At 69.0% G+C, this 115,343-nt stretch carries 58 protein-coding genes (2 of these 58 only partly in view); 41 read left to right on the top strand and 17 right to left on the bottom strand.

Annotated features, from left to right (window positions below):
- The 3 genes from MYK68_RS17135 to MYK68_RS17125 form a co-directional block, all read left to right on the top strand.
- On the top strand, positions 1-16,797 hold the 3' portion of the coding sequence (locus MYK68_RS17135) for a non-ribosomal peptide synthase/polyketide synthase (protein WP_247864955.1). 4,095 nt of this gene lie to the left of the window's left edge; only the last 16,797 of its 20,892 coding nucleotides appear in the window; the start codon falls outside the window, past its left edge; its stop codon occupies positions 16,795-16,797.
- Positions 16,798-16,828: 31 nt separating this feature from the next.
- The gene (locus MYK68_RS17130; RefSeq protein ID WP_247864954.1) at positions 16,829-38,575 is read left to right on the top strand and encodes a non-ribosomal peptide synthase/polyketide synthase; all 21,747 of its coding nucleotides are present in this window, start codon (positions 16,829-16,831) and stop codon (positions 38,573-38,575) included.
- Positions 38,576-38,731: 156 nt separating this feature from the next.
- The gene (locus MYK68_RS17125; RefSeq protein WP_247864953.1) at positions 38,732-62,557 is read left to right on the top strand and encodes a non-ribosomal peptide synthase/polyketide synthase; all 23,826 of its coding nucleotides are present in this window, start codon (positions 38,732-38,734) and stop codon (positions 62,555-62,557) included.
- Positions 62,558-62,587: 30 nt separating this feature from the next.
- Here the strand turns inward: MYK68_RS17125 and MYK68_RS17120 are convergent, their stop codons facing one another.
- Positions 62,588-63,841, bottom strand: a complete 1,254-nt coding sequence (locus MYK68_RS17120; protein WP_247864952.1) for an IS256 family transposase — start codon at positions 63,839-63,841, stop codon at positions 62,588-62,590.
- A gap of 202 nt (positions 63,842-64,043) precedes the next feature.
- Between MYK68_RS17120 and MYK68_RS17115 the strand changes: the two genes are divergently transcribed.
- From MYK68_RS17115 to MYK68_RS17090, 6 genes are all read left to right on the top strand, one after another.
- Positions 64,044-66,707 (top strand): amino acid adenylation domain-containing protein, encoded by a 2,664-nt coding sequence (locus MYK68_RS17115; RefSeq protein ID WP_247864951.1) that lies wholly within the window; start codon positions 64,044-64,046, stop codon positions 66,705-66,707.
- A gap of 125 nt (positions 66,708-66,832) precedes the next feature.
- A complete protein-coding gene (locus MYK68_RS17110; protein WP_247864950.1) occupies positions 66,833-67,858 on the top strand; it encodes an alpha/beta hydrolase in 1,026 nt (341 codons plus the stop codon).
- 100 nt (positions 67,859-67,958) lie between these two features.
- Positions 67,959-68,195 (top strand): MbtH family protein, encoded by a 237-nt coding sequence (locus MYK68_RS17105; RefSeq protein ID WP_283255242.1) that lies wholly within the window; start codon positions 67,959-67,961, stop codon positions 68,193-68,195.
- A gap of 278 nt (positions 68,196-68,473) precedes the next feature.
- The gene (locus MYK68_RS17100) at positions 68,474-68,776 is read left to right on the top strand and encodes a hypothetical protein (RefSeq protein WP_247864949.1); all 303 of its coding nucleotides are present in this window, start codon (positions 68,474-68,476) and stop codon (positions 68,774-68,776) included.
- Between the two features lie 208 nt (positions 68,777-68,984).
- Positions 68,985-70,136, top strand: coding sequence for a sensor histidine kinase (locus MYK68_RS17095; RefSeq protein WP_247864948.1), 1,152 nt, complete (start codon positions 68,985-68,987; stop codon positions 70,134-70,136).
- Positions 70,133-71,194, top strand: coding sequence for a DUF8320 family protein (locus MYK68_RS17090; RefSeq protein WP_247864947.1), 1,062 nt, complete (start codon positions 70,133-70,135; stop codon positions 71,192-71,194). The genes MYK68_RS17095 and MYK68_RS17090 overlap by 4 nt, the downstream gene beginning before the upstream one ends.
- A gap of 172 nt (positions 71,195-71,366) precedes the next feature.
- Here the strand turns inward: MYK68_RS17090 and MYK68_RS17085 are convergent, their stop codons facing one another.
- Positions 71,367-71,900, bottom strand: coding sequence for an MTB12 C-terminal domain-containing protein (locus MYK68_RS17085; RefSeq protein WP_247864946.1), 534 nt, complete (start codon positions 71,898-71,900; stop codon positions 71,367-71,369).
- Between the two features lie 235 nt (positions 71,901-72,135).
- Between MYK68_RS17085 and MYK68_RS17080 the strand changes: the two genes are divergently transcribed.
- The 8 genes from MYK68_RS17080 to MYK68_RS17045 all read left to right on the top strand — a co-directional run bounded on the left by MYK68_RS17080 (position 72,136) and on the right by MYK68_RS17045 (position 77,507).
- Complete coding sequence (locus tag MYK68_RS17080) at positions 72,136-72,831, top strand: response regulator transcription factor (protein ID WP_502798258.1); 696 nt, start codon at positions 72,136-72,138, stop codon at positions 72,829-72,831.
- A gap of 2 nt (positions 72,832-72,833) precedes the next feature.
- Positions 72,834-74,027 carry a sensor histidine kinase gene (locus MYK68_RS17075; RefSeq protein ID WP_247864945.1) on the top strand — a complete coding sequence of 398 codons (1,194 nt, stop codon included), beginning with the start codon at positions 72,834-72,836 and terminating at the stop codon, positions 74,025-74,027.
- Entirely contained in the window at positions 74,024-75,097 is a 1,074-nt protein-coding gene (locus tag MYK68_RS17070; RefSeq protein WP_247864944.1) for a DUF8320 family protein, read from the top strand. The genes MYK68_RS17075 and MYK68_RS17070 overlap by 4 nt, the downstream gene beginning before the upstream one ends.
- A 383-nt stretch (positions 75,098-75,480) precedes the next feature.
- Positions 75,481-75,762 (top strand): response regulator transcription factor, encoded by a 282-nt coding sequence (locus MYK68_RS17065; RefSeq protein ID WP_247868090.1) that lies wholly within the window; start codon positions 75,481-75,483, stop codon positions 75,760-75,762.
- Between the two features lie 288 nt (positions 75,763-76,050).
- Positions 76,051-76,419 carry a 50S ribosomal protein L14 gene (gene rplN / locus MYK68_RS17060; protein ID WP_247864943.1) on the top strand — a complete coding sequence of 123 codons (369 nt, stop codon included), beginning with the start codon at positions 76,051-76,053 and terminating at the stop codon, positions 76,417-76,419.
- A gap of 2 nt (positions 76,420-76,421) precedes the next feature.
- On the top strand, positions 76,422-76,739 hold the full coding sequence (gene rplX, locus MYK68_RS17055) for a 50S ribosomal protein L24 (RefSeq protein ID WP_247864942.1): 318 nt from the start codon (positions 76,422-76,424) through the stop codon (positions 76,737-76,739).
- 2 nt (positions 76,740-76,741) lie between these two features.
- The gene (rplE, locus tag MYK68_RS17050; protein WP_247864941.1) at positions 76,742-77,320 is read left to right on the top strand and encodes a 50S ribosomal protein L5; all 579 of its coding nucleotides are present in this window, start codon (positions 76,742-76,744) and stop codon (positions 77,318-77,320) included.
- Between the two features lies 1 nt (position 77,321).
- The gene (locus MYK68_RS17045) at positions 77,322-77,507 is read left to right on the top strand and encodes a type Z 30S ribosomal protein S14 (protein WP_247864940.1); all 186 of its coding nucleotides are present in this window, start codon (positions 77,322-77,324) and stop codon (positions 77,505-77,507) included.
- Positions 77,508-77,651: 144 nt separating this feature from the next.
- On the opposite strand, the gene MYK68_RS17040 is transcribed toward MYK68_RS17045, so the two are convergent.
- Positions 77,652-78,173, bottom strand: a complete 522-nt coding sequence (locus MYK68_RS17040) for a DUF4334 domain-containing protein (protein WP_247864939.1) — start codon at positions 78,171-78,173, stop codon at positions 77,652-77,654.
- A 386-nt stretch (positions 78,174-78,559) separates the two neighbouring features.
- On the opposite strand from MYK68_RS17040, the gene MYK68_RS17035 reads away from it, so the two are divergent.
- Complete coding sequence (locus MYK68_RS17035) at positions 78,560-78,784, top strand: type IV toxin-antitoxin system AbiEi family antitoxin domain-containing protein (RefSeq protein ID WP_247864938.1); 225 nt, start codon at positions 78,560-78,562, stop codon at positions 78,782-78,784.
- Positions 78,785-78,811: 27 nt separating this feature from the next.
- Here the strand turns inward: MYK68_RS17035 and MYK68_RS17030 are convergent, their stop codons facing one another.
- Positions 78,812-79,432 carry a hypothetical protein gene (locus MYK68_RS17030; RefSeq protein WP_247864937.1) on the bottom strand — a complete coding sequence of 207 codons (621 nt, stop codon included), beginning with the start codon at positions 79,430-79,432 and terminating at the stop codon, positions 78,812-78,814.
- Positions 79,433-79,443: 11 nt separating this feature from the next.
- On the bottom strand, positions 79,444-79,680 hold the full coding sequence (locus MYK68_RS17025; RefSeq protein WP_247864936.1) for a hypothetical protein: 237 nt from the start codon (positions 79,678-79,680) through the stop codon (positions 79,444-79,446).
- A 266-nt stretch (positions 79,681-79,946) separates the two neighbouring features.
- On the opposite strand from MYK68_RS17025, the gene ppsA reads away from it, so the two are divergent.
- The gene (gene ppsA, locus MYK68_RS17020; RefSeq protein ID WP_247864935.1) at positions 79,947-82,244 is read left to right on the top strand and encodes a phosphoenolpyruvate synthase; all 2,298 of its coding nucleotides are present in this window, start codon (positions 79,947-79,949) and stop codon (positions 82,242-82,244) included.
- A 170-nt stretch (positions 82,245-82,414) separates the two neighbouring features.
- On the opposite strand, the gene MYK68_RS17015 is transcribed toward ppsA, so the two are convergent.
- The 6 genes from MYK68_RS17015 to MYK68_RS16990 form a co-directional block, all read right to left on the bottom strand.
- Entirely contained in the window at positions 82,415-82,741 is a 327-nt protein-coding gene (locus MYK68_RS17015; protein WP_247868089.1) for a cupin domain-containing protein, read from the bottom strand.
- Positions 82,742-83,094: 353 nt separating this feature from the next.
- Positions 83,095-84,333, bottom strand: coding sequence for an MFS transporter (locus tag MYK68_RS17010; protein WP_247864934.1), 1,239 nt, complete (start codon positions 84,331-84,333; stop codon positions 83,095-83,097).
- Positions 84,330-85,091: a respiratory nitrate reductase subunit gamma gene (narI, locus tag MYK68_RS17005; protein ID WP_247864933.1), complete on the bottom strand. Its 762-nt coding sequence runs from the start codon at positions 85,089-85,091 to the stop codon at positions 84,330-84,332. The genes MYK68_RS17010 and narI overlap by 4 nt, the downstream gene beginning before the upstream one ends.
- Positions 85,088-85,822: a nitrate reductase molybdenum cofactor assembly chaperone gene (gene narJ / locus MYK68_RS17000; protein ID WP_247864932.1), complete on the bottom strand. Its 735-nt coding sequence runs from the start codon at positions 85,820-85,822 to the stop codon at positions 85,088-85,090. Before narJ ends, narI begins: the two co-directional genes overlap by 4 nt.
- A gap of 332 nt (positions 85,823-86,154) precedes the next feature.
- Positions 86,155-87,798 carry a nitrate reductase subunit beta gene (narH, locus tag MYK68_RS16995; RefSeq protein ID WP_247864931.1) on the bottom strand — a complete coding sequence of 548 codons (1,644 nt, stop codon included), beginning with the start codon at positions 87,796-87,798 and terminating at the stop codon, positions 86,155-86,157.
- Positions 87,798-91,550 (bottom strand): nitrate reductase subunit alpha, encoded by a 3,753-nt coding sequence (locus MYK68_RS16990; protein ID WP_247864930.1) that lies wholly within the window; start codon positions 91,548-91,550, stop codon positions 87,798-87,800. The genes narH and MYK68_RS16990 overlap by 1 nt, the downstream gene beginning before the upstream one ends.
- 75 nt (positions 91,551-91,625) lie before the next feature.
- Between MYK68_RS16990 and MYK68_RS16985 the strand changes: the two genes are divergently transcribed.
- The gene (locus MYK68_RS16985) at positions 91,626-92,711 is read left to right on the top strand and encodes a tellurite resistance/C4-dicarboxylate transporter family protein (RefSeq protein ID WP_247864929.1); all 1,086 of its coding nucleotides are present in this window, start codon (positions 91,626-91,628) and stop codon (positions 92,709-92,711) included.
- 305 nt (positions 92,712-93,016) lie between these two features.
- Here MYK68_RS16985 and MYK68_RS16980 read toward each other — a convergent pair whose 3' ends face one another.
- Positions 93,017-95,389, bottom strand: coding sequence for a serine/threonine-protein kinase (locus MYK68_RS16980; RefSeq protein ID WP_247864928.1), 2,373 nt, complete (start codon positions 95,387-95,389; stop codon positions 93,017-93,019).
- A 186-nt stretch (positions 95,390-95,575) separates the two neighbouring features.
- On the opposite strand from MYK68_RS16980, the gene MYK68_RS16975 reads away from it, so the two are divergent.
- The 8 genes from MYK68_RS16975 to MYK68_RS16940 all read left to right on the top strand — a co-directional run bounded on the left by MYK68_RS16975 (position 95,576) and on the right by MYK68_RS16940 (position 103,003).
- Positions 95,576-95,881 carry an urease subunit gamma gene (locus tag MYK68_RS16975; protein ID WP_247864927.1) on the top strand — a complete coding sequence of 102 codons (306 nt, stop codon included), beginning with the start codon at positions 95,576-95,578 and terminating at the stop codon, positions 95,879-95,881.
- Positions 95,882-95,889: 8 nt separating this feature from the next.
- Positions 95,890-96,216 carry an urease subunit beta gene (gene ureB, locus MYK68_RS16970; protein ID WP_247864926.1) on the top strand — a complete coding sequence of 109 codons (327 nt, stop codon included), beginning with the start codon at positions 95,890-95,892 and terminating at the stop codon, positions 96,214-96,216.
- Between the two features lie 3 nt (positions 96,217-96,219).
- Positions 96,220-97,956 (top strand): urease subunit alpha, encoded by a 1,737-nt coding sequence (locus MYK68_RS16965; RefSeq protein ID WP_247864925.1) that lies wholly within the window; start codon positions 96,220-96,222, stop codon positions 97,954-97,956.
- Complete coding sequence (locus MYK68_RS16960; RefSeq protein ID WP_247864924.1) at positions 97,956-98,681, top strand: urease accessory protein UreF; 726 nt, start codon at positions 97,956-97,958, stop codon at positions 98,679-98,681. The genes MYK68_RS16965 and MYK68_RS16960 overlap by 1 nt, the downstream gene beginning before the upstream one ends.
- Positions 98,674-99,402, top strand: coding sequence for an urease accessory protein UreG (gene ureG, locus MYK68_RS16955; RefSeq protein WP_247864923.1), 729 nt, complete (start codon positions 98,674-98,676; stop codon positions 99,400-99,402). The genes MYK68_RS16960 and ureG overlap by 8 nt, the downstream gene beginning before the upstream one ends.
- Complete coding sequence (locus tag MYK68_RS16950; protein WP_247864922.1) at positions 99,395-100,144, top strand: urease accessory protein UreD; 750 nt, start codon at positions 99,395-99,397, stop codon at positions 100,142-100,144. Before ureG ends, MYK68_RS16950 begins: the two co-directional genes overlap by 8 nt.
- A complete protein-coding gene (locus MYK68_RS16945) occupies positions 100,141-101,178 on the top strand; it encodes a HoxN/HupN/NixA family nickel/cobalt transporter (protein WP_247864921.1) in 1,038 nt (345 codons plus the stop codon). Before MYK68_RS16950 ends, MYK68_RS16945 begins: the two co-directional genes overlap by 4 nt.
- 127 nt (positions 101,179-101,305) lie before the next feature.
- The gene (locus tag MYK68_RS16940) at positions 101,306-103,003 is read left to right on the top strand and encodes a purine-cytosine permease family protein (RefSeq protein WP_247864920.1); all 1,698 of its coding nucleotides are present in this window, start codon (positions 101,306-101,308) and stop codon (positions 103,001-103,003) included.
- Positions 103,004-103,134: 131 nt separating this feature from the next.
- On the opposite strand, the gene MYK68_RS16935 is transcribed toward MYK68_RS16940, so the two are convergent.
- A complete protein-coding gene (locus tag MYK68_RS16935) occupies positions 103,135-104,145 on the bottom strand; it encodes a type IV toxin-antitoxin system AbiEi family antitoxin domain-containing protein (RefSeq protein ID WP_247864919.1) in 1,011 nt (336 codons plus the stop codon).
- A gap of 604 nt (positions 104,146-104,749) precedes the next feature.
- On the opposite strand from MYK68_RS16935, the gene rpsH reads away from it, so the two are divergent.
- The 9 genes from rpsH to map all read left to right on the top strand — a co-directional run bounded on the left by rpsH (position 104,750) and on the right by map (position 110,368).
- A complete protein-coding gene (rpsH, locus tag MYK68_RS16930) occupies positions 104,750-105,148 on the top strand; it encodes a 30S ribosomal protein S8 (protein WP_247864918.1) in 399 nt (132 codons plus the stop codon).
- A gap of 11 nt (positions 105,149-105,159) precedes the next feature.
- Positions 105,160-105,696, top strand: coding sequence for a 50S ribosomal protein L6 (rplF, locus tag MYK68_RS16925; RefSeq protein WP_247864917.1), 537 nt, complete (start codon positions 105,160-105,162; stop codon positions 105,694-105,696).
- 3 nt (positions 105,697-105,699) lie between these two features.
- On the top strand, positions 105,700-106,095 hold the full coding sequence (gene rplR, locus MYK68_RS16920; protein ID WP_247864916.1) for a 50S ribosomal protein L18: 396 nt from the start codon (positions 105,700-105,702) through the stop codon (positions 106,093-106,095).
- 43 nt (positions 106,096-106,138) lie between these two features.
- Positions 106,139-106,804: a 30S ribosomal protein S5 gene (gene rpsE / locus MYK68_RS16915; protein WP_247864915.1), complete on the top strand. Its 666-nt coding sequence runs from the start codon at positions 106,139-106,141 to the stop codon at positions 106,802-106,804.
- 4 nt (positions 106,805-106,808) lie between these two features.
- A complete protein-coding gene (gene rpmD / locus MYK68_RS16910; RefSeq protein ID WP_247864914.1) occupies positions 106,809-106,994 on the top strand; it encodes a 50S ribosomal protein L30 in 186 nt (61 codons plus the stop codon).
- Positions 106,991-107,434, top strand: coding sequence for a 50S ribosomal protein L15 (gene rplO / locus MYK68_RS16905; protein ID WP_247864913.1), 444 nt, complete (start codon positions 106,991-106,993; stop codon positions 107,432-107,434). Before rpmD ends, rplO begins: the two co-directional genes overlap by 4 nt.
- A 245-nt stretch (positions 107,435-107,679) precedes the next feature.
- Positions 107,680-109,017, top strand: a complete 1,338-nt coding sequence (gene secY, locus MYK68_RS16900) for a preprotein translocase subunit SecY (protein ID WP_247864912.1) — start codon at positions 107,680-107,682, stop codon at positions 109,015-109,017.
- Positions 109,014-109,562: an adenylate kinase gene (locus MYK68_RS16895; protein WP_247864911.1), complete on the top strand. Its 549-nt coding sequence runs from the start codon at positions 109,014-109,016 to the stop codon at positions 109,560-109,562. The genes secY and MYK68_RS16895 overlap by 4 nt, the downstream gene beginning before the upstream one ends.
- Before the next feature lie 11 nt (positions 109,563-109,573).
- Entirely contained in the window at positions 109,574-110,368 is a 795-nt protein-coding gene (gene map, locus MYK68_RS16890) for a type I methionyl aminopeptidase (protein ID WP_247868088.1), read from the top strand.
- Here the strand turns inward: map and MYK68_RS16885 are convergent.
- Positions 110,352-111,572, bottom strand: coding sequence for a glycosyltransferase 87 family protein (locus MYK68_RS16885; protein ID WP_247864910.1), 1,221 nt, complete (start codon positions 111,570-111,572; stop codon positions 110,352-110,354). The genes map and MYK68_RS16885 overlap by 17 nt on opposite strands.
- On the bottom strand, positions 111,569-112,462 hold the full coding sequence (gene fdhD, locus MYK68_RS16880) for a formate dehydrogenase accessory sulfurtransferase FdhD (protein ID WP_247864909.1): 894 nt from the start codon (positions 112,460-112,462) through the stop codon (positions 111,569-111,571). Before fdhD ends, MYK68_RS16885 begins: the two co-directional genes overlap by 4 nt.
- 154 nt (positions 112,463-112,616) lie before the next feature.
- On the opposite strand from fdhD, the gene MYK68_RS16875 reads away from it, so the two are divergent.
- A complete protein-coding gene (locus tag MYK68_RS16875; protein ID WP_247868148.1) occupies positions 112,617-113,477 on the top strand; it encodes a hypothetical protein in 861 nt (286 codons plus the stop codon).
- Between the two features lie 9 nt (positions 113,478-113,486).
- Here MYK68_RS16875 and dtd read toward each other — a convergent pair whose 3' ends face one another.
- Complete coding sequence (gene dtd / locus MYK68_RS16870; RefSeq protein ID WP_247864908.1) at positions 113,487-113,930, bottom strand: D-aminoacyl-tRNA deacylase; 444 nt, start codon at positions 113,928-113,930, stop codon at positions 113,487-113,489.
- On the bottom strand, positions 113,930-114,337 hold the full coding sequence (locus MYK68_RS16865; protein WP_247864907.1) for a phage holin family protein: 408 nt from the start codon (positions 114,335-114,337) through the stop codon (positions 113,930-113,932). Before MYK68_RS16865 ends, dtd begins: the two co-directional genes overlap by 1 nt.
- Before the next feature lie 237 nt (positions 114,338-114,574).
- On the opposite strand from MYK68_RS16865, the gene infA reads away from it, so the two are divergent.
- The 3 genes from infA to rpsM form a co-directional block, all read left to right on the top strand.
- Positions 114,575-114,796, top strand: coding sequence for a translation initiation factor IF-1 (gene infA / locus MYK68_RS16860; protein ID WP_003418601.1), 222 nt, complete (start codon positions 114,575-114,577; stop codon positions 114,794-114,796).
- A gap of 47 nt (positions 114,797-114,843) precedes the next feature.
- A complete protein-coding gene (rpmJ, locus tag MYK68_RS16855) occupies positions 114,844-114,957 on the top strand; it encodes a 50S ribosomal protein L36 (RefSeq protein WP_026917227.1) in 114 nt (37 codons plus the stop codon).
- A gap of 171 nt (positions 114,958-115,128) precedes the next feature.
- Positions 115,129-115,343, top strand: partial view of a 30S ribosomal protein S13 gene (gene rpsM / locus MYK68_RS16850; protein ID WP_247864906.1) — the 5' portion only. The gene runs 154 nt beyond the window's last position; the window shows 215 of its 369 coding nt (coding positions 1-215); the start codon lies at positions 115,129-115,131; the stop codon falls past the right edge of the window.

Genomic DNA, 115,343 nt, shown 5'->3' with positions numbered 1-115,343 from the left:
ATGCGGCGTGACTACGGCATCGATGCGGGGGACCGTTTCCTGCTGAAGACGCCGTATACGTTCGACGTGTCCGTGTGGGAGTTGTATCTGCCGTTCACGGTCGGCGCGCGGCTGGTCGTCGCCCGGCCGGGCGGACACCGCGATCCCGAGTATCTGGCGGCGACTCTCACGCGCGAGAGTGTGTCGCTGGTGCACTTCGTGCCGTCGATGCTGTCGGTGTTCGTGGACGTCCTCGGCGGGCGACTGGGGGAGCTGACCTCGTTGCGTGCGGTGTTCACCTCGGGTGAGGCACTGACTCCGACGGTTGCGCAGGCACTGCTCTCGGCGCTGCCCGGCGTGGAACTGCACAATCTGTACGGTCCGACCGAGGCCGCGGTGGACGTCACCGCCGCCCGCGTCCTGCCGGGCGAGGTGGAGGTGCCAATCGGCCGTCCGGTGGCGAACACGCTCGCCCTGGTCCTCGATCCGCGACTGTGTCTGGTGCCGGACGGGGTGCCGGGCGAGCTGTATCTGGGCGGTGTGCAGTTGGCGCGCGGATACGCGGGGCGTCCGGATCTGAGCGCCGAGCGGTTCGTGGCCGATCCGTTCGGAGGGTCCGGTGCGCGGCTCTACCGCACCGGCGACCTGGTGCGCAGGCGGGCCGACGGATCGCTCCTCTACCTCGGGCGCACCGATTTCCAGGTGAAGCTGCGCGGCCAGCGCATCGAACTGGGCGAGATCGAGGCGGTGATCGCCGCGACGCCCGGCGTCGTCCATGCCGCGGCCGTCGTCGCGGAGGCCCCAGCCGGCGGCCAGGTGCTGGTCGGCTACGTGGCACCGGCCTCGGCGGATCTCGACGCGGTCAAGGCCTCGGTGTCGGCGGCGCTGCCCGAGTACATGGTGCCCACGATCTGGATGCGGCTCGACGAGGTGGTCCTCAGCAGTGCGGGAAAGCTGGACCGTCGCGCGCTGCCCGAGCCGGATTTCGAGATCGTGGCGGCGGACTACGTGCCACCGGTCGGTCCGATCGAGGAACAACTGGCCGCGATCGTCGCCGGACTGCTCGACATCGACCGGGTGTCGGTCACCGAGTCGTTCTTCGCGTTGGGCGGAGACTCCATCCTCTCGATCCGGCTGGCATCGGCGGCGCGTGCGGCCGGGTGGGAGCTGTCTCCGAAGGACATCTTCGAGAGCCGCTCGGTCCGGAGAATGGCGGCCCTGGCGGCAGACCTGAACCGCGGTGTGCCGCTGCTCGAGGAACTGCCCGGCGGCGGTGCCGGGGCCTCGGTCATCCGGCCCGCGGTCTCCTGGATGCTCGAGTCGTCCGACGGTCCGCGGGACTTCGCCGACTTCTCGCAGTCCGCGATCCTCGTCGCCCCCGAAGGGCTCACCGAGTCTGTCCTGGGTGAGCTCTTGGCCGCGGTCGTCGCGGTGCACCCGATGCTCTCGGCGCGCCTTCGCGACCGGGACGGCGACTGGTCGCTCGACGCGGGTACCGGCTTCGACCCCGCCGACTCGGTGGCCGCGGTGACCTCGCCGCATCCGGTCGATTCGAACGGCTACGCGGCCGATCTGCGCGCCGCGTTCCATGCGGCATCGCGGCGGCTCGATCCCGCCGCGGGACGTCTCGTTCAGGCCGTGCTGGTGTCCGCCGATGGTGAGGGAGCGCGGATCGTCCTGGTGATCCATCACCTGGGGGTGGACACGGTCTCCTGGCCGGTGATCGTGGAGGACCTGATCACGGCCTGGAGCCAGCGGCAGTCGGGTGCGGAGGTCGCGCTGCGTCCGGAGGTGACCTCGCAGCGGACCTGGGCCGCGGCGATCGCCGAGCATGCGAAGGGCTTCGACGATCAGACCGGCTACTGGCTGGCGCGTCTCCCGGAACGGACTACCAGCCTGGGCGCCGAGTTCGACCGCGCGCGCGACCGCGAGCGGACCGCGACCAGCGTGGTGCATCACCTCACGCCGGAGATCACCGATGCGGTGCTGACGTCGCTCCCGCAGGCGTTCGGCGGGAACATCAATGATGTCCTGCTGGGGACGCTCGCGCGGGCGATCCGCAGTTGGCAGCGGGCCCGCGGGATCGTCGACGACGAGCAGATCGGCGTGCTCGTCGAAGGGCACGGTCGCGACGAGCCGATCCTCGAAACCGGCGCCGAGCCGGTCCGCGCCGATCTTTCGCGCACGGTCGGCTGGTTCACCACGCTCATCCCGATGATGCTCGACCCCGCCGACGATGTGGTGCACGCGATCAAGGCCGCGAAGGAGGAGCGGCTCGGTGTCCCCGACCGAGGAGCGGGATTCGGAGAACTGCGCTACCGCGCCGGCGGTGCGCTGGCCGAACGGCCGATGCCGTCGATCCTCTTCAACTATCTCGGCGCGGTCGGCGATTCTCGCGCCGGCGCGGGCCTGGCCTTCTCCCCGGTGGGGGAGGCGCTGGAGCTCCCGGGCTCGCCGAACGGCGACATGGCCATGCCGGCGGCGCTGGTCGTCGACACGGTCGCGATCACCGAGGGTGACGGCCGCCGGCTGCGTACCCGCTTCCGGTTCCCCGAGGCGTTGCTGACCAGCGCCGACGTCACCGACCTCGGAGAACGCTGGTCCGCCGAACTCGCTGAGGCCGCGGCGGCGACGTCCGGCGAGATCGGGCTCTCCCCGTCGGACGTGCCGGGCTCGGGCGTGACCCAATCCGAACTGGACCGCCTGGCCGGCGAGCTCCCCGGTGCCGACGTGTGGCCGCTCACGCCGTTGCAGCTGGGCCTGTACTTCCAGTCGGTCTTCGCCGGTCCCGACGAGGTCGACGCCTACCACATTCAGGTGCGGATCAGTTTCGCCGGCGAGGTCGACGAGGCGCGGTTGCGCGCCGCGATGACCGCGCTCGTCGGCCACCACCGGGTACTCCGCTCCGGCTTCCGGCAGATCGACGCCGGTGTCGTCGCGGTGGTGCCGCCGGAGGTTCCCGTCGCGCTGCGCGTCGTCGCCCTCGACGGCCTCGACGCCGCCGCGGTCGCCACGCGGGTCGCCGAGATCGCAGATGCCGAACGGCTCGAACGCTTCGACCTGGCGGCCCCGCCGCTGATGCGTGCGGCGCTCGTCACCCACGACGGCGGCGCCGATCTCGTGGTCACCTCGCATCACCTGCTCTTCGACGGCTGGTCGGGCCCGCTCGTCATGGCCGATCTGCTCGCCCTGTACGCCACGGGCTCGCCGTACACGCCGACGCACGAGAAGGGCTTCGCCGATCACGTGCGCGCGGTCGCGGGTTCCGCCGACCCCGTCGGCCTCGACGCGTGGCGGAGTGTGCTGCATGCGGTCGAGGGTCCCACCCGTATCGCGTCCGCCGGCGCGACGACCGTCGATGCGATGCCGGAGGACTTCGCCTTCACGCTCGACCGGGCCGAGGTCTCCGCTATCCACCGCCTGGCGCGGGACACCGGGGTGACACTCGCGACGGTGCTGCAGGCCGCGTGGGCGGTGCTGCTCGCCCGCGTCACCGGCAATCGCGTCGTCAGCTTCGGCGAGACCGTGTCCGGCCGTCCCGCCGATCTCGACGGCGTCGACACCATGGTCGGCCTCTTCATCAACACCCTGCCGGTGGTGGTCGACGCCGACCCCGGCCGGTCGTTCCGGGACCTGCTCGGGGCACTGCAGAGCGACAAGGTCCGGGTGCTCGACCACCAGTCGGTGGGCCTGCCCGCGCTCGCGGCGATCGCACCGGCCGCGCTCGAGTTCGACACGCTCGTGCTTCACGAGTCGTATCCGATCGACGCCGAGTCGATCTCCGCGGCCCGTCCCGGGGGACTGGAGTTGCGCGACATCGAGATGCGTGACGCCACCCACTACCCGGTCACCTTTGTCAGCGCGGAGCGCGACGGGCAGCTGATCGCCAATCTCAAGCACTTCCCGGGTGCCTTCGGCACCGAGCAGATCGAGATCTTCGCCGACGGTCTCCGGGAGGTCCTCCGGGCCGCGGCCCGGGCCCCGGAGACCCTGGTCGGGGACCTGCCGCTGACCGACGACTCCGCCCGGCAGCAGCTGGTCACGGCGTCGACCGGTCGGATCGTCGAGGGCCTCGACGAGTCGCTGTCCGGTGCGGTCGCCGCTCAGGTGGCGCGGACGCCGGAGGCGGTGGCGCTGGTCTTCGGTGAGCGGGAGGTGACCTATCGGGAGTTCGGGCTCCGCGTGGCGGCGCTGGCGCGGCGACTGGCCGCCGCGGGTGTGCGCGCGGAGACCGCGGTGGCGGTCGCGGTGCCGCGGTCGGTCGAGGTGATGGTGGCGGTTCATGCGGTGGTGGCTGCGGGCGGCCAGTATGTGCCGATAGATCTCGATACTCCGGTCGACCGGGTCGAGTACATGCTGCGCACGGCCGGTGTGCGGATTCTGATCGTCTCCGACCGGGCGGCCGCGGGCGCCGCGTGCGCGGCCGCAGACACGGTCGGCATCGCCTTCGTCGACGTCGACGCGTCGATGCCGGTCGATGCTGACGCGGTGTGGCCGACGGCCGGGGGCGCCGGGGAGGTGTCCGTGGCATCCGAAGCGGCGGTGTACACGCTGTTCACGTCGGGGTCGACGGGTATGCCCAAGGGGGTGACGCTGTCTCAGGGCGCGGTGGTGAACCGGCTGCGGTGGGGGCTGGACGAGTTGCCGATCGGGGCGGCGGACGTGGTGGTGCAGAAGACGCCGTACACCTTCGACTGCTCGGTGCCAGAGCTGTTCGCTCCGTTGATGGTCGGTGCCAAGCTCGTGGTGCTCAAGCCCGGCGGGCATTTGGAGCCGGGGTATCTCGCCGCGGAGATCGCCCGGACTTCGGCGACGATGGTGCATTTTGTGCCGTCGATGCTGTCGGTATTCCTCGACGTGGTGCCTGCCGAGACGCTGGAGACTCTCCGTTCGGTGCGGATCGTGTCGACGACCGGTGAAGCCTTGCCTCCGGCGGTGGCCGCTCCGGCCCGCGAGGTTTGGCCCGATGCGTTGTTCTACAACCTGTACGGTCCGACCGAAGCCGCTGTCGAGATCACCTACGAGCGGATCGAGCGGGTGTCCGCCGGTGATTCCACGGTGCCGATCGGCGTTCCGGTGTGGAACTCGACGGCGCTGGTGCTCGATGACCGTTTGCGGCTTGTTCCCGCCGGGATTCCCGGTGAGTTGTATCTGGGTGGTGTGCAACTGGCCCGCGGTTACGCTTCGCGCGCCGATCTGACGGCTGAGCGGTTTGTCGCCGACCCGTTCGGTGGCCCCGGTGCGCGGTTGTACCGGACCGGTGATCTGGTGCGTCGCCGCACCGATGGTTCGTTGGAGTATCTGGGCCGCACCGATTTTCAGGTCAAGTTGCGTGGGCAGCGTATCGAGCTCGGTGAGATCGAGGCGGTGCTGGCGGCCGCGCCGGGTGTGGTGCATGCGGCGGTGACGGTGGCCCAGTCGCCCGATGGCGGCGAGCATCTGGTCGGATATCTGGCGGCCGGGCCGGGGCAGGTGCTCGGGCTGGCGGCGGTGCAGGCGTCGGCGGCGGCCGCGCTACCCGGCTACATGGTGCCCACGGTGTGGATGGTGGTCGAGGACATCACGCTGAACACGGCCGGAAAGCTGGACCGTCGGGCGCTGCCGGCGCCCGAGTTCGGTGCGCCGACCGACGTCTACGAGGCGCCGGAAGGTCCGGTCGAGGAACGGCTGGCAGTGGTTTTCGCCGAGGTACTCGGTGTCGATCGGATGAGTGCCACCGAGTCGTTCTTCGATGCGGGCGGCAACTCGCTGTCCGCGATGCGGCTCGTCGCCCGGGCGGGTGAAGTGCTCGGCACGACGCTGTCGGTGCGCGATCTGTTCGCAGACCCGTCGGTGCGCGCCCTGGCTGCGGCAGCGGCCGGCGCCCACACCGCGCTGGTGCCGCTGATTCCGCCGGCGCCACGGCCGACGGACGTCCCGTTGTCGTTCGCCCAGGAGCGGATGTGGTTCATCAACCGGTTCGAGCCGGAGGCGCCGACGTACAACATCCCGGTGCTGCTGCGCGTCACCGGCGACCTCGATCTCGGTGCGCTGCGCGCGGCGCTCGTGGACACCGTGATCCGCCATGAGATTCTGCGCACGGTGTTCCCGGACGTCGACGGCGCCGCGGTGCAGCGGATCAGTCCGGTCGAGGGTGTTCCCGAACTCCTCGACTGGCGGGTACTCGACACCTACGACGACTTCGCCGCGGCGGTCGGCGCCGGCTTCGACGTCACCCGTGTCTGGCCGATCCGCGGACTGGTGCTTCGGGACGGTCCGGACGAACATCTCCTCGCGCTCGTCGTGCACCACATCGCGGCCGATGGCGAGTCGATGCTGCCACTGGTCGCCGACCTGGTGCGGGCGTACGAGGCGCGCCGTGCCGGCGATGCTCCGGCGTTCGCGCCGCTCGAGGTGCAGTTCGCCGACTTCGCGGTCTGGCAGCGCGCGGCGCTGGGTTCGATCGACGATCCCGACTCGGTGCTGGGCGCGCAGCTCGGCTACTGGCGTGAGCGACTGGCGGAACTGCCCGAGGTGCTGGAACTGCCGGCCGATCACCCGCGTCCCCCAGTGGCGTCGCACCGCGGCGCCCGCGTCGACTTCGAGATCCCCGCGACGGTGGCCGACCGGCTGACCACGCTGGCGCGCGAGTGGGATGCGACCCCGTTCATGGTGGTACATGCCGCGCTGGATGTGCTGCTCGCCCGGCTGTCGGCCACCGACGAAGTGGCGATCGCGACGCCGATCGCGGGTCGCGGGCAGGCGGCCCTCGATCCCCTCGTCGGCATGTTCGTCAATACCCTCGTGTTGCGGACGCGCATCGCGTCGTCGATGAGTTTCGCCGCCCTGGTCGAGCAGGTGCGCGCCGAGGATCTCGACGCCTTTGCCAACGCCGACGTGCCGTTCGAGGCGCTCGTCCAGGCCCTCGATCCGGTGCGGAGTGAGGCCTTCTCGCCGCTGGCCCAGGTGATGCTCTCCTTCGATCCGGCCGCGGCCGCCGCCGCGGCCGGCTTCGAGGTGGCGGGTCTGACGCTCGCACCGGTGCCGTCGCCGGTGGTCCCGGCGCAGGTGGATCTGACCTTCACCCTCGCGAGCGCACCACGGTCGCGACCGTGGTCGGGCAGCCTGACTTACGCGACGGACCTGTTCGAGCCGGCCTCCGCCGAACTGCTCGCCGGACGGTTCGTCCGGTTGCTCGACGAGTTGACCGCCGCACCCGCACTTCCGATCGGCGACGAGCCGCTCCTGCTCGACGGCGAGACTGAGCGGATTCTCGCCGTATCTCACGGCTCCACGGTGGCACTGCCGACGGACACGGTGGCCGATGCGGTCGCCGCCCAGGTGACGCGGACGCCGCGGGCCGAAGCCCTCTGGTTCGAGGGCCGCAGTGTCTCCTACGCCGAGTTCGGCGCTCGGGTGGCCATGCTCGCGCGGCGCCTGATCGCCGCGGGAGTGCGTCCGGACACCCCGGTGGGTGTGTGCCTGGAGCGCGGCGTGGAACTCCTGGTCGCCGTGCACGCGGTGACCGCCGCCGGTGGCCGCTACGTGCCCATCGGCGTGGACACTCCGGCCGACCGGGCGCGGTACATGCTGGACACCGCGGGTGTGCGGCTGGTTCTGGTGGCTGACGGTGAGTCGCCCGAGCCGTTGAACGGAGCGGACGAGGTCGTCCTGCTCGAGGTTGACGCGTCGGAGGCGGTGGACCTGACGGTTCCCCCGGTGACCGATGCCGACCGGCTGGCGCCGTTGCGGCCGGAGAACGCCTTGTACACGCTGTTCACGTCGGGTTCGACGGGCGTCCCCAAGGGCGTCACGGTGACCCATCGATCGGTGCTGAACCGGCTGCGGTGGGGGCTGGACGGGTTCGGGTGGTCCGTCGGTGATCGGGTGGTCCTGAAGACGCCGTACACCTTCGATGTGTCGGTGCCGGAACTGTACGGTCCTCTGATCGGCGGCGCCGCCGTGGTGATCGCCCGGGAGGGCGGGCACCGGGAACCGGACTACCTCGCTGATCTGCTGGCCGAGACCGCCGCGACGAGCGTCCACTTCGTGCCGTCGATGCTGTCGGTGTTCCTCGATGTGGTCGACCGGGACCGGCTGGCCGCGCTCACGTCGCTGCGCTGGTTGTTCGCGTCGGGCGAGGCGCTGGCGCCGTCGGTCGCGGCCGCGGCGCACGCGGTGTGGCCGACCACCGAGATCCACAATCTGTTCGGTCCGACCGAGGCCGCGGTCGAGGTGAGCTGGGCCGACGTGTCCGATGCGCCCGAGGTGGTGACGATCGGCGCGCCGGTCTGGAACACCTCGACGCTGGTGCTCGACGACCGTCTGCATCCGGTGCCCGCCGGGGTACCTGGGGAACTCTATCTCGGTGGAGTCCAAGTGGCGCGCGGGTACGAGGCGCAGGCCGGGTTGACGGCGGAGCGCTTCGTCGCCGATCCCTTCGGGGCGCCGGGAACCCGGCTTTACCGGACCGGCGATCTGGTCCGGTGGACCGTGGATCAGCAGATCGAGTATTTGGGGCGGACCGACTTCCAGGTGAAGCTGCGCGGCCAGCGCGTGGAGCTCGGCGAGATCGAGGCGGCGATCGCCGCGGCCCCCGGTGTGGTGCACACCGCGGCGACGGTCGCCCGGGCCGCTGCCGGCGGGGAGTTCCTCGTCGCCTACGTCGCTCCGTCGTCGGTGGACCTCGACGCGGTCAAGGCGTCGGTGGCCGGCGCGCTGCCCGACTACATGCGCCCCTCGGTGTGGATGCCGCTCGATGCGGTGGTGCTGAACTCGGCGGGAAAACTGGATCGTCGTGCGTTGCCCGCCGCGGATCTCGCGATGCCGCAGGCGGAGTATGTGGCACCGGAGGGAGCGAACGAGGCGGCTGTCGCGGAGGTGTTCGCCGACCTGCTCGGCGTCGCGCGAGTCAGCGTGACCGGGTCGTTCTTCGACCTGGGCGGCAACTCGCTGTCGGCGATGCGAGTGGTGGCGCGCGCCGGTGAGGTGCTGGGTGCGGAGCTGAGTGTGCGCGACCTCTTCGACGCGCCGTCGGTGCGGACGCTGGTTGCGGCGGCGGTGGACCGATCGCCGATGCTGGCGCCGATCGTTCGCGTGGAACCGCGTCCGGATCGGGTGCCGCTGTCGTTCGCGCAACAGCGCATGTGGTTCATCAACCGTCTCGACCCTGCCGAGTCGACCTACAACATCCCGTCGATGTTCCGGCTCACGGGTGAGATCGATGCGGACGCGCTCCGCGCTGCGGCGGCGGACCTGGTCGGACGCCACGAGATCCTGCGGACGACGTTCCCGGCCGCCGACGGGCGCCCTCACCAAGTGGTGTCTCCGGTGGACGAGGTGCGCGACCGGCTCGATTGGCGGGAGTGCTCCGCGGCGGACGATCTCGCCGCCGAACTCCGCCGGGGATTCGACCTGGCCACCGAGTGGCCGATCCGCGTGCGCCTCGCGCGTACGGGGGCGGGGGAGACGTACCTCGGCGTGGTGGTCCACCACATCGCCTTCGACGGGCAGTCGTTCGGTCCGCTCGCGAGCGATCTGCTCGCCTCGTACGCGGCCCGCGTGGGCGGGCGGGCACCCGGTCTGGAACCGTTGCCCGTGCAGTACGCCGACTACGCGATCTGGCAGCGGGCGGTCCTCGGTGAGCCCGGCGACACCGAGTCGGTGGTCGGCCGCGAACTGGCCTTCTGGCGCGACGAATTGGCCGGCGTCCCCGATGTCCTGACCCTGCCGTCGGATCGGCCGCGGCCTCCGGTGGCGAGCCACCGCGGTCGGCAGCACGTCTTCGACATCCCCGCCGAGGTCGCCGCGCTGGTGGATGCGGCCGCTGCGCGGTACGGAGCGACGCGCTTCATCGTCCTGCACGCCGCATTCGCGGTCCTGCTGGCCCGCTTGTCGGGTGCGGGCGACATCGTGATCGGCGCACCGGTCGGTGGGCGCGGGCGCCGTGAACTCGATTCCCTCATCGGCATGTTCGTCAACACCCTCGCGCTGCGTACCCGTGTCGACGCCCGGGTGCCGTTTGAGTCGCTGCTGTCCGACGTCCGCAGGCGCGACATCGAGGCGTTCGATCACGCCCGGGTGCCGTTCGAGTCGGTGGTCGACGCGCTGAATCCGGTGCGGTCGGAGGCATTCTCCCCGATCGTGCAGGTGATTCTGTCGGTGGATCCGGTCGGCGCTCCGACCGAACCGGTCACGGTCGGCGGGCTGCGGGCCGAACCGGTCGAGGTGGCCGACGAGCCGGCCCAGCTCGATCTGAATCTGACCGTCGCCACCGGGGAGGCCGGCGAGGCATGGCGGGCCGTGCTCACCTACGCGACCGATCTCTTCGAGCCGTCCACGATCGAGGCGCTGGGCGCGCGGTTCGTCCGCGTGCTCGCGGGGGCGCTCACCGCGCCGGAGACACCGGTCGGCGATGTCCCCCTGGTGCTCGCCGACGAACTGCCGGCGGTGCTGGCGGAGTCCGCCGGCTCCCTCGAACCGGTGCTCGACGAGACGATCGCCGAGGCGGTCGCAGCGAGCGTGGCGCGCGTACCCGAGGCGGTGGCGCTGATCGCCGGCGACCGCGAGGTGACCTACCGGGAGTTCGGTGTGCGAGTCGGCGCACTCGGGCACCGCCTCGCCGCGATCGGCGTGGGTCCGGATTCCGCCGTCGGCGTGGTGATGGACCGCAGCGTGGAACTGGTGATCGCCGTGCACGCGATCATGGCCGCGGGCGGGCAGTACGTGCCGATCGCGATCGACGCGCCGCTCGACCGTGCAAGGTACATCGCCCGGACGGCGGGGGTCGGCGCGGTCCTCACGTCCGCGGCCGAGGCCGCGCCGGACTACGTCACGGCGCTCGACGTGCCGGTCATCGAGGTCGACGGCGCTGCCGAGCTGCCGGTGGACGTGCCTTCGCTCACTCCCGGCGCGGGCACCGCGCTCCGATCCGGTCTCGCGGCGTACACGTTGTTCACCTCGGGCTCGACCGGCGTGCCAAAGGGCGTGACCGTCTCGCATCGCGCCGTGCGGAACTTCGTGGCGTGGTTCGACGAGTTGGTGCCGGCGGGCGATCAGCGATTGCTGTTCAAGACCCCGCACACTTTCGACGCGTCGGTCCTCGAACTGTTCTGGCCGCCGGCTACGGGGCGCACCATGGTGATCGCCGATGCGCAGGGACACCGCGATCCACGGTATCTCGCGGACGTGATGAACGAGGCCGGCGTCACCGTGGTGCAGTTTGTTCCCTCGCTGCTGGCCGCGTTCCTGGACGTAGTCGGGGACGGCCCGCTGCTGCCGGGGCTGCGGGTGCTGTTCTCCGGCGGTGAGGCCTTGCCGCCGGCCGTCGCGAGCGATTTCCGCCGGCGGGTGCCACAGGCGACGGTGACGAATCTCTTCGGGCCGACTGAGGCCGCGGTGTACACGATGTCCGCGCATCTCGATCGGGTCGGCGAGGTGGTGCCGATCGGACGCCCGATGCGCAATACGACGGCGCTGGTGCTCGACGATCGCCTGAACCTGGTGCCCGACGGCGTGTCCGGCGAACTGTATCTCGGCGGGATACAGTCCGCGCGCGGCTACGCGTCCCGGGCCGACCTGACCGCGGAGCGCTTCGTCGCCGATCCGTTCGGTGAGCCTTCGGCGCGCATGTACCGCACCGGTGACCTGGTGCGTCGTCGCCCGGACGGAGAGCTCGAGTACTTGGGCCGCACCGATTTCCAAGTGAAGCTGCGTGGTCAGCGGATGGAACTCGGCGAGGTCGAGGCGGCGATCGCCGCCGCTCCGGGCGTGGTCCACGCTGCGGCCCGCGTCGTCGAGGGACCCGCGGGAGATCAACTGGTCGGCTACGTCGCACCCTCGTCGGCCGGCACCGACCGGGTCGCCACGGAGCTGGCCGCCCGGCTGCCCGAGTACATGGTGCCCACGGTGTGGGTGAGCCTCGACGAGATGCCGCTGAACACCGCGGGTAAGGTCGACCGCCGGGCGCTTCCCGAACCGGAGTTCACCGCCGCCGAGTACACGGCGCCGGTGACCGACGCCGAGCAGGCCGTCGCGGCGGTGTATGCCGACCTGCTGGGGGCCGATCGGGTCTCGGTGACCGAATCGTTCTTCGATCTCGGGGGGAACTCGCTGGCGGCGATGCGCCTGGTCGCTCGCACCTCCGAGGTGCTGGGTGTCCAGCTGTCGGTGCGGGACGTGTTCGATGCGCCGAGCGTGCGGGCGCTGGCAGCGGCTGTCGCCGGCCGGGCGCCCGCGCTGCCCCCGATCACCGCGGCGGCCCCGCGGCCGGAGCGGGTGCCGTTGTCGTTCGCGCAGCAGCGGATGTGGTTCCTCAATCAGCTCGACCCGGCACTGCCGACCTACAACATCCCGACCGTGCTGCGCCTCGAGGGCGCGGTCGACCTGGCGGCGCTGCGCGCGGCGGTGATCGACGTCGTGGGTCGCCACGAGGTGCTGCGCACCACGTTCCCGGCTCAGGACGGTGAACCCGCCCAGCACGTGTCCCCGGCCGCGGACGTGGCGCGGCGGATCGACTGGGCGTCGGTGCGGAGCGCCGACGAACTGCGCACCGAATTGATGCGCGGCTTCGACGTGACGGTCGACTGGCCGATCCGTGTGCGGTGGCTGCCCTCCTCGGGCCCGGACGGGATCCTCGGCGTCGTCGTGCACCACATCGCGTTCGACGGCCAGTCGATGGGACCGTTCGCCGCGGACCTGATGGCGAGTTATGCGGCGCGAGCAGCGGGCGATGCGCCGACGATCGGTGCGCTGGACGTCCAGTTCGCGGACTACGCGATCTGGCAGCACGAGGTCCTCGGTGCCCCCGACGACCAGTCGTCGATCATGGGACGGCAACTCGACTTCTGGCGTTCGACGCTGGCCGGGGTGCCCGACGTCCTCGAACTTCCGGCCGATCGGCCGCGGCCGGTCACGGCCACCCACCGCGGTGCGCAACTCCGGCTGACGATTCCCGCACGGGTCGCGCAGCGCGCCGACGCGTTCGCCGCCGCGCACGGTGTCACCCGGTTCATGGTCTTGCACGCCGCGTTCGCGGTGCTGCTCAGCCGCCTGTCCGGGTCCGATGACATCGTGATCGGCACGCCGACGGCCGGCCGCGGCCAGCCCGCGCTGGACGCCATGGTCGGCATGTTCGTCAACACCCTCGTCCTGCGGAGCCGGATCGACACCGCCGACGACTTCACGGCGATCGTGAAGCAGGTGCGCAGCGGTGACCTCGCGGCGTTCGAGAACGCCGAGGTGCCGTTCGAAGCGATCGTCGACGCGCTGAACCCGACCCGATCGGATGCGTTCTCCCCGCTGGTTCAGGTGATCCTGTCGGTCGACCCGACGACGGTCGACCCCGGCGCGGTCGAGGTGGACGGTCTGAGCATCAGTGCGGCGGAGATCGGCGAGCCCCCGGCGCAGATGGATCTCAACGTCACCATCGTCACAGGCGAGGAGGGTGAGGACTGGACTGGCCTGCTGACCTATGCGACCGATCTGTTCGACGAGGCCACCGTGACGTCCTTCGGCGACCGCTTCGTACGGGTGCTGGACGCGATGCTCACGCGACCCGGTACCGCGGTCGGCGACGTCGCGCTGATGGCGGAGAGGGAACGAGGCCGCGTCCTCGAGGCGTCCGACGGTCCGTCGGCGGCGGTCGACGGTGAGACGCTCGCCGGCGCGCTGGAGCGCAGTCTCGCGCGATCGCCCGAGGCGATCGCGCTCGTCGCGGGTGACCGCGAGCTGTCGTACGCGGAGTTCGGCGCACGAGTCGGTGACTTGGCGCGACGCCTGATCGCCGCCGGGGCCGGGCCGGACGTCGCGGTCGGGGTGGTGATGGACCGCAGCGTGGAACTGGTCATCGCTGTTCATGCGATCACGACCGCGGGCGGGCAGTACGTGCCGATCGATCCGTCGACACCCGCAGATCGTGCCGAGTACATGATGCGGACCGCCGGCGTGGGCGTGACCGTCGTCCGTGCAGGAGGTCCGATTCCCGACTTCGTCTCCGCGCTGAGTGGTCACGTCGTCGAGTTCGATGCCGCGGCGCACACGCCGTGGGGCACCGGTCCGTTGCGCGCGGCGCAGCGGCGTGCCCCGCTGCGCCCCGCCGACGCGGCATACACGTTGTTCACCTCCGGGTCGACGGGACGCCCGAAGGGCGTCACTGTCTCTCACCAGGCGGTCTGGAACTTCCTCACCTGGTTCGACGACCATGTTCCGGCGGGCGAACAGCGACTGCTGTTCAAGACACCGCACACCTTCGACGCCTCGGTGCTCGAACTGTTCTGGCCGCTGGTCACCGGGCAGACGATGGTGATCGCCGAGGCGCAAGGGCATCGAGATCTCCGCTATCTGGCGGAGGAGATCGATCGCGCAGGTGTCACGGTGGTGCAGTTCGTGCCGTCCTTGCTGTCGGCCTTCCTGGACGTCGTCGACGACGATCCGCTGCTGCCGGGAGTCCGGGTGCTGTTCTCCGGCGGCGAGGCGTTGCTGCCCGCGGTCGCGAAGCGGGCCGCTCAGCGGATGCCGGCCGCGACGCTGGTGAATCTGTTCGGCCCGACCGAGGCGGCCGTCTACACGATGTCGGCCGAACTGACCGAGGTCGGTGAGCTGGTGCCGATCGGGCGCCCGATGCCCAACACCTCGGCGCTCGTTCTGGATCACCGACTCCATCCGGTCCCCGACGGGGTCGCGGGAGAGCTGTATCTCGGCGGGGTGCAGTCCGCCCGCGGATATGCCGCTCGGCCGGAGCTGACCGCTGAGCGCTTCGTCGCCGACCCCTTCGGCGCCGCCGGAGCGCGGATGTACCGCACCGGAGACCTGGTCCGGCGCACCGCCGACGGCGACCTCGAATACCTCGGCCGCACCGATTTCCAGGTGAAACTCCGTGGTCAACGGCTCGAACTCGGTGAGGTGGAGGCCGCCATCGCAGCGGTGCCGGGCGTGGTCCTCGCCGCCGCACGGGTGGTCGACGGACCGGCGGGTGAGCAACTCGTCGGCTATGTGTCTCCGGCGGCAGCGGATCTCACGACCATTGAGACGGCTCTCGGCTCGGTGCTGACCGAGTACATGCGCCCGACGGCGTGGGTGCTCCTCGACGACCTCCCGCTGAACGCCGCGGGCAAGGTGGATCGTCGCGCACTGCCCGACCCGGAACTCGGCGCCGCCGAGTACGTGCCGCCGGCGAGCGAAGATGAGACCGTCATCGCCCGGGTGTTCGCCGATCTGGTCGGCGTCGACGAGGTCTCGGTCACCGAGTCGTTCTTCGACCTGGGCGGCAATTCACTCGCCGCGATGCGCTTGGCGGCGCGGGTGGCGGGGGCCCTCGGCGTGCAGATATCGGTCCGTGACGTCTTCGACGCGCCGACCGTTCGGGCACTGGCGGCCACCGTCTCGGGCCGGTCGCCGTCGCTGGCGCCCGTCTCGGCCGCCCATCCCCGGCCTGAGCGCATTCCGTTGTCCTTCGCTCAGCAGCGCATGTGGTTCATCAACCGCTTCGATCCGGAAGCGCCCACGTATAACATCCCGGTCGCGGTGCGTCTGCGGGGTCGGCTGGATCTCACGGCGCTCAGGCAGGCGGCCCGCGACGTCGTCGCACGCCATGAGGTCCTGCGGACCACGTTCCCGGCCGTCGACGGTGAGCCCGTCCAGCTCATCCACGCCGCGGGATCGGCGAGCGCCGAGCCCGATCTGGCCGTCGTCGACGACGACGCCGCGCTCGTCGCCGCCGCCGGTGCCGGATTCGACGTCGCCGAGCGTCCCCCCATGCGGATCCGCCTCCTCCAGGACGGGCCGGACGACTGGGTTCTGCTCACCGTGATCCACCACATCGTCGGCGACGGCGAGTCGATGGGGCCGTTGATCTCGGACATGATCCGGGCGTACTCGGCGCGCGCGGCCGGCGCGGACCCGGGATTCGCCGAGCTTCCCGTGCAATTCGCCGACTACGCGCTCTGGCAGCAGTCCGAACTCGGCCGTCCGGAAGACCCGGACTCCGTCGTCGGCCGCCAGCTGGTGCACTGGGAACGCGCCCTCGCCGGACTCCCCGATGTCCTCGAACTCCCCGCGGACCGTCCGAGGCCACCGGTCGCGACGCATGTGGGCGCGCAGGTGCGCGTCGAGCTGCCACGCGAACTCGGCGAGAGAGTCGAGCAGGTGGCGCGGGAGCGCGGGGTCAGTCCGTTCATGGTGGTGCACGCGGGCCTCGCCGTGCTCCTCTCCCGGCTGTCGGCGACCCCGGACATCGCCGTGGCGACTCCCATCGCCGGTCGCGGCCAAGCCGAACTCGACGGGCTGGTGGGCATGTTCGTCAACACCCTGATCCTCCGCACCGACGTCGACATCGCGGCCACCTTCGACGATCTGGTCGAGCAGGTGCGCGGTGTCGATCTCGAAGCGTTCGCGCACGCGGACGTCCCGTTCGAGACAGTGGTCGACCGGCTCAACCCGGTGCGATCGCAGGCGTTCTCACCGCTGGCTCAGGTGCTGCTCTCGGTGATCCACGCGCACCAGCGCACCGGCGACGTGACGGTGCCGGGGCTGCGGGTGACGCCGGTCCCGCCGCCGGTCACCCCAGCTCAGGTGGACCTCGCGTTCCATGTCGAGGCGCACTCCGGGGCGCCCTGGCAGGTGTCCATCGTTTACGCGACAGATCTCTTCGAGGAAGGGACCGTCGCTAGGCTGGGTCAACGGCTGGTCGCCGTCCTGGACGGCGTGACGCGGCATCCCGGCGACCCGGTCGCGCTCGCACCGCTGGTGAGTGACGGTGAGCGGGAGGAGATCGCGGCCTGGTCGCGCGGCTCCGCGAGCGGCGACACCGATCGGACCCTGGCGGGGCTGATCGACTCATGAGTTTCGGTATCCGTAGTGGTGGAGGACGAGAGTGCCCGATCTGATCGATCTCGCGGCGATTGACGATTCGACGGCACTCGTCTTCGGGGAACGGCGCGTACCGCGCCGGGAGTTCGCTGCTCGCGTCGCGGTGCTGGCGCGCGAGCTGATCGATCGGGGCGTCGGCCCGGACGTCCCCGTCGCGGTGGTGATGCCGCGTTCGGTCGAGTTGCTCGTCGCCTTGCACGCGATCATCGCCGCCGGCGGAGCCTACGTCCCGGTGGATCCCGAGGCGCCCGCCGAGCGTGCCGCGTACATGGTGTCGACGGCGGGGGCGACCCTCGTGCTCGTGCGCGCGGGCGAACTGCCGCCGGCGAACCGGGGGCTCGGTGAGGGCGTCCAGTTCGGGGAAGTCGACGCTGACGGCGCGGTGGACCTGGACGTCGCGCTGGTCACCGACGCGGACCGGAACGGTCCCCTGCGGCCCGCGCATGCGGCCTACACGTTGTTCACTTCCGGGTCGACCGGACAGCCCAAAGGTGTCACCGTCTCGCACCGCGCCATTGCGAATCGGCTCGCCTGGATGCGGGACTGGTATGCGATCGGCGCGTCCGACGTCTTCGTGCAGAAGACTCCGGTCACTTTCGACGTGTCGGTGTGGGAGCTGTTCCTCCCAGCCGTCGTCGGGGCGACCCTGGTGATCGCCGAACCCGATCGGCACGGCGAACCGGATTACCTCGCGGACCTGATCCAGCGTGAGCGGGTCACGGTGGTGCACTTCGTGCCCTCGATGCTGGCCGCCTTCACTGATGTCCTCGGCGCTGAGCTGGGCGCGCTGCGGTCGCTGCGGCTCGTGTTCACGTCGGGAGAGGCGCTCACCGCCCCGGTCGCCCGGAGGCTGATCGACATGCTGCCGGGCGCTGCTCTCCACAATCTGTACGGTCCCACCGAGGCCGCGGTCGACGTCACGGCGCACCACGTCGTCGCCTCCGATACCACGATTCCCATCGGTGTTCCGGTCCCGCGAACCAGCGCCTACGTTCTCGACAGCAGGCTGCAATGGGTGCCCGCGGGTGTGCCCGGCGAGCTGTACCTGGGCGGCGTGCAACTCGCCCGGGCCTATGCCGACCGGCCCGATCTCACCGCCGAGCGCTTTGTCGCCGATCCGTTCGCGGCCCCGGGCGATCGCCTCTACCGCACCGGGGATCTCGTTCGGTGGAGCTCGGGCGGTGAACTCGAGTATCTCGGCCGCACGGACTTCCAGGTGAAGCTCCGTGGCCAGCGGATGGAGCTGGGCGAGGTCGAAGCCGTGATCCTTTCGGCGCCCGGAGTGGTGAACGCCGCCGCCGCGGTCGTCGACTTTCCAGCGGGGGCTCAGCTCGTCGGTTACGTCGCCCCGGAGTCCGTCGACCCGGCCGCGCTCGACGCCGCGATGGCGGCCAAGCTGCCCGAGTACATGCGTCCGAGCCGCTGGGTCATGCTGCCCGAGCTGCCGCTGAACGCCGCGGGCAAGGTCGCTCGCCGGCAGCTGCCCCGGCCGGAGGCACCGGCGCTCGAGTATGTGGCACCGGAGTCCGAGGCCGAGCAACTGGTCGCCGACGTGTTCGCGGGGATTCTGGGCGTCGACCGGGTGTCGGTGAGCGACTCGTTCTTCGACCTCGGCGGCAATTCGCTGGCCGCCACGCGGGTGGCGGCCCGGGTGAGCGACGTGCTCGGGGTCGCGGTGTCGGTGCGGGACGTCTTCGACGCCGCCACGGTGCGCGCACTCGTCGTGGCCGTCGCCGGCCGTCGACCGGCACTCGCACCGGTCGCGCCGGTGGTGCCGCGTCCGGAGCGCATACCGCTCTCATTCGCTCAGCATCGCATGTGGTTCATCAATCAGCTCGAGCCGGAACTGCCGACCTACAACATCCCGGCCGTGTTGCGGTTGACCGGCGACCTGGATCTCGGCGCGCTCCGGGCGGCCCTGGCGGACGTCGTCGAGCGTCATGAGGTCCTCCGCACCACGTTCCCCAGCGTGGACGGGGAGCCGTATCAGAGCGTGAGCCCGGCCGCCGAGGTGGCGACCCGGCTGGATTGGGCCGAACTCGACGATCCCACCGAGTTCGAGGCCGCGATGCGCCGCGGCTTCCACGTCGGAGTGCAGTGGCCGGTGCGCGCGCGTGTGCTGCGTGTGAATGACCGCGAGGCGCTGTTCGGGATCGTCGCGCATCACATCGGCTACGACGGACAGTCCTTCGGGCCCTTGGTGGCCGACTTCGTCACCGCGTTCGCCGCACGAGCACGCGGTGAGGTTCCGGTCTTCCTCCCGCTGCCGGTGCAGTTCGCCGACTTCGCCCTGTGGCAGCATCGGGTGCTGGGCGACCCGGCGGACACGGAATCGGTGCTCGGCCGGCAGTTGAACTTCTGGCGGCAGCACCTCGCAGGTGTGCCCGACGTGCTGGAACTGCCGACCGATCATGTCCGGCCGCCGGTGGCCTCTCATGCTGGTGACGTGGTCCGGTTCGCCATTCCCGGCGAGGTGTCACAACGCCTCGACGCCTACGCGGCGGATCACGGCGTCACGCGGTTCATGGTGCTGCATGCGGTGTTCGCCCTCCTGCTCGCCCGGCTTGCGGCCACCGACGACGTCGTGCTCGGCACGCCGATCGCCGGTCGCGGGCAACGCCAACTGGACGGGCTCGTCGGCATGTTCGCCAACACGCTCGTGCTCCGGACCCGCATCGATCCGGCGGCCTCCTTCGAGGCGCTGCTCGCGACGGTGCGCGACACCGACCTCACCGCCTTCGAGCACAGCGACGTGCCTTTCGAGTCGATCGTCGATGCGCTCAATCCGGTCCGGTCCGAGGCGTTCTCACCACTTGTCCAGGTGATTCTGTCGGTGGATCCGTTGTCGGCGAGTGACACCGTGTCGGTCGGGGGTCTCGACGTGTCTCCGGTCGACATCACGGAGATCCCCGCGCAGCTGGACTTGGATCTCACGCTGCTCACCGATGCGGAGGAGTGGATCGGCAAGCTCACCTTCGCCACGGATCTGTTCGAGCGGTCCCGGATCGAGCGGATGGGCGAGCAGTTCGTCCGGGTTCTCGGTGCGGCGCTCGCGGCGCCTGCGACGGCGGTCGGCGACCTGCCGTTGCTGGCGGCCGGCGACCGGGCGGCGCTGGTCCGCGAGTCGGTGGGGCCGGTGCGGCCGTTGCTGGACGAGACGATCGCCGATGCGGTGGCAGCCAGTGCGGCGCTGGTGCCGGACGCGGTGGCGCTGGTGACCGGTGGCCGCGAGATCTCGTACGCGGAGTTCGGCTGTCGGGTCGGTGACCTCGCCCGTCGCCTGATCGCCGCGGGCGTGGCATCCGACGATGCGGTGGGCCTGGTGATGGACCGAAGCGCTGAATTGGTCATCGCGGTACACGCGATCCTCGCGGCGGGTGGGCAGTACGTGCCGATCGCCGTCGACTCGCCGGTCGACCGCGCCACCTATGCGGCCGCGACGGCCGGTGTGCGGCTGGTCCTGGTGCGCGCGGGTGCTGAGCTTCCCGAGTTCGTCTCAGAACTGGCGGTATCGGTGATCGAGGTGGACGCCTCGGGGGACCTGCCCGTCGGGGCGCGGCCCCTGGATCCGGCCGAGCGGCAGCGACCGCTGCGGTCGTCCGATGCCGCGTACACGCTGTTCACCTCGGGATCGACCGGCCTGCCGAAGGGCGTGACGGTCTCGCACCGGGCGGTGCGCAACTTTGTCGGCTGGTTCGGCCGGTTGGTGCCCGAGGGCGACCAGCGCCTGCTCTTCAAGACTCCGCACACCTTCGATGCATCGGTGCTGGAATTGTTCTGGCCGCTGGTGGCGGGACAGACGATGGTGATCGCCGATGCCCAGGGCCATCGCGATCCGCGGTATCTCGCGACGGTCATGAACGACGCCGGAGTGAGCGTGGTGCAGTTCGTGCCGTCGCTGCTCGCCGCGTTCCTCGACGTGGTCGGCGACGAGCCGCTGCTCCCGGGCCTGCGGGTGCTCTTCTCCGGCGGTGAGGCACTGCCCCCGGCGGTGGCCGTGAACTTCCGTGAGCGCGCGCCGCAGGCTCGCCTCGTGAACTTGTTCGGTCCGACGGAGGCGGCCGTCTACACCATGGCGGCGGAATTGGCGACGCCCGGGGACGTCGTGCCGATCGGGGCGCCGATGACCAACACCACCGCATTCGTCCTGGACGACCGCCTGCACCCGGTGCCGGACGGAGTGGTCGGCGAACTCTATCTGGGTGGCGTGCAGTCCGCCCGTGGCTACGCGGCTCGTCCGGATCTGACCGCGGAGCGGTTCGTCGCCGATCCGTTCGGTGCGCCGGGCGACCGGCTGTACCGCACTGGCGACCTGGTGCGCCGCGGCCACTCCGGGGAACTCGAGTACCTGGGCCGCACCGACTTTCAGGTGAAGATCCGCGGGCAGCGACTCGAACTCGGCGAGGTCGAGGCCGCGATCGTCGCCGGTCCCGGCGTCGTGCACGCGGCGGTACGCGTGGTGGCGGGTGCGGTAGGTGACCAGTTGGTCGGCTACGTCGCGCCGGCCTCGGTCGACGTCGACGCCCTCGGTGCGGACCTGGCCCGGCGCCTGCCTGACTACATGGTGCCGACGAGGTGGGTGCCGCTGGCCGAGATGCCGCTCAACTCGGCGGGCAAGGTGGACCGTCGTGCGTTGCCGGACCCGGTGTTCGAGGCTGCGGAGTTCGTTGCTCCCGATACCCCGGATGAGGCTGCGGTGGCGGCGGTGTACGCCGATTTGCTGGGTGTGGAGCGGGTGTCGGTCACCGAGTCGTTCTTCGATTTGGGTGGCAATTCGCTGGGGGCGATGCGGCTGGTGGCCCGGGCGGGCGAGGTACTCGGGGTGGAGGTGTCGGTGCGGGATGTGTTCGATGCGCCGACCGTGCGGGAACTCGTTACCGCGGTGGCCGATCGTGCCGAGGCGTTGCCGCCGGTGGTCAGGGTCGACCCGCGTCCGGAGCGGGTGCCGTTGTCGTTCGCGCAGCAGCGGATGTGGTTTATCAATCGGTTTGATTCGTCGTTGCCGACGTACAACATTCCGGTGGTTCTGCGGATCACGGGTGTTCTTGATGTGGCGGCGTTGCGGGTCGCGGTGGCTGATGTCGTGGAGCGGCATGAGGTGCTGCGTACGACGTTCCCTGAGTTCGAGGGTGAGCCGGTGCAGTTGATCGCGGATCGGGCGATGGTGGGGGTGTCGCTGCCGTGGTGGGAGGTGGATTCGGAGGAACGTCTGGTCGCTGAGGTGACTCGGGGTTTCGATGTGACTGTGGAGTGGCCGATCCGGGCGATTGTGTATCGGGTTGGTGTCGATGAGTGGTTGTTCGGGGTGGTCGCGCACCATATCGCCACTGATGGCGAGTCGATGTTGCCGTTGGTTGCTGATGTGATGGGGGCGTATGCGGCGCGGCGGTCGGGTGCGGTGCCGGGGTTCGAGCCGTTGCCGGTGCAGTTCGCGGACTTCGCGATCTGGCAGCGAGCTGTGCTGGGTTCCCCGGAGGCGCCGGATTCGGTGATCGGTCGGCAGTTGGAGTACTGGCGTGCGTGTCTGGCCGATCTGCCCGATGTTCTGGAACTGCCTGCGGATCGGAAGCGGCCCGCGGTGGCGTCGTATCGGGGTGCTGAGGTGCCTTTCGAGGTGCCCGAGGCTGTGGCGAGGCGGGTCGCGGCGGTGGGTGGTGCGCACGGGGTGACCCCGTTCATGGTGGTGCATGCCGCGCTGGCGGTGCTGCTGGCCCGGCTTTCGGCGACCGACGATATCGCGATCGTGACGCCGGTGGCCGGTCGTGGGCAGGTTGAGCTCGATCGTCTGGTCGGCATGTTCGTGAACACGTTGGTGTTGCGGACGCGGGTGGGTTCGTCGATGTCGTTCACCGATTTGTTGCGGCAGGTCCGGCAGGTGGATCTGGATGCGTTCGCGCATGCTGATGTTCCGTTCGAGGCGGTGGTCGATGCGCTTGATCCGGTGCGTTCGGAGGCGTTCGCTCCGCTCGCGCAGGTGATGTTGTCGTTTGATCCGAGTGCGTCGGCGCGGGGTGTCGATGCTGCGGTCGAGGGGTTGAGGATTGAGGCGTTGCCCGATCCGGTGGTGCCCGCGCAGGTGGACCTGACGTTCCGGGTGATGTCTGATCCGGCGGGGGGATGGTCCGGGACGGTCGTGTTCGCGACGGATCTGTTCGACCCGGCGACGGCGCGGTGGTTCGCGGAACGGTTCGTGGCGGTCTTGGCCGAGCTGACTGCGGATCCCGGCGGCGCGGTCGGTGACGCCGTTGTGCTCGACGCCCGCGATCGTGAGCGTGCGGACGCGGCGGCGGTGGGGCCGGTTGTTCCGGTGCCGGCGATGACGCTCGCGGACGCGGTGGCGGTGGCTGCTGCTCGGACACCGGATGCGGTGGCGGTGGTGTTCGAGGGCCGCAGTGTGTCGTACGCGGAGTTCGGTGCGCGTGTGGCGGTGTTGGCTCGGGAGCTGATCGGCTTTGGGGTGGGTCCCGATGTTGCGGTGGGTGTGTGTGTTGATCGCAGCGTGGAGCTGTTGGTCGCGATCCACGCGGTCGTCGCTGCCGGTGGCCAGTATGTGCCGGTGGATACCGCAGCCCCGGCTGATCGTGCGCGGGTGATGCTGGAGACTGCTGGTGCCCGGTTGGTGCTGGTCGCGGAGGGGGCCTCGCCTGAGTGGGTGCCTGAGGTGCCGGGTGTTCGGGTGGTGGCCGTGGATGCGTCGGGTGAGGTGGATCTGGCTGTTTCTCCGGTGACCGATGCGGATCGGTTGTCTCCGTTGCGTGGTCAGCACGGTTTGTACACGTTGTTCACGTCGGGGTCGACGGGTGTGCCCAAGGGTGTGACGGTGTCGCATGCCGCGGTGATGAATCGTTTGGTGTGGATGCGTGACGATTACTCGATCGATTGCGAGGACCGGTTCGTCCTGAAGACTCCGTACACGTTTGATGTGTCGGTGTGGGAGTTGTTCCTGCCGTTCTTGGTCGGTGCCCGGCTGGTCGTCGCGCGGCCCGATGGTCATCGCGATCCGCAGTATCTCGCTGCGGAGATCGCGCGGGAATCGGTGTCGGTGGTGCATTTTGTTCCGTCGATGCTCGCGGTGTTCCTCGATGTGGTCGGTGAGGGGGTCGGTGATCTTGGTTCGTTGAGTCGGGTGTTCACCTCGGGTGAGGCGCTGCCCGCTGCCCTCGCTCAGGATGTGCTTGCTGCCCTGCCGTTGGCGGAGTTGCACAATTTGTATGGGCCGACGGAGGCGGCGGTGGATGTGACCGCTGAGCGGGTGCTGGCCGGTGCCGGACTGGTGACTATCGGCCGGCCTGTTGCCAACACTCGGGCGGTGGTTCTCGATGCGCGTCTGCACCCGGTGCCCGATGGTGTGCCCGGCGAGTTGTACCTCGGCGGTGTCCAGTTGGCTCGCGGGTATGCGTCGCGGGCGGACCTGACCGCCGAGCGGTTCGTCGCCGATCCGCAGGGTTTGCCGGGGTCGCGGTTGTATCGCACTGGTGACCTCGTTCGGCGGTTGGGTGATGGATCGCTGGATTATCTGGGGCGTACCGACTTCCAGGTGAAGTTGCGTGGGCAGCGGATCGAACTCAGCGAGATCGAGTCGGTGATCGCGAGTGCGCCGGGCGTGGTGCATGTTGCGGCGACCGTCGCGCAGGCGCCGGCCGGTGGCGAGTTCCTCGTCGCCTATGTGTCTCCGTCGTCGGTGGACCTCGCGGCGTTGCGCGACCACGCGGCCACCGCGCTACCGGAATACATGCGGCCGGCGGTGTGGACACTGCTCGATGAGGTCGCCCTGAACAGTGCGGGCAAGCTCGACCGCCGTGCGCTCCCGGCACCTGACTTCGGCACGGCCGACCACGAATACTCCATGCCCGTCGGGCCGGTCGAGGAGCAGTTGGCGGCGATCGTCGCCGGTCTGCTCGGCCTCGACCGAGTGTCGGTGACGGAGTCCTTCTTCGCGCTCGGCGGCGACTCGATCATGTCGATCCGGCTGGCGTCTGCCGCTCGCGCCGCCGGCTGGGAACTGTCCCCGCGAGAGATCTTCGAGAACCGCACGGTGCGGAAGATGGCCGCGCTCGTCACCGGCGCCGGCCGCGGAGTGCCGCCGCTCGCGGAACTGCCGGGCGGGGGCGTCGGTCCGTCGGCGATCCGGCCGATCGTGTCCTGGATGCTGGAACATTCGGACGCGCCGTCGGATTTCGCGGACTTCGCGCAGTCGATGGTGTTGGTGGGTCCGGACGGGATCACCACGGAAGCCCTGGGCGATGTGCTGTCGGCGATGGCCGCGGCGCACCCGATGCTGACCGCACGGCTCGTCTCCGTCGACGGGGAGTGGAGCCTTGTCGCCGGCGGCGATTTCGATGCTGCCGGCGCGGTGATCGAGGTCCGGTCCGCACACGGCGTCGCCACCGCGGAGTTCGGCGCAGTCGTGCGCGCTGCCTACGCCGAAGCCGTGTCCGGGATGAATCCGGCGACCGGTGATCTGCTGCGGGCCGCTCTGGTGATCGCCGGGGACGGCCGGTCGCGGATCGTGCTGGCCGTGCACCATCTCGGCGTCGACGCCGTGTCCTGGCCGATCATGATCGAGGACCTGGTCACCGGGTGGGCGCAGCGCGCGTCCGGTGCGCCGTACTCGTTGCGTCCCGAAGGCACCTCGCAGCGGACCTGGGCCGCCGGCGTCGACGAGTTGCGGGCCGGCTTCGAGACACAGACCGGCTACTGGCTGGACCGCCTTCCCACACGTCCCACGGACCTGGGCGGCGACCTCGATCGCGCGAGAGATCGCGACCGGACGTCGGACGAATACGTCCACTACGTCGCGAACGAGGTGGCTGCCGCCGCGCTGACCCGGGTGCCGGAGGCGTTCGGCGGCAGCGTCGACGACGTCCTCCTGGGCACCTTCGCGCGGGCGGTGCGCGGGTGGCAGCGCTCGCGCGGCAGCGCCGACACTGCGCCTGTCTCGGTGCTCGTCGAGGGGCATGGCCGCGACGAACATCTGCTCGAACGGGGCGCGCACCCGCGGCGCGGCGACCTCTCGCGCACCGTGGGCTGGTTCACGACGATCGCGCCCCTGCGACTGGATCCGGCGTCGGACGTGGTGCACGCGATCAAGGCCGCCAAGGAGGAGCGCCTGGGCATCCCCGACGGGGGAGCCGGGTTCGGTGCGTTGCGCTACCGCGGCGACGGTCAGCGGAGCGCCACGGAACTCGGATCGCGGCCACTGCCGTCGATCCTCTTCAACTACCTCGGATCGGCGGGTGCGGCGCTCACCGACGCCGAGACGCCCTTCGGTCCCGCCGCGCAGGCACCGCCGCTCCCGGGCAGCGTCACCGGTGCGATGGCCATGCCTGCCGGGCTCGTGGTCGATGCGACGGGCATCGTGGACGAGCACGACGGCGGACGGCGACTGCGGATGCGGTTCCGGTTCCCCGCGGCGCTCCTGAACCCGGCCGATGTGGCCGATCTCGCCGACCGCTGGACCGCCGAGCTCGACGCTGCGGTGGCCGAAGCCGCGGGACCGGTCGGGTTCTCGCCGTCGGACGTGCCGGGCTCGGGCATCACGCAGGACGAGTTGGACCGGATCGCGCTCGAGTCGCCGGGAGCTCAGGTGTGGCCGCTCACACCGCTGCAGACCGGGCTGTTCTACCAGTCCGGACTCCTCCGCGGCGGCGAGATAGACGCCTATCACATCCAGGCGTGCGTCCGGTTCGGCGGCGACGTCGACGCCGACCGTCTGCGGACCGCGGTCGACGCGCTGCCGGCCCACCACGAAGTGCTTCGCTCCGGCTTCCGGCAGATCGATGCCGGTGTCGTGGCGGTGGTCCCCGCCGCGGTCTCGGTGCCGCTTCGGGTCGTCGACCTCGGGCACCTCGATGAGGCGGTCGCGGGCGAGCAGATCGCCGAGATCGCCGACGCCGAGCGGGCCGAACGATTCGACCTGGCGTCCCCGCCGCTCATGCGTGCGGTGCTGGTCCGCCACGGCGGTGGCGCGGATCTCGTGGTCACGTCGCATCACATCTTGTTCGACGGCTGGTCCGGACCCCTGGTGCTCGCGGATCTGCTCGCCGTCTACGCGACCGGTACGCCGTACACGCCGATCCACGAGCGGAGCTTCGCCGATCACGTGCGCGCGATCGCACGCACCGATGCTTCCGCGGGAATCGAGGTGTGGCGGGACATTCTGGCACCGGTGGACGGCCCGACACTGGTCGCCCCGGCCGGCGTGACGCACGGTGATTCTCTCCCGGAGGACTTCCGGTTCACCATCGACGCGGACGCCGTGGCAGCGCTGCACGACCTCGCCCGACATGCCGGGGTGACACTCGCGACCGTGCTGCAGGCGCTGTGGGGCGTGATCCTCTCGCGGGTCACCGGAAAGCAGGTGGTCGTGTTCGGCGAGACCGTGTCCGGGCGCCCGGCCGATCTCGACGGCGTCGACACCATGGTGGGCCTGTTCATCAACACGCTGCCGGTGGTGGTCGACGTCGACCCGTCGGTGACTTTCGCCGAGCTTCTCGCCCGTGTGCAGGCCACGAAGGTGCGCCTGCTCGATCAGCAGCACGTCGGTCTGGCGGCGCTCGGTGAGATCGAACCGGCCGCGCTCGCCTTCGACACCCTCGCGGTGCACGAGTCCTACCCGATCGATACCGAATCGATCACGTCGGTGCGAACCGATGGACTGGACCTGCTGGATGTCACCACGCGCGACGCCACGCACTACCCGCTCACCTTCATCACCGAGGAGCACGGCGGCGAGATCGGCGCGAACCTGAAGTACCTGGCCGAGGTCTTCGACCGTTCCCAGATCGCGGTGTTCGCGGAGGCCGTCGACGCACTGATACGCGGTGTCGTCGCCGCTCCCGATTCCGTCGTCGCGGATCTGACGCTACTCGGAAAGTCCGAGCGCGACCGCCTCGCGGCGCTGCCCGCACCGAGTGTTCCGGCATCGGCGGAGCGTTCGCTGGTGGAACTGTTCACGGCGTCGGCCGCCGGCCAGGCGAGTGCGCCCGCGGTCACCGCCGGCGGTCGCACCGCGTCGTACGCCGAGCTCGACGACGCGTCGGATGCGGTGGCTGCCGGGTTGCGGGCCGCCGGCGTCCGGCCGGGAGACCTGGTCGGGGTCGCCACGGCGCGGTCGGTGAATCTGGTGGCGACGATCGTGGGTGTCTTGAAGGCCGGCGCCGCGTATCTGCCGCTGGACACGACCAATCCGGTCGAGCGACTGGCCTACATCGTGGCCGATGCGGGAGCGGCTGTGGTGCTCACCGACGCGTCGACGGCCGGGCACGACTTGTGGTCGCGGGTCGGCGAGGAGGTTCGGGTGCTCGACGTCGACGAGCTGATCGCGCGCGGTGCCGGCGATGGTTTCGTGCCGGTTGCGGTCCCGCCCGCCTCGCGGGCGTACGTGATCTACACCTCGGGGTCGACCGGTCTGCCGAAGGGCGTGGAGGTCACCCATGCTGATGTCGGAGCCCTGATGGGCGCGGCGTCGAACGATTTCGATTTCCGGTCCGGCGATGTGTGGACGATGTTCCACTCGTATGCGTTCGACTTCTCGGTGTGGGAACTGTGGGGTCCGTTGCTGTCCGGGGCGCGGCTGGTGGTGGTGGACCGTGATCTGGCGCGTGACCTGGATGCGTTCGTGCGGTTGCTCGCCGACGAGCGGGTGACCGTTCTGAACTTGACCCCGTCGGCCTTCTACCAGCTCATCGAAGCACGGCGGCGGAACCGCGGGGCGGATCTGGCGTTGCGGTATGTGGTGTTCGGTGGCGAGGAACTCGCCTTTGATCAGGTGCGTCGCTGGTTCGACGAGAATCCCGGCGACGCCGCGCAATTGGTCAACATGTACGGCATCACCGAGACGACGGTGCACGTGAGTTTCCGGCCGATCGAGCGGGCCGAGGTGTCCGCGGCCGATCCGTCGTTCATCGGTCGTCCGTTGTCGTCGTTGGCCATCCACATTCTCGACGACCGGCTGCGTCCGGTGCCGGCGGGGGTGGTCGGTGAGATGTACGTGGCCGGTGCGCAGTTGGCGCAGGGCTACCTGGCTCGCCCGGGGTTGTCGGCCACCCGTTTCGTCGCGAATCCGTTCGGTCTGGGCGGTGCCGGCTCGCGTCTGTACCGGACCGGTGATCGGGCGCGTTGGGTCGGCGCGGACATCGAGTATCTGGGGCGTGCGGACGGCCAGGTGCAGTTGCGTGGTTTCCGGATTGAGTACGGCGAGGTCGAGGCCGCGCTGCTGGCCGCCGATGGCGTCGTGGGTGCCGCCGCCGCTGTGGTGTCCGATTCGGCGCGCGGAGATCTGCTGATCGGTTATGTCGTTGCCGACGACGGAGTGACGGTCGACCCGGCGGCGGTCCGGGAGTGGGCGGGGTCGCGGGTGCCGCGGTACATGGTGCCCGACCTGGTGGTCGTGCTCGGTGCGCTGCCGTTGACCGCGAATGGAAAGCTGGATCGCGGCGCGTTGCCCGCGCCGGTCTTCGACGGCGGCGGTGAGTACGCGGCGCCGGCCTCGGTGGCCGAAGAGGCGGTCGCGGCGGTGTTCGCGAAGGTGCTCGGCGTGGAGCGGGTGTCGGTCACCGAGTCGTTCTTCGACTCAGGCGGGAACTCGCTGTCGGCGATGCGGGTGGTCGCGCGGGCCGGTGAGGCACTCGGAGTGGAATTGTCCATCCGCGACCTGTTCGAGGCGCCGACCGTTCGCGGTCTCGTTGCCGCATCGGCGGACCGGGCGGCGGCGTTGCCGCCGGTCACTGCGGTCGTCCCGCGGCCGAGCGAGATCCCGCTGTCGTTCGCTCAGCAGCGCATGTGGCTGGTCAACCAGGCCGATCCCGCCTCGGGTGCCTACAACATCCCGATGGGGCTGCGCATCGCGGGACCGCTGGACCTCGACGCATTGCACGCGGCGATGGTCGATGTGGTGCTCCGCCACGAAGTGCTGCGCACCACCTTCCCGTCGGTCGAGGGGCACCCTCGGCAGCGCATCGCGCGGGATTCTTCGGTGGCGGCGCGCATGGACTGGGACGTCGTCGAGTCGTTCGAGGAGATTCAGGATGCCCTGACCTCGGGATTCAACCTGACTCGGCAGGCGCCGGTCCGGATCCGGGTGTTCGCGGCCGGCACCGACGAGCACGTCGTCGTCGTGGTGGTGCATCACATCGCCTTCGACGGCGAGTCGATGGCACCGTTCGTCACCGACCTGGTCACCGCCTATCTGGCCGAAGTCGACGATCGTGATCCCGAGTTCGCCGAGCTTCCCTTCGGCTTCGCCGATTACGCGATCTGGCAGCACGAGGTGCTCGGTATGCCGGACGATCCGGCCTCGGTGGTCGGCGTCCAGCTGGAGTACTGGCGATCGCAGCTCGCCGGACTACCCGAACTCGTCGAACTCCCGCTCGACCGGCCGCGTCCGGCGGTCGCCTCCCAGCGCGGTGCCGTCGTCCCGTTCGTCATCGCCGCGGAGACCGCCCGGAAGATCGCGCTGCTCGCCGATCGTTCGGGGTCGACCCCGTTCATGATCGTGCACGCGGCGCTCGCGGCACTCGTCGCCCGGATGACCGGGCAACGTGACATCGCGATCGGCTCGCCCATCGCCGGACGCGGCCAGGCCGGACTCGACGGCCTCGTCGGGATGTTCGTGAACACCCTGGTGCTGCGCACCGAGGTGCGGCGCGGGATGACCTTCGATGAACTGGTCGCCGAAGCCAAGCGGGTCGATCTCGCCGCCTACGACAACGCCGACGTCCCGTTCGACACCGTCGTCGACGCACTCGCCGTCGCGCAGTCGCCGGCCTTCTCTCCGTTCACCCAGGTCTGGCTCACCTTCAATCAGACGGACGTGCCGGAACTGGCCGGGGAGAAGCTGACGGGCACCGAGATCGGTGGTCTCACCATCGAGCCTCTCGCCCAGACGGAACATCCGGCGAAGGTCGATCTACTCGTCGCGGTCGAACAGAGCGACGGCGACTGGTCCGGCGGCCTGGTCTACGCCGCCGACCTCTTCGACGAGCGCAGCATGACCGTCTTCGCCGCGTACCTGGTGGCGGTTGTCGAGCAGGCGGTCGCGGATCCGGCGCTCGCGGTCACGAGCCTCGCGCTGCCTGAGCACGTCGTCGCCGAGGAGAGCGTGCCCGCGACGCCCGCAGCCCCCGGCCCACTGCCGGTCAGGACGGCCCGTCCGATCCCGGCCGGCGGCCCGATCGTGTCCGGCGGCGACGGGACCGACCCGGTGCTGCTGAGCGAGATCTTCGCTCACGCGGCAGACCGGTGGGGGCCGCGACAGGCAGTGGTCGACCCCGACGGGTCCTACCTCACCTACGCCGACCTCGATGCCCGATCCAACCGGCTCGCGCGCTGGCTGATCGGCCACGCTGTGGGCAGCGAGCAATTGGTCGCCCTGGCGATGGAGCGGTCGTCGCAGTTGCTCGTGGCGATCTGGGCGGTCGCCAAGACGGGTGCCGGCTACGTGCCGATCGATCCGACCTACCCGGCTGACCGGGTGATCGCGATGGTCGAGGATTCGGGAGCGATGATCGGCCTGACGGCCGGGGCACCCGGGGAACTGCCGGCGGGCGACTTCAGCTGGTACCGGCTCGACGACCGCGAGCTCAACGCGACGGTGGACGGTCTTGACGCCGCACCCCTGGCCGAGGCCGAGCGGGTGCGGCCGGTATACGTGGACAACACCGCCTACGTGATCTTCACATCGGGATCCACCGGTCGGCCGAAGGGGGTCGCGGTCACTCACTCAGGACTCGCGAACTTCGCGGCGGAGGAAGTGCGCCTCGCTGAAGCGGACGAGAGGGCCCGCGTGCTCGGGTTCGCGTCGCCGAGCTTCGACGCATCGGTGCTGGAGTACCTCCTGGCGGCACGGTCCGGCGGCGTCCTCGTGTACCGGCCGTCCGGGGCGGTCGGTGGACAGGTCCTGCAGGACTTCATCATGCGCCAGGCGGTGACCCACACCTTCCTGACTCCTTCGGTGCTGGCAACGATGGATCCGGCGATGCTCCCGTCGTTGCGGGTGGTCTACGCCGGAGGTGAAGCGGTGCCGCAGGCGCTCAAGGACCGCTGGGCGATGTTCCCGCGGATTCAGAACCTCTACGGTCCCACCGAGACCACGATCGGCGTCGCCATCAGTGCACCGATGCAGATCGGTGCGCCGGTGTACCTCGGCGGCCCGCTCGCCGGGGTCGGCTTCCTGGTGCTCGACGACGAACTGCAGCCGGTTCCCGTCGGCGTGCCCGGTGAGCTGTACGTGTGCGGCGACCAACTCTCCCGCGGTTACCTGGGGGTTCCCGTGCTGACGGCATCGCGGTTCGTCGCGAACCCGTTCGGGATCGCCGGTGACCGCATGTACCGGACCGGCGACGTGGTGCGCTGGCGGCAGTCCGACGACGGTCGCCGGGTGATCGAGTACACCGGCCGCAGTGATGACCAGATCAAGCTGCGCGGCCTGCGGATCGAACTCGGTGAGATCGAGACCGTCCTGGCCGGCCATGCCGATGTGACGACGGCGGTCGTCGTGGGCGTCGGGGGATCGGTGGCCACCGCACTTGCCGCCTACGTCACGCCGCGTACCGGTGCCGTGGTGAACTCCGCACAGTTGCGCGCCTACCTGGCCGACCGTCTGCCCACCCACATGGTTCCGGCAGCGGTCACCGTGCTGGACGAGATGCCGCTCACTCCGGTCGGGAAGCTCGACAAGAACGCGCTGCCCGAACCCGTCATCGACCAAGCCGAGTACGTGTCTCCGGAGGACGGCGCCGAGACCGTGATCGCCGAGGTGTTCGCGGAGATCCTGGGTATGGACCAGGTATCGGCGACCGCATCGTTCTTCGATCTCGGCGGCAACTCACTGTCGGCGATGCGGGTTGTCGGCCGGGTGGGGGAGGCGCTCGACGTGGAGATCTCCATCGCCGACGTCTTCGCCGCCCCGACGGTGCGGCAGCTCGCGCTCGCCCTCGGTGGCCGCGGACACGCCTTGCCTGCGGTCACGATCGTGACGCCGCGCCCGGAGCCCGTGCCGCTGTCGTTCGCTCAGCGGCGGATGTGGTTCATCAACCGGCTCGATCCGTCGGCGCCGACCTACAACATTCCGGGCGCGGTCCGGCTGCGCGGCAGCCTGGACCTAGTCGCCCTGAAACAGGCGATGGCCGACGTCGTCGCCCGCCACGAGGTTCTCCGCACCGTCTTCCCGGACCGCGAGGGTGTCCCCGCGCAAGTGGTGATCGACGCCGACGACGTGGATTCGGCGCTCGATTGGGACGTCGAGGAGTCCGTGGCCGACGTCGCCGACGTACTCGCGCGAGGCTTCGACGTCACCACCGAGCTGCCGTTGCGGGTTCGGCTGCTGAGCGAGAGCGACGACTCCGCGATCTTGGCGTTCGTCTTCCACCACATCGCGTTCGACGGGCAGTCGTTCGGTCCGATGCTCGCGGACTTGCTGACCGCGTATGCCGCGCGCGCGGCCGGCGGTGTCCCGGAGTTCGCCGAGCTACCGGTTCAGTACGCCGACTACGCGCTCTGGCAGCGTGACGTGCTCGGGTCCCCGGATCAGGAGGAGTCGATCCTCGGACAGCAACTCGCGTTCTGGACGGACACGCTCGCCGGTGCCCCCGAGGTGATCGACCTGCCGACCGATCGGCCCCGGCCCCCGGTGTTCTCTCCGGACGGCGGCCAGGTGGGTTTCGCGATCCCCGCGGAACTCGGGGCCCGCGTCGACGAGTTCGCCGCCCGGGCGGGGGCGACGCGATTCATAGTGCTGCACGCGGCGTTCGCTGTACTGCTGTCTCGCCTGTCCGGTTCTGACGACGTCGTGCTGGGCACGCCTTTCGACGGTCGCGGACCGCGCGGCCTGGGGGCTCTGGTCGGCATGTTCGTGAACACGGTGGTGCTGCGGAGCAGGGTCAGGCCGGGCGAGTCGTTCGAGTCGCTGACGGCTGCGACCCGGGACGCTGATCTCGCGGCGTTCGCGCATGCGGACATGCCGTTCGAGTCGGTGGTCGACGCGGTGGACCCGGTCCGCTCGGAGGCGTTCTCTCCGCTGGTGCAAGTGATCCTGTCGGTGGACCCGGTCGCGGAGGTCCCCGATGAGGTGGCCGTCGCCGGTGTCGTGGTCGAGCCCTACGGCGACTATCAGATTCCGGCGCAGATGGATCTGAATCTGACGGTCTCGGCGGGGGAGGAATCCGGCGACTGGTCCGCGGTGCTGACGTATCCGACGGCGCTCTTCGACCGGTCGTCGGTGGTGACCCTCGGGGACCGCCTCGTCGGGGTGCTCGAGGGCCTGCTCACCGACTCGGAGGCCCCGGTCGGCGATCTCGCGCTGCTCGCGGATACCGAGTCGGCGGCGATCCTCGCCGAGTCGACGGGCCCGGAGGTGCCGTGGCTCGAGGAGACGATCGCGGATGCGGTCGCGGCACGGGTGGCCGCAGCACCGTCGGCGATCGCACTGGTCGCGGGCGCTCGCGAGCTGTCGTACGGCGAGTTCGGTGCGCGTGTGGGTGAGTTGGCCCGCCGTCTGATCGCCGCGGGTGTGGGCCCGGAGTCGGCCGTGGGCCTGGTGATGGACCGCAGCGTGGAACTGGTGGTCGCGGTGCACGCGGTCCTTGCCGCCGGTGGTCAGTACGTGCCGATCGCGGTGGACTCACCGGCCGATCGTGCCGTGTTCGTGGCATCGACCGCGGGTGTCGGCACGGTGCTGGTGGCCGCCGGTGCACAGGTGCCCGAGTTCGTGTCCAGCATGGCTGTCCCGGTGCTGGAAGTCGATTGTTCGAACGACCTCGCCGCCGGAACCGAGCCGTTGTCCGCGGCGGAGCGGTCGGGCGTCCTGCGTTCGCCGGATGCGGCGTACACGTTGTTCACGTCCGGGTCGACCGGCCTGCCGAAGGGCGTGACCGTGTCGCACGGCGCGGTGCGCAACTTCGTGGCGTGGTTCGACGAGACGGTGCCCGCGGGCGCGCAGCGTCTGCTGTTCAAGACTCCGCACACCTTCGACGCCTCCGTGCCGGAGCTGTTCTGGCCGCTGGTCGCGGGACAGACGATGGTGATCGCCGACGCCGGCGGTGAGCGTGATCCGCGGTATCTGGCCGAGGTGATCAACGACGCTGAGGTCTCGGTCGCGCAGTTCGTGCCGTCGCTGCTGTCGGCGTTCCTGGACGTCGTCGACGATGCGGAATTGTTGCCGGGCCTGCGGGTGCTCTTCTCCGGCGGCGAGGCGTTGCCGCCGGCCGTGGCGAGGGATTTCCGGCGACGAGTGCCGCACGCGACGCTGGTGAATCTGTTCGGACCGACGGAGGCCGCCGTGTACTCCATGTCGGCGGTACTCGATGTGGTGGGCGAGACGGTGCCGATCGGCGCACCGATGGCGAACACGACGGCGCTGATTCTGGACAACCGTCTGCAGCTGGTGCCCGTTGGGGTGGCGGGCGAACTGTACCTGGGTGGTGTCCAGTCGGCGCGCGGCTACGCCGAGCGGCCGGATCTGACCGCGGAACGATTCGTGGCGGACCCGTTCGGCGCTCCCGGTGCACGCCTCTATCGCACGGGTGACCTGGCGCGCCGCACCAGCTCCGGTGCCCTGGAGTACCTGGGCCGCACGGACTTTCAAGTCAAGCTGCGGGGGCAGCGCCTGGAGCTCGGCGAGGTCGAGTCCGCGATCGCCGCGGCCGAGGGCGTCGTCCACGCGGCCGCACGGGTGGTCGGGGGCCCCGCCGGAGATCAGCTGGTGGGCTACGTCGCACCGGCGTCGGTGGACACCGGCGCCGTGGCCGGTGAACTCGCCCGGCGCCTGCCCGGATACATGGTTCCCACTGTCTGGGTGGCCCTCGACGAGATGCCGCTCAACACCGCGGGCAAGGTGGATCGCCGGGCCCTTCCCGAGCCCGTGTTTGAGGCCGTGGAGTACATGGCCCCGGCCACCGCGGCCGAGGAGTCGGTGGCGGCGGTGTTCGCGGAGCTGCTCGGTGTGAAGCGGGTGTCGGTGACGGCGTCGTTCTTCGACGCGGGCGGCAACTCGCTGGCGGCGATGCGGCTGGTCGCACGGGTGGCTGACGTGTTGGGCGTGCAGGTGTCGGTGCGGGATGTGTTCGACGCGCCGTCGGTGCGGGAACTCGTCGCCGCGGTCGCCGACCGCCCCGCAGCCCTGCCGCCGGTGACCGCGCAAGAGCCGCGTCCCGGCCTCATTCCGCTGACCCGCGCGCAGCTGCGCATGTGGTACCTGAACCAGGTCGATCCGTCCTCGGCGACGTACAACGTCCCGATGGCCGTCCGGCTGAGCGGAGACGTCGACGTCCAGGCGCTGACCGCCGCGATCCGCGACGCGCTCGACCGCCACGAGGTGCTGCGGACGATCTATCCGGCGCAGGGCGCCACTCCCCGCCAGGAGATCCTCGCGGTGGACGCGGCGCTCGAGCGCTTCGACTGGGCCGAGGCCGGTTCGCTCGACGACCTGATCTCCGCGGCGACCACCGGGTTCGACGTCTCGACGGACCTTCCGGTCCGCGGACGGATCCGGCGCGGCGACGACGGCGTCGTCGAACTGGCGATCGTGGCGCACCACATCGCCTTCGACGGAGAGTCCACTCCCGTCCTGCTGCGCGACGTGCTCGCCGCCTACGCCCACCGGGTGGACCCGGCGGCGCCTGCACAGCCGCAGCTCGCCGTGCAGTACGCCGACTTCGCGATCTGGGAGCACGATGTGCTGGGCGACGCGTCGGACCCCGAGACCCCGCTGGGCCGCCAGACGGCGTACTGGCGCGAGAAGCTGCGCGGTCTCCCCGAGGTCACCGACCTGCCGATGGACCGGCCGCGGCCCGACGTCTTCAACAGCCGCGGTGACCTGGTGACTCTGGTCGTCGACGACGAACTCGCTCTCGGGATCGACGAACTGTGCCGGGCGTATCGGGTGACGCCGTTCATGGTCACCTATGCGGCGCTCGTGGTGCTGATCGCCCGACTGGCCGCCACGTCGGACGCCGTGGTCGCGGCACCAACCGCCGGCCGGACCAGCGCCGCCCTCGACGATCTGGTCGGCATGTTCGTCAACACGCTGGTCCTGCGCGCCGACGCCGCACCGGGCCGCTCGGTCGACGATCTGCTCCGGGCGGTGCGCAAGGACGTGCTCGACGCGTTCGCCAACGCCGACGTCCAGTTCGACGAGCTGGTCGAGGTGCTGGCGCCCCGGCGCTCGACCGCCTACTCGCCGCTGGCCCAGATCGCGTTCACCTTCGCCGAGCAGCCCGCGCACGACGACGCGGTGTCGGTGGGCGATATCCAGGCCGAACCGGTCGAGGTGGGCGGCCACGAAGCCAAGTTCGACCTGATGGTGGTCGCGGCGGCCAAGACCGCGGCGACCCCGATGTCAGTCGGATTCCTGTACTCGGCGGCGCTGTACGACAAGCGCACCGTCGAGGGATTCGCCGACGTGTACCAGCGGATTCTCGCGGCGATGGTGGCCGATCAGCGCGTCGCCATCGGCGACATCGACATCCTCGGGCCCCGGGCCCAGGACCGCGCTCCGGAGCCGCGTGTGGCGGCGGGGACGGAGCCGCGTGTGGCGGCGGGGAGCACCGGAGGGCACGTCGAGGAGGGCACGCTGATCGAGCTCCTGTCCCGGCGCGAACTGGACGGATACCACCCGGCCCTGATCTGCGGCGACGAGGAGATCGACTACGACGAGTTCGAGGCCCGCACCGATCGGGTCGCCCGGGCACTGCTCGGGCGGGGCGTGACCCCGGACGACGTGGTCGTTCTGGGCCTGCGACGGTCGATCGACTCGGTGGTCGCGATGTGGGGCGTTGTCAAGGCGGGCGCCGCGTACGCGGCGATCGATCCGGACGGGCCTGCGGGACAGCTCGCGGCCCTGCTCGGCGGCTCGGCGGCGGCTCTCGCGGTGAGCCGTGCCGAGGACGCCGACGCGCCGGGACTCGAGGGCGGGGAGTGGCTCGATCTCGCCGAGTTGGCGGCGGAAGCCGATTCGGCGGCGCCGATCAGCGAGGCGGAACGCCGCTGTCCGGTGCGGCTGGCGAACCTGGCCTACGTCGGGGGGCCGGCGCAGTCCGGCGAGCGCGCCGGTCCGGTGGCCATGCCGCAATCGGGAGCGGCCGGCCTCGTCGCCGCCTTCGGGAAGGTCACCGGGACGCTCGACGACGATCCGGACACGCGCATCCTGCACCTCGCGAAGCCGGGCACCGATCGCGCCTTCGCTGAGACCGCCTGGGCCGTCACGATGGGGCACACCCTGGTGATCGTCCCGCCCGGCAGCGAATCGGGCGACGACCTCGGCGAGATCCTCGATGCCGGTGAGGTGACCGATCTGATGGTCACGCCCGGGGACTTGGACTCCGTCGATCCGGACAGCGCCGAATACGTCCGCAACCTCATCCTGGTCGCGGCGTCGTGTCCGGACGAGGTCGTCGTGCAGTGGCAGGCCCGCGGACGCCGTCTCTTCACCGCGTACGACGACGCGGGGATGATGGGCTCCGTGACCCGGTCCCGGGTGACCGGCCGCGCACCGATCACCCCTGGCCGGCCGGTCGAGGGGGTCGCGGTGCGCGTACTCGGCGAGCACGCGACTGCGGTCCGTGGAGGCGAGACCGGCGCGCTCGCCTTCGCCGGGAGCGGCCTCGCGCGGGGCTACCTCGGTGCAGCCGCAGAGACAGCCGCGCGCTTCGTGGCCGATCCGTGCGGCGAACCGGGCACGAGGATGTATCGCGCGTCGGAGTGCGGGCGGATCGTCGAGGAGCACCTCGAGATCGTCGTGGAGGAATCGGAGTGACTGCTCCGACAGGTGAAGCCTCCGTTCGACTGACTGCCTGTGCCCCGTGCGCCACAGTATCGTTGATGGTTGCGTTGGGAGTCCGTGAGCGCTGCGTGGAGACGCGTTCGGCGAGGTAACACTCGGTGATCGCGCGGCGATTAGGTCAGTGGCGCGGTGCCGCACGAAGGGAAATTAGTGTTTGAAGAAGGTACCTCGCGAGGCCGTACGATCCACGGGAGGAGCGTCGAAGCGGGAACGCTGCTCGACTTCCTCGCCACCCGGGATCTCGACGAGGACCATCCCGCACTGATCTGCGACGGTGTCGAGGTCTCCTACGGCGAGTTCGAGGCCCGCACCAACCGGATCGCGCGGGCATTGCTCGCCCGCGGCGTCCGGCCCGACGACGTCGTCGCGGTGGGTATGGAGCGGTCGATCGACTCGGTGATCGCGGTGTGGGGCGTCGTCAAGTCCGGTGCCGCCTACCTGTCGATCGACCCCGACTATCCGGACGAGCGCATCGCCCACATGCTCGACGACTCGGCGGTCGAGTTCGGGATCACCCTGGCGGATACGCGCGAGCGCCTCGGCGACACCCGCTGCACCTGGATCGAGGCGGCCGCGCTGGAGGCCGAAGCCGACTCCGGTGCGCCGATCGCGGATGTCGAGCGCACTGGTTCGGTGCGGCTGGCGAGCCTGGCCTATCTGATCTACACGTCCGGTTCGACGGGGCGTCCCAAGGGTGTAGGGGTGTCGAACGCAGGGATCGCCGACCTCGTCGCGAACTACCGCAAGGTCACCGGAGCCCGCGAGGACGACCCCGACACCCGGGTGTTGCACGTGGCATCTCCGAGCTTCGATGCGTCGTTCTTCGAGATGGCCTGGGCGATCACGGCCGGGCACACCCTCGTCATCGCACCGCACGCCGACTACGCCGGGCCCGCGCTCGACGCCGTGCTCGAACGCGACGAGGTGACCGACCTCGTGATCACGCCGTCGGTGCTGGCCACACTGGCCCCAGAGCGGGGTGAGTCGGTGCGGAACCTCGCGACCGCCGGTGAGGCGTGCCCACCGGAACTCGTCGAGCGGTGGGCGGCGCGGGGACGCCGTCTCTGGAACTTCTACGGTCCGTCGGAGACGACGGTCTGGGCGACGCGCGCGCGCATGATGCCGCGCAAGCCGATCACCATCGGCCGGGCCGTCATCGGATTCCGCGCATACGTGCTCGATCCGCGTCTGCATGAGGTGCCGACCGGTGTGGTGGGCGAACTCTATCTGTCAGCCGCGGGACTGGCGCGAGGCTACCTCGGCCGCGCGGCACTGACCGCGACCAGCTTCGTCGCGGACCCCTTCGGCGCCCCGGGCGACCGTATGTATGCCACCGGCGACCTGGTTCGTGTGGTCAAGGGCGACCTGGAGTTCGCCGGCCGGGCCGATCATCAGGTCAAGATCAACGGTCAGCGAGTCGAACTCGGTGAGATCGAATCCGTACTCGAGGAACAGTCCGGCGTCGCGCAGGCCGTCGTCGTCGGACATGACGTGGAGCAGGGCGGTCGCAAGCACACCCAGCTGGTCGCGTACCTGGTCGCGAGGCCGGGGGAGTCGGTCGATGTCGACGCGGTCGCCGCAGCGGCCGCAGACCGGCTGGCCGCGCATATGGTCCCGTCGCAACTCTTCGCCATCGATGAGATTCCGCTGACCCCGGCGGGCAAGCTCGACCGGACCGCACTGCCCAACCCCGAGGCGGGGGCCGCGCGGGCGGCCTATGTCGCGCCCGAGACCGACGGCGAACGCACGCTGGCCGCCATCATCGGCGGCCTGCTCGGGGTGGAGCAGCTCGGGGTCACCGAGTCGTTCTTCGCGCTCGGCGGCGATTCGATCATGTCCATTCAGGTGTCGTCCGCGGCCAAGGCGGCCGGGCTCCCGGTGTCGCCCCGAGACATCTTCCAGTACAAGACGGTGCGCGAGATCGTCCGCGCGGTGGATTCGGCAGCCGACGCCGTGCCGACGCTGGAGGAGCCGAGCGGCGGCGGAGTCGGTGAATTGGTACTCCCGCCGATCGTCGAGTGGATGATCGACTCGGCGGCCGAGCCCGCCGGATTCGCTGACTTCAACCAGTCGAGCCTGCTGTCGGTGCCCCCGGGTCTGGACACCGCCCAGCTGCGCGAGGTGCTCGCCGTGGTTGTCGCCGCACACCCGATGCTCGCTGCCCGGCTGAGCCGTACCAACGACCGATGGACGCTGGCAGCGGGCGAATCGTTCGACGCCGGCCGCGCGTTGACCGAGCGCGATGCCGCCGATACGTCCGATTCACCCGCGTACGACGCCGAGATCCTCGACTCGCACGCGCGGGCGAGGGGCCGCCTCGATCCCGCGGCGGCCCGAGTGGTCGAGGCGGAACTGGTGCGCTTTCGCGACGGTGCCCGGCGGCTCGTGCTGGTGGTCCATCACCTGGCAGTCGACGCCGTGTCGTGGCCGATACTCATCGAAGACCTCGCGACGGCCGCCGCCCAGATCGCCGCGGGCGAGCCCGTCGCGCTGCGGGCGGAGGCCACCTCGGAGCGCGCGTGGTTCGCCGCGCTGGCCGCCCGGCGCGAGGACCACGCGGGTGAGCTGGACTACTGGCTGCGGCAGTCCCCGGAGCAGCCGACCCGGTTCAGCGTGGAGCCGGTCCGCAACACTCTGATCGGGGAGTCCACCTCGCTGGCGCATCACATTCCCGCGCGCCTCACCGAACGGCTGCTCACCGATGTGCCGTCGGCTTTCGGCGGCACGCTGACCGACGTGCTGCTCGGCGCGCTGGCCCGGGCGGTCCGGTCCTGGCAGCACGACACCGGGATCGACGATACCGCGCCGATCACGGTGATGAATGAGGGACACGGCCGCTACGAGGACGTGCTCGAAGCCGGTCGGGACCCGCGGCGCAGCGACCTGTCCCGGACTGTCGGCTGGTTCACGACCATCGCGCCGATCCTGATCGACCCGGCCGGCGACATCGTCCACGCCGTGAAGGCGGCCAAGGAAGCCCGCCTCGCCCAACCGCACCACGGAATCGGCTTCGGTCTCCTCCGGTACGGTTCGGACACCGAACTCAGCCGCCGTCCGCTGCCCTCGGTGGCCTTCAACTACCTGGGCGGGCGAGGGGCGTCCGCGGACGAGTCTGCGGCCACCGGCGACCTGCTGTTGCCCGCCGCCGGCCCCGCCCTGCCCGGCGGTGCCGGGGGGATGATCGAGACCGGGGTGCTGGCGATCAACGCCAGCACTGTCGCCGGCGACGACGGACCGACGATCGTGGCCGGCATCCGCTTCCCCGAGGCGGTGATCCCGACCGATCACGTCCGCGACATCGCGGCACGGTGGACCGCGGAGATCGACGCCGCGGTCGGCGCCGCGGATCGGGGGCGGATCGGCCTGTCCCCGTCGGACGTCCCCGGCGCCGGGCTGACGCAGGCAGACCTCGACGCTCTCGCTCAGGATTACCCGGGAGCCGACCTCTGGCCGTTGACCCCGCTGCAGCGGGGTCTGCACTTCCAGTCTGAGCTCGCCGGCGGCGAAGAGCTGGACGTCTACGTCGCGCAGACCATCCTCAGCCTCGGTGGCGACATCGACACCGACCGGCTCCGCGGCGCGGTCGAGAAGCTCCTCGAGCAGCACCGGAGTCTGCGGTCGGCTTTCGTTCGCGCCGAGTCCGGCGCGGTGGTCACTGTAGTTCCGCGGAGCGCGACCATGCCGTGGCGGCTGGTGCGACTGTCCGTCACCGATCCTGCGACGGTGCGCGCCGAGGTGGACCGTATCGCGCGCGAGGAGAAGGTGACACCGTTCGACCTCACTCGCCCGCCGCTCATGCGCATCGTGGTGGTGGCCCATCCCGGCGGCGCCGACGTGGTGGTCACCAATCATCACATCCTGCTCGACGGCTGGTCCGGTCCGCTGGTCCTGGCCGACCTGCTCGCCCTCTATGCGACCGGCGGCACGTATACCGGTCAGATGAGCGACGGCGCGCTCGACTTCGCCGACTACGCGCGGTGGCTCGCCGCCCAGGATCACGCAGCCGGCCTGGCCGCGTGGCGAGAAGTGCTCGCCCCGGTCACCGAGTCGACCATGGTGGCGACCTCCCTGATCCCGGATGCCGACCCCGTGCCGCGAGACCTGAGCGTCTCGTTGGGCGCGGAACTGACCGGCCGCATCGAGTCGCTCGCGCGGGACCGCGGAATCACCGTGCCGACCGTGTTGCAGTTCGCCTGGGCGGTGCTGCTCTCGCGGCTCACCGGCAACCAGGTCGTCAGCTTCGCCGAGACCGTGTCGGGGCGCCCCGCCGACCTCGACGGAGTGGAGTCCATGGTCGGGCTCTTCATCAACACCCTCCCTGCGGTCGTCGACGTCGATCCGGCGCTGACGGTCGGGCAGGCGCTCGACGCGACCCAGGCGCGCAAGGTGGGTGTGCTGGAGCATCAGCATCTCGGTCTGCCGGAACTGACCGCGCTGACCGGTCTCCCGGCCCTCTTCGACACGCTGACGGTGTACGAGTCCTACCCCGTCGACCGCGACAGCCTGACCGGCACCGAGCTTTCGTCCGAGGGCGCCGGGCCGGCCATCCTCGATGCCCGAATCGGCGACGCCACCCACTATCCGCTGAACCTGGCGGCGGCCCCCACCGCCGACGGCATCGTCCTGCTCCTCAAGTACCTCCCGGCCGCCTTCCCCGACGAGCAGATCGCGGTGTTCGGATCGATCCTCCGGACGGTGCTCGAGACCGTCGTCGCGGAGCCCGACCTCCCGGTCGGGGGCATTCCCCTCCTCGCCGGCACCCGAGCCGCCGACCGCATCCTCGCGATGTCGACCGGCGAGGTCGTCGACGTCGCTGACGAGACCGTCGCGGACGCGGTCGCGGCGCAGGCCCGCCGCTCGCCCGAAGCGACCGCGATCCGGTACGGCGATCGAGAGGTCACCTACGCCGAGTTCGATGCATGGGTCGACGCCGAGGCCCGCCGATTGATCGAACACGGCGTCGGTCCCGATCACGCCGTCGGCATCTGCCTGGACCGCGGCGTGGAACTCGTCGTCGCGATTCACGCGATCGTGCGGGCCGGCGGGCAGTACGTACCCATCGGGACCGACGCGCCCGCCGACCGCGTCGCCTCGGTGGTGAAGACCGCGGACGTCCGCGTGGTGCTGGTCGACTCGCATGCGGCGATCCCGGCCGCGGTGGCGGGCCTCGACGAGTCGGTGACCGTGCTCGGCGCCGGCGCCCACGAGGGAGTCGTGCCGGGCGCCCGGCCCGTCGGCGATGCCGACCGGATCGCGCCGCTGCGGCCGTCGAACGCGCTGTACACGTTGTTCACCTCCGGGTCGACGGGCGTGCCGAAGGGCGTGACGGTCTCGCACCGAGCGGTGCTGAACCGCCTGCGGTGGGGCCTCGCGAAGTTCGGCTGGACCGTCGGCGACCGGGTGATCCTGAAGACGCCCTACACATTCGACGTGTCGATTCCGGAGCTGTTCGGTCCCCTCCTCAGCGGCGCGACCGTCGTGGTCGCGAAGCCGGACGGGCACCGTGATCCCGGCTACATCGCGGACCTGATCGCGGATGCGCAGGCGACGAGCGTTCACTTCGTGCCGTCGATGCTCGCGGTGTTCCTCGACGTGGTGGGACGGGAGCGGCTCGCTGACTTGACCTCGCTGAAGTGGCTGTTCGCGTCCGGCGAGGCGCTGCCGCCGGCGACGGTCGCGGCGGTGCACGAGGTGTGGCCACACGTGGGTATCCACAATCTGTTCGGTCCCACGGAGGCCGCGGTCGAGATCGGCTGGTCGGACGTCTCGGCGGCGCCCGACGTCGTCACGATCGGTCAGCCGGTGTGGAACTCGTCGATGCTGGTTCTCGACGAGCGCCTGCGGCTGTTGCCACCGGGCGTGCCGGGAGAGCTGTATCTCGGCGGCGTCCAGGTGGCTCGTGACTACGCGGCGCAAGCCGCCCTGACGGCCGAGCGCTTTGTCGCCGACCCGTACGGCGCGGCGGGCTCCCGCCTGTACCGGACCGGAGATCTGGTCCGCTGGAACACGTCCGCGGAGATCGAGTATCTGGGCCGGACGGACTTCCAGGTGAAGCTGCGGGGACAGCGGATCGAGCTGGGCGAGATCGAGGCGGTCTTGGCGGCTGCACCGGGTGTGGTGTTGACGGCGGTGACCGTCGCGCCTTCCCCGGACGGCGGCGAGCATTTGGTCGGGTATGTGTGTGCCGGTCCGGGGGAGACCCTGGATTTGGAGGCGGTGAAGGCGTCGGCGGTGGCGGCGCTACCGGGGTACATGGTGCCCTCGGTGTGGATGGTCGTTGACGATATCGCCTTGAATACAGCAGGCAAGATCGACCGCAGGTTGTTGCCGGCGCCGGAATTCGGGGTGCTGGAAGCCGAGCACGTCGCGCCGTCCGGTGAGGCAGAGTCTGCGGTGGCGGTCGTGTTCGCCGATATTCTGGGTGTTGAACGGGTGAGCGTAGCCGCGTCGTTCTTCGATATGGGCGGTAACTCGCTGTCGGCGATGCGGCTTGCGGCGCGGGCCGGGGATGTGCTCGGAGTCGAGTTCTCGGTGCGGGATGTGTTCGATGCGCCGTCTGTGCGCGAGCTTGTGGCGGCAGTGGTTGATCGGGCGCCGGCGTTGCCGCCGGTGAGGGCGGTGGTGCCGCGTCCGGAGATGATTCCGTTGTCGTTTGCGCAGCAGCGGATGTGGTTTATCAATCGTTTGGAACCGGAGGCGCCGACGTACAACATGCCGGCGGTGTTGCGACTGTCCGGTGAGGTGAATGTAGAGGCGTTGCGGGCGTCGGTGGCTGATGTGGTGCGTCGGCACGAGGTGTTGCGGACGAGTTTCCCCGATGTCGATGGCGTCCCGGTTCAGCTGATCGCTCCCGAGTCGTCGGTAGAAGCAGACCTGGCGTGGCGTGACGTCGATTCGGTGGAGGCGTTCGAGGCGGCGGTAGCGGCAGGTTTCGATCTGGCGGTGGCGTGGCCGATTCGTGCGGTGATCTGCCGTCAAGAAGGCGCGATTCTGTTTGCGGTGGTGGCGCACCATATCGGTGCTGATGGTGAGTCGATGCTGCCGTTGGTCACCGATGTGCTGACCGCGTATGTTGCGCGGGCGGCCGGTGAGGTGCCGGTGTTTGCCCCGTTACCGGTGCAGTTTGCGGACTATGCGTTGTGGCAGCACGCGGTGCTGGGTTCTCCGGATCAGCCGGATTCAGTTATCGGGCGTCAACTGGCCTACTGGCGCGACCACCTCGCCGGCATTCCCGACGTTCTAGAATTACCTGCATCGCGGCCGCGCCCCGTCGTAGCTTCACGCGACGGTGCGCTGGTCCACTTCACGATCCCAGCGTCGACTACTGAGCAGATAGTCGCGCTTACTCGGGACGCGGGAGTGACTCCGTTCATGGTGGTGCACGCGGGCTTGGCGGTGTTGTTGGCTCGCCTTTCAGCGACGAATGACATCGTGATTGCGACTCCGACCGCAGGCCGCGGTTCGGAGGTTCTCGACCATCTGGTGGGCATGTTCGTGAATACGCTGGTACTGCGTATCCCGGTAGACTCGTCGACGACATTCGCGGAATTTCTCGAGCAAGTCCGGGAAGTCGATCTGAAAGCCTTCGTTCACGCTGACGTTCCGTTCGAGTCGGTAGTCGATGCTCTGGATCCGGTTCGCAGCGAGGCGTTCTCGCCGCTCGCGCAGGTCCTCTTGTCCTTCGATGCGGCGGCTTCCCTGGCAAAGACCGATGTCGCTGTTGCTGGATTGTCTGCCGAGCCAATCGCTCCTCCGGTGGTCCCGGCGCGCATGGATCTGTCCTTTTCCGTAGCGTCGGGTGCGGCAGGCCAGGATTGGGCAGCTTCGGTCACGTATCGGACAGATCTGTTCGATGAGTCGGTCGTTCAGGACCTTGCTGAACGGTTCGTCCGGCTACTCGGCGGGTTGACCGAAGTCACGACGAAGGCAGTTGGGAGCGTTGCACTGACCGGGGATCGTGAGCGTGCCGCACTGCTGGCAGCGTCCACGACGCCGGCGCTGCCGGCCGATGGCCGGTCGATCGTCGAGATGATCGACGCTTGCGCTCTGGCGACTCCGGATTCGGTTGCAGTAACGGACAGCAGTGCGGCGTACACCTATCGCGAACTGATCGGCCGTGCGGATGCGCTTGCAGTACGTCTCGTCGCATCAGGGATAGGTGTTGATGACGTCGTCGCTCTGGTCCTTGATCGGTCGGTGCACTGGGTCGCGGCGATGCTTGCCGTCTGGAGAGTGGGCGCAGCCTATGCGCCGGTGGACCCGCAGGGTCCGGTCGGACGACTGGAAGCGCTGCTTGAGGATGCCTCGGTCGTCGCCGTCGTCACGCGTCCGGGCTGGGCTGACGGTGATGGTTGGGCAGCAGCGGTCGGAACGGTACCGGTGGTCGCGATCGATGACGAGGTCGTCGACGTGATCGCTGGGTGGTCTCCGGTTTCGAAGGGGCTTGGGTCGCGCCTGGGCTACGTGATTACCACGTCGGGCTCGACGGGCAGACCGAAGCCGACCATGGTTGCAATGGACGGCGTCGAGAACACTGTGCGCTGGTACCGGAGCGAGCTCGGGTTTTCCGAGAGCGACAGCATGTTCGTGGCCTCGTCTCCCAGTTTCGATCTTACGCAGAGGAACATCTGGGCTCCGCTGTCGTCGGGCGCCGCAGTGCACCTCGCCGACGCGGTGTTCGACCCTAGCCAGATCGTTGCCGCCATCGCTGACCGTTCGCCGACGGCCATGAACGTCGCGCCTTCGGCTCTCGGCGTGATCGTCGAAGCGGACACCCATCACGTACTTCACACACTTCGGCTGATCGTCGTGGGTGGCGAGGCGGCTCAGCCCGCCGTCCTCTTGCCGTTCCTGCGCGCAGGCGTGGGAGTCGTGAATGCGTACGGACCGACTGAGACTTCTGCGACGGTGTCTCGCCACCGGATGTCTGAGAGCGATCACCTCACCGTGCCGATCGGTACTCCTATTCCGGGAGCGGAACTGTACGTCCTCGACGACCGCCTGCAGCTGGTGCCGATGGGTGTCCCGGGCGAGTTGTACATCGGCGGCGTACCGGTGGGCAGGGGGTATGCGGCTATGGCGGGCCTGACGGCGACCCGCTTCATCGCCAGTCCGTTTGATGCCACGGGCTCACGCCTATACCGAACCGGTGATTTGGTGCGATGGAACTACAGTGGGGAATTGGAATTCCTCGGCCGCACCGATTTCCAGATCAAGTTGCGGGGCCTGCGGATCGAGCTGGGCGAGATCGAGGCAGCGCTAGCGAACTCGCCCGGTGTAACTCATGCCAAGGCGTTCGTTGACACCGACCCCGATGGCCGGGAGAACCTGGTCGCCTACGTCGCTCCGGCCACGGCGGACATCGATGAGATTAAGCGTGCCATCGGCAGGTCGTTGCCCGAGTATATGGTGCCCACCGGATGGGGTCTCGTCGACCGGATCGAACTCAACTCGGCTGGAAAGGTCGATCGGAGGTCACTGCCGGCTCCGGACTTCATCACAACGACCGAGTACGAGGCTCCGGCAGGGGCGAGTGAAGCCCGGGTCGCCGAGGTGTTTGCGAATGTGCTGGGCGTGGACCGAGTGTCCGTGACGAAGTCATTCTTCGATGCGGGCGGCAATTCGCTCAGTGCGATGCGTTTGGTCGCCCGAGTCTCGGAAGCGCTGGGCGTCCGGGTGTCGGTGAGAGATGTATTCGACGCGCCAACGGTGCGTGACCTCGTTGCGACATCCGTTGATCACGCCGCAGCGCTGCCGCCGGTGACGGCGGTGGTGCCGCGTCCGGAGCGGATTCCGTTGTCGTTCGCGCAGCAGCGGATGTGGTTCATCAACCGCCTCGATCCGGCGTCGCCGGTCTACAATCAGCCGACCGTTTTGAAGGTCACCGGAGCACTCGATCTTGCGGCTTTGCGGGCTGCGTTGGTCGACCTGGTGGTACGGCACGAAGTGCTCCGGACATCATTCCCGGAAGTGGATGGTACGCCGTTCCAGTCGATCGGTAGCGCCGCGTCTGTCGCCGCTGCGCTTGATTGGGCGAACTCACCTTCACTTGATGACCTCCAGGCGGAGGTAATGGCAGGCTTCGATCTGGTGCGGGAGTGGCCGATTCGGGTTCGGGTGTGGACTGGCTCTGCCGAGGAACACGTTATCGCGATCGTGACGCACCACGTCGCCTTCGACGGCGAATCGCGATTGCCAATGATCGCAGATCTGCTCACCGCCTTTGCGGCTCGGGTCGACGGGCGAATCCCCGAATTCGAGTCACTGCCGGTGCAATTCGCCGACTATGCGATCTGGCAACACACGGCCTTGGGTTCGCCAGACGACGCAGAATCGGTAGTCGGGAGGCAGCTCGAGTACTGGGCTGATCAGCTCGAGGGTCTTCCTGACGTGCTGGAGTTGCCAGGTGATCGAACGCGCCCGGCGCGGGCAAGTCACCGCGGTGCAATGATCCAGTTCCAGATTCGGGCTGACGTCTCTGACCGTATCGGAGACCTCGCCAAACAGTTCGGGATGACGCCGTTCATGGTGGTTCACGCGGCCCTGAGTGCGTTGCTGGCGAGGTTGTCAGCGACGGAGGACATCGCGATCGCGACACCGGTCGCCGGCCGGGGTCAAGCAGAACTCGACAGCCTCGTCGGGATGTTCGTGAACACGCTAGTGTTGCGGACCCGAGTTGAGTCAGGTCTGAGTTTCGAGAATCTGCTGAAGCTGGTTCGAGAGACGGATGCGGACGCATTCGCTCATGCGGACGTTCCGTTTGAAGCTGTCGTGGACGCCGTTGACCCAGTGCGCAGCGAGGCGTTCGCCCCACTCGCGCAGGTGATGTTCTCGTTCAACTCGGTGGTCCCGGCAGCCGACGCCGAGACAGTGCTCGCTGGCCTCGAGTTCGAGGTGATGTCCTCCGACAAAGTACCGGCCCAGGTGGATCTCGGTGTTTTGGTATCCGCGTCCGTGGATGGACCGTGGGTCGGCTCTTTGGTATATGCCGAGGATTTGTTCGATGTGTCGTCGGCGCGGGTGTTTGCTGATCGCTTCGTGGTGTTGCTTGATGCGTTGACTGCTGATCCGGCTGTTGCGGTGGGTGATGTGCCGGTGCTGATCGGTGATGAGCGTGCTGCGGCGCTAGCGGCGGGGACCGGGCCGGTGACCATTCGGCAGGCTCGGGGTGGAGCGGAGGTTGCCGCAGTCTCGGTTTCGGATGCGGTTTCGGCGCAGGTGGATTTGACGCCGGATGCTCCGGCGTTGCTGTTCGAGGGGCGTGAGGTTTCGTACGCCGAGTTCGGTGCCCGGGTGGCGACATTGGCGCGTGAATTGATCGCTGCCGGTGTGGGTCCGGATGTGGCGGTCGGTGTGTGTATCGATCGAAGTGTGGAACTGCTTATCGCGATTCATGCGGTGACCGCTGCCGGTGGACAGTATGTGCCGGTTGATATGGATACGCCGGCCGAGCGTGCGCGAGTGATGCTGGAGACTGCGGCCGGTGACATCGTATTGGTGGCTGCCGGTGTGGTGCCAGAACCGGTGTCGGGTCTGTCTGGTGTGCGGGTGGTCGAAGTCGACGCCTCGGGTGAGGTGGATCTGTCGGTTTCGCCGGTGACCGATGCGGATCGGTTGGCTCCGGTGCGCGGCGCGAATGCTTTGTATACGTTGTTCACCTCGGGGTCGACGGGTGTGCCGAAGGGCGTGACGGTGTCGCACGCGTCGGTGCTGAACCGTCTGCGGTGGGGACTGGATGCATTCCCGTGGTCTGCTGGGGATCGGGTGATTCTGAAGACGCCGTACACCTTCGATGTGTCGGTTCCGGAGTTGTATGGCCCGGTGATGTCGGGTGCGACGACGGTCGTCGCGAGTCCGGATGGGCACCGGGATCCGGGGTACATCGCGGATCTGATTGCCGAGACTCACGCGACGAGTGTGCATTTTGTTCCGTCGATGCTATCGGTGTTCCTGGATGTGGTCGATCGAGATCGGTTACGGTCGCTGACTTCGTTGAAGTGGTTGTTCGCATCTGGTGAGGCTCTTGCCCCCGCGACGGTGGCGGCCGCGCGCGAGGTGTGGCCGAGTGTGGAGATCCATAATCTGTTCGGTCCGACCGAGGCTGCGGTCGAGGTGGGCTGGGCCGATGTTTCGGATGCTCCGGCGTTGGTGACGATCGGTACGCCGGTCGCGAACACGTCCATGCTCGTCCTCGACGACCGAATGGAGCTGGTTCCGGACGGGGTTCCGGGTGAGTTGTACTTGGGTGGAGTGCAAATCGCGCGCGGATACGCCGGTCGGCCAGGATTGACTGCGGAACGCTTTGTTGCAGACCCGTTCGTGGCACCGGTCGCAACGGTCCTGTCGGTACCACCCGTCCCGCCAGTGCCTACGGTTCCGCCAGCGCCTCCGGTCCCTCCTGTCGCGTCGGCGGTTCCGGCAGGTCCAGCCACACCGGCTGCTCCTCTTCCTCCCCTGGCGCCGTTGGCGCCCCTCGCGCCGCTAGCTCCCGTTGCGTCGACTGCACCGGTTGCGCCGGTTCCTCCCGTCGTCCATGGTGCCCGTTTGTACCGCACCGGCGATCTGGTCCGGCGCTTGGCCGATGGATCGCTCGAGTACCTCGGACGTACCGACTTCCAGGTGAAGCTGCGGGGGCAGCGGATCGAGCTCGGTGAGATCGAGTCGGTGGTCGCCGGCGGGCAGGGTGTGGTTCATGCTGCGGCGACGGTTGCGACGGCACCGGCCGGTGGCGAGTTCCTGGTCGGGTATGTGTCGCCCGCATCGGTCGACCTCGAGGCGCTGAAGACTCATGTGTCCGGCGCGCTGCCGGAGTACATGCGGCCAAGCGTGTGGATGCTGCTCGACGAGGTGACGCTGAACTCGGCTGGCAAGCTGGATCGTCGTGCGTTGCCTGCGCCAGACCTGACTGGCACGGAGACCGAGTACATCGCACCTGTCGGTGAGGCTGAAGTGGCGCTCGCTGCGGTGTTCGCTGAGGTGCTGGGTGTGGAGCGAGTCAGCGTGACGGAGTCGTTCTTCGATATCGGCGGCAACTCGCTGAGCGCGATGCGGGTGGTGGCCCGGGCCGGGAACGCACTTGGTGTGGAGCTATCGATCCGGGATCTATTCGAAGCTCCGTCGGTACGTGACCTTGCGGCAGTCTCGGCAGGTAAGGGTGCGGCGTTGTCGCCGGTCACCGCGGTCGTGCCGCGGCCGGATCGGATTCCGCTCTCGTTTGCGCAGCAGCGGTTGTGGTTCATCAATCGGCTTGATCCGGCGTCCGCCGGTTACAACCAGCCGACCGTGCTGAGGGTGAGCGGCGAACTCGACGTCGCCGCGCTGCGCGCAGCGATCGTCGATGTCGTCGTGCGGCACGAAGTGCTGCGGACGACGTTCCCGTCCGACAGCGGTGTCGCGTACCAGGAGATCGGTGAGGCGGCTTCAGTTCCCGGCCGCCTCGATTGGGCAGTGGTGTCGTCGCAGGCGGAGATCGAGTCCGCCGTGGCGACCGGTTTCGACTTGGCGCGCGAATGGCCGCTCCGGGCGAGGGTGTGGGAGTCGGTTCCAGGCGAGTTCGTGGTCGCCTTGGTGACGCATCACATCGCCTTCGACGGCGAATCGCGGATCCCGCTGGTCAGTGATCTGCTTGCGGCCTATACCGCGCGAGCCGCAGGCCACGCGCCGGACTATCCGGCGCTGACGATCCAGTTCGCCGATTTCGCGATCTGGCAGCACGAGGTGCTGGGTTCTCAGTCCGACCCCGAATCGGTAGTCGGGCGTCAACTCGAGTACTGGCGAGGTCAGCTCGCTGGGGCGCCGGACGTGCTGGAGCTGCCGTCCGACCGGTCTCGGCCGGCTGTGGCGAGCGGTCGCGGCAAGCAGCTGGAGTTCGGCATCCCAGAAGAAGTCGGTGAGCGGGTGTTGACGCTGGCGCGCGAGCACGGCGTGACGCCGTTCATGGTGCTCCATGCCGGGCTGGCGGCGCTCCTCGCGCGGCTGGGCACGACGGACGACGTCAGTGTGGCGACGCCGATCGCCGGCCGCGGTGATGCGGTGCTCGATCCGCTGGTGGGCATGTTCGTCAACACGCTGGTGCTGCGGACCAAGACGCGCTCTGGATTGCCGTTCACCGACTTCTTGGACGTGGTCCGCACCGTCGATCTGGACGCATTCGCACATGCCGACGCACCGTTCGAGTCGGTGGTCGAGGCGGTGAATCCGGTGCGCAGCGAGGCATTCCAGCCGCTGGCACAGGTGGTGCTGACGGTGAACCAGGGCGGGGGAGTCGAAACCCCGGCCGTCGATCTCGGTGACCTGCGGGTGGAGCCGATCACCTCTGAGGAACTGCCGACGCAGTACGACCTGCACATCGGAGTCGGCATCGAAGCCGGCCGTGAATGGCACGGCGTGCTGCGCTACGCGACCGATCTGTTCGACGAGGCTACGATCGAGCAGTTCGCGACACTGCTGGTGTCGGCGCTGGATGCGCTCACTGCTGATCCGACGCTGCCGATCGGCGGCGTCGACCTGCTGAATGACGCCGAGCGCGCGCGGTTGGCTCGGCTGCCAGCGCCGGTGGTGCCCGCTGCGGCGGGGCGTTCGTTGGTGGAGGCTTTCGCCGGATCGGTGCGGGAGCACGGTGCGTCGGTGGCGGTATCCGCCGGCGGTGGGTCGCTCTCCTACGCCGAGCTCGACGCGGCGTCGGATGCGGTGGCTGCCGGACTGGTCGCTGCCGGTGTGCGGCCTGGGGATCTGGTGGGTCTGGCTACGGCGCGGTCGGTGAATCTGGTGGCGTCGATCGTCGGTGTGTTGAAGGCGGGCGCGGCGTATCTACCGCTGGACACCACCAACCCGGTGGGCCGATTGCACTTCATCATCGCCGACGCGGGGGTGTCGGTGATCCTCGCCGATGCGTCCACGCAGGGCCATGATCTGTGGTCCGGTGTCGGTGGCGCGGTGCGGGTTCTGGATGCCGATGCACTGGTGACCGAGGGCAATCGTGCCGGTTTCACCGCGGTGACGGTGTCGCCGGCATCCCGGGCGTATGTGATCTACACGTCGGGTTCGACGGGGCTCCCCAAGGGCGTCGAGATCACGCACGCTGATGTGCGCGCGCTGATGAGCGCCGCGACTGCCGACTTCGACTTCCGTACGGATGACGTTTGGACGATGTTCCACTCCTACGCCTTCGACTTCTCGGTGTGGGAACTGTGGGGACCGCTGTTGTCCGGTGCTCGGCTGCTGGTGGTCGATAGGGAACTGGCGCGTGATTTCGATGCCTTCCTGAGCGTGCTCGAGGACGAGCGGGTGTCGTTCCTGAATCTGACGCCGTCGGCGTTCTATCAGCTCATCGACGCACGCCGACGCCGTCCGGACGTCGATCTGGCGTTGCGCTATGTCGTATTCGGTGGTGAGGAACTCGGGTTCGATCAGGTGCGCCGCTGGTTCAGTGAGAACCCTGACGACCCCGCGCAACTGGTGAACATGTACGGCATCACCGAGACGACGGTGCATGTCAGCTTCCGGCCGATCGATCGGTCCGCGGTGTCGGCGGATGATCCGTCGTTCATCGGTCGTGCGTTGAGTTCGCTGGCGATTCGAATTCTTGATGACCGGATGCGGCAGGTTCCCGCCGGGGTGGTCGGAGAGATGTATGTGGCCGGTGCGCAGCTGGCGCAGGGCTATCTGGACCGACCGGCGCTCTCGTCGACGCGCTTCGTAGCGAATCCGTTCGCGGTGGACGGCTCACGTCTGTACCGTACCGGTGACCTGGCGCGCTGGGTCGGCGAGGACATCGAGTACATGGGTCGTGCCGACGGCCAGGTGCAGTTGCGCGGATTCCGTATCGAGTATGGGGAGGTCGAGGCTGCGCTGCTGTCCGCCGACGGGGTGACCGGCGCGGCGGCCTCGGTGGTCGCCGATACGGCCAGGGGCGATCTCCTGATCGGCTATGTCGTCGCTGATCACGGCATCATGCTGGACGCTCAGATGGTGCGCGCGGACGCGGGGGCGCGAGTTCCGCGGTACATGGTGCCGGATCTGGTGATGGTGGTGGATCGGCTGCCGTTGACTGCGAACGGAAAGCTGGACCGTAAGGCGCTGCCCTCGCCGGTGTTCGACGGTACCGGCGACCATGTGGCAGCGGAGTCGGAGACCGAGCGCGCCGTGGCCGCCGTGTTCGCCGAGGTGCTCGGTGCCGATCAGGTCAGTGTCACCGAATCGTTCTTCGACGCCGGCGGCAACTCGCTGAGTGCGATGCGGGTGGTTGCCCGGGCCGGTGAAGCTCTGGGCGTCGAGTTGTCGATCCGGGACCTTTTCGATGCGCCGTCGGTCCGTGAACTTGCTGTCGTGGCCGCTGGCCAGGCTCCCGCCTTGCCGCCAGTGACCGCGGTGGTGCCGCGTCCGGAACTGGTGCCGCTCTCGTTCGCACAGCAGCGGATCTGGTTCATCAACAGGTTCGACCCGTCATCGCCGACGTACAACATCCCCGCGGTGCTGAGGATCACCGGCGAACTCGACGTGAACGCTTTGCGGACCGCTGTCGCCGACGTGATTCGCCGACACGAGGTGCTGCGGACGAGCTTCCCCGATGTTGACGGCGTGCCGTGCCAGTTGATCGCGTCGGAAGCTGGTGTCGATGCGGAGCTCCCGTGGATCGACGCGCCCTCGGCGGCGGAGTTCCGCGCAGCAGTGGCCGCAGGATTCGATGTGGCCACGCAGTGGCCGATCCGGGTCGTGATACACCCTGAACACGAAGGCTTCCTTTTCGCGATGGTGGCTCACCATATCGGCGTTGACGGTGAGTCGATGTTGCCGTTGATGAGCGACGTGCTGGCGGCTTACTCGGCCCGGAGTGCCGGTCAGGTCCCGGAGTTTGCGCCATTGCCGGTGCAGTTCGCCGACTTCGCCATTTGGCAGCATGAGGTGCTGGGTGCGCCTGACGATCCAGATTCGGTGCTGGGTCGCCAGCTGGCGTTCTGGCGGGACACCTTGACGGGTATCCCGGATGTGCTGGAGCTACCGGCAGACCGGTCGAGGCCGGCCGTGGCGTCGTACGCGGGCGCGAGTGTCGGCTTCTCGATTCCGGCCGACGTCGCTGCTCGGGTCGCCGAGGTGAGCCGGGCCTCTGGTGCGACGCCGTTCATGGTGGTGCATGCGGCGTTGGTGGTGTTGTTGGCGCGGTTGTCTGCGACGCAGGATATTGCGGTGGCGACGCCGACTGCTGGTCGTGGTCAGGCTGAGCTGGATGCGTTGGTGGGTATGTTCGTCAACACGTTGGTGCTGCGTGCCCGGGTTGATTCGTCGGAGTCTTTTAGTGATGTGCTCGCTGAGGTGCGGGCTTTTGATCTTGCGGCGTTGGCTCATGCGGATGTGCCGTTCGAGTCGGTGGTCGAGGCTCTGGATCCGGTGCGTAGTGAGGCGTTTGCGCCGTTGGCGCAGGTGATGTTGTCGTTTGATGCGGCGGCGTCGGTGGCGCAGGCTGAACTGGAGATCGCCGGTATCACGGCGCAGCCGTTGCCGGCGCCGGTGGTGCCTGCGCAGGTGGATCTGACGTTCAATGTGTCGTCGGCGAGATCGGGTCAGGACTGGTCGGGGTCGATCGTGTATGCCACGGATTTGTTCGATGAGTCGACGGCCGTGTGGTTGGGTGATCGGTTCGTCGCGGTGTTGGGTGAGTTGACGGCTGATCCGGGGATGGCTGTTGGTGATGTGGCCGTTTTGGCGCCGGTGGAGAAGGCTGCGGCGTTGGCTGTTTCGTCGGGTCCGGTGGTTGAGGTTCCGGCGGGTTCGGTGGCGGATGTGGTTGCGGCGCGGGTGGCTGCTGTCCCTGGTGTTGCGGCTGTGGTGTTTGAGGGTCGTGAGGTTTCGTACCGTGAGTTCGGTGCGCGGGTCGGCGTGTTGGCGCGGGAGTTGATTGCTGCGGGTGTGGGTCCGGATGTGGCGGTGGGTGTGTGCATCGATCGCAGTGTGGAGTTGGTGGTGGCGATTCACGCGATCACTGCTGCTGGTGGCCAATACGTGCCGATCGATGTTGAGGCACCGGTTGATCGTGCGCGGGTGATGTTGGAGACCGCTGGTGCGCGGATGGTTCTGGTGGCTGCTGGTGTGATGCCGGAGCCTGTTGCCGGTGTGTCTGGTGTTCTGGTGCTCGAGGTCGATGCGTCGGGTGAGGTTGATCTGTCGGTTGCTCCGGTGACCGATGTGGATCGGTTGGCGCCGGTGCGTCCGGAGTCGGCGTTGTACACGTTGTTTACGTCGGGGTCGACGGGTGTGCCGAAGGGTGTGACGGTGTCGCAGTCGGCGGTGTTGAACCGTTTGTGGTGGGGTTTGGATGCATTCCCGTGGTCTGTTGGTGATCGGGTGGTGTTGAAGACGCCGTACACGTTTGATGTGTCGGTGCCGGAGTTGTATGGGCCGGTGATGTCGGGTGCGACGGTGGTGGTTGCTCGGCCGGGTGGGCATCGGGATCCGGGGTATATCGCGGATCTGGTTGCTGAGACTGAGGCGACGAGTGTGCATTTCGTGCCGTCGATGTTGTCGGTGTTTTTGGATGTGGTCGATCGTGATCGGCTGGTGGGGTTGACGTCGTTGCGGTGGGTGTTCGCTTCGGGTGAGGCTCTTGCTCCGGCGACGGTGGCTGCGGCGCATGCGGTGTGGCCGCGGGCGGGGATTCATAATCTGTTCGGTCCGACTGAGGCTGCGGTCGAGGTGGGTTGGGCTGATGTGTCGGGTGCGCCGGAGTTGGTGACGATCGGCAAGCCGGTGGCGAATACGTCGATGTTGGTGCTTGATGAGCGTTTGCGTTTGGTGCCCGATGGGGTGCCGGGTGAGTTGTATTTGGGTGGGGTGCAGGTGGCGCGGGGTTATGCCGGTCAGTCGGGGTTGACGGCGGAGCGTTTTGTTGCTGATCCGTGTTCTGCGGTGCCGGGGGCCCGGTTGTATCGCACTGGTGATTTGGTGAAGCGTTTGTCGGGTGGGGATATCGAGTATTTGGGTCGTGTGGACTTTCAGGTGAAGTTGCGTGGTCAGCGCATCGAGTTGGGTGAGGTTGAGGCGGTGATTGCCGGTGCACCGGGTGTGGTGCATGCGGCGGCGACTGTGGCTGTGGCGCCCGCTGGTGGCGAGTTCTTGGTCGGTTATGTGTCGCCGGTGTCGGTGGATCTGGACGCTGTCAAGGGGCATGTGGCGGCCGTGTTGCCGGAGTATATGCGTCCGAGTGTGTGGATGTTGCTCGATGAGGTGGCGCTTAACAGTGCGGGCAAGTTGGATCGTCGGGCGTTGCCTGCACCGGATTTGTTGTCGACCGTGACCGAGTACGTGGCACCCGACGGTGAGGCCGAAGAGGTACTTGCTGGTGTGTTTGCTGATGTTCTCGGGGTGGAGCGGGTCGGTGTTACCGAGTCGTTCTTCGATGCGGGCGGTAACTCACTGAGCGCGATGCGGCTGGTCGCACGGGCGGGCAAGGCGCTGGATATCGATCTGTCCATTGCCGACATCTTCGCGGCCCCGTCGGTCCGTCAGCTGACCATTGTCGCCAGGGGGCGCGGCGGCGCACTTCCGCCGGTGACGAGCGTTGTTCCGCGGCCCGACAGCGTGCCGCTCTCGTATGCGCAACAGCGGATGTGGTTCATCAATCGTCTGGATCCGTCTGCGGCGACATACAACATTCCAGGGGTGTTCCGGCTCCGCGGTGCGGTCGACGTCGGTGCCCTGCGGCAGGCCGTGATCGATGTGGTGTCCCGTCACGAGGTGCTGCGGACGATCTTCCCCGAGCATGGCGGTGTGCCGCACCAGGTGGTGCTCGCCGCCGGTGATGCCAGCACCCGGATCGACATGCGAAGTGTTGCCTCCGCGGCGCAGCTGTTTGCCGACCTCGGCCGTGGATTCGAGGTCACCCGCGAAATGCCCATCCGGGTGCGTTTCCTGGTGGAAGGCGATGATGCAGTGGTACTGGCGGTCGTCGTGCACCACATCGCCTTCGACGGGCAATCGTATGGCCCGATGGTCGCGGATCTGATGACGGCGTACCTGGCACGGAGCCTGCGCACTTCTCCGGAGTGGACGCCGTTGCCGGTTCAGTACGCGGACTATGCGTTGTGGCAGCACCGAGTGCTCGGCTCGCCCACGGATACGTCGTCGCTGATCGGCCAGCAACTGGGTTACTGGACGCGGACGCTGGCGGGAGTTCCGGACGTGATCAGCCTCCCGACCGACCGGCCGCGCCCGCCGGTGTTCTCGCCGACGGGCGAGCGACTCAGCTTTGAGATTCCGGCCGAGGTTGCGCGCGGCGTCGACGCGTTCGCGTCCCGGACGGGCGCATCCAGGTTCATGGTTCTCCATGCGGTGTTCGCGGTGCTGCTCGCGCGTCTGTCCAGTTCCCGCGACATCGTCATCGGCACGCCTATCGACGGACGCGGACCGCGTGATCTGGGTGCCCTGGTCGGTATGTTCGTCAACACCTTGGCGCTCCGCACCGCGGTGGATCCGAGCGAGAGCTTCACCAGGTTGATGGAGCGTACTCGCGCCGCCGACATCGAAGCATTTGCGCATGCAGAGGTCCCCTTCGAATCAATCGTCGATGCACTCGACCCGGTTCGCAGCGAGGCTTTCTCACCGCTCGTCCAGGTGATCCTGTCCGTTGACCCGGTTGCCGGACCCGACGCTGCGGTGCAGTTCGCGGACTTCACCGTCGAGCCTTTCGGTGAGGTCGGCGCGCCAGCTCAGATGGACTTGAATCTCACGGTGTCGACGAATACCGATGCGAGTTGGACGGGTGTGCTGACCTTTGCGACGGCGCTGTTCGATCGCTCGTCGATCAATCTGTTCGGCGAGCGCTTCGTCCGGCTACTCGGCAGTCTGGTCGCCGCCCCCGATACGCCCGTGGGCGACACCGCCTGGCTTGACGAGACCGAGCAGGAGACGGTACTCGCCGAATCCGCGGGGCCGTTGTCGCCGGTTCGGGCTGAGACGATCGCCGACGCGGTGACCGCGGTGGCGACCCGGGTGCCGGAGGCTCTCGCCCTCATCTCCGGACCGAGACACATTTCTTACCGTGAATTCGGTGGGCGGGTCGGCGCCGTCGCTCGCCAGTTGATCGCCATGGGAGTGCAACCGGGATCGGCCGTGGGTGTGGTGATGGACCGCAGCGTCGAGCTGGTGCTGGCCGTGCACGCGGTGATTGCCGCAGGCGGACAGTACGTCCCCATCGCGGTCGATGCGCCAGCGGACCGGGCTGAGTACATGGCGGCGATCGCCGGAGTGGACGCGGTGCTTGTCCGTGCGCGGGCCCCGCAGCCAGATTTCGTGATGGGATTGGGTGTGCCGGTCGTCGAGGTCGACGCCGCTATCCCGATGGCGAATGCGCCCGTTCTCGATCCCGACGACCGCCTGACTACGCTTCGGCCGCAGGATGCGGCGTATACGCTGTTTACGTCGGGTTCGACGGGTGTGCCCAAGGGCGTGACCGTGACACACGGAGCGGTACGCAATTTCGTGGCATGGTTCGGCGAGCTCATACCTGCAGGTGAGCAGCGTTTGTTGTTCAAGACGCCGCATACCTTTGATGCGTCGGTGCTGGAGTTGTTCTGGCCGTTGGTGGCTGGGCAGACGATGGTCGTCGCTGAGGCCGACGGTGAGCGTGATCCGTCGTATCTGGCGGAGGTCATGACTCAGTCGGGTGTGTCGGTGGTGCAGTTCGTGCCGTCGATGCTGGCGGCGTTCCTGGACGTGGTCGCTGATGAGCCGTTGTTGCCGGACCTGCAGGTGTTGTTCTCGGGAGGGGAGGCGTTGCCGCCGGCGGTGGCAAAGGCTTCCCGGCGCCGGATCCCGCAGGCCGAGTTGGTCAACTTGTTCGGTCCGACTGAGGCTGCCGTGTACACGATGTCGGCGGTACTCGATCAGGTCGGCGAGGTGGTGCCGATCGGTCGCCCGATGGCCAATACGACGGCCCTGGTTCTCGACGGCCGTCTGCATCCGGTACCTGACGGAGTGGCGGGCGAACTGTATCTGGGGGGTGTGCAGTCCGCGCGTGGTTACGCATCTCGTGCGGATCTGACGGCGGAGCGTTTTGTCGCCGATCCGTTCGGGGAGCGGGGTGCGCGGTTGTACCGGACCGGTGATCTGGTGCGCCGCAGCGCGCAGTCCGTTGATCTGGAGTATCTGGGCCGCACCGACTTCCAGGTTAAGTTGCGTGGTCAGCGTCTGGAATTGGGGGAGGTCGAATCGGCAATTGCTGCCGTTGAGGGTGTCGTACATGCGGCAGCCCGGGTAGTCGAGGGTTCGGCCGGCGATCACCTCGTCGGTTACGTCGCACCGGCGACTCTTGATACCGATGTGATCGCTCGACACTTAGTCAAGCAGCTGCCGAAGTATATGGTGCCCACCGTGTGGGTGGCATTGGCGGAGATGCCGCTCAATACAGCAGGCAAGGTCGATCGCCGGTCGCTTCCCGCCCCGGAGTCGGTCGCCGTCGAGTACGTGGCTCCCGAGACCGCTGCTGAGGAGACGGTGGCGGCGGTGTTCGCCGGTCTGTTGGGTGTGGACCGGGTGTCGGTGGACGAATCGTTCTTCGACGCCGGCGGCAACTCGCTGGCGGCCATGCGCCTGGTATCGCGAGTGTCTGAGGCGCTGGGTGTGCAGGTATCGGTGCGAGACGTCTTCGAAGCACCGTCCGTGCGGCAACTGGTCGCCGCGGTAGCAGACCGAGCTGCTGCCCTCCCGCCGGTGACGGCGGTGATACCGCGGCCGGACATGATTCCGCTGTCGTTCGCGCAGCAGCGTATGTGGTTCATCAACCGCTTCGATCCGTCGCTGCCGACATACAACATTCCGGCGGTGCTGCGGATCAGCGGTGAGCTTGACGTATCGGCGCTGCGCGCCGCGGTCGTCGATGTCGTCAAGCGACACGAGGTGTTGCGCACGTCGTTCCCCGAGATCGACGGAGTGCCCTTCCAACAGGTCGGGGCCATCGCAGAGATCGATGACCGCGTCGACTGGGCCGTCGTCGATTCGATGGAGCTGCTGGACGAAGCATGTCGATCCGGGTTCGACGTCACCACCGATTGGCCGCTGCGCATTCGGCTGTGGCCGGCCGGTGAGAACGCGTACGTACTCGCCGTCGTCATGCATCACATCGCTGCCGATGGCGAATCGCGTTTGCCATTCGTCACGGATTTGGTGGCCTCGTATGCTGCGCGTGCCGCGGGTGAGGCTCCGGACTTGGCTCCGCTTCCGGTGCAGTTCGCAGATTTCGCGATCTGGCAGCATCGGGTGCTCGGTTCGGCGGAGGACCCGGCCTCGGTAGTGGCCAGCCAACTCCGATACTGGCGTGATCAACTCGCCGGCGTGCCCGACGTCTTGGAATTGCCGACCGACCGTCCGCGGCCGGCCGTTGCCTCGCATCGCGGCGCGGAGTTCAGGTTCACGATCCCCGCGGACGTGGCGGACAGAGTCAGCGCACTGGCTCGCCAGCGCGGCGTAACGCCATTCATGGTTGTTCACGCATCCCTGAGCGTTCTGCTTGCCCGCTTGACGGCGACGAATGACATCGCGGTGGCGATCCCGGTAGCAGGGCGTGGAGATACAGCGCTGGATCACCTGATCGGCATGTTCGTCAATACCCTCGTTCTGCGCACGCAGATCGATATGGGGATGCCCTTCGATACGTTGGTAGACGTGGTCAGCCGAGTTGATCTCGCAGGCTTCGCGCACGCTGAGGTCCCGTTCGAGGTGGTCGTTGACGCTCTCGATCCGGTGCGCAGTGAGGCATTCGCGCCGCTGGCGCAGGTGATGTTGTCGTTCGATCCTGGTGCGTCGGTCCAGCAGGCTGAGGCCGATATTGTCGGCCTGTCCATCTCGGGGGTAGATTCCCCGCTGGTCGCTGCGCAGCTAGATCTGGCTTTCGCCGTGCTGACTTCAGCTCCAGGAGCAGGCTGGATGACAGCGTCCCTTAGAGTGGTGGACTTTGGATCGGCGTGAGTGCGCGTTGATCAATGAGTCGAGTCGAGGTTAGGCGATCTGTTGATCGGTGGTGGCGGGTTCGGGTTGTCCGTTGGTAAGTGACTGTTGTTTGGCTGCGATCGTGCGGCGGAGATCGGCCATGGAGACGTCAGAGAAGTAGCGGCGGGTGACTTGCCATTCGTCGTGGGCCTCGATGACCACGGCGGTGGCCAGGCGCAGGAACGCGGCCGGGTTGGGGAAGATCTCCACGACGTCGGCGCGGCGTTTGATCTCTTTGTTGAGTCGCTCGATCGGATTGTTCGACCAGATCTTCTGCCAGTGCGTCTGCGGGAACGCGCTGAACGCGAGGACGTCGGGTTTGGCCTGGTTCATCATCGCTGCCACTTTCGGAAACGAGGCGGCCAGCGAGTCGGCGACCTGGTCCCATTGGGCAGACAGGTCGGCCGGATCGGTGTGAGCGAAGATCGTGCGGACTGCCGCGGTCACGACCGGGCCCTGTTTACCGGGGACGACCCCGTGCAGGTTCCGCATGAAATGCACGCGGCAGCGTTGCCAGGCCGCGCCGGTGAACTGCTGGGCGACGGCGGCTTTGAGTCCGGCGTGCGCGTCGGAGATCACCAGATGCACGCCGGTCAGGCCTCGGGCTTTGAGGGAGGCCAGGAACTCGCGCCAGAACTCGAACGATTCACTATCTCCCACAGCGGTACCGAGGACTTCACGGGTTCCGGCCGCTGAGACCCCGGTTGCTACGACCAGGGCTTGGGAGACCACGTGGGCGCCGACCCGCACTTTGCAGAACGTGGCGTCGCAGAAGATGTAGGGAAACTCGGTGTGGGTGAGCGAACGCTGCCGGAACGCGGTGATCTGCTCATCGAGGCCACCACAGATCCGGGAGACCTCGGACTTGGAGATCCCGGTATCGACGCCGAGGGCGCGCACCAGATCATCGACATTGCGGGTAGAGACGCCGTGGACGTAGGCCTCCATGATCACCGCATGCAATGCCTGATCGACCCGTCGCCGCTTCTCCAGTAGGGATGGGAAGAACGACCCCGACCGGAGCTTGGGGATCTTCACCGATACATCCCCGGAAGTCGTCGAGATCGTCTTGGCGCGGTGCCCGTTGCGGTGGGTGCAACGATCAACACTGCGCTGGTAACGGCCGGCACCGATCTTCCCGGCCGCTTCGGCCTCGATGAGCGATTGCAAGCCCGCACGGATCAGCTCAGCGAACACCGCACCGGAATCGGCGGAGGCAAGAGCATCGAGCTGAGCGAACAGGGCAGAATGGTCGCGGGTCATCGCGTGGTCCTTGTCTTCGAGTCACTTTTGTCGGTAACTCATTGACCTCTACGCGATGGCCCACCCATCTACAGGGAAGACACCCCGACCCCGGCCCCGAAACCCCACCACTCCACGGGACTTACCCGGCTGGATCGGGTCCATCACGTACGCGACCGACCTGTTCGACCAACCGACGATCGCTCGCTTGGCGGAGCGATTCGTGACGCTGCTCAGTGGGCTCACCAGTCTCCCGGCACGGGCCGTGGGCGATGTCCCGTTCCTGGCGCTTGATGAGGAATTCCGGGCTTTCGAGTTGTCCGCCGGGCCCGAGACTGAGAACGGTCCCACGGAGACGCTGGCAAGTACGCTGGCCGGGCAGATCCTGCGGAAGCCTGATTCGACAGCGGTGATCGTCGGCGATCGCGAGGTCGGATATCGCGAGTTCGGGGCACGGGTAGCGGTACTCGCACGCGAACTGATCGCGGCCGGCGTCGGACCCGACGTCGCAGTCGGAGTGGTGATCGAGCGTTCGTTGGAGATGCTGGTGGCTGTGCACGCGGTGATCGCGGCAGGTGGACAATATGTCCCGATCGACACAGCGGCACCGTCGGACCGAATCGAGTACATGCTCGACGTATCCGGCGCGACTCTCGTTCTTGTCGCCGCGCTCGCGGAGCGACCGGAGGCATTGCGCGCGGAGAGTGGCCGCGCGGTGATCGAGGTCGATGCCGCGGGTACGACCGACCTCACTGCATCGCCTGTCTCAGACGATGAGCGGTCGGCGCTGTTGACCGGCGATCACGCAGCGTACACGCTGTTCACCTCGGGCTCGACCGGTCGGCCGAAGGGCGTTACGGTGACGCAGGCCGGCATCGTCAATCGGCTTTCCTGGATGCAGAAAGACTACGCCGTAACTGAGTCTGATCGGATTCTGCAGAAGACGCCGTACACGTTCGATGTCTCGGTGTGGGAACTCTTCCTGCCGCTCATGTGCGGAGCATCCGTGGTCATCGCCGAGCCTGATGGCCACCGGGATCCGCACTATTTGGCTAAGGCCATCGCGGAACGCAGCGTCTCGGTCGTGCATTTCGTCCCGTCGATGCTTTCGGTGTTCCTCGAAGTGCTCGGCGACTCGGTGCGGGCGCTCGATTCGCTGCGGATGGTGGTCACCTCGGGCGAGGCGCTCACTGCGGCGAATGCTCAAGCACTTCTCGCCGAGCTCCCCGGGGTGCGGTTGGAGAACCTCTACGGTCCCACCGAGGCCGCTGTCGACGTGACAGCGCAAACGGTGTTGCCGGGAGACACTGCGGTCCCGATCGGTCGGCCGGTGGTCAACATCGGCACGCTCGTCCTCGATTCCAGGCTCGTACCCGTTCCGATCGGTGTGGCCGGCGAACTCTACCTGAGCGGCATCCAGCTGGCCCGCGGATACGCCTCCCGGCCGGAGCTGACTGCAGAGCGCTTCGTCGCGGACCCGTACGGGGTGGCCGGCGAGCGCCTATACCGGACCGGTGACCGGGTGCGATGGAATGCCGACGGCGCACTGGAGTACCTGGGGCGCACCGACTTCCAGGTGAAATTGCGCGGCCAGCGCATCGAATTGGGTGAAGTCGAGTCGGTCATCGGCGGGGTCCGCGGCGTCGTGCACGCAGCCGTGACGGTCACAGCGGCGCCGGATGGCGGCGAACACCTCGCCGCCTACATCTCGCCGGCGACGATCGATCTCGATGAGGTGAAGGCGGCCCTCGGACGCGCGCTGCCCGGCTACATGGTGCCGACTGTGTGGTCCGTGCTCGATGAGCTACCGCTGAACGCCGCCGGCAAGATCGACCGCCGCGCACTGCCGCCGATCGACATGCAGCAGCTCGCCGCCGAGTACGTGGCTCCACAGGGCGACGTCGAAGAGCTCGTCGCTGCAGCCTTCGCCGAGGTGCTGGGTGTCGACCAGGTTTCCGCGCTGGATTCGTTCTTCGACCTAGGCGGAAGTTCGCTCGCCGCAGTCAGGCTCGCCGCCAGACTGCGGCAGGCGAGTGGCCGCACCGTCGAATTGCCCTGGTTGTTCTCGCACCCGACAGTGCGGGATCTCGCGTCGGTGATATCGGGTGGCTCCGATGCCAGTGGTGTGCTGATCGCGCTGCGGACTGGAGGGAAGCTGCCCCCGTTGTTCTGCTTTCCTCCGGCTAACGGTGTCGCCTGGGTGTACGGAGGCCTGTTGCCCTATCTCGACGATCGTCCGGTGTACGGTCTGCAGGACCCCGCCGTCGTCGCTGATACGGATCGGTTGTCGACGATCGACGAGTTTGCCGACCGCTATATCGCCGAGATTCGCAGGGTCACGCCTCGGGGCCCCTACTATCTGCTCGGCTGGTCGCTGGGCGGTGTCATCGCCTTCGCGGTCGCCCAGAAGCTGCGGGCCGACGGTGATGAGGTCGCGTTCTTGGGCCTGATGGATCCCGCTGCCGGCGCGCTATACGAAGAACAGGTCTCCGCAGTCGAGCATGCGGCGCTGGTCGCCGAGCTCCGGGCCGACTGGGAGCAGTTGCGTGGCGGCAACGGCGCCGAATCGGCGGCCGACGAGACGCTCGCGGCTCAGTTCGCCGAGGTGTCAGACCTGACTGGACTGGCTCGTCGGATGATCGATGCCTTTGCGGCGGGAGCCGAGTTGCTCGCCGATCACGAGCCGGGCGAGGTGGACGCGCCGGTACTCTTCTTCACTGCTCGTCGCGAACGGCCCGAACGCATCACCGAATACTGGCGGCAGCGGGTGTCCGGTGACTTCGTCAACATCGACGTCGACGTCGAGCACGGGGCGATGGGGTCCACACAGGGATTCAGACTGATTGGACCGGACCTCGGCCGTCATCTGATCGGACCAAAATCGTGATGGTCCGTAACGCGACGCGCCTACCGCGTCGATTCGCATACTGAGTGGTCAGGGCGAGGGTGCGACCGGGCATACCGGGTGCGACCGCGCCGCCGATTGGATGGACCGTCCGAACGGCAATGAATATGCGAGTATCGTTCGGCGTGAATATCCCGAAAGGAACGGCAATGTCACAAGTCAGAGCCTTCGTCGTGCTCTGCGCTGCGCTGCTGATCGCTACCGGACTGCTGGGGGCGGGCCCGGCGTCGGCGGCGCAGTCGCGAATCGTCAGCGTCGAGAACAACGGGCCGCAGCATCAGCGATTCACGGTCTACTCGGCGTCGATGGATCGGAATATTCCGCTCGACGTGTTCCTCCCGCGTGATCAGAGCCGCCCGGCGCCCGTGCTGTACATGCTCAACGGTGTGGCCGGTGGCGAAGGTGAAGGCAACTGGGCCGACAAGACCGATTACCAGAAGTTCTTCGCAAACAAGCACGTCTATGTCGTGACTCCGCTGGCCGGAGGCGGCTCATACTATACCGACTGGCAGCGGGTCGACCCGAAGATCGGCCGGAGTAAGTGGGAGACATTTCTTCTGAAGGAGTTGCCTCCGCTACTCGAGCAGCGGTTCAATACCAACGGCAAGAATGCGATCGCCGGTATCTCGATGGCTGGCACGTCGGTGTTGAATCTGGCCGTCAGAAAGCCGGGACATTTCCAGGCAGTCGCCGCGTACAGTGGCTGCGCCCAGACGAGCGACCCGATCGGCCAGGAGTTCATTCGGCAGGTCATCGAGGGCCGGATCGGAGCGGACATGACCAAGATGTGGGGTCCGCTCAACGGTCCGGACTGGCGTCGGCACGATCCGTACGTCAATGCATACAAGCTGCGCGGCACCTCGCTGTACATCTCGTCGATGTCGGGTCTTCCCGGCCCCGACGAGCAGATTCACTCGCTCGATGACCTCAACCCGAAGATGATCGATCAGATCACGCTCGGTGGTGGAATCGAGGCCGCGATGACGTATTGCACTCTGAACATGCAGCAGCGGCTGAAGCAACTCCACGTTCCGGCGACCATCGTGATCCGGCCGGTCGGCACCCACTCATGGGGGTATTGGGAGCGTGAGCTGAAGGCATCGTGGCCGCAGATCTGGGCAGCGATCCGCTGATCTGCTTACGTTTCTGCTTTGACCGCGCGGTAAAATTCGACTTCGTGCCGAGGTCTCACGCGCGTGAGGCCCTGTTGATCCATAACCGAGGAGATTGATTGTGACTAACCCCTTCGACGATGAGAACGGCCGCTTCTTCGTCCTCGTCAACGACGAGAACCAGCATTCCCTGTGGCCGACCTTCGCCGACATTCCGGCCGGCTGGACCAAGGTGTTCGGTGAGGACAGCCGGGAGGCGTGCCTGAAGTACGTGGAGGAGAACTGGACCGACCTGCGCCCGAAGAGTCTCATCGAGGCGATGGAGCGCGATGCGGCGGAGCGTGCCGCCAAAGGCTGACGGTGTCTCGATGTCGCTGTCGGCGGGTACAGACTCGCCGACAGCGACATCCTCGTAACGGGGGTATCACGAATGTGATTCAGCCACACTGGCCTCACTGGTGCTGGCGATATTTCGTGTCATGCTCGATATCGTGAGGCAACGACATCGAGTGTGGGTTGCATCATACGGTGGGCGCCAGGCCTGTTGCCCGTAGCGATGCTCTGCGATACTGGGCGGTAGGGTCCCAGTATTGGGGTCATCCGAACAGATGCTCGCACCGGCGGACAGGCGGAATCATGAACGACCTTCTCTCCCGCATCGAGCAGCGTGCTGCGGCGATGCCCTGGATGACTGCGGTGCGTCTGAGTGGTGAGGTGGTCACCTACGGCGATCTGTACCAGCGCATCTGTGAGTACGACCGCGTCGTCTCCCGGCACGCGCTCTCCGAGAACGCCGCGCTGTCGGCCGCCCTGATGAGCTTTCTGCCCGACGCGATCCGCCGCCTCGAGCCCGAGGTGCAGGGTCGCTGGGTGGCCGACGCGATCATGTGGCTCGGCCGCGGTCTCGCCGAAGACGACACGCTCAGCGCCACCGGTTGAAGGCGAAAGCCCCGCTCGTCGCCTCCTGGGCGATCGGGCGGCTAGACCCCCGATTCCCCGGGTGTGTGGTCGTGGGCGGCGGCGAAGATCCTCCTTTGGCGAGGGGCCTCATCGCACTCTCTAAGAGCAACCTGAGAATCCTGACTCGCAGTACAATCAGCAACGATGAATTGTCCGTTTGAGTGCTGTGTCGTCGGGGCGTGACCGGATGAACGTGTGGCGCCTGCAGCGCGCCGCGGCTTTCTGTATCGGCGTGATGCTGGTGCTCACTCCTCTGCTGGCCCTCGGCGCCCTGGTCGACAACTGGGTGCTGACCAGGCTGTGGTGGAACATTCTCGCGGTGGTCGCGCTCGAGCTCGCCGGCCTCGGTCTGATCCTGGCGGCCGGTGAACGCTACCGGCGGTATCTGCGGCCCGCCGCGCTGACGGCCTGCGCGGTGGAACTCGTCCTGCTGCTCCTCTGGTTCGCCGCCCGCACCGGCCGGCTCGCCGATCCCGACGCGATCAATCCGGTGTGGGTCTGCACCACGGCCACGATGGCGTGCATCGGTGTCGCGGTCACCGCCGGATACCGGGCGGCCATCGCCTACGCGACCGTGCTGGTCACGGTGATGTGGGCGGTCCTCAGTTACGCCCACGCCGGGGAACTGCTGCCGGCCGAGTCGTACCGCGCCGTCGTCAACGGTTCCCTGATCGGTCTCTTCCTCGCGATCGTCGCGGCCTCCATGAAGGCGGCGCGGCAGGTCGACGACGACCGCGTCCGCGTGCTCGCGAGTGCCGCGGCGGATGCGGCGGGAGCCGCACGCGCCGAGGAACGCATCCGGGTCGACGCCGTGGTCCGCGACGAGGTGATCGCCGTCCTGCGCACGGTGACGGGTGGCCGGCCCGCCCCTGTGCAGCGCGACCAGGCGCGTCGTGCGCTCGGCGTCCTGCACGGCGCCGAACGCCCGGAACGGCCCGAATTCGTCGACGCGCACACCGCGCATCTGCGGGTCCGGGAGGCCGTCGTGGCGCACGGCGACCACATCGCTGTCGCACTCGACGTCGACGGCGCCGACCACTATCCGCTGGCGGTGGTCGAGGTGCTCACCGAGGCCGTCGGCGAGGCGCTCGGCAACAGTCTCCGGCACGCGGGCGAGGGGGCCTCGCAGGCGGTGGTCGGCTATTTCTCGGACGACGGGATCCGGCTGCGCGTGGTCGACGACGGCGTCGGTTTCGCGCCCGACCGGGTGCCCGCCGATCGCCTGGGCATCGAGATCGGCATCCGCGCGCGCATGGCCTCGGTGCCCGGCGGCGCGGCGTGGGTGCAGAGCGCACCGGGTGAAGGCGCGATGGTGTCGATCCACTGGGAGCGGGCATGACCGCCCGCCCCGATCCGGCGGCACCCGAGGCACCCGACCTGCCGACCCTGATCGGCTTGCGGTCGCCCCTGGTCACCGTCGCCGCCGCGGTGCTGGTGGCCGGCTATGTCATCGCGATGATCGGCGCGTCCGCATCCGCGTCCGGCGGACTCTGGGCCGCGCAGGTGTTCTCGCTCGTGCTGCAAGTGCTGTGCCTGGTCGCCGTGATCGCGATCCCCGCCGACCCCCTCCCGGTCTGGGCGGCCGCGGTGATCGGGGTGGCCTCGCTCTGCGCTCTGGCGCTGGCCTGGTGGCATCTGCCGCACGGATCGCAGTTCTGGGTTCAGGTGACCATGCCGCCGGCGCTCGCCGCCGTCGTCGCCGGCATCGTGGCCATTCGCGGCCGGTTCCTCGTCGCCTGGCTGATGATCGGCGGCACCCTGCTGACCGCGGCCGTCTGGACGCGGTCGCACGGCTATCCGGCCGGGATGGTGGTGCCGATGAGCAACCGGGTGATCGGGACGGTGCTGCCCGCGGTGATCGTCGCCGCCATGATCCGGCCGATCATGGAACTCATGGGTGCCCTGCGCGAACGCGAACTGGCCGCCGTCCGGGCCGGCGCCGCGCGGCGGGCCGCCATCGACGAGCGGGACGAGCGCCTCGCGCAGGTCGCCCGCGAGGCCGGACCGATCCTGGCGCGTATCGCCGACGGCGACAGCTTCACAGAGGAGGAGGCGCTGGCCGTCCGGCTCCTCGAATTCACGCTCCGCGACGAGGTCCGCGGCCGCGGCTGGTACAGCGAGGGCACCCGCGTTGCGGCGGCCGCCGCCCGGTCCCGCGGCGTCACCGTCGCGCTGTTCGACGACGGCGGCCTCGATCTCGACGCGCTCACCGCCGCCGATGCGGAGCGGCTGCGCGGCGAACTGATCCGGGTGCTGCACGCCGCGTCGTCGGGGGCGGTCACGGCCCGCATCCTGCCGCCCGGCCGGGACGAGGTCGCGCTGATCAACGTGGTCGACGGGGAGGTCGTCGAGCGACGGTCCTGCGTCCGGGCCGCGGCGGGGTTGCGCTGGGCGTAGCGGGTCGCCCGGCGCGATCTGTCGCGGATCGTGTCGGGGCCGAAATCCGACGCGCCGGTCACCCTTCGACAGGCTCGGAGAGCGTGTCGGACCAGCTCGGCCGAGCGGGTAGGACCAGCCCGGGAAGCGTGTCGGGGAAGGGTGCCGGCGCGTCGTCGCGGATGCTGCGGGGTCAGTGACCGCCGTGGCTGCCGGCCATCGACGACAGCTGGGTCACGGCGTCGCCGCTGAGCTTCCAGGTGCCGTCCACCTTCACGTAGACCAGCGGGTTGTCGGTCATCTCGACCGGCTGCGGCGCGTGCGGCGACTTCACGGTGATGACGACCTTGGCGGCGTCGTGTCCGTCGACCTTGTCGGTCCCGGTGACCGAGCTGACCGTGTACACGTCCGGGGTGTAGCCGCCGGCGGCCGAGCCCTTGGCATAGCCGATGATGGCGGCCTTGGTGGCCGGGTTGGTGACGTCGACGACGCTGTCGATCTGGTCGGCCGGGGTGGCCGGGTCGACGGCCTTGCGGAGGATCTCCTGGGCCTTGGCCACGTCCAGGCCCTCGACCGCCGACTTGACCGAGTCGGTCGCCGAGGTGGCGGCGGAACTCGCCTTGGCGGCGGTGTCGCCCGAGTCACTCGAGCAGCCGGTCAGGGCGATGGCGGCGCCGGCGGCGAGCGTGACGACCGCCAGGACGGGGCGGCGCAGGTTCTTCTGCATAACGGAGGTCCTCCTCGGATCTAGTCAGGTACGCCTAACTTAACCAGAAGGCGGCACGCGCGGCCAGCGCGGGCGGCGGGCGCCGGGCGCCGGGCGGCCCTCCGTTCGGGTCGAGTTTGCGGCGCGGTGCCTGCCTTGTCGGTGCAGGTCATTAAGATGACTCCATTGCTGGATTGTCGCGCGAGCGACATGGTGCTCGGAGAAGCCGGGGACGCCGCAGCTCGGGAGGAGCGTGATGGGTGTGACGAATCCAGGTCAGGGGCCGTCGGGTGGGGCCCGAACGATCGTGCGGGTCGGTATGGTCGACGACCATCGCGCGCCGGTCTGGGGGATCGAGCGGATCTTCGAACAGCAGCCGGATCTGTCCCTGGTCGCGTCCGCGGCGACGGTCGGCGAACTCCTCGATCAGACCACCGATCTCGACGTGGTGATCCTGGATCTGCGCCTCGGCGACGGCACCACCCCGCGCGAGAACGTCGAACGACTCACCGAGCACGGCATCGGCACCGTCGTCTACACCTCCGGCGAGCATCCGGATCTGCTGCGCTCCGCGGCCCGCGCGGGCACCCTCGGCGTAGTCCTGAAGTCGGCGACCGAGGGCGAGATCATCGACGCCATCCGGGCGGGCAGCCGCGGCGAGGAGGTGCTGACCACCGAGTGGGCGGCCGCGATCGACGGCGATCCGAATCTCGACGCCGTCGAGCTGAGTCCCCAGCTCCAGCGCGTGCTGACGTTGTACGCGTCGGGCGGGACGTCGATCAGCGTCGGCCAGGAGCTCGGGGTCTCGCCGGACACGGTCAACGAGTACCTCAAGCGGATCCGGCAGAAGTACGCCGATGCCGGCCGGCCCACCCGCACCAAGCTCGATCTGTTCAAGCGGGCCGTCGAGGACGGCTGGCTCCCGATGCCGCAGCGCTCGCGCCCTGAGTAAGCATGACCGCTGCCACGCCGGACGCCAGCCGGGAGCGCACCCGGATCGTCACGGCGATGGCTCGCTTTCTCGGCGGGGGATTCGTCGCGTACCTGCTGATCTCGATCCCCGACTTCGGGCGTCCGCCGGGAATGGTGGCGGGCTGGTTCACGCCGGTGGCGGTGCTTCTGTCCCTCGGGCCGGGTGTCCTGCTGCTCGGCGTCACCTTCGTTCGCCGCGGTGATCGCTACATCGCCCCGCTGGTCTTCGCCTCCGCGGCCGGCTTCCTGTTCGCCGGCGGGCTGTGGTTCCCCGCCTGGACCGGTGCACGGGTGGCCGACGGCGACGTCACCTGGCTGATGACCTTCGCCGGCCTGCCCGCGCTGGCGGTCTCGATGTTCCGGCTGCGCCTGGGCATCGTCGTCCTGGTACTGACGTCGGTGCTGGCCGCGGCCATCAACGCGGCCGGGCGGTCCGGCGGTGCGACGCACCAGTTCGTCTACGAAACCCTGTGGAGCATCGTCTTCACCCTGCCGTTCATGATCGCCGTGCGGTTGCTGGTCCGGACCGGACGGGTGCTCGACGCCACCCGCGCCGACGCGATCGAGGCGGCGGCCGCGTCGGCGTCGTCCGCCGCCCACGATGCCGAGCGCGCCCGTTTCGACGCCCTCATCCACGACCGGGTGATCGCCACCCTCGTCGCCACCCGCCGCCATGCCGCCGATGCGCGGCTGCCGGAACAGGCGCGGGGAGCGCTCGACGAGCTGAGTCGCCTGGCGGAGGGACCGGATCCGAACGCGCCGGACGTCAGCGTCGTCGGGACCCTCGCTCGGCTGCGCACCTTCGCCACCGCGATCGACCCCGACATTCCGGTCGGGCATCCCGACGATGCGCTCGATCCGTCGGTGCCGCGGTATCCGGACGCCGTGGTGCGGGCGATGGCCGAGGCGATGGGCGAGGCGCTGCGGAACGCGGTGCTGCACGCCGGCCCGCACGCCCAGCGTGCGCTGCTGGTCGAGACGGGCGAAGCGTCGCTGATCGTGACAGTCGGCGACAACGGCTGCGGTTTCGACGTCGCCCGCGTGCCGCCGGAACGCCTGGGCATGGCGGTGAGCATCCGTGCGCGGATGGACGAACTGCCCGGTGGCAGCGCGACCGTGCGCAGCGCCCCGGGCGAGGGGACCACCGTGGTGCTGCGCTGGGACGGCGCCCGATGACGGACGTCGCGTGGTGGCGGTTCTGGATGCGCCCCTGGCACGCCGATGCGACCAGGATCATGGGGCTGCGCCGCGTGCAGGTCTACACCCTGGCGGCGATGCTGATCTGCGCGGCGGCCGCGCTCGGCCTGGCCGCCGGCGGGGTGGCGAGGCCTTGGCTCTACTTGATCGCTTTCGTCCTGAACGCGGTCGCGGTGGTGGTGTTACTCGAAGCCGGTGGCGACCCGGTGGAGGGGCGGGCCACGGCGGTGATCATCGGGCTTCCGGTGCTGTCCGTGGTGTGCGCGCTGGCCGCGACCGCGCGTGACGCTCAGCTGGCCGAGAATACGGTGTCCGGCGTCATCGTGACGATTTTCGCGTTCGTCTGCGTGCGCGGCCGGGTGACCGCGGCGTGGGGTGGGCTGCTGCTCACGGTGCTGATCTCGCTGATCTGCCTGCGCTGGCGCAGGCCGGACGACGACTTCCTCAGCATTCTGCTGCCCAACATCGCGGTGCTGGTGATGGCGACCCTGTTCGCGATGATCGTGCGGCCCCGGGCCCGCCAGATCTACGCGCTGCAGCTGCGGGCCGAGCAGCGCTCGGCCGCCGCGGCCGGCTCCCGGGCGGCGCGCGCGGTGCGCGACCAGCAGATGGCGTACCTCGATCAGCGGGTGCGCCCGATGCTCGAACTGATCGCTTCCGGGGCAGAGATCGACGATTGCCTGGTGGACGAGGCGCAACTGCTCGAGGCCGCGCTTCGCGACCGGATCCGAGCACCCGGGCTCGACCGTGTGGACCTCGCCGCGGCGGCTTGGGGAGCGCGGGCCCGCGGCGCCAAGGTGGTCCTGCTCGACGACCGCACCGGACGCGCCGACGACGACGTCGAGCCGGAGCGGCTGGCCGCGGTGTGCGAGGTTGCCGGGGCCGTACTCGCGGACGTGGATCACGACTGCGTCGTGACCATCCGGCTCCTTCCCGAGCGCCGGGAACGGCTCGCGACCGTCACCGTAGTGCGCGGCGGTGAGATGCGGCGCTGGGCGTTCGACGCCGCCGGAAACCGGGTCGAAGGTCCCGGGACCGGAGACTTCTGACGGGCATCTTTGGTGACTCTTGTCCGCGAGTGGTCGAATGAATGATCGAGTTTGCCCAGCGCGGTGTGCGTCGCGGCGTCGGGCGCGCTTCGCTGACCAGCGGCGACGCTGGCGATGTAACGCTCGTAACTGACTGGTCGATTGGGTTTGGTTGAGGCAAGTTGCCGTTTCTGTCCCCTTTTTGGGGTCTTTCACCGGTACACGCCCGTTCCTAACCTGTGAATACCCTGTGCGGCGCCCGTGGAGGGCAGCTCCTCCGCGACGGCGCCCGGCCTGCTTTCGGGCCCGGGGAATCAGGGGAGGGAACGCACGTGACTGTGACGGCAGCCGAGATCGCACGGGACTATGAGGAAGCGCCGATCCGTGGGCCGCGGACCGGCGTCCTGCGGGTCGTGAGCGCGCAGGCGGCCGGTGCACCCGGCCCGGTGCCGGAGGTGCGGCGCCCCGCGCTGTCCGACCGGGAGATCGAGGTGCTCCTCGCGTGGCTCGCGGCCGACTCGAAAGAAGAGGCGGCCGACCAGCTGTTCATTTCCGCGTCGACCGTCAGCACGCACATCTCGCGTATCCGTGCCAAGTACGTCAGCCTCGGCCGCCCCGCGCCGACCAAGGCGCACCTGCTGGCTCGCGCGCTCCAGGACGGGTACACCATGCTCGTCGAGTGGTGAGCTGCTTCGTCGGCTGAGCCGGGCGGAGGAACGAAGTGACGATGCTCGTGTCGAAGCCCCGTCCTCGGGCGGGGCGTCGTCGCCCGATTTGTATCTCACCTGCGTGAATACGTAGACTGAGCAGGTTGCCTGCGGTGCGTGCACCGCGAATCGGCTCGCGAACCCACTGGGATCTTCTCGCTTCACGGCGGAAAATGCCAGGCAGGCGCGTGTTTCGATGGCGACAGACCGTGTGCGTCGGGTCGGAAATCCGGCGTGCAGAAAAGTCCAGGTCAAGGAGACCAAGCAGTGATTCAGCAGGAATCGCGCCTGCGGGTCGCCGATAACACCGGTGCCAAGGAGATCCTTTGCATCCGCGTGCTCGGCGGTTCCTCGCGGCGATACGCCGGCGTGGGTGACGTGATCGTCGCCACCGTCAAGGATGCCGTCCCCGGCGGCAACGTGAAGAAGGGTGAGGTCGTCAAGGCCGTCATCGTGCGCACCGTCAAGGAGCGCCGTCGCCCGGACGGCTCGTACATCAAGTTCGACGAGAACGCGGCCGTCATCCTCAAGAACGAGACCGAGCCCCGCGGCACCCGTATCTTCGGCCCGGTGAGCCGCGAGCTGCGCGACAAGCGCTTCATGAAGATCGTGTCGCTCGCACCGGAGGTGATCTGACAATGAAGGTGCACAAGGGTGACACCGTGATCGTTATCGCGGGTAAGGACAAGGGCGCCAAGGGCAAGGTCATCGAGGCCTACCCGAAGCGCGAGCGCGTCCTCGTCGAGGGCGTCAACCGCATCAAGAAGCACACCGCGCAGTCGGCCAACGAGCGCGGCGCCGAGTCCGGCGGAATCGTGACCCAGGAGGCCCCCATTCACGTCTCGAACGTGATGGTCGTGGACTCCGAGGGTAACCCGACCCGCATCGGTTACCGGATCGATGAGGAGACCGGCAAGAAGGTCCGCATCTCCCGCAAGACCGGGAAGGACATCTGAACATGACCACCTCTGAGAAGGTTCAGCCCCGCCTGAAGACTCGCTACCGCAGCGAGATCAAGGACAAGCTGAACAGCGAATTCAACTACGACAACGTGATGCAGATCCCGGGTGTCGTGAAGGTCGTCGTCAACATGGGCGTCGGCGACGCCGCCCGCGACGCCAAGCTGATCAACGGCGCCGTGGCCGACCTGGCCCTGATCACCGGCCAGCAGCCGGAGATCCGCCGCGCCCGCAAGTCCATCGCGCAGTTCAAGCTGCGCGAGGGCATGCCGATCGGTGCCCGCGCCACCCTGCGCGGCGACCGCATGTGGGAGTTCCTGGATCGCCTGGTGTCGATCGCGCTCCCGCGTATCCGTGACTTCCGTGGCCTGAGCGATCGCCAGTTCGACGGTAACGGGAACTACACCTTCGGCCTGAACGAGCAGTCGATGTTCCACGAGATCGATATCGATTCGATCGACCGTCCCCGCGGCATGGACATCACCGTCGTCACCTCGGCCACCAACGACGAGGAAGGCCGCGCGCTGCTTCGCGCCCTGGGTTTCCCGTTCAAGGACTCGAACGCGAAGGACAACTGACATGGCTAAGAAGGCTCTGAAGATCAAGGCCGCCAAGAAGCCGAAGTTCGCGGTGCGTGCGTACACGCGCTGCAACAAGTGCGGTCGCCCGCACTCGGTGTACCGCAAGTTCGGCCTGTGCCGGATCTGCCTGCGCGAGATGGCGCACGCCGGCGAGCTGCCGGGCGTGCAGAAGTCGAGCTGGTGATCTCTCACCGGCGGCACTAGCTGCTGCTTGACGACGGCCCCGTCTTCCCATGAGGGAGACGGGGCCGTCGTGCGTTCGCGGTGCGCCGGGCCGTGCGGTGGTCGCGAACTCGCTCGGCGGGTGTCATGCCGGCGGTGCGGGTGGTCAGTCCCGCTCGAGGAGGAAGTAGCAGGTCTGCTCGTCGCCGCGCCGATCCATCAGACCGAAGAGGGTGTTCCGGTCGAGGCGGCGGAAGTGGTCGATGATCGGCAGATCGTCGTACACCATCGCCGCGCTCGCGATGCCGCCGTAGTCGACGGTCCGCAGCCGCGCCCGCGGTGCTGTCGTGCGCAGCGCGCGGAACGCGGTCTTGCTGCCCGGTGGCAGCGTGTTCGGCAGCCTGTCGGCGACCCGGTATATCGAACGCAGGGGGATCAGTCTCGGGTTCACCGCGTACAGGCGGCCGGGCGCGCCGAACAGCAGCGGATGCACGGTCTCGGCGTCGATGAACTCCTTGCCGTACCACCCCGCCGTCGCGAGCAGCCCGTCCATCGGGTGTCCGCTGGGGGCCACGGATCCGCGCCAGCGTCCCAGCATCTCGTCGACGCCGACCGGCGGCAGCGAGTCGAAGAGCTCTTGTGCGGCGAGGGGACTCACTCCACGTCGGAGGTCGTCGGCGGTCGTCATGATGGGTACCTCATCGTCGGTGGTCGGCGGACCCGAAGGGAACATAACGTCAGTTATGTTCCAGTGGGGCGAGACGCTACGGTATTCCGCCGGACGGGGCAACCCCTGTGCCGGCGGTCGCTCGAACCGCGTGGAAAGCGACGGCCCCCGTCTCCCGGGCGGGAGGCGGGGGCCGTCGTGCCTCGCGGGGTGCCTACTTCAGGCGTTCCTGCTCTTCGCGCGCGAGGCGGTCGCGCTCGGCCTGGCGGGCCCGCTCCTCTTCCTCGATCTTCTGCTCGTGCTCGTTCTTGTTGCTCATGGGCATCTCCCTCTGTCGCGGTCTGGCCGAAGTCGAGCCTACTGGGCGCGTCGTGGAACCGGATCGGGGCGGCGTGCGTCTAAGTCTCATGGGTATCGAGAACGGGGTGTTCAGCAGGCACGATCTGACGCGATTGGGGGTGAGCAAGGAGGAACTGCACCGGTATCTGAACGACGGCGTGCTGGTCCGGCTGCGGCGCGGCTGGTACCTGCGCGCGGAAGCGCACGACCCGGCCGCGGTGGCCGCGGTCCGCGACGGCCGCTGCGGACGGTGGTGGAGCCGGACCGATTCACGTCGGCTGATCGACCACTGACCGGGGCGGCGAGCGGTCGCCGCCGGGTCAGAACAGCTGGTAGATGGTGTCGGAGACGGTGAAGCCGTGGCCGGAATCGTTGTTCCGGCAAGTGACCCCGGAGGTCCGCCCGAGGATGCAGGTGAACGGGCCGACGGTCAGGGAACGGTCGTAGGGGAGGACCTTGCCGGTGGCGCCCGGGGTGCCGCCGCCGGGGAGGAACGCCGGATCGCCGTGCTGGGTGAACTCGCCCGGCCCGCTCGCGCCCACCTCGATCGCGTTGGGCGGACCCAGCTGGTCGGGCGCTCCGGCCTGCGGGACGCGCGGTGCATCGGCCGGGAGCGGTCCGTGGCAGCCGGCGACGCGCAGGTCTTGCTCGCCCACCATGATGGCGCAGGTCCATCGGCCCGAGTGCGATGTGAAGTAGTGATAGCCGGCGAGAGCGTAGGCGTCGGCGTCGATCGGGGTCGCGACGTCGTCCGACCGGTCGCGGGAAGTGCTGGTGGGGACCTCCGAGGCCTGCGGTGACGGGGCGTCACCGGTGGTCTCGGTGACCACCGAGACGACGGTCGACGCGGCCGGGTGGGCATCGTCGTGTGGAGAGCGATCGCACGCGGTCAGGGCCAGCAGCGGCAGCGCGGACGCGGCGGCGGCGAGGAGGCGGCGCATGGTCGTGGGGGTCAGGCCCGGTCGGGCTCGGCGCGTCCGGTGAGCAGGTACGCCGCCGGCAGGACCCCGGCGGAGTTGACGACGGACAGCCCGGTGGCCCACAGCCACTTCGGGCCGTTGACCTCGCTGGGGGCACGCCCGGCCAGGTCGCCGAGCGCCCAGACACGCAGACCGGCGTCGACGGCCGCACCGACGACTATCGCGGACCGCTGGGCGGTGGACAGATCGCACCACTTCTTCTTGGCCATGGGGTGCTCCTGATTCCGGTGAGGGTCGGGGTGTCCAGAGTACCGATCGGGGGCGTGCCGGGCCGGGACACTTACGCGGGCGACTGCACGAGCGCGTCTCGCATCGGACGCGCGTGGGTCTAGGCATCGACGGAGACGTTGGTCGAGCGGAGCCGAGGCCTCGACCGTCATGGGGCGTGGGTCGTTCCGTGCGGGACTTTGGCCTCGTGCCCCGGAGGGCGTCGATCGGTAACGTGGATCACACATCGCGGCTCCCAGGGGAAGGTATGCCGGTGGCTGAGAATTGGGTCCGTTCGCTCGGCGAACTCGGGCTGGGGGACGCGCCGTCGGTCGGCGGCAAGGGCGCGAATCTAGGGGAGCTGATCCGGGGCGGATTCCCGGTGCCGGGCGGCTTCGTCGTCACCAAGCAGGCGTATCTCGCCGCCGTCGACGCGGCCGGGCTGCGTGACCGGCTCGCCGCGCACGCGCTGCCGCCGGCCGGGGCGAGCGAGACCGAGCTGCTGGCCCTCGCGGACGAGTTGCGCGGCGAGGTGGCGCGCATCGAGATCCCCGAGGAGATCGCCGCGCAGATCGTCGCGGCGTACGCCGGGCTCGGCGACGATCGGCGGGTCGCGGTGCGCTCGTCGGCGCCGGCCGAGGATGCCGCGGACACGTCGTTCGCCGGGATCCACGACAGCTTCACCGACGTCGAGGGGACGCGGAATCTGCTCGCCGCGATCAATCGCTGCTGGCAGTCGTTGTGGTCTGCGCGGGCGTTGACCTATCGCCGGGTGCAGGGCGTCACCGAGGAGCCGTCCGTCGCGGTGGTGGTGCAGTTGATGGCCGACTCGCTCAGCGCCGGGGTGATGTTCACCGTCGACCCGCGCACCGGCGAGACCGACCGGATCGTGATCGAGGCCGCGCGCGGGCTCGGCGAGGTGGTGGTCGGCGGCCAGGTGGAACCGGACACCTACGTCGTCGGCAAGGCCGAGCCGCGGCAGATCCTCGACGTGCACCTCGGTGCGCAGGACTTCCAGTTCGTCGCCGGGCACAGCGCCGACGAGGTGCCCGAGGCGATCGACGCCGCCGACCGTGGCCGGCGCGTCCTCGACGACGCCCAGGTGCTGGCCCTCGCACGACTCGCCGTCGCCGCCGAGAAGCACTACGGCGCGCCGCAGGACATGGAGTTCGCGTGGTGCGCGGCGCCGGGCGGCGGGCAGGAGGTGTTCATCGTGCAATCGCGGCCGATCACCACGCTGGGTGGCGAGAACGGTTCGGGCGGCGGAGACGGCGCGGGACGGGCCGCGGAGGCGCTGGTGACCGGGCTCGGGGCCAGCCCGGGGATCGCGTCCGGCCGCGTGCGGATCCTGCGCGAGGTCGCCGAGGCGGCTCAGCTGAACGACGGCGACGTCCTCGTCGCCCCCATGACTCGTCCGGACTGGCTGCCGGTGCTGCGGCGCGCGTCGGCGATCGTCACCGACGGCGGCGGGATCACCTGCCACGCGGCGATCGTCGGGCGCGAGCTCGGCAAACCGGTGGTGGTCGGGGCGCGCGGAGCCACGGGCACCCTCGTCGAGGGTGCCGTCGTGACGGTTGACGGCAGCGCGGGCACGGTCTCGGCGGGCGCTGCGCCCGCCGAGACACGGCCGTTGCCGTCACCCGAATCCTCCCCGCGGGCGCCGGAGGTCACCGCCACGCGGGTGTATGTGAATCTGGCGACCCCCGACGCCGCCGAAGAGGTGGCGGCGTCGGGCGCCGACGGCGTGGGCCTGCTGCGCGCGGAGTTCATGATCACCGAGGCGCTCGGCGGTCTGCATCCGGCCAAGCTGCTGGCGCAGGGCCGCCGCGAGGAGTACGTCGCGACGATGGCCGACGGGGTGTCGCGGATCGCCGCCGCCTTCGCCGGCCGGCCGGTCGTGTACCGGACCATCGACCTGCGCTCGAACGAGTTCGCCGCCCTCGACGGCGGCGACACCGAACCGGACGAGGACAACCCGATGATCGGGTACCGCGGCTGCTACCGGTACATCCGCGAGCCCGAACTGTTCCGGCTCGACCTCGACGTGATCGAGCGTGTGCGGCGTACCCACCCCAACGTGCACCTGATGATCCCGTTCGTCCGGACCCGCTGGGAGCTGGCCGAATGCCTCGCGCTCCTGAACGACCACCCGCTCGGCGCGGACCGCGGCCTGAAGCGATGGATCATGGCCGAGGTGCCGTCGGTCGTCTACTGGCTGGACGAGTACGCCGCGCTCGGCATCGACGGCGTCTCCATCGGCAGCAACGACCTCACGCAGCTGATGCTCGGGGTCGACCGCGATTCCGAGGTCTGCAAGGAACTCTTCGACACCATGGATCCGGCCGTGCTCGACGCCATCGACGCGATCATCGAGAAGGCGTCCGCCGCCGGACTGACCACCTCGCTGTGCGGTCAGGCGGTATCGCTGTACCCCGAACTGGCCGAGCACCTGGTCCGGCGGGGCATCACGTCGGTGTCGGTCACTCCGGACGTCGCCGAACGGACCCGCCACAACGTGGCGGTCGCCGAACGGGCCATCCTGCTCGATGCGGCCCGGCGGGGCTGATCCGCGGGACGTGTGGGCGCGAGCGGTATGCGTCCGCGACAACCGCGAGCTGCCCGCGACAGCGGTCGGCGACGCGACGCGCGCGGTTGTCGCGTCGCCGACCGCTGTCGCGTGGGCGTGACGACTGTCGCGGGTCCCGACGAGTCGAAGCGCCGTTCGCGGCGCTCCTGCTATAGGGCGACCGTCAGCAGGACCACGGCGTCGGTGTCGGCGGCCAGGCCGTGGCGGACCGGTGGGATGTCGGTCCGCTGGCCCTCGGTGAGCGAGAGATCCGGGGTACCGGGGGCGGTGAGCCGGACCGTGCCGCGGAGCACCTGGAGGGTGGCCTCGCCGGGGCTGGAGTGGTCGTGCAGGGCCTGGCCCGCGACCAGGGCGATCACGGTTTCGCGGAGCCGGTCGCCGTGGCCCCGGACCGTCGCGGAGGCGCGGTGGGCGGGGGCGTCGTGCGCGGCGGCGAGAAGTTCGTCGGCGAGGGCGGGAAGGTCGGTGACGCTCATAGCGGTGGTCTCCTCGGAAATGGGGGGCTTCGACACGGGCTCCTTCGTCGCCCGGCTCAGCCGGCGGGTAGGGGCTCCTTCGTCGCCCGGCTCAGCCGACGGGCAGGGGCTTCTTCGTCGCCCGGCTCGGCTGCCGGGTGTGGGCTCCTTGTCATCCGGCTGAGTCGGTGGTGGGCTCCTTCCTTGCCCGGCTGAGTCGGCGGGTATGGGCTTCTTCGTCGCCCGGATCGGCTGGCGGGTGTGGGCTCGTTCGTCACTGGCTCAGCCGGCGGGTGCGGGCTCCTTCCTCGCCCGGCCCGGCAGGCGGATACGGGTTCCTTGTCGCCCGGTGGTTCTGAGCGGAGCCGAGGGGCTCAGCCGGCGGGCGCGTCCTCTCGGCGCGGGATGCCGAAGATCGTGAACAGGCAGGCGACGGCGGCGAAGCACACCAGCAGGATCAGCCCGACGGTGTAGCTGTGGGTCGCGGCGTCGTAGGTGGCACCCATCACCAGCGGCGGGAAGAAGCCGCCCAGACCGCCGGCCGCGCCGACCAGGCCGGTCACCGCGCCGACGCGGGCCGGCGGGCTGGCCAGCGCGACCCAGGCGAACACCGACCCGGCGCCCATACCCATCATCACGGCCATCAGGATGAAATCGACCGCGGCCAATCCGTTGCCCAGTTCCGGCTTGAAGATCATCCAGACCGCCAGGAGCGCGGCGCCACCGCACGAGATCGCGGTGATCAGGCGCGGACCGAACTTGTCCGACAGCGCGCCGCCGATCGGCCGGGCGATGACCGCGGCGATGGCGAAGCCCGCGGTCCGGGCGCCGGCCGACTTGAGATCCTGGATGTCGTACACGTCGGCCAGATAGGTCGGCAGATAGGTGGAGAAGGCGACGAAACCGCCGAAGGCCGCCGCGTACAGGAACGCCATCTGCCAGGTGATCGGCAGCTTCAGCGCGCTGACCAGCTTCGGCACGGCCGGCTCGGTGTTCGGGGTCCAGGCGGGCGCATCGCGCATCATCAGCCACGTGATCACCGCCATCACGACCAGCGCCACCGCGATGATGATGTGCGTCGGGAAGTAGCCGAACCATTCCCGGAACCGCGGGGTGAAGAACGCCGACAGCGCGGTGCCGCCCATACCGGCCCCGAAGATGCCGGTCGCGAAGCCGCGGCGGCTCGGCTGGTACCAGTTGTTCACGAACGGGATGCCGGCGGCGAAGCTGGTGCCCGCGATACCCAGGAAGAAGCCGATCACGACCATGAACGGGAAGCTCTTCATCTGCCCGGCGACGGCCACCAGGAGCACGAACGGCGCGGAGAGCAGAAGCAGCCCGGTGAACATCACCCGGCCGCCGAAGCGCGGCGTCAGCACGCCGACCACGATGCGCCCCAGCGAACCGACCAGGATCGGCACGGCGATCAGCACCGACTTCTGCGTCGGGTCGAGGCCCATCTCCTTCTCGTAGAACTTGGCCAGCGGCGCGATCAGATTCCACGCCCAGAACGTGAGCGCGAAACCGGCGGTGGCGAGGATCAGGTTCCGGGTCTGGGCGCCGGACGTGACGCCGGGCGGCAGCGCGTCGACGGGAGCGGGGGTGACGGTCATGACTCTCGATCCTCGGTGCCGATGGGAGCCCAGGCCTTGGACCTGGGGTGCGGACCCGACTGCGGGCCGCGGGTGGTCTTGGTGTCCCGGCTGCGGTACACGATGTACGGCCGGAAGAAGTAGTGCAGCGGTGCGGTGAAGATGTGCACCAGCCGGGTGAACGGCACCAGAATGAACATCAGCATGCCGAGCAGCACATGGATGTGGAAGCGCAGCGGCGCCTCCTCCATGGCGTGGATGTCCGGCTGCAGGATGAAGATCGACCGGAACCACGGTGCGACGGTCTCCCGGTAGTTCACCCCCGGCCCGTGCGGGTCGACGGCGCCGACGAGGGTGATGTAGCTGCCGGCCAGCATCGCCGACACCAGCACCAGGTACATCAGCTTGTCGTTCCAGGTGGTGGCCGCGAAGACCGGTCCGACGGTGCGCCGCCGGTAGATCAGGATCGCCACCCCGGCCAGCGCGGCGACCAGCGCGATGATGCCGCCGATGGCCGCGACCATGTGGTACAGGTCCTCCGAGACGCCGAGCGCGGTGGTCCACGACTCGGGGATCAGCAGACCCATCACATGGCCGACGATGACCAGCAGGATGCCGTAGTGGAACAGCGGCGACCCGATGCGGAGCAGCCGCGATTCGTAGAGCTCGGACGACCGGGTGGTCCAGCCGAACTTGTCGTACCGGTAGCGCCAGACGGTGCCGCCGATCACGGCGACCAGTGCCAGGTAGGGGATCACTCCCCAGAGAAAGACGTTCATCGTCTCGCCTCCACACGTGCGTCGGGACGCGGCGATGTGCGGGTCATCGCCGCCATGTCTTGGGCGGTGAACAGGGGGAGCAGCCGGGGATCGCCCGACTCCAGGCCGACACGTTCGACGGCCGGCGAACTCTGCCGCATCGACAGCGCGGTGGCCTTGTCCTTCGGGGACTCGCCCGGCAGGGTGTCGCAGATCGCGCGCAGGACGCCGGCGTAGGCCGACCCCTTCTCGAGCAGGGCGAGCCGGATCAGTTCGAGCGACGCGCGGTGCTCGATCAGCAGTTCGCGTCCGGCGGGCAGATCCGCCCGCGCGGCGAACTCCAGAATCATCGGCAGGTAGTCGGTCAGTTCGCCGTGGGTGTCGACGAGGAAACCCGAGTCCCGGTAGGTCTGCTTGATCGCGGCCAGGGCGCTGCCGCGCCGCCGGGTGTCCCCGTCGGACCAGTAGGTGAGGTACAGGGTCTGGTGGCGGGACAGGTCGAAGACGTCGACGTAGTCGCGCCGCAGGTCGTCCGGGGTCGGCGCCGCGTCGCCCCTTGAGCCTGTCGTGTCGTCCCTCGAACTTGTCGTATCGCCCCTTGAGCTTGCCGAAAGGTGCTCGACGAACCGCGCCAGCGCCCGGGTGGACGGGGAATCCGGGAGGTCGGCAAGGGCGGCCGCGAGGAGAGGGGTCTGGGACAGCAGCTCGTCGTCGGGGTACTGGAGGGTCAGCGACGCGACCTGGTAGATCACCCGGTGGGTGGTGTCGGTGGCCGGCCTTCGTCTGGTGATCGGGTGTCGAGAACGGCGTTTCGACACGGGTTCGGCTAGCGCCTCACCCGGCTCAACGGGCTGTATTGACTCCACGGGTTGCCTGGACTCCACGGGCTGCCTTGACTCGGCGGGTTTCCGGGACTCGGCGGGTTTCCTGGTGGGCTCGGCGGGCTGTCGGGGGCGTTTCGACACGATCTCGCCTAGCGGCTCGATCGGCTCAACGGGCTGGTGGGCGAGCTCAACCGGCCGCATTGACTCCACGGGCTGCCTGGACTTGGCGGGCTTGGTGGGGCGGCGGAGGGGGTTGCGCATCACTTCCTCCCGAGGGGGGAGCCGTTGCCGTCCCAGTTGAGCAGGTTGACCCGGCGGCGGAGGGTGGCGTCGTCGGCGGCGTGGTCGCTCGACTGGCGCTGCTTCAGGGCCTGGAAGGTCTCGATGGAGACCGGCGTCGCACGACCGCTCGCCTCACCGAAGGGGCCGGACTCGTACATGCCGGGGCCGTCGTCGTAGTCCAGCGAGCAGGCCATCTCCTCCAGCCGGTGGCCCTCCTCCTTGTGGGCGGTGGGGATCACGTAGCGGTCGTCGTACTTGGCGATCGCCATCAGGTGGTACATCGCCGTCATGGACTCCTCGTCCATGCCGACCGACGCCGGGATCAGCGGGTTGGGTTCGCGGCCCAGGGCGACGTCGCGCATGTAGCTGCGCATGGCGGCCAGTTTCTTGAGGACGCCCTCGACGACGGAGGTGTCGCCCGCGGAGAACAACTCGGCGAGATACTCGAGCGGGATGCGGAGCGTGTCGATGGCACCGAACAGGTTGTCGTGGTTCTCGCCGTCGTGCCCCTGCCCGGTGAGCAGGTCGACGATCGGCGACAGCGGCGGCACGTACCAGACCATCGGCATGGTGCGGTATTCCGGGTGCAGCGGCAGCGCCACCCGGTACTTCTTCGCCAGCGCGTAGACCGGCGAACGGCGGGCCGCGTCGATCCAGTCGTCCGGGATCCCACTCCGGCGAGCGTCGGCGATCACCCGGGGATCGGCCGGGTCGAGCATCAGGTCGAGCTGCGCCTCGTACAGGTCCGTCTCCTCGGGCACCGAGGCGGCCGCGGTCACCGCGTCGGCGTCGTACAGGAACAGCCCGAGGTAGCGGAGGCGGCCCACGCAGGTCTCCGAGCACACGGTGGGCTGCCCGACCTCGATGCGCGGATAGCAGAACGTGCACTTCTCGGCCTTGCCGGTGCGGTGGTTGTAGTAGATCTTCTTGTACGGGCAGCCGGTGATGCACTGGCGCCAGCCGCGGCAGCGATCCTGGTCGACCAGCACGATGCCGTCCTCTTCGCGCTTGTAGATCGCACCGGACGGGCACGACGCCATGCACGACGGGTTGAGGCAGTGCTCGCAGATCCGTGGCAGATAGAACATGAAGGTCTGCTCGAACGAGAACTTGATCTTGTCCGAGGCCTCCTGGCGGAGCTTCTGCAGGATCGGGTCGAGTTCCTCGGTCGCCGCGGAACCGCCGAGGTCGTCGTCCCAGTTGGCCGACCAGGTGATCTTCATGTCCTCGCCGGTGATCAGCGACTTGGGCCGGGCGACGGGGATGTCGTCGCCGAGCGGCGCGGAGATGAGGTTCTCGTAGTCGTAGGTCCAGGGCTCGTAGTAGTCCTCGAGGGTGGGCTGGACGGGGCTGGCGAAGATGGTCGCCAGCTTCTGCAAGCGGCCGCCGGTGCGCAGCCGCAGGTGGCCGCGGCGGTTGAGCTTCCAGCCGCCCTTCCACTGCTCCTGATCCTCGTAGCGGCGCGGATAGCCCTGGCCGGGCCGCGTCTCCACGTTGTTGAACCACACGTATTCGGTGCCCGCGCGGTTGGTCCACGCCTGTTTGCAGGTCACCGAACACGTATGACATCCGATGCACTTGTCGAGGTTCATCACCATCGCGACTTGGGCCATGACTCGCATCAGTAGGTCACCTCCTGGCTGCGCTTGCGGATAGTCGAGACGATGTCCCGCTGATTGCCGGTGGGGCCGAGATAGTTGAAGGCGTAGGAGAGCTGGGCGTATCCGCCGATGAGGTGCGACGGCTTCACCAGCAGGCGGGTCACCGAGTTGTGGATGCCGCCGCGTCTGCCGGTGGCCTCCGACTTCGGCACGTCGATGGTCCGCTCCTGCGCGTGGTGCACGTAGGTGACGCCCGCCGGGATGCGGTGGCTGACCACCGCCCGGCCCACGAATACGCCGTTGGCGTTGACGCACTCGATCCAGTCGTTGTCGACGACGCCGATCGCCGCGGCGTCCTCCGGCGCCAGCCATGCCGTCGGCCCACCCCTCGAGAGCGACAGCATGAACAGGTTGTCCTGGTACTCGGAGTGAATCGACCACTTGTTGTGCGGCGTCAGGAACCGGACCGCGATCTCCATCTCGCCGGTCGGGCCGAGCTTGGGTTCGCCGAACAGCCGGTGCATGTCCAGCGGCGGCCGGTAGATCGGCAGCGCCTCGCCGATGTCGAGCATCCAGTCGTGATCGAGGTAGAAGTGCATCCGCCCCGTGAGGGTGTGGAAGGGCTTCTCCCGCTCGATGTTCATGGTGAACGGGGCGTAGCGCCGGCCGCCGGTCTCACTGCCCGACCACTCCGGCGAGGTGATCACCGGCTGCGGGCTGTCCTGTGTGTCGGCGAAGGTGATCCGCTTCTCTTCCGAGCCCGCCGCGAGGTCGACGAAGGTCTTGCCGGTGGTCCGCTCCAGCTTCTCGAAGCCGTCGACGGCCAGTTCGCCGTTGGTGGTGCCGGAGAACATCAGGATGGCCTCGGCGAGTTTGGCGTCGGTGTCGATCGCCGGCCGCCCATCGACGACGGATCCGCCGCGGGATCCGTTCGGCCCGCTCGCTGCGCTCCCGGTGCCGAGCATCACGCCGTTCTTGGCGGCGAGCTTTCCGGTCTGCGAGGCGATGTCGAAGGTGACGTTCTTGACCGTGAACCCCAGCTTGTCGGCGAGCGGACCCACCGAGGCGAGCTTGTCGGCGATCGCCGTGTAGTCGCGTTCGACGACGACGTACTGCGGCAGATTCTTCCCGGGCACGCCCGGGGAGTCGCCGCCGAGCCAGTCGTCGACGATGCCGTGCGGATTCGCGGTCTCCCCCGGGGTGTCGTGCTGGTTGGGGGTGGCGACGATGTCCCGCACGGTGCCCAGGTGCTTGCGCGCCTGCTTCGACAGCTCCGCGGCCAGCGCGTGAAACAGGTCGAAGTCGCTCTTGGCCTCCCACGGCGGATCGATCGCCGGGCTGAACGCGTGCACGAACGGATGCATGTCCGTCGAGCTCAGGTCGTACTTCTCGTACCAGGTCGCGGCCGGGAGCACGATGTCGCTCATCAGCGTGGTCGACGTCATCCGGAAATCCGCCGACAGCAGCAGGTCGAGCTTGCCCTCGGGGGCCTCGTCGCGCCAGCGGACCTCATTCGGATGCGGGGTGTCCGGGTGCTCGGTGCCGAGCACGTTGTGCTGGGTGCCGAGCAGATGCCGGAGGAAGTACTCGTCGCCCTTGGCGCTGGAACCGAGCAGGTTGGAGCGCCACAGCACCAGCGTGCGGGGCCAGTTCTCTTCCGCGTCGACGTCGTCGATCGCCGGGGTCAGTCCGCCGTCGTGCAGTTTCTGCGCGACATACGCGCCGGGGCTGGCGGCCTCGCCGGCCTCCACGGCCGCCGCCGCGGCGTCGGCCACCTGCAGCGGATTGGTGGAGAACTGCGGGTAGAACGGCATCCAGCCGAGCCGCGCGGACTGGGCGATCGCGTCGGCGGTGTGCGGATGATCCAGCACGCCCTTGCTGAGCGGAGACGCCAGCGCCGTCGTCGAGTAGCCGTCGTTGCGCCACTGATCGGTGTGCATGTACCAGTACGACGTCCCCGGCTGCGTCCGCGGCGGCCGGCTCCAGTCCAGGGCGTTGGCCAGGGAGATCCAGCCGGTGATCGGGCGGCACTTCTCCTGCCCGACGTAGTGCGCCCAGCCGCCGCCGTTGCGGCCCATGCTGCCGGTCAGATTGAGCAGCGCGAGGATCGCGCGGTAGGTGACGTCGCCGTGGAACCACTGGCAGATGCCCGCGCCCATGATGATCATCGAACGGCCGCCGGACTCCTCGGCGTTGGTGGCGAACTCGCGGGCGACGCGGATCGCGGCCGCGGCGGGGACCGAGGTGATCTCCTCCTGCCACGCCGGGGTGTAGGGCGTGGACGCGTCGTCGTACCCGGCCGCCCAGTCGCCGGGCAGGCCGTCGCGGCCCACGCCGTACTGGGCGAGCATCAGGTCGTACACGGTGGTGACCAGCCGGTCGCCGATCCGGCGTGCGGGCACGCCGCGGGTCAGCACGGTGCCGCTGCCGTCGGGGGCGTCGAACGCGGGAAGGCTGATCGTCTCCGGGGTGGCCTCGGCGTCGTCGTACAGGCTCAGCCGCGGGACGACGCCCTCCAGGTCGAGGTTCCATCGCCCCTGGCCGGACTCGGCGTAGCGGAAGCCCATCGAGCCGTTGGGGACGACGACGTCGCCGGTGGCGTCGTCGAGGAAGACCGGCTTCCACGCGTCCTCGGCCGCCTCGCCGCCGAGCTGCTCGGCGGTGAGGAACTTGCCGGGGACCAGTGTGGGGGCGCCGTCGTGGTCCTGCTCGTCGAGCTCGATGAGGAAGGGCAGGTCGGTGAACTTGCCGACGTACTCGGTGAAGAACGGCACCTGCCGGTCGACGAAGTACTCCTTCAGGAGCACGTGGCCCATGGACATCGCGAGCGCGGCGTCGGTGCCGGCCTGCGCGGGCAGCCATTCGTCGGCGAACTTGGTGTTGTCGGCGAAATCGGGCGAGACGGTGACCACCTTGGTGCCGCGGTAGCGGACCTCGGCCATCCAGTGCGCGTCCGGGGTGCGGGTGACCGGGACGTTGGAGCCCCACATCATCAGGTAGGTTGCGTCCCACCAGTCACCGGATTCGGGGACGTCGGTCTGGTCGCCGAAGACCTGTGGGCTGGCCACCGGCAGGTCGGCGTACCAGTCGTAGAACGACGTCATCACGCCGCCGATCAGCTGGATGAACCGGGTGCCGACGCAGTGGCTGACCATCGACATGGCCGGGATGGGCGAGAAGCCCGCACAGCGGTCGGGGCCGTAGGTCTTGATGGTGTGCACGTGCGCCGCGGCCGCCATCTCGACGGCCTCGGACCAGGTCACCCGGATCAGGCCGCCCTTGCCGCGGGCGCGCTGGTAGGCGCGGCGCCGCAGCGGGTCGCCGGTGAGGTCGGCCCAGGCCTCGACCGGGTCGAGCCCTTTCGCCCTGGCCTGGCGGTACATCTCCACGAGGACGCCGCGCGCGTATGGATGACGCACCCGCGTCGGGGAGTAGGTGTACCAGGAGAAGGCCGCGCCGCGGGGGCAGCCGCGGGGCTCGTACTCGGGGCGGTCCGGGCCGACGCTCGGGTAGTCGGTCTCCTGCGTCTCCCAGGTGATGATGCCGTCCTTGACGTACACCTTCCACGAGCACGACCCCGTGCAGTTCACCCCGTGCGTGGAGCGGACGATCTTGTCGTGACTCCAGCGGTCGCGGTAGAAGACATCGCCCGCGCGCCCGCCCTCGCGGAAGACCGCGCGCTTATCGTCCGTCTCGTCCCACTTCGTGAAAAACTTGCCGATGTCGAGGAGTGCCTGCGCCGCTTCGCCCTGGGTTCTCGGTGTGCCGACCATGGTGTCAACCGTAAGGTAATTCCGAGCACTTCGGCTCATTTAAAGTATTTAGTCCCTGATTGAACGGAGTGGTTCATGTCCGGTTCGCTCGGTCGTCTCGTGACGGCGTGGCGGGGTCTGCGCTTGGATCACTTCACGTTCGTGATGGCGACGGGGATCGTGTCCACCGCGCTGCACAACACCGGCGCCGAACTGCTGTCGCTGATCGTGCTGTGGATCGCGATCGCCGGGTACGCGGTGCTGGTCAGCGGGGTGGTGGCCGGCGCGGCGGCAGCGGGCATCGGCGAACTCGGCGAGCAGGTGGTGTCCCGGCGGTGCGGGACACTCGCGTTCGTCGCCGCCGGCGGGGTGCTCGCCGCGCGGTTCGCCGCGATGGGACTTGCGACCCTGACACTGGTGGTGATCGTCGTCTCGGCGATCACCTGGGCGGCGCTGCAATACGGTGTGCTCGGCACGGTGGTGGGGCAGGCGAGTCGTCGCCGGGGCGGCCGCGGCGCGCCGGGGTTGTCGATGTTCGACGGCACCTGGTTCCTGGTGGTGGTCTCCACGCAGGCGCTCGCGGTTTCGCTGGGTGCCTGGTCCAAGGCCGCCGGATCGGACATCGGGGCCACGCTGGCGGTGCTCGCGTGGGGTCTGGGGATCCTGCAACTGGCGGTGATCGCACCGCTCGTCGCGGCGCGGCTGCTGCTGGTCGGTGTGCGGCGAGACGACGAGGTGGCGCCCTACTGGGTCTTTCTCGGCTCGGGGGCGATCTCGATTCTGGGCGCCGCGGAGGTGCTGGGCACCGCGGAGGAGCAGATCGTGATGCCGCGCCCGGTGGTCGGCGGCATCGCGATGGCGCTGTGGGCGTTCGTGACCTGGATGCTGATCCCGACCATCGCGCTCATGCTGTGGCAGCACTCGCGGACCGGCGCGATCCGCGGCTACCGGCCCGCGCTCTGGGCCATGGTGTTCCCGATCGGCATGTACGGCGAGTCGACGCGCCAACTCGGGTACATCCGCGGCACGTCGTGGCTCGACACGATCGGCACCTGGGAGTCGTGGGTGGCGCTGGCCGTGTGGCTCTGCGTGGCCGCGCTCCTGGTGGGCGCGCTGGCCCGGATCGTGACCGGGCGGCGCCCGGCTGAGACACGACGGAGCCTCGAGCCGAGTGACGGGTGAGCAGGTCCGTCGTCGGTGACCGCCATGTGACCACCTGTCCCGGGGTTTCTCGCTCGTGTCTGGGGCGGGTCGGGAGGTCCGGGGGTGGTGTTCGGATGGTGGTCACGGGTGACGGGACTCCTGCGGCTGGGCGTCGCGCGCGGTGACCGGGGAGCGCCGGGTGGCGCGGCAGAACAACGGCACGATAGCGGGGCACGATCCCCATGTGCACGCGTGAGCCGCTAAGACGCCGTCGTCGTGCGGGCCGCCGTCGATTCTGAGCCCGCGTCGAAGCGCTGTAGACCTGCGCGGGACGGCGCCCGGGATCAGAGCAGGCGGCGGTTGCGGTCGTAGAGCTTGCCGCCGGCGACGAGGAGGCCGTACGAGTTCTTCAGGTACACGGTCCAGTCGGCGGCATAGCCGCGGCCCGGGCCGTAGGCGCCGAAGCTGCCCGACGAGCCGGAGTCGTTGCTGACCAGCAGGCGTTCGCCGTCGGTGCCCAGGACCTTCGGCAGTGTCACGGTGATGTCCTGTCCGCCGCCACCGGAGTAGGCGTCGAACCAGGCCGTGGCGTAGCCGGAGCCCGAACTCGCCGAGGCCGTCGGCGAGGTGTAGGACACGGCCACCGCGGTGCCCACGGCGGCCAGGATGCGACTGGCGTCCGACTCCAGCCGGACGGTCACCGCGGGTCTTCCGGTCGCCGGATCGAAGGTCGCGGTCTGGTTGCTCTTGTCATCGGTGAGGACGGGCAGTCCAGTGGCCGCGGCGGAGGGTTCGTAGTCGACGGGGAGCCAGCCGTCGTCGACGGTCGCGGTCTTGGTGCCCGCGGCGTTGTAGAGGTCGACGCGGTCGGCGTCGTTCACCACCGCGAAGCCGCCGCGGAACGGCATCCAGGTGGTCTGCACGTCCTGCTCGGGGTTGATCGCCTTGGAGGCATTGTGGGTGAAGAGCACCTTGCCGGTCGTGATGTCCCGCAGCGTGAAGACGGCGCCGTCGGTGACGGCGGCCACCGGGGATCCGTCCGGCACGGTGTCGGTGGACGAGGTGCTGTCGTCGGCCGACCAGAGTTTCCGGCCGGTGAGACCGTAGGCGGCGACCGAGTAGTCGCTGCTGATCAGCGCGGTGTCGCCGGTGACGGTGAGCCGGGTGCCGCTGCCCGTGGGCAGTGTGGTCGCCGCGCCGGTGGTGAGGTCGACGATCGCGTAGCCGCCCGAGGAGGAACCGGTCGAGCAGATGATCTTGTTCGCGGTCGCGAGGTTCCGGCAGCCGTAGAGGTCATCGAAGCCGGTGACCCGGACGGTGCGCTGCAGCTTGCCGGTGGCGGCGTCGACCAGGTCGATGGTGGTGCGGTCGGCGTCGCTCTCGGCCATGTACACGGTGGTCTCGGTGCCGCCGATCGCCTGCGGGCTGGAGTAGTCGTTCGCCGAGGGCTTGTAGATCCACAGTGCCTCCTTCGGCTCGGTGGCCAGCGATGCCATGTCCGGGGTCACCGGGTCGCGCTTGAGCTTCTTCGCGTCGGCGGCGACGGTCACCGGCGACGACGCCCCGCCGCCTCCGCCGTGACCGTGGCCGCCGACCGTGGTCGCGACCGCGATCACCGCGCCGACCAGGATCAGCACACCGACCACCGCGCCCACGATCAGCGCGGTCCGATGCTTGCGGGGCTCCCGTCCGGGGATCTGCGGACCGGCGCCGGAGGCCGGGGCGAAGGGCGGATACCCGCCGCCGGCCGGCACGAACGGCGGGTGCTGCCCGGGCGGTACCTGGTGCGGTGCCGCGGGGACCGTGTGCGGGGTCGCGGCGACCGTCGGGGGTGATATGTCGCGGCGGGGCTCGGTGACCGGTGATCCGCCGTGCGCGGGGGCGGCGACGGTGACGTCCAGAGCCGCGGCCAGTGCCTCGGCGAAGGCGCGGCTGGTCGGGAAGCGCTCGGCCGGATTCTTGGCCAGCGCGCGGGCGAAGACGGCGTCGACCGCCGGACTCAGGTCGCCGCGCCTACTGGTGACCGCCGGGACCGGCTGCTGAAGGTGCGCCATGATGATCGACACGGCGTTGCCGCCGCCGAACGGCGGGACCCCGGTGAGCAGGGTGTGCGCGGTGCAGGCCAGCGAGTACTGGTCGGCGCGGGCGTCGAGCGGCAGCGATTGCAACTGCTCGGGGGAGGCGTAGGTGACGGTGCCGATCGTCATGCCGGTGCCGGTGAGTTCGGCGGCCTCGGCGGCGAGGTGCGCGATACCGAAGTCGGTGAGCAGGGCGCGGCCGCGCTTGTCGAGCAGGATGTTGGCGGGCTTCACGTCGCGGTGGACCAGCCCGTGGTCGGCGGCCTCGTCGAGCGCGTCGGCGATCTCGGCGACGATCGCGATGGTCTCGGCGGCCGGGACGGGGCCGCGCGCGATGACACCGGTGAGGTCGGTGCCGTCGACCAGTTCGAGAGCGATCCAGAGGCGGCCGTCGGCCTCGCCGCGGTCGTGCACCTTGACGATGTTGGGGTGGGAGAAACCGGCGACCACATCGGCTTCCCGCTCGAAGCGCCTGCGGAACTGGTCGTCGTGGGCGAGCTGAGCGGCGAGCACTTTGAGGGCGTCGTTGCGGGGCAGTCGTGGATGGCGGGCCACGTAGACCTCGCCCATGCCGCCCGCCCCGAGCAGGCGCTCGACGGTGTATCCGGCGAAGACCTCGCCCGGCTGCAAAGTGCTCATGTGCCACCCCTGTTTCGACCGATCGCAGATCAGCGTAACGGTGGCGCCGGGCGGTCGGTGGTGGCGGGACGCCGGACCGGCGGGTGTTTCCGGCGGGTGACGTTCTGGTTACGCGTATCGGGGCGACCTCGGCAAACGGGCCGAGAGTGGCCGGACGGGCCGCGCGGGGGTGGCACCATCGGGCGCATGCACCTGACACCCGGAGACAGCGAGAAGCTGCTGTTGGCCGTGGCCGGGATGGTCGCGCGCGACCGTCGTGAGCGCGGCGTGCTGCTGAACTACCCGGAGGCGGTCGCGCTGCTCTCGACGTGGGTCATCGAGCGGGCCCGGGAGGGCTTGCCGGTCACCGAACTCATGACAGCGGGCCGCGAGGTGCTGCGCCGCGACGAGGTGATGCCGGGCGTCGCCGAGATGATCGACGACGTCCAGGTGGAGGCCACCTTCCCGGACGGCCGCAAGCTCGTCACCCTGCATCACCCGATCGAGTCGTAGGAGCGCGCATGTCGCTGAACACCGAGGGACCGGGCGCCGTGCGGGTGCGGCCCGGGACGATCGACCTCAACGCCGACCGCACCGACGACGAGCGGCTGATCCTCGTCGTCGTCAACACCGGCGACCGGCCCGTTCAGATCGGTTCCCACCTCCATCTGCCCGACGCCAACACCGCGCTCGACTTCGACCGGGACGCCGCCCGCGGTTTCCGGCTGGACATCCCGTCCGGGACCTCACAGCGTTTCGAGCCGGGGGCGTCGCGGCGTGTCGAGGCGGTCGCCCTGCGCGGCCGGCGGCGGGTGCCGGGTCTGCAACTCGGGAAGACGGAGCGGTAGGACATGCGCATTGACCGCGAACGCTACGCCGCGATCTACGGGCCGACGGCCGGTGACCAGGTACGACTCGCCGACACCGACCTGTGGATCGAGATCGAGCGCGACCTCACCGTGGGCGGCGAGGAGGCCGTGTTCGGCGGCGGCAAGTCGATCCGGGAGTCGATGGCACAGTCGACGACCCCGCGAGAACCCGGCGCCGGGAGCGGAGCGAGCGGGCCGAATGTCACCGGTGCGCTCGACACGGTCATCACCAACGTGGTGATCCTCGACTGGTGGGGCATCGTGCGCGCCGACGTCGGGCTGCGCGACGGCCGGATCGTCGGTATCGGGCGCTCGGGCAACCCGGACATCGCCGACGGCGTCGACCCGGCGCTGATCATCGGACCGTCGACCGACGTGATCGCGGGCGAGGGCAAGATCCTCACCGCGGGCGCGATCGACTCGCACGTGCACCTGCTGTCGCCGTCGCAGTGTCATGAGGCCCTGGCCACCGGCATCACCACGATCATCGGCGGCGGCACCGGGCCGTCGGAGGGCTCCAAGGCGACCACGGTGACGCCGGGCGCCTGGCACCTGACGCAGATGCATCGCGCGCTGGACCGGTTGCCGCTCAACGTGCTGCTGCTCGGCAAGGGCAACACCGTCTCCGCCGAGGGCCTCGCCGAGCAGGCGCTCGCGGGTGCCGCCGGCTACAAGGTGCACGAGGACTGGGGTTCCACGCCCGCCGCGATCGACGCCGCGCTGACCGCCGCGGACGACTGGGGCCTGCAGGTGGCGCTGCACTCGGACTCGCTCAACGAGACCGGCTTCGTGGAGTCGACGGTCGCCGCGATCGACGGCCGCAGCATCCACGCCTTCCACGTGGAGGGTGCCGGCGGCGGGCACGCCCCGGACATCCTGTCTATCGCGTCGCTGCCGCACATCATCCCGGGATCGACCAATCCGACGCTGCCGCACACGGTCAACACCGTCGCCGAGCACCTGGACATGCTGATGGTGTGTCATCACCTGAATCCGTCGGTGCCGGAGGACCTGGCCTTCGCCGAATCGCGTATCCGGGCCACGACGATCGCCGCCGAGGACATCCTGCACGACCTCGGGGCCCTTTCGATCACCTCGTCCGACGCACAGGCGATGGGCCGGATCGGTGAGGTGATCACCCGGACGTGGCAGGTCGCGCACGTGATGAAGGCACGACGCGGCGCGCTCGACGGGCCGAGTCCGGCGGACAATCTGCGCGCCCGGCGGTACGTCGCCAAGTACACGATCAACCCGGCCGTCGCGCACGGCATCGACCACGAGGTCGGCTCGGTCGAGGTCGGCAAGCTGGCCGACCTGACGCTGTGGGAACCCAGGTTCTTCGGGGTGCGGCCGTCGGTGGTGATCAAGGGCGGCGGCCTGGTGTGGGCGGCGCTCGGCGACCCGAACGCGTCGATCCCGACGCCGCAGCCGGTCCTGATGCGGCCCGCCTTCGGCGACGCGATCGGGGCCGATCTGTCCGTGTCCTTCGTGTCGCCGGCCGCGCTCGACGACGGCCTCGCCGGCCGGCTCGGGCTTGCGCGCCGCCTCGCTCCGCTGCGCCCCACCCGCGGCATCGGCAAGAAGGACATGAAGGTCAACGACGCCCTGCCGCGCATCGAGATCGCACCCGACACCTTCGCGATCGCCATCGACGGCGAGCCGGTGACCCCCGCCCCCGCTCAGGAACTCCCGCTCGCCCAGCTCTACTCGATGTTCTGATGACCTTCGCCGCCATGCTGCTCGCCGACGCGCGGCTGCCCACCGGCGGCCACGCGTACTCGTCCGGTGTCGAACCGGCGCTGCGCGGTGGCCTCGCCGCGGAACGGGTGCGGGAGTTGATGCTCGGAAGGGCGGTGACCACGTCGTGTGTGGAGGCGGGGACCGCGGTGGTGGCGCGGCATCTGCTCGTACCCTTCGACACGCCTCCTTCGTCGGCGGCTCAGGGGGCTGAGTCGAGTGTGTCTGGCCTGCTCGCGGTCGAGAAGGCGTGGGCGGCGCGGACTCCGTCGCCCGCGCTCCGTGATGCCTCCCGCGAACTCGCCCGGGGCTACCGCAGGCTGGCGCGGCGGCTGTGGCCCGAGTCGCCCGCGCTGGCGGCGCTCGACCGGTGGTTCCTGAGCGGAGCCGAAGGGCTCGACCGCCCGTGCCGCGCGGTGGTGCTCGGGGCGATGGCCGTCGAACTCGGCCTGTCGCCAGAAGACCTGGTGCGCCTGGTGATCTACGACGAGGCGGCCGGCGCGGCGGCGGCGCTGCTGAAACTCGAACCCCGCGACCCGGCCGAGGTCAGCGGCTGGATCATGGACGCGTGCGCGGCCGCGGAACCGCGCGTCGCCGGCCTCGCCGCACTGACCGAGTCGGCCGCGATCCCCGCGGCCAGTGCTCCGCAATCGGAAGAGTGGGCGCAGGCCCACGCCACATCGGATCGGAGGTTGTTCCGTGCCTGAATCATCTGCGCAGTCAGCTGGGCGCGCATTGCGTCTGGGGGTGGCCGGGCCCGTCGGCACCGGCAAGTCGTCGTTGATTGCGACGGTGTGCCGCTCCCTCGCCGACGACCTGCGGATCGGGGTGATCACCAACGACATCTACACCGACGAGGACGCCCGCTTCCTCAAATCCGCGGGCGTCCTGCACCCCGACCGCATCCGCGCGGTGGAGACCGGGGCCTGCCCGCACACCGCCATCCGCGACGACGTCACGGCCAACCTGATCGCCGTCGAAGACCTCGAGCGCGACTTCGCGCCGCTCGACCTGGTGCTCATCGAATCCGGCGGCGACAACCTCACCGCCACCTTCTCGCCGGCCCTCGTCGACGCGCAGATCTTCGTGCTCGACGTCGCCGGCGGCGGCGACGTCGCCCGCAAGGGCGGCCCCGGCATCGCCCGCGCGGACCTGCTGGTGGTGAACAAGACCGATCTCGCGCCGCACGTCGAGGTCGACGTGGAGCAGATGGTGGCCGACGCGGAGGCGGCCCGCGAGGGCGGGCGGGTGCTCGCGCTGTCCCGGAAGCGACCCGACTCGATCGTGCAGCTGCGGGCCTGGGTCCTCGGCCTGATCGACGCGCATCGCACCGGTGCGCACACACCGATCGACCCCGGGCCGATGGCGCCGCACTTCCACGCCGACGACGACCACCCCGAGGGCGGTTACACCCACACCCATGGCTGACCGCGCGACGCCGTCGCCGACGATCGTCGAGGTGGAGCGGGCGCCGGGCCGGGCTCGCGTCACCATGGCGGCGGGCGCCGGGGCCGTGCTGGTGCCGCGGCTGATCGAGCGCACCGGCGACACCGCGCACCTGGCGCTGATCGCCGGGGGAGCGATGCTGCTCGGCGGCGACCACCTCGACGTGCGGATCGTCGTGGGAACCGGGTGCCTGCTGGAGATCACCGAGGTGGGCGGCACGGTCGCGTACGGCGGCGGTGAACCCGGCCGCCAGGCCGAGCCCTGCTCGTGGACGGTGACGGTCGATCTGGCCGCCGATGCCGCCCTGAGCTGGCCGGGCCGGGAGACCGTCGTCGCCGACGGCGCCGACCTCACCCGGACGCTGACGCTCACCCTGGCGGCCGGGGCGTGCGCGCTGCTGCGTGAGACCACGGTGCTCGGACGCTCCGGCGAACGGGGCGGCCGGGTCCGGCTGCGCACCGCCGTCACCCACGACGAGGCGCCGCTGCTGGTCGAGGACACCGACATCGCCGGAGACGCTCCGGTGCCCGGGATCGTCGGCGACGCTCGTATCATCGACACCGTGCTGCTCGCCGGGCGGCGACCGGCCGCCCTCGCCGGGGCGATGGCCCTGGACGGGCCCGGGGCGCTGGCCCGGCACCTCGGCGCCGACCTGCACGACAGCCCGCTCGGCGCCGTCTGGGACGCCTGGCGCACCGAACTCACCGACGGGAGACCGGCATGAGGCGCGACGAGCGGCGCGACGCGGCATTGCGGCTGTCCGGCTGGCCGGTGGCCGCCGCGGTGATCATCGGGCTGAACCTGCTCGGCTGGGGTCTGCTCCTGCTGGTCGTCGCCCCCGCCGGGGTGCACTACTCGGCCGGCGGCGGTGCGGCGCTGGCCGTCGGGCTCGGCGCCTACGTGCTCGGCATGCGCCACGCCTTCGACGCCGACCACATCGCCGCCATCGACAACACCACCCGGCGGCTCGTCGGCCGCGGACGTCCGGCGTCCACGGTCGGCCTGTGGTTCTCGCTCGGGCACTCGTCGGTGGTGGTGCTGCTGTGCACCGCCCTCGCCGCGGGCATCGGCGCGGCCGCCCGTGCCGTCGCCAGCGACGACTCCGGGGTGCATGCGTTCAGCGGGGTGTGGGGGCCCGCGGTGTCGTCGCTGTTCCTGCTGCTCATCGCCGGTATCAATCTCTGGTCGCTGCGCCGGGCGCGTCGTGCCCGGGCGACCGGCGACGCCGCCGCCCAGGGCGGCCCGATGTGGTGGGTGCTGCGCCGGTTCGAGACGCTGATCGACCGGCCGTCGCGCATGTTCGGCGTCGGCTTCGCGTTCGGGCTCGGCTTCGACACCGCCACCGAGATCGGGCTGCTGGCCCTCGCCGGCACCGCCACCGTCGGGAAGGTGCCGTGGTGGGCGGTGATGACGCTGCCGATCCTGTTCGCTGCGGGGATGTCGCTGCTCGACACGGTGCAGGGCGCCGTCATGCGGCGCGCCTACGCGTGGTCGCCCGGGGCGGCACCGGATCGCCGGGTGATCCCGTACGCGCTGATCATGACGGGCATCTCCGCCCTCGTCGCGATCGCGGTCGCCGTCGTCCAACTGGCCGGGATCGGCGCCGACGCCTTCGGGTGGGGTGGGGTGGTCGCGGCGGTCGGATCCGCCGACCTGGAGACGTTCGGCCTCTGGCTGACCGGGATCCTGCTGTCGCTGTGGGCACTGGTCGCCGCGGCGGTACTGCTGCGGCGCGGCGCCGTCGACCCGGAGAGATGATCGACTCCGAGCGGTAACCTGGCCGCCGCCCGCGAAACACGGCCGAAACTCCGGCGTCGCGGCCGCGGCATGAGGCCTTCCTACATTCGGTGCACCGGGAGTAACCCGGCACGAGTGGGAGGGTCAGATGACCGAACAACTGGTACGCGGGGAGGCGGGATCGTCGCCCGTCGACCTCGCCGAGCGCGAGGCGCTGAAAGAGACGCTCGAGGACTACACGTTGCGGTTCGCGCCGCGCAGCTACCGCAAGTGGAGCGCCGCGGTGGTGGCGACGTCGGCGCTGGGCGGCATCGCCTACCTGGCGGACTTCTCGATCGGTGCGAACATCGGCATCGCGCACGGCACCGGTAACGCGCTGTGGGGCATCCTGCTGTTCGCCGTCGTCATCGTGATCACCGGTATTCCGCTGGCGGTGTACGCGGCGCGCTACAACATCGACCTCGATTTGATCACCCGCGGCAGCGGATTCGGCTACTACGGCTCGGTCGTCACCAACCTGATCTTCGCGTCGTTCACATTCATCTTCTTCGCCCTCGAGGGCTCGATCATGGCGCAGGGCCTGAAGCTCGGCCTCGGCATACCGCTATGGATCGGTTACCTGGTCTCCACACTGATGGTGCTGCCGCTGGTGATCTACGGGATGAAGGCCCTCGCCAAGCTGCAGGTCTGGACCACCCCGCTGTGGCTGATCATGATGGTCGGGCCGTTCGTCTACCTGGTCGCCGCGCACCCCGGGTCGGTCAGCGACTTCTTGAACTTCTCCGGTGTGGACTCCGACGGCCAGCCGCTCGGCAAGGGCGTCAGCTGGGCCGGGATCATGCTGTGCGCCGGTGTCTGCCTGTCGCTGATCGCGCAGATCGCCGAGCAGATCGACTACCTGCGCTTCATGCCGCCCAAGACCCCGGAGAACAACCGCAAGTGGTGGACCGCGGTGCTCGTCGCAGGACCCGGCTGGGTGGTGTTCGGTGCGCTCAAGCAGATCGCCGGCCTGTTCCTGGCGGTATACCTGATCGGGCACGTCGCCGACAGCGTGGGCGTCGCGAACGAGCCGGTGCACCAGTTCGTGATGATCTACGAGGACTTCATGCCGGCCTGGCTGGCGATGACCCTCGCGGTGATCCTGGTGGTGATCTCGCAGATCAAGATCAACGTCACCAACGCCTACTCGGGGTCGCTGGCCTGGACCAACTCGTTCACCCGCGTCACCAAGACCTATCCGGGCCGCCTGGTGTTCGTGGTGGTGAACCTGGCGATCGCGCTGGCGCTGATGGAGGCCGACATGTTCAGCTTCCTGTCGCAGCTGCTCAACTTCTACGCCAACTGCGGTATCGCCTGGATCGTCGTGGTCGCGACCGACATCGTCGTCAACAAGTACCTGCTGAAGATCAGCCCCAAGGCGCCGGAGTTCCGCCGCGGCATGCTGTACGCGGTCAACCCGGTCGGCTTCGTGTCGGTGATCGTCGCCGCCGGGGTGTCGATCATGGTGTTCTTCGGGGTCTTCGGCGACGGCGTGCAGCCGTTCTCCCCGCTGTTCGCCGCCGGCATCGCTGTGATCCTCCCGCCGGCCCTCGCGGTGGCGACCAAGGGCCGCTACTACCTGCGCCGCGGTGACGACGGCATCGATCTGCCGATGTACGACGAGTACGGCAACCCCAGCGACGCCAAGCTGTGGTGCTGCGTGACGCAGACCGAGTTCGAGCGCCCCGACATGCTGGCCTCGGCCCTGCCCGGCCCCGGCGGCGAGAAGCAGTACATCTCGTCGCTGGCCCTGGCGTGCGACCGCTCCGGCGAGCACGTCCTGCCCGCCGACCCGCCCGTGCGCTGATTCCGTGGGAGCCCCGGGGCTGGTGACCCGATACTGGTCACCAGCCCCGGGGTTTGCCCCGGTGCGACGGATGGGAAGTGCCGTCGTCCATGGCGCACGGGTGGGGTGGAAACCAGGCCAGGCCATCTGCGTCAAGAGCGGGCGGGGCAGGTCTTCGAGGTGCAGGGGGCCGGGGTTCCGGGCCAGCCGCCCTGCCGCAGGAGCGCGCCGATCTTGACCGCCGTCGCGCACGCGCTCGTGGTGGCCTGCGCATAGCAGAGCCGGACCGTGCGGCGGCGCGCGCCGACCGCCGCGTCCAGGTCGCGCTCGAAGTCGCGGGTGCGGGCGACGGAGTCGTCGTGCCCGAGGCGGCCGTCGAGCTCGATGATCAGTCCCCATTCGGGGTAGTCGAGATCGCGGAAACCTGGGCGGCCGGTCCCGGTCGGAGCCTGCCGGACGGGTTCGGGCAGGCCGTGGGCGCGCTCGACCCCGGTGAGGTACGCGTGTTCCAGCACCGAGCAGGTGCCTTTCGCGACGTCTCCCAGCACCGACCGGAGGAAGGCGCGGCGCGGCAGAGTCGGCCTCGACTCGAGTGCGGCGAGCAGTTTGTCGGCCCGGGTGAGGCGCGACTGCACCGCGGCGGTGAGGTGCGCGATCGCCGTCGTCTCGTCCGTCGCCTCCGCGGCGAGTTCCAGGTAGGCGTGCTCGACGCGCAGCCGGGGCGGCGCCGCGTCGAGGAGGGCCCGTGCACCGAGCTTGCCCCGGTAGTGCACGACCATGCCGTCGCGTGCAGGGAGGTGGCGGTGATCGGCGACGGCGAGATGGATCGGCGCATCGTCGCGCGCGGCGCCGATCGGTCCGCCCGCCGCGCGGATCGCGCACTCGTGACTGAGCGCCGACGGCGAGGTGGCCAGCGTCGCGGCCCACGCGCGCTGCACCCATGTCAGCGGTCCGTTGTGGGTCACGTACACGCCGTGGTGCCGGGCGGTCCACTCGCCGCGGCGCAACTTCCTGCGCAGGTACGACGCCGGGACTCCGGCCGCCAGCAACTGCGCGCGGGTCGCGACGCCCTCCTGCCGGCCGAGCAGTTCGGCCAGCGCTGTCGCATAGGCCGGCTCGTCCGTGGGCGTCGGATCCAGTGCGGGTTCCGTGGTGACCGTCATGCACCGACCTTGACCGGGCGCATCGTCCGGCGTAACCCCTCACCTGCGTAATCTGTGGACAACCCCGAGACACGCCCCGCCCTGTGGACACCCGGTTGCGCGACCGGCCACGACGTGCCGTTCCCGGTGGCGCACTGTGGCACGTGGGAAGGTCCGCCCACGGTGTCGCCTATCTGGTCCTCACCCACGGACCTCCCCGCCAGACTAGGGAGTCAGGCCAGGGCGTCGTCGAGTGTGTGCGCCGTGACGCGTGAGAAGGTCCGTCGGTCGTGTCGCGTATGTGGTCACCGGCCCCGGGGTTTCGACAGGCTCGATCGGCGAGGGGCACCCGACCGTCGCGGGGGCCGATTTGGTATGACGGCCTCGGGTTTCCTACACTAGAGCGGTTGCCCGGGTGAAGTGTGCCCCCGGGAGCCACAACTTCATACCTTTTCCGGTCCCGGCGAAAAGCCAATGGAACCGGACAAGGTCACCGGGTGAGCGATCGCCCGGGATGAACCTTGCACAACTATCCACTTCGTGGAAGGCCCACCGGCAAGCGCCCCGAGGAATCGGGCACTTCTCGCTGTATGGGAACCGCTACGAGAAAGGTTGACGGTCAACCATGACCATGACTGACCCGATCGCAGACTTTCTGACGCGTCTGCGTAACGCCAATTCGGCGTACCACGACGAGGTGTCGCTGCCCTCGTCGAAGATCAAGGTGAACATCGCCGAGATCCTCAAGCGCGAGGGCTACATCACCGACTACAAGGTCGAGGATGCCGAAGTCGGCAAGAAGCTCACCGTGACCCTGAAGTACGGCCCGAGCCGCGAGCGCAGCATCGCCGGTCTCCGCCGTGTCTCCAAGCCGGGTCTGCGCGTGTACGCAAAGTCCACCAACCTGCCCAAGGTCCTGGGCGGCCTCGGCGTGGCCATCATCTCCACGTCGTCCGGTCTGCTCACCGATCGCCAGGCAGCCAACCAGGGCGTGGGCGGCGAAGTCCTCGCTTACGTCTGGTAGGAGCGAAACAGATGTCGCGTATTGGTAAGAACCCCATCGAAATCCCCGCCGGCGTCGAGGTGAACATCGACGGCCAGGACGTGAAGGTCAAGGGCCCCAAGGGCGAACTGAACCTCAGCGTCACCGAGCCGATCGCTGTCGCCGTCGAAGAGAACGCCATCGTGGTGACCCGGCCGAACGACGAGCGTCGCAACCGCGCGCTCCACGGCCTCAACCGCTCGCTGATCGCCAACCTCGTGGAGGGTGTGACCAAGGGTTACACCACCAAGATGGAGATCTTCGGTGTCGGTTACCGCGTCCAGGCCAAGGGCAAGGACCTCGAGTTCGCCCTCGGCTACAGCCACCCCGTGCCGATCGAGGCGCCGGAGGGCATCACCTTCGCGGTGGAGTCCCCGACCAAGTTCTCGGTCTCGGGTATCGACAAGCAGCAAGTCGGCCAGATCTCGGCGAACATCCGCCGCCTGCGTCGCCCGGACCCGTACAAGGGCAAGGGCATTCGCTACGAGGGTGAGCAGATCCGCCGCAAGGTCGGAAAGACGGGTAAGTAAGACATGAGTGAAGCAACCGTTCGCAAGCCCATCGGCAAGGACGTGTCGACCCGTCGCCGCACCGCGACCAACCGTCGTCACTTCCGCCTGCGCAAGAAGGTCAACGGCACCGCCGAGCGTCCGCGCCTGGCCGTCAAGCGCAGCAGCCGGCACATCCACGTCCAGGTGATCGACGACCTGACCGGCCACACCCTGGCCGCCGCCAGCTCGATCGAGGCCGACGTCCGCGCCGCCGGCGGCGACAAGTCCGCGCAGGCCGCCAAGGTCGGCGAGCTCGTCGCCCAGCGCGCCAAGGCCGCAGGCATCGACACCGTGGTCTTCGACCGCGGTGGCAAGGCCTACCACGGGCGCATCGCCGCCCTGGCCGATGCCGCCCGCGAGGGAGGCCTGGCGTTCTGATGATGAAGACCAACATGACGAAGACCAACGGAGGGGACCTCTGATGCCCGGACGTCAGCGTGACGGCGGAAACGGACCCGCCGGCGCCAACAACAGCAACGACAACCGCGGCGGCGGCGAGCGTCGCGGCCGCGGCGACCGCCGGGACAACCGCGGCGGCCGGGGTGAGCGCGAGGAGCGCAATCACCTCGAGCGCGTGGTGACCATCAACCGCGTGTCGAAGGTGGTCAAGGGTGGCCGCCGCTTCAGCTTCACCGCTCTCGTGGTGGTCGGCGACGGCCAGGGCATGGTCGGTGTCGGCTACGGCAAGGCCAAGGAAGTTCCGGCGGCGATCCAGAAGGGTGTCGAGGAGGCTCGCAAGAGCTTCTTCCGCGTCCCGATGATCGGCGGCACCGTGACCCACCCGGTTCAGGGTGAGGCCGCGGCCGGTGTGGTCATGCTGCGCCCGGCCAGCCCGGGTACCGGTGTGATCGCCGGTGGCGCCGTCCGCGCCGTGCTGGAGTGCGCCGGTGTGACCGACGTCCTCGCCAAGAGCCTGGGCTCGGACAACGCGATCAACGTCGTGCACGCCACCGTCGAGGCCCTCAAGTCGCTGCAGCAGCCCGAAGAGGTCGCTGCCCGACGTGGTCTCCCCGTCGAAGACGTCGCCCCGGCCGGCATGCTGCGCGCTCGCGCCGCTGCCGCCGCCGCGGCGACCGAAGGAGCGTAAACCAATGGGACAGCTGAAGATCACCCAGATCAAGGGCACCGTCGGTACCAAGAAGAACCAGCGTGACAGCCTGCGCACCCTTGGCCTCAAGGGGATCCGCAAGACCGTCACCCGCGAGGACACGCCGATCAACCGCGGCCTGATCAACGTCGTGCGGCACCTCGTGACTGTCGAAGAGGTCAGCGAATGAGCACAATCAAGCTGCATCACCTTCGCCCCGCTCCGGGTGCGAAGACCGAGAAGACCCGCGTGGGTCGCGGTGAGGGCTCCAAGGGTAAGACCGCGGGTCGCGGCACCAAGGGCACCAAGGCACGCAAGAACGTGCCGGCCCGCTTCGAGGGCGGCCAGATGCCGATCCACATGCGGCTCCCGAAGCTCAAAGGCTTCAAGAACCGCAACCGGGTCGAGTACCAGGTCGTGAACGTGGGCGACATCGCCCGGCTGTTCCCGGAGGGTGGCACCATCGGTGTCGCCGAGCTCGTCGCCGCTGGCGCCGTGCGCAAGAACCGCCTGGTCAAGGTCCTCGGCAACGGCGAGCTGAACGTGAAGGTGGACATCACCGCCGACAAGTTCACCGGCTCGGCCACCGAGAAGATCACCGCCGCCGGCGGTACCTGCACCGAGCAGTAACCCGCTCGTGCACCGCCTCGCATGAGTCCCCGGTCAGGTGGACCGGTCCGTGAAATCCGTCAAACGGGTGAGCGGCCGGTGCACCTGACCGGTGGCGGTTGGGGCATCCGATAGAGTTTTGGTTCTGTGGGAGAGATCGTCTCCCACCGCGGTGCCGCCCACGGTGCGCACCACCCGAGTTTTCGTTGAGTAGACAGCCGAGCACCGCAGCCGGTCGCCAGATCGCGCGGTCGTAGGAGGAGTTAGTGCTTTCCAGCCTCATGGCGACCTTCCGGACGCCGGATCTGAGGAAGAAGATCTTCTTTGTCCTCGGCATCCTCGTGCTGTACCGCTTCGGAGCCACGCTGCCGTCCCCCGGTGTGAACTTCAAAGAAGTCGGCCGGTGTGTGGACGCGGCGAACTCCGGCGACCACGCGCAGATCTACTCGCTGATCAACATGTTCTCCGGCGGCGCGCTGTTGCAGCTGTCGGTCTTCGCGATCGGCATCATGCCGTACATCACCGCGTCGATCATCGTGCAGCTGCTGACCGTGGTGATCCCGCGCTTCGAGCAGTTGCGCAAGGAAGGCCAGTCCGGCCAGACCAAGATGACGCAGTACACGCGCTACCTGACCGTGGGTCTGGCGCTGCTGCAGTCGACCGGCATCGTCGCCCTCGCCGCGAACGGCGGCCTGCTGCAGAGCGTGCAGGGCGAGTGTGATTCCGACGCGATCATCCACGACCACAGCATCTTCGCGCTGACCATCATGGTGCTCGTGATGACCGCGGGCGCCTGCCTGGTCATGTGGTTCGGCGAGCTGATCACCGAGCGCGGCGTCGGCAACGGCATGTCGCTGCTGATCTTCGCCGGTATTGCCGCCCGCCTGCCCGCGGAGGGCCGCACCATCCTGCAGAGTCGCGGTGGCCTGATCTTCGGTCTGGTCTGCGTCGCGGCGTTCATCATCCTGCTGGCCGTCGTGTTCATCGAGCAGGGCCAGCGCCGCGTCCCCGTGCAGTACGCCAAGCGCATGGTGGGCCGCAAGATGTACGGCGGCTCGTCCACATACATCCCGATCAAGGTGAACACCGCGGGCGTCATCCCGGTGATCTTCGCGTCGTCGCTGCTGTACATCCCGCAGCTGGTGATCAGCCTGACCCAGAGCAGCGGCTCCACCGACGGTGCCGGCTGGAAGTCGTGGGTCCAGGACAACCTGGTCAACCCGGGCAGCTGGGTGCACATCCTCGTGTACTTCCTGCTGATCATCTTCTTCACCTACTTCTACGTGGCGGTGACCTTCAACCCGGAGGAGCGCGCCGACGACATGAAGCGCTACGGCGGCTTCATCCCGGGCATCCGGCCGGGCAAGCCGACCGCCGACTACCTGAGCTACGTGCTGAGCCGCATCACGCTGCCCGGTTCGCTGTACCTCGGCATCATCGCGATCCTGCCGAACCTGTTCCTGGAGATCGGCAACGGCGGCAGCGTGCAGAACATGCCGTTCGGCGGTACCGCGCTTCTGATCATGGTGGGCGTCGGCCTCGATACGCTTAAGCAGATCAACAGCCAGTTGATGCAACGCAAATACGAAGGGTTCCTCAAGTGAGACTCGTCATCGTCGGACCTCCCGGAGCAGGCAAGGGCACGCAGGCGGAACTGCTGTCGGAGTCGCTCGGTATCCCGCACATCTCCACCGGCGATCTGTTCCGCGCGAACATCAGCCAGGGCACGCCGATCGGTGTGGAGGCCAAGAAGTACCTGGACTCGGGCAACCTGGTTCCGCCGGAGATCACCATCAGCATGGTCCGCGACCGGCTCGGCGAGCCGGATGCCGCCAAGGGCTTCCTGCTCGACGGCTTCCCGCGCTCGGTGGAGCAGGCCGAGGCGCTGAGCGGCATCCTCGCCGATCTCGGGGTGAGCCTGGACGGTGTGCTGTCGATCGTGGTCGACGAGGACGCCGTGGTCGACCGGATGCTGGCCCGCGGCCGCGCCGACGACACCGAAGACGTGATCCGTAACCGTATGCGCGTGTACGCCGACGAGACCGCGCCGCTGCTGGAGTTCTACGCCGACGACATCATCGAGATCGACGGCATGGGCGAGGTCGCCGACGTGCAGCAGCAGATCCTCACCAAGCTCGGGAAGGCCTGAGCCGGTCGATGGTGCGCTTTCGCAAGCGGAAGGTCGTGCCGTTCCGGTCGGCCGGAGAGCTTGATGCGATGGCGGCGGCCGGCGCGATCGTCGGCGCCGCCCTCGTCGCCTGCCGCGACGCGGCCGCACCCGGCGTGAGCACCCTCGACCTCGACGAGATCGCCGAGACGGTGATCCGCGAGGCGGGGGCGGTTCCGTCGTTCAAGGGCTATCACGGTTTCCCGGGCTCCATCTGCAGCTCGGTGAACGACGTCGTGGTCCACGGCATCCCGAACAAGACCACCGTGCTCGCCGCCGGCGACCTGGTGTCCATCGACTGCGGCGCCATCCTGGACGGCTGGCACGGCGACTCGGCCTGGACCTTCGGCGTCGGGGACCTGTCCACGGACGACGCCGAGCTCAGCGAGGCCACCCGGCTCTCCCTGGAGGCCGGTATCGCCGCGATGCTGCCGGGTAACAAGGTGAACGACGTCTCGCGCGCCATCGAGGCCGGGACGCGCGCCGCGGAGAAGCGGTTCGGGCGCAGCTTCGGGATCGTCGACGGCTACGGCGGCCACGGCATCGGCCGCGAGATGCACATGGACCCGTTCCTCGCGAACGAGGACAGCCCGGGCCGCGGCAAAGAAGAACTCGTCGTCGGCTCCACCCTGGCCATCGAGCCGATGCTGACCCTGGGCGGGCCGGACACCTCCGTGCTCGACGACGACTGGACCGTCGTCACCGACGACGGCACGCGCGCCGCGCACTGGGAGCACACCGTCGCGGTCACCGCCGACGGCCCCCGCATCCTCACACTGCGGCCGTGACCTCGGCGGCCGGTTCCCGGACCGCCGGGCGATAGCAGGCCACCCCGCCGACGAGCACCGCGACGGCGACCAGCCAGTAGGCGTCACCGATCGGGTGCTGCCACCACGCCCAGGTCAGTTCCCGGTCGTGCCGATGCGGCAGCAGCCAGTGCGGACCGATCGCGAAGACGACGGTCACGACGGCCGTCGCCGGAACGGTGAACGCAGGCCGCACCCCGCGCACGATCGCGTCGAACGCGACGAGCAGCGCCGGGGCGATCCACACCCAGTGGTGCGACCACGACACCGGCGAACACAGCAGCACCGCGATCGCGTTGACCAGCATCGCCTCCACCGGGCGGCCGGCGCGCAGCAGTCGCGACATGAGCACGGCCGCGAGGACGACGGCGAGGATCGCGCCGAGCAGCCATGCCGCGGTGGGCGCGTGCGGGTCGATCCTGGTCAGCACGCCCTTCCACGACTGGTTCGAGGTGAAGTACGGCGCCCCGATCCGGTTGGTCTCACCGAGGGTGCCGCGCAGCCAGTACTGCACCGAGTCGTTCCACGCCAGCGCGAAGCCCAGAGCGGTCGCGGCGGCGGCGCTCACCACGGTGACGGCCGCGTCCCGCCACCGCTTCGACACCAGGAAATACAGCAGGAATGCTGCCGGGGTCAGCTTCACCGCCGCCGCGATCCCGATGAGCATGCCCCGCGGCCACCACGGCTTGGCGACCAGGATGTCCGCGGTGACGAGGAACATCAGCAGCAGATTGAGCTGCCCGAAGCCGAAGGTCTCCGAGACCGGTTCCAGTTGCAGGGCGCCCGCGGTGGCCAGCAGGGTCAGGGTCAGCGCGGTCGTCGGGGCCAGGCCGGGGCGGATCCGGGTCAGCACCAGCCAGAGGGTGCCGAACAGACTCGCCAGGGAGATCACGAACATCAGCGCTCGCGCGCCGCCGTCGGCCAGCATCGCCAGCGGCGCGAGCACCACCGCGGCCAGCGGGGGATAGGTGAACGGCAGGTAGATGCCCTGCACCGGGAAGGCGCGGCCGTAGAGGGCCTGGCCGTCGAGCCAGGCGCGGGCGCCGATCCGGTAGACGGCGAGGTCGATCTGGCCGTGCCCGAACCGCAGGGTCAGCCCGATCACGATCGACGCCGCGAGGACCGCCGCGGCCAGTGCCGGCGGTGCGTACCGGACGATGGGGGACGGTGCGGCGGGTGCGGTCACCCGGTCAGCGTATCGGTGCCCCGTCCACCGGCGACGTCCGCCGCCGACGTGACGACGCGGTCGTCGCGCGCGTACAGCACCAGCGAGTCGCCGCGGACGAACCCGGCTAGAGTGATACCCCGCTCGTCGGCGAGTTCGGCCGCCAGTGACGACGGTGCCGACACCGCCGAGAGGAACGGCACCCCGGCCATCGCGGCCTTGAGCACCAGCTCGAAACTGGCCCGGCCGGACACCTGCAGCACGGTCCCGGTCAGCGGCAGCCGGCCGCCCGCCAGCGCCCAGCCGAGGACCTTGTCGACGGCGTTGTGCCTGCCGACGTCCTCGCGCACCACCAGGAGCTCGCCGGTGGCGACGTCGAACAGCCCCGCGGCGTGCAGACCGCCGGTCTTGTCGAAGGCCGACTGTCTGCGCCGCAGACGGGACGGAAGATCGAGCAGGAAGTCGGCGGTGACGGTCGCGGTGTCGCCGGACGAGTCGTACCGCGAGGTGGCGGTGACCGCGTCCAGGCTGGTCTTGCCGCAGACCCCGCACGCGCTGGTGGTGGCGACCCGCCTGGCCAGCGCCACCGACGGCGGGGGAACGTGCGCGGCGAGCATCACGTCGAGCACGTTGTAGGTACCGCGCGGGGTCCCGTCCGGTCCGTCGATGGTGCTGTTCGCGCACGGCCGCGCGGCGATCACGTCGTCGCGGCCGCCGATCACGCCCTCGGCGAGCAGGAAGCCGAGGGTCAGTTCGGCGTCGTGCCCGGGGGTGCGCATGGTGACCGACAGCGCGGTGCCGCCCACCCGGATCTCCAGCGGTTCCTCGACGGCCAGGAGATCCGCGCGAACGTCGGGGGCACCGCCGCGCTGGACTCGAGTCACCCGCCGCCGAGCGGTAATTCTGCCCATCACCCACGACGCTACCGACCGCGAGTCCGCGGCGACCACCGATCGGGTCCCCCGATCGGTGGAAAGCCGCGGTCGGGGCAGGGTGGGGCCGGGCTCGCGGCACTAGGGTGAGGCACGAGTCCCGGTACGGGACGACGGCGAAGGACGGACGACGATGGCGTATCCCGGACACGACCCGCGGTCGGGCCGGCCGACATCGGCGCCCGGCCCCCGCCCGCCCACGACGCCGTACCCGCCATCGGGGCCGTACCCACCGGCGGCGCCGCGCCTCACCGGGCCACCGCCGCCGGCGACCGGGCGCCCGGCGGGACCGGCCGCACCGCGGACCGTGACCGCGCCACCGCACCCGCCGACGCCTCGCTCGCCGACGCCCTACCCACCGACGGCCTATCCGCCGACGGCCCCCGGCCGGGGCGCCCCGGTGCCGCCGCACCCCTATCCGGGGCCGCCGCCGGGCTACCCCCGGCCGGCGTCCGGCCCGGCCGGTGCCGCGCCGCCCGGCTGGGACCCGCTCGGCCCCGCCGGGCCGGGACTGCCACCCGCCGGGCCGCCCCCGCGACAAGGGCGCGGCGGCCTCGTCGCGATCGTGCTGGCCGTCGTCGTGGTGCTGGTGCTGGGTATCGGCGGCATCGTCGGCTGGAACCTGCTGAGCGGGTCGTCGAACGGGGTTTTCGGCGGCGCGGACACGCCCTCCGGATCGGGTGACGCGTCGGATCGCAGTGCCATCAGTGCGCAGTTGCACGGGTATGTGAACGACCTGAAGCGCGGTGACTGGCACGGCGCCGCCGGGCGCATCTGCGCGGGCACGCCCACCCGCGCGCTGATCGAGGGGATGGCCGGGTTCATGCAGGGCAACGCGGTCGACGACGCGTCGTTCGGCATCGTGATCGACGAGATCAACGTGCACGGCAGCACCGCGGACCTGACCGCCCGCTACACCAGCGCGGGTGAGACCACGGCGCCGCTGCCCGGGCAGGCCAGCAAGGACGGCGGGAGCTGGTGTCTGGTGGCCTGAGCCGTGCTCTCAGACGTCGAGGATCAGGGTGACCGGGCCGTCGTTCGTCAGCGCGACCTTCATGTCGGCGCCGAAGCGGCCGGTCGCCACGGTCGCGCCCAGCCGGCGCAGTTCCTCGGTCACCGCGTCGACGAGGGGTTCGGCGACCGGGCCCGGCGCGGCGGCGTTCCACGACGGACGGCGCCCCTTCGCGGTGTCGGCGTACAGCGTGAACTGACTGATCACCAGGATCGGGGCCCCGGCGTCCGCCGCGGAACGTTCCGGGGTGCCGGGGAAGATCCGCAGGCCCCAGATCTTGCCGGCCAGCTTCGCGGCGTCGGCGGGCGTGTCGTCGTGCGTGACGCCGATCAGCGCGACCAGCCCGAGCCGGTCGCCCGGCAGGTCGAGCGCGCCGACCACCTCGCCGTCGACCGTGACCGACGCGGCACCGACCCGCTGCAGGACCGCCCGCATCAGGTGTAGAGGTTCTCGGCGCGGTCTGGGATCAGCATCGCGGTCAGCCAGCTGACGATGGAGATCACCAGCGCGCCGAAGATCGCCGCCCAGAAGAAGCTGTGCACCTCCAGGCCCCAGTGGGTGATGTTGTTGGTGATCCACGCCGTCAGTTCCAGCATCAGGGCGTTGATGGCGATGTGCACCAGGCCGAGGGTGAGGATGTACAGCGGGATCGACAGGATCTGCACGATCGGCTTGATGAAGGCGTTCACCAGGCCGAAGATCACCGCAATCAACAGCACCACGCCGAACTTGGCCCACCAGGAGGTGAGCGAACCGAAGTCGAAGGCCAGACCGGGAACCAGGGACACCGCGGCCCAGAGTGCGAACGCGGTAAGCAGTGTCCGGATGAGGAAGGCGCGCATGGCAACCAGTCTGTCAAACCGTCCGCCGCCGGGGGAGTGGTCGGCGCGGTTTGGACGACGACGCCCGATCCGCGTAACATAGAACCTCGGTGCGTCGTGCGCTCCCGCATGCCTGCGACCCGCCACCCGCGAGGGTGGACGGAGGACAGGATCGGATCAACGCCGATGTGCCGACCGTAGCGGAAAACCAAGGATTCAACCGGGAGACGCGCGTCGTCGCCCAGAATCGCGGAGGACATGGCTAAGAAAGACGGAGCCATTGAGGTCGAGGGTCGCGTCGTCGAGCCCCTGCCCAATGCGATGTTTCGCATTGAGCTGGAGAACGGCCACAAGGTACTCGCCCACATCAGCGGCAAGATGCGGCAGCACTACATCCGCATCCTGCCGGAGGATCGCGTCGTCGTGGAGCTCTCGCCCTACGACCTCAGCCGAGGCCGCATCGTCTACCGCTACAAGTAGGCCACCGGGGCCGCAGGCGTCCCGGGAGTGAATAAGGAGAAGCTGACGTGAAGGTCAAGCCGAGCGTCAAGCCGATCTGCGAGAAGTGCAAGGTGATCCGCCGTAACGGCCGGGTCATGGTGATCTGCGAAAACCTGCGTCACAAGCAGCGTCAGGGCTGATCGCCGCCCTTCTTCGGGTCGCTTGAAGAAACAACTGAATAACGGGAAGTGATGAACTCCCAGCACCAGCGGGCACAGACGCGTGCCCGCCTGCCCCCGGACAGAGGCCGGGGCCCGTCGCAGAGGCGGGACGGACTGGGAGCAGACCTCTGAAACCGAAGGAAACGCCACATGGCACGTGTTGCCGGTGTTGATCTCCCCCGCGAGAAGCGGCTGGAGATCGCACTCACCTACATCTACGGAGTGGGTCGTACCACCTCCAAGGAAATCCTCGACGCCACCGGGCTGAACCCCGACATGCGCGCCAAGGACCTCACGGACGCTGACGTCAGCAAGCTCCGCGAGTACATCGAAGCCTCGGTGAAGGTCGAGGGTGACCTGCGCCG

The sequence above is a fragment of the Gordonia sp. PP30 genome, assembly GCF_023100845.1.
Classification (GTDB): Bacteria; Actinomycetota; Actinomycetes; order Mycobacteriales; family Mycobacteriaceae; genus Gordonia.
This window is presented reverse-complemented; position numbering and strand designations above follow the sequence as displayed.

Bases quoted from the DNA above. Each gene is read 5' to 3' on its own strand.
- infA (WP_003418601.1), top strand. From the start codon at position 114,575: ATGGCTAAGAAAGACGGAGCCATTGAGGTCGAGGGTCGCGTCGTCGAG.
- rplX (WP_247864942.1), top strand. From the start codon at position 76,422: ATGAAGGTGCACAAGGGTGACACCGTGATCGTTATCGCGGGTAAGGAC.
- MYK68_RS16940 (WP_247864920.1), top strand. From the start codon at position 101,306: ATGACCGAACAACTGGTACGCGGGGAGGCGGGATCGTCGCCCGTCGAC.
- MYK68_RS17015 (WP_247868089.1), bottom strand. From the start codon at position 82,741: ATGAGCGTCACCGACCTTCCCGCCCTCGCCGACGAACTTCTCGCCGCC.
- MYK68_RS16945 (WP_247864921.1), top strand. From the start codon at position 100,141: ATGAGGCGCGACGAGCGGCGCGACGCGGCATTGCGGCTGTCCGGCTGG.
- MYK68_RS17045 (WP_247864940.1), top strand. From the start codon at position 77,322: ATGGCTAAGAAGGCTCTGAAGATCAAGGCCGCCAAGAAGCCGAAGTTC.
- MYK68_RS17095 (WP_247864948.1), top strand. From the start codon at position 68,985: ATGAACGTGTGGCGCCTGCAGCGCGCCGCGGCTTTCTGTATCGGCGTG.
- MYK68_RS17025 (WP_247864936.1), bottom strand. From the start codon at position 79,680: ATGGCCAAGAAGAAGTGGTGCGATCTGTCCACCGCCCAGCGGTCCGCG.
- rpsE (WP_247864915.1), top strand. From the start codon at position 106,139: ATGCCCGGACGTCAGCGTGACGGCGGAAACGGACCCGCCGGCGCCAAC.
- ureB (WP_247864926.1), top strand. From the start codon at position 95,890: ATGTCGCTGAACACCGAGGGACCGGGCGCCGTGCGGGTGCGGCCCGGG.
- MYK68_RS17080 (WP_502798258.1), top strand. From the start codon at position 72,136: ATGGGTGTGACGAATCCAGGTCAGGGGCCGTCGGGTGGGGCCCGAACG.
- ppsA (WP_247864935.1), top strand. From the start codon at position 79,947: ATGCCGGTGGCTGAGAATTGGGTCCGTTCGCTCGGCGAACTCGGGCTG.
- MYK68_RS17120 (WP_247864952.1), bottom strand. From the start codon at position 63,841: ATGACCCGCGACCATTCTGCCCTGTTCGCTCAGCTCGATGCTCTTGCC.
- rpmD (WP_247864914.1), top strand. From the start codon at position 106,809: ATGGGACAGCTGAAGATCACCCAGATCAAGGGCACCGTCGGTACCAAG.
- rplE (WP_247864941.1), top strand. From the start codon at position 76,742: ATGACCACCTCTGAGAAGGTTCAGCCCCGCCTGAAGACTCGCTACCGC.
- MYK68_RS17110 (WP_247864950.1), top strand. From the start codon at position 66,833: ATGCGAGTATCGTTCGGCGTGAATATCCCGAAAGGAACGGCAATGTCA.
- MYK68_RS17090 (WP_247864947.1), top strand. From the start codon at position 70,133: ATGACCGCCCGCCCCGATCCGGCGGCACCCGAGGCACCCGACCTGCCG.
- MYK68_RS17035 (WP_247864938.1), top strand. From the start codon at position 78,560: ATGGGTATCGAGAACGGGGTGTTCAGCAGGCACGATCTGACGCGATTG.
- MYK68_RS16875 (WP_247868148.1), top strand. From the start codon at position 112,617: ATGGCGTATCCCGGACACGACCCGCGGTCGGGCCGGCCGACATCGGCG.
- MYK68_RS17030 (WP_247864937.1), bottom strand. From the start codon at position 79,432: ATGCGCCGCCTCCTCGCCGCCGCCGCGTCCGCGCTGCCGCTGCTGGCC.
- rplF (WP_247864917.1), top strand. From the start codon at position 105,160: ATGTCGCGTATTGGTAAGAACCCCATCGAAATCCCCGCCGGCGTCGAG.
- MYK68_RS16975 (WP_247864927.1), top strand. From the start codon at position 95,576: ATGCACCTGACACCCGGAGACAGCGAGAAGCTGCTGTTGGCCGTGGCC.
- MYK68_RS16865 (WP_247864907.1), bottom strand. From the start codon at position 114,337: ATGCGCGCCTTCCTCATCCGGACACTGCTTACCGCGTTCGCACTCTGG.
- MYK68_RS17085 (WP_247864946.1), bottom strand. From the start codon at position 71,900: ATGCAGAAGAACCTGCGCCGCCCCGTCCTGGCGGTCGTCACGCTCGCC.
- MYK68_RS16980 (WP_247864928.1), bottom strand. From the start codon at position 95,389: ATGAGCACTTTGCAGCCGGGCGAGGTCTTCGCCGGATACACCGTCGAG.
- MYK68_RS17010 (WP_247864934.1), bottom strand. From the start codon at position 84,333: ATGACCGTCACCCCCGCTCCCGTCGACGCGCTGCCGCCCGGCGTCACG.
- MYK68_RS17075 (WP_247864945.1), top strand. From the start codon at position 72,834: ATGACCGCTGCCACGCCGGACGCCAGCCGGGAGCGCACCCGGATCGTC.
- MYK68_RS17100 (WP_247864949.1), top strand. From the start codon at position 68,474: ATGAACGACCTTCTCTCCCGCATCGAGCAGCGTGCTGCGGCGATGCCC.
- rplO (WP_247864913.1), top strand. From the start codon at position 106,991: ATGAGCACAATCAAGCTGCATCACCTTCGCCCCGCTCCGGGTGCGAAG.
- narH (WP_247864931.1), bottom strand. From the start codon at position 87,798: ATGCGAGTCATGGCCCAAGTCGCGATGGTGATGAACCTCGACAAGTGC.
- MYK68_RS16950 (WP_247864922.1), top strand. From the start codon at position 99,395: ATGGCTGACCGCGCGACGCCGTCGCCGACGATCGTCGAGGTGGAGCGG.
- MYK68_RS16935 (WP_247864919.1), bottom strand. From the start codon at position 104,145: ATGACGGTCACCACGGAACCCGCACTGGATCCGACGCCCACGGACGAG.
- MYK68_RS16960 (WP_247864924.1), top strand. From the start codon at position 97,956: ATGACCTTCGCCGCCATGCTGCTCGCCGACGCGCGGCTGCCCACCGGC.
- rplR (WP_247864916.1), top strand. From the start codon at position 105,700: ATGAGTGAAGCAACCGTTCGCAAGCCCATCGGCAAGGACGTGTCGACC.
- dtd (WP_247864908.1), bottom strand. From the start codon at position 113,930: ATGCGGGCGGTCCTGCAGCGGGTCGGTGCCGCGTCGGTCACGGTCGAC.
- narI (WP_247864933.1), bottom strand. From the start codon at position 85,091: ATGAACGTCTTTCTCTGGGGAGTGATCCCCTACCTGGCACTGGTCGCC.
- rpsH (WP_247864918.1), top strand. From the start codon at position 104,750: ATGACCATGACTGACCCGATCGCAGACTTTCTGACGCGTCTGCGTAAC.
- MYK68_RS16990 (WP_247864930.1), bottom strand. From the start codon at position 91,550: ATGGTCGGCACACCGAGAACCCAGGGCGAAGCGGCGCAGGCACTCCTC.
- MYK68_RS17040 (WP_247864939.1), bottom strand. From the start codon at position 78,173: ATGACGACCGCCGACGACCTCCGACGTGGAGTGAGTCCCCTCGCCGCA.
- MYK68_RS16985 (WP_247864929.1), top strand. From the start codon at position 91,626: ATGTCCGGTTCGCTCGGTCGTCTCGTGACGGCGTGGCGGGGTCTGCGC.
- fdhD (WP_247864909.1), bottom strand. From the start codon at position 112,462: ATGGGCAGAATTACCGCTCGGCGGCGGGTGACTCGAGTCCAGCGCGGC.
- MYK68_RS17070 (WP_247864944.1), top strand. From the start codon at position 74,024: ATGACGGACGTCGCGTGGTGGCGGTTCTGGATGCGCCCCTGGCACGCC.
- MYK68_RS16965 (WP_247864925.1), top strand. From the start codon at position 96,220: ATGCGCATTGACCGCGAACGCTACGCCGCGATCTACGGGCCGACGGCC.